The sequence below is a fragment of the Roseateles sp. GW821-FHT09G09 genome (genome assembly GCF_059415965.1).
On record NZ_JBWKOG010000001.1, the window covers coordinates 283,769 to 395,977 of the forward strand.

Sequence of the window (112,209 nt, forward strand, 5' to 3'; positions counted from 1 at the left end):
GCTGCCCGCCGCTCATGCGGCCGGCGCCGCCGCGGTCAAGCCGCTCGTGTACTGCACCGACGCCAGCCCCGAGGGCTTCGACCCGGGGTTATGGGATTCGGCCAGCACGAACAACGTCAACAACCAGATGTTCCAGGGCCTGGTCCGCTTCCAGCGCGGTGGCACCACGCTGGAGCCGGCCCTCGCGACGAGCTGGACCATCAGCCCCGACGCGCGCGAGTTCACCTTCACGCTGCGCGAGCACGTGCGCTTCCACACCCGCCCCTGGTTCACGCCGACCCGCGCGCTCAACGCCGATGACGTGCTCTTCACCTTCGGCCGTTTCCTCGACCGCAAGCACCCGTTCAACAAGGCCTTCCCCGCCAACTTCATCTATCCGCAGAACCTCGGCCTGGCCAAGGCGATCGCGAAGATGGAGAAGCTCGACGACCGCACCGTCCGCTTCACGCTGACCCAGCCCAACGTCACCTTCGTCACCTGGTTCGCGATGGCCTTCGCCGGCATCCAGTCGGCGGAGTACGGCCAGCTGCTGCTGCGCGAGGGCAAGGCCGCGCAGATCAACCGCCTGCCCATCGGCACCGGCCCGTACCGCTTCCGCAGCTACGCCAAGGACGACGTCGTCCGCATGGAAGGCAACCCCGACTACTGGGGCGAGCCGCAGAAGACGCAGAAGCTGATCTTCACCATCAGCCGCGAAGCGCCAGTGCGCGTGCAGAAGCTGCTCGCGGGCGAGTGCCAGATCACCTCGCCGCTGCGCGACATCGACGTCGCCGCGATCGACCGCCATCCCGAGCGCATCCAGCTCGAGAAGATCCAGGCGCTCAACATCTCCTACCTCTCCTTCAACCTGCGCAAGGCGCCGACCGACAACCGGCTCGTGCGCGAGGCGCTGGACATCTCGGTCGACCGCGACGCGATCTTCCGCGCGCTGTTCCCGCGCGGCGACGCGATGCAGGCGGTGAATCCGTTCCCGCCCGCGATCCCCGGCTACAACCGCTCGATCAAGAACGAATACAACCCGGACCGCGCCAAGGCGCTGCTCAAGCAGGCCGGTTTCCCGGACGGACTGGACCTCGACCTCTGGGCGCTGCCGGTCACCCGCCCCACCAATCCGAACGGCCAGCTGATGGCGCAGCTGATCCAGCAGGATTGGGCCCGCATCGGCGTGCGCGCGCAGATCCGCACCTACGAATGGGGCGAGTACCTCAAGCGCGCCAACGCCGGCGAGCACACGGTCTACATGAGCGGCTGGTCCGGCGAGAGCGGCGACGCGGACGACTTCCTGACGCCCAACCTCAGCTGCGCGACCAACAAGTCGGGCGTGAAGTTCTGCAACCAGGAATTCGAGCGTCTCATCGACGCCGCCCGTGCGACCGCCGATCAAGGCAAGCGGATCGCGCTCTACGAGCAGGCCCAGGAGATCTTCAAGCGCGAGCGCCCGTGGATCACGATGGCACACTCGACGGTCTACATCCCCATCAGCAAGGACTTGCGCGGCTTCAAGATGCAGCCGAACGGGGGTGTTGTCTTCGAGAACGTCTACCGCGAGTGACCATGCGCCTCCGCCATATTGAAGTCTTCCACGCGATCATGCAGGCCGGCACGATCAGCGGCGCGGCGCAGCTGCTCCACATCTCGCAACCTGCGGTGACCAAGGTGCTGCAGCATTGCGAGCTGCAGCTGGGCATGCCGCTGTTCGACCGCGTCCGCGGCAAGCTCTATCCGACGCCGGAAGCGCAGCGGCTGTTCGTCGAGATCGACAAGCTCAACCGCGATCTCGTCGCGATCCGGCGACTGGCCGCCAACCTGCGGAGCGGCGAGTCCGAATCGCTGCGCCTGATGGCCACGCCGACGCTGGGCGCCTCGGTGATCCCCGCGGCAATGACGCACTGGGCGCAGGCCTTCCCGCGCAGCCGCTGCCAGCTCAGCACCAACCACACCCGCGAGATCGTCTCCGCGCTGCTGCTCGGCGAAGCCGACCTGGCCCTCAGCCTGCAGGACCCGCGCCACCCCGGCATCAAGGCCGAGGTGCTGGCCAGCGGCACGATGATGGCGCTGTGCCCGATGCACAGCCCCGAGGCGCAAGGGTCCGGTCCGCTGCCGCTGGAGGAGATCCAGTCCGAGCTGATCGCGATGGCCGAGGACGATCCGCTCGGCCACATGCTGCACAACGCCAGCGAGGCCGAGGGCCGCCACCTCGACAGCCGCATCACCGTGCAGACCTACCAGCTCGCCCGGGCGCTGGTGGAAGCCGGCGTGGGCATGACCGCCGTCGATCCCTTCACCGCCGCGTCGGCCGACCGCACCCGCGTGAAGGTGCGGCCGCTAGCGCCGGCCATGAGCATCCAGCTGTACCTGCTGACCTCCGCCAGCGCGCCGCTGGCGCAGGCGGCGCGCCGGCTGGTCACCTACCTGCGGGACGCCGCCCGCGCCAACCTCGAGAGCCTGGAGTGACGCGCTCCGGCGTCTGATCCTCCGGCACCACTCCACCTCGCCATGACTCCGGACGCCTCCGTCGACCACGCCCCTCCCCCGCCCATCCCCTGCGAGGAGATCGCCTCGCATGCCGAGTTCCGCGCGCTGCTGACCATTCCCGGCATCGCGGTCGACCTGCGCTACGCGACGCCCGACAACTTCGTCGGTCGCAACGTCTACGGCGGGCTGGACTGCGCCTACCTGCGCCGCGAGTCGGCGGACGCGGTCGCCGAGGCCGCCGCCTACCTGGGCCGGCACTGCCCCGGCGTGACGCTGGTCGTGCTGGACGCGCTGCGGCCGCAGCGCGTGCAGGAGGCGCTGTGGGCCGAGCTCGAAGGCACGCCGCTGACCAGGTACCTCGCGCATCCGGCGCGGCGCTCGATCCACTCGTTCGGCATGGCGGTCGACGTCACGCTGCTGGACGCCGAGGGCCGCGAGCTCGACATGGGCACCGGCTTCGACGAGATGACGCCGGCCTCGCATCCCGAGTTCGAGGCTGAACAGCTCGCCGCCGGCGGCCTGACCGCCGACCAGCTCCGCCATCGCGGCTGGCTGCGCGCGGCGATGCGCCACGCCGGCTTCCAGACCATCAGCACTGAGTGGTGGCACTTCGACTTCGGCGACCGCGAGCGCGTCCGCCGCGAGCTGCCGCTGGTGATCTGAGCGCCTTCCGGAGACTCCATGACCGCTTCCCGTCGCCAGATCCTCACCGGCGCCGCCACCGCCGCGGCCGCCGCACTCGGCGCGCTGCCGACGGCGCAAGGCCAGACCGCCGCGCCAGCGCGTGACGGGCGCGATGCCCGCGGCACCCGCACGCCTGTCGCGCCCGATCCACTGCGCGCGCGTCGGCTGAAGGTTGGCGACACCATCGGCCTCGTCAGTCCCGCCAACGCGACCTATGAGCGAGAGCCGCTGGAGATCGCCGTCGAGTCGCTGGAGGCGCTCGGTTTCAAGGTCAAGCTCGGCGCCAACGTGCGCGGGCGCTACGGCCAGTTCGGCGGCACCGACGTCCAGCGCGCGGCCGACATCAACGACTTCTTCGCCGACGACGAGGTCGCCGGCATCCTTGCGCTGACCGGCGGCTCGGGCTGCAACCGCATCGTCGACAAGCTGAACTACGCGCTGATCCGCCGCAAGCCGAAGTTCTTCGGCGGCTTCTCCGATCTGACCAGTCTCGTCAACGCCATCCACAAGCAGACGGGGCTGATCACCTTCCACTGCCCGGTCGCGGGTTCGGAATGGAATGAGTTCTCGCTCCAGCATTTCCGCGCCGTCGCGATGGACGCGCAGGCGGACCTGCTGCAGAACCCGCAGGGCGAGCGCGGCGTCCACCTCGTCCAGCGCGAGGACCGCATCAGCACGCTGCGCCCGGGCGTCGCGCGCGGGCCGCTGGTCGGCGGCAACCTGGCGGTGCTGAGTTCGCTGGCGGGTTCGCCCTTTTTCCCGGACACGCGCGGCGCGATCCTGTTCCTGGAAGAGATCAACGAGTACATCTACCGCGTCGACCGCATGCTCTCGACGCTGCGCCTGAGCGGTGCGCTCGACCAGCTGGCCGGCGTCGTGCTGGGCAAGTTCACGCAGTGCGGCCCGGGCGACGGCAACTTCGGCACGCTGACGCTGGACGAGGTCTTCGACGACTACTTCCTGCCGCTGAACGTGCCCGTCTACCGCGGCGCCATGATCGGCCACATCAAGCGCAAGTTCACCGTGCCGGTCGGCCAGCCCGCTGAAATGGACGCGCGGGCCGGCACGCTGCGGCTGCTGTCGGCGGCGGTGCTTTAGGCCCGAGGCTTCAGCACTGCCACGGCCGCTGGCCCTCACCCCCACCCTCTCCCGCAAGCGGGAGAGGGAGTGACGGCGACCGCTGCCTGCGTTTGACACGGTTGCTCTCCCGCAAGCGGGAGAGGGAGCAAGAGGAGCAGCATGACTGCCCAAACCCCGCGCGCTGCGCGCGCCCCTCACCCCTACCCTCTCCCGCAAGCGGGAGCGGGAGAGGGAGCAAGAGGAGCAGGCGCTGCGAGTAGAGCCGGTCGGACTCCCTCTCCCGCTTGCGGGAGAGGGTGGGGGTGAGGGCCAGCGGCGGCGGCAGTACGGCTGTCAGCGCCGCGCCACCCAGTCCACCAGCGCATCGATCGCCGGACGCGCCTTCGCCGCCTGATCGTCGTTGACGATTGCGACCACGATCCAGGTCTTGCCGGTCGAGTCCGGCACGAAGCCGGCCAGCGCCACGACATCGCGCAGCGTGCCGGTCTTCATCCGCGCGCGGCCTTCGGCGGCCGTGCCCTTGAAGCGCCGGGACAGGGTGCCGTCGACGCCGGCCACCGGCAGCGTGGCCAGCAGCTCCGGACCATGCGCACCGCGCGCCGACGCCTGCAGCATCGCCGCCATCTGCGCGGCCGAGGCGCGCTCGCTGCGCGACAGGCCGGAGCCGTTCTCCAACGCCAGACCATCCGTGGCAATCTTCTGCGCGGCGAACCACTCGCGCACCACGCGCGCGGCGGCCTCGCGGGTGTCCTCGCCGGGCTGGGCCGCCGACGCGCCGAGCCGCAGGAACAGCATCCGCGCCAGCGCGTTGTCCGAGGACTTCATGACCGGCCGCAGCAGCTCCGCCAGCGGGCGGTCGCGGTGCTGCGCCAGCACGCGGGCGCCCTCGGGCGTCGCGCCCTCGCGGATCTCGCCCGACAGCGTGCCGCCGAGCGCGCCCCACAGCTGCCGCAGCGCCTGCGCCGTCTCCCACTGACGGTCCAGCACGTTGAGCGACTGCGTGACCTGGCACCCGCGCGGGAATTCGCCGGCCAGCACCAGTCGCCCGCCGCCCTCGGGCAGCGCCTCGAAGCGCGACGGCTTCCAGTCGTCGTCCCAGTCCTTGCAGGGCTTGTCGTTGAGCTTCACGCCGCTCGCGTCGATCGCCAGCCCGCCGAACTGCGGGAAGGGCCGCACCGTCAGGCCGCGGTCGTCGGACCAGAAGTCGTACTGCAGCAGGCTGCCGTTGAGGTGCAGCGCATCCGGGATCACGTTGTACGGGAACTCGGCCTGCTCGTCGAAACGCGGCGCGCCGATGTCCGGCCGCGCCGGGTTGAACAGGCCGCGATCGACGACGATCCCGCCCGCCAGCTCGCGCACGCCGTGGCGCTCGCGCAGCTCGCGCAGCATCCCCCAGAGCGCGGGCCAGTCGAGGTCCGCGTCGCCGCCGCCCTTGAGCACCAGCGGGCCGTCGAGCCGGCCGTCGCGGAGCGCGCCCGCGGCCAGCAGCTGGGTCTGTCCCCGACTGTTGGGACCGAGCCGGTCCAGCGCCACCACGGCGGTGATCGTCTTCATCGTCGAGGCCGGCGCCATCGGCCGGTCCGCGTTCAGGCGCAGCCCGGTGCCGGGCGCGTCCAGCGGATAGGCCACCACCGCCAGCGACGAGGCCGGCACGCCGGCCTGGCGCAGCGCGGTCTCGACCGGCGCGGGCGGGGTGTCGACGAGGCTGGCGCAGCCGCTCGTGGCGAGCGCGGCAACCAGGAGCACGAGGGCGGGGATCGATCGCATGAGCAGCGACTGTATATTCCCGGCCCCGCTGCATTCCCGCAGGTTATACGCGCGAGACAAGCATTCATCGGGACGGAAACAACAAATGGGTGACGTTCCTATGACGGTGAAAACCGCTCGTGCTTGAAGATCATTCACAGCTCGCAACACAGTCACATCAAAGGGTCGCCCCCGCATCGGACGGCCACAGTCGTTGGAGGCGTTCCAGGACGCCGGACCGGTTAACAAGGAGAAGGTCGTGAAACTGAATCAACTCGCCCGCTGCCTCGTCGTGGTGGGACTGGGCGCCCACGCGGCGGCCTGGTCGCAGGAAGTCCAGAAGATCGAGCGGGTGGAGATCACCGGCTCGAGCATCAAGCGCATCCAGGACGAAGGCGCGCTGCCCGTGCAGACGATCTCGCGCCGCGACCTGGACCGCCAGGGCATCGTGTCGGCCGAGCAGCTGATCGCCACCCTGTCCTCCAACGGCAACGGCCTGGACAACCTGGCCTCCAACGCGGACGTGGTCTCGGGCCAGTCCCGCGGCAACAACGGCGCGACCTCCGCCAACCTCCGCCTGCAGGGCGCCAACGCGACGCTGATCCTGCTGAACGGCCGGCGCATCGCGGCGCACGGCCTCAACGGCGGCGTCGTCGACCTGAACCAGATCCCGATGGCCGCCATCGAGCGCGTCGAGGTGCTGAAGGACGGCGCCTCGTCGACCTACGGCACCGACGCCGTCGGCGGCGTCATCAACTTCATCCTGCGCAAGGACTACACCGGCCTGACCGTCAGCGGCTTCTCCGACGTCACGCAGCACAGCGGCGGCAACATCTACCGCGGCTCGGTGACCGGCGGCATCGGCAACATCGACAAGGACGGCTTCAACGTCATGGCCGTGCTGTCCATGACGGACAACAAGCGCCTGGACGGCTCGCAGCGCGACTTCGTCAACAGCTTCCAGCCCGAGCGCGGCCTGTCCCCGGACACGCGCGGCACGCCGTTCGCGACGGTCTTCTTCTCGCCCACGATCACGCCCCCGGTCTACAACGGCGTGGCCCTGACCAGCGCCAACATCCTGGACCTGCCGGGCGGCGCGGGCTGCGCGTCGCAGCCGGGCATGGCCCCGTACGCCGAGAAGCTGTGGAACTCCGCCGCCGCGTCGCCGGCCAACCAGTTCGGTTGCGCCTGGGACTCGGGCAAGGCCGCGGTGATCCAGCAGCCGGTGAAGAACACCAACCTGGTGACGCGCGGCATGCTCAAGCTGGGCGAGCACACGCTGACCGGCGAAGTGCTGCTGGGCAAGTCGGAGTCGCAGAAGATCTTCTCCGCCAACCAGATCAGCAGCGGCAGCGCCACGGCCACGATCGGCCTGCCCAACGGCACCACCGTGCCGAGCCCGTTCCGCAGCCTGGCCTATCCGTCGAGCGGCGCCAGCTACCAGACCGTGTGGAACGCGCTGGTCGGCGCCTTCCCGTCGCTGGCCTCGCAGGCCGGCAAGCCGCTGGCCTTCCGCTGGCGCTGCATGGAGTGCGGCCAGCGTGAGTTCGAGACCACCACCGATACCGGCCGCTATCTGCTGAGCATGGACGGCCCGCTGCCCTTCCTCAAGGATTGGGACTACAAGGTCGGCGCGTCGCAGGCCTTCAGCAAGAGCAACTCGGTGCTGGGCACCGGCTACCAGAACTGGGTCGGCCTGGCCAACCTGATCAACACCGGCGTGCTCAACCCGTTCCTGCTGGCCGGCCAGTCGCAGTCGCCGGCCGCGCTGGCGGCGCTGGACGCGATCTCGGCCGAAGGCACCAAGCTCTACGGCGGCAAGTACACGACCGACGAGTACGACGCGACCGCCTCCGGCCCGCTGTTCAAGCTGCCGGCCGGCGACGTGATGGGCGCGGTGGGCGTGGACTACCGGATCGAGAAGTACCGCTTCGACGGCAACCAGACGGTCAACACCAACGACATCAACACCTGGATCTTCAACGCGCCGTTCGACAACGTGAACGCGCTGAGCGGCGTGAAGCGCAAGGTGGGCGCGATCTTCGGCGAGACCATCATCCCGATCGTCAAGAACCTGGACCTGAACCTCTCGGTGCGCTACGACAAGTACACCGGCTTCGGCAGCACGACCAACCCCAAGGCCTCGATCCGCTACGCGCCGATCGACAGCCTGGTGTTCCGCGCGTCCTACAGCACCGGCTTCCGCGTGCCGACCTTCAACCAGCTGTTCAACGGCGTGACCGAGTCGCCGTACACCGGCGCCGGCGTGCCGGATCCGGCGACCTGCCCGGGCAACGTGGTGAGCAACGCGCCGGGCTGCCAGGCGGTCACCTTCAACACGCTCTTCGGCGGTCGCAACGACCTGAAGCCGGAGGAGTCGAAGATGTCCAACATCGGCTTCGTGTGGCAGCCGGTGAAGGACTTCAGCGCGTCGGTCGACCTGTGGGACATCCGTCGTGACGGCCAGATCCAGAGCCTGACGCTGACGCAGATCCTGAACAACTACCAGCTGTTCCCGCAGGCCTTCATCCGCGACGCCAGCGGCGCGCTGCAGACGGTGGACACCCGTTGGGTGAACACCGGCGAGACGCAGACGCGCGGCCTGGAGCTGTCGCTGCGCGGCAGCACGCCGATGAACGGCGGCCGCCTGAGCGGCGGGCTGGACGGCACCTACCTGCTGAAGAAGCGTTCCAAGCTGCTGGACAACGTGGCCTTCGGCCCGAGCGAGATCGGCCAGTTCACGCGGTCGAGCGAGCTGGGCATCCGCTGGAAGCACAGCGCCTACATCACCTACACGTATGGTGACTGGGCCTGGTCGCTGCGCCAGCAGTACAGCACCGGTTACTACGGTTATGTGCCGCCGGGCGTGGCCAACGGCAACGCGTCGACGCCGGCCTTCGATCCGTGGGTCAAGCCGTACTACCTGCACCATGCGAGCGTGGCCTACAGCGGCATCAAGAACCTGACGGTCACCGTCGGCGTGAAGAACCTCTTCGACCAGGACCCGCCGTTCGCGAACAGCTACGACACCAACACCGGTTCGGGCAGCTCGTGGGAACCGCGTGTGGCCGACCCGCGCGGACGCTCGTTCACGCTGGGGCTGGACTACAAGTTCTTCTGATCAGGCGCCGCCTGCCGCCTCGCGCGGCGGGCCTTCGGACACCAAGCCCGCCGGGAGACCGGCGGGCTTTTTCCTTCACGCCTTGCCGCCGAGCGCGCGGGAGCTCAGGGGGAAGACGTTCCTCATGCCCTGTTCCCGGATCGTGTGCAGCAGGCGGAGGACGGGTCCGGTGGGTCGGGTCATGCCTTGCTCATAGCGGCGCAGCAGACGGGCCGTCGTGTTGAGCATGTTGGCAAAGGTGTAGAGGTCCAGATCCGCGCTCTCGCGAATGATCCGGATTTCCTCGGGCATCAATGGCTCCGCTGGAGCGATACCGACCCACGCCAGTCGCTGGAAGTCCTCGCCGCTCGCCAAGCCGCAGACATACATACGGCGTCCGGTCTTCACCATCCGGTCAATCGATTCGAACTTGCGTTTACGCATCACAGATCACCTCTTTCAAAAGTCCTGAAACGACGGCCCCCGCCAGTTGATCGTCGTTCATCTTCTCGAGGAGCACGTTGGTTTCCTTGCAGCCACGGAGCCTCCATCCTTCGATGTTGGCCACCGCATTTTTCGCGTAGCCTTCGATGAAGAACCACGGCCCGCCTTGTCGATGGGCGACGATCACGCGATACCCATCGCGTTTGCCGGCCCCGGATCGTGCGATCCGCTTCTTGAAGAGTCCACTACCGAGATTTGCATCGATCAGCCCGCGTTCCATTTCCGCCACGGCACGGCAGAGGTCGGCGTCTCTGCATCGCCTGCTTGCGCATCCACCGTTGAAAGCCTTCGACCAGATAGACCGCATTCGTCACATCGACCTCTTCGCACTGTTGCGAGAGGCCTGAGTGACAGGTCATGCCCAGGACGGATTCGTCCTGAGGTCGGCACTCCGATGGGGGAGACGCCGCTCAGGTGTCGGGCACTCAGGCGCTGAGAACGCGCGTCGCGGGATCCAAGGTCACCGCCACGCCGATCGGCAGCGGGAGGTTGGGCGTCGTGTGGCCGCTCGGCCAGCCGGCGAGGACCGGGATGCCGAGGTCGCCGAAGTAATCGGCGAGCACCTCGTCGGGTGAATCGGCGTCGGTGAAGCTGCCGAGCAGCACGCCGGCGATGTCGTCGAGCGCGCCGCCCAGGCGCAGCTGGCACAGCAGGCGGTCGATCTTGTAGGGATCCTCGCCGATGTCTTCGAGGAACAGGACCGCCCCGCGCAGGTCAGGCATGAACGGCGTGCCCATCAGCGCGACGAGCACTGCCAGATTGCCGCCGCTCAGCACGCCGCGCACCGGCGTCGAGCCGCGGTTCAGCGGATGCGGCGCGAGCGCCGGTCCGAGCGCATCGCCGACACGCAGGCCGCGGCGCAGCCGCTCGGCCAGCGCGACGGCATCGGCCCAGCCGGCGTCGCCCTTGTGCCAGTCCGAGGCCGGCATCGGCGCATGCCACCCCGCCATGCCCAGTTGCTGGCGCAGCGCATGCAGCGCCGTCAGGTCGCTGTAGCCGATCAACGGCTTCGGCGATCGACGCAGCAGCGCGCGATCGATGCGATCGAGCAGACGCAGGCAGCCGTAGCCGCCACGCAGGCCGATCACCGCGTCGACTTGTGGATCGTCCAGCGCCCCGTGCAGGTCGGCGAGGCGACGGCCATCGTCCGCCGCGAGGTGGCCCAGGAACGCGGGGCCGTGGCAACTCGGAAAGAGCTTCGCGCGAAAGCCCAGTCGCTCGATCAGCGGCACCACGAGCTCGAGCGTGCCGTCCCTCGGCGGTCCGGCAGGCGCGATCACGCCGAGGCAGGCACGCTCGGGCAGCGGAGGCAGCAGGAAGGTGTCGTCAGCCATGAGAAGCCTTGAGGAACATCGGCGGCGCGCGCCGGGAACATCGTCGGAATCAGGGCTCCAGCCACGCTGCCATCTTCGCGTCGATCGCGGCGCCGAGCGCCGGGATGCGCCAGGTCGTGGAGCAGTCGGGGTGCGGCGCGTAGCGCGAGCCGAGGTTGCTCAGCAGCGCGATCAGGTAATGCCGGCGCCGGGGCAGGATGCCGCGCACGATGCCCGCATCGGAGGTGTAGTTCTCGGTGTTGCCGGTCTTGTGCGCGAACCAGACCTCGCCGCCGGTCGCGAAACGGCGCAGGTCGCCGGGCAGCGACACCTCGCCCGCATGCAGCCCGCCGTCCGGCATCAACCAGCGGCCCGGCAGACGCGCCGGCAGCCCCGGCACCCAGCCGGGCACGCCGCCGATCGCGCTGCTCGACAGCACCTGGTGCAGCGCCTGGTCCTGCAAGGCGTGCATGGCCTGGTTGCGGCTCTCGGGCGACAAGCGCGGCGCATCGGCGCGCAGCCACGGCGCGTGCGGCGCCACCGGATCCAGCCACCACAGCAGCCGCACCGTGTCCCAGGCGGTCATCTGGATCTGCCCCACGCCGGACCCGGACCCGTTGCCCCAGCCGCCCTCCGCCGTCGTGTTGGCGAAGCGCAGCGTCGTCAGCCCCAGCGAGGCGAACAGCGTGTGCAGGTCGTTGCGCACCTCACGCCCGCCGTCGCGGCGGATCGCGCCGGCCGCATGCATCAGCGTGACCAGCGCCGAGGTCGCCTCGTTGCTGCTCCAGGTGACCATGTCGTAGGCCCAGTCGGACACGGCGCGCTCGCGGCCGGCATAGGTCAGCGGCTGCCACCAGCCCGCTCGCCCTTGATCGACGAGCCGACCCACGCCCACCAGCAGCATCAGCTTCAGCAGCGACGCCGGGTACGGCGCCACCATGCGGCCGCCGCCCTCGCCCACCTTGCCCACCTCGCCCACCGCGCCGGCCAGCGGCGTCCAGTCCATCGCGGACCAGTCCGACGCCGGCCGCCAGGCGATCGAGTTGCCCTCGGCGTCGCGTTGATCGGCCAGGTACCGGATGTTGCGCACGGGGCCCGCGTCCGGCGCGATGTCGGCGACGAGGCCCTTGGGAAACTCGCGCGAGAACAGCACGTTCGCCGCGACCGGCGCCCCCTTCTCCGGGAACGCGACGACGGCCAGATCGATGCTCGGGAAATGCCGGATCGGCCGTCCCTCGTCCTGCGGATCGCGCGTCGCGCCGAAGTCCTGGGCGAGCACGGCGGCCCGCAGCGACTCGGCCAGCGAGGTCGCGTCCGTCGCGTCAGTCGCGTCGGTTCCGACGGGCTTGGCGGCCGTCGTCATCGCGGCACCTCAGGCGGCGCGGAGTTGCAGCCCGTCCAGCGCGATCGGGCTGGGCTTGCCGGAAATGAGGTCGGCCACGATGCGGGCCGAGCCGAACGAGAAGGTGAATCCCAGGGCGCCATGGCCGACATTCAGCCACAGCCCGCGCAGCGGCGTCTCGCCGAGCATGGGGGCGCCGCTCGGCGTCGCCGGGCGCAGGCCGGCCCAGGGCACGGCGCGGTCGTAGTCGGCGGCCCTCGGGAAGGTCTCTCGCACGTTGCGCTGCAACGCCGCCAGGCGCTTCGGATCGATGCGCGTGTCGTCGCCGACGAGGTCCACCATCGCCGCGACGCGGAGCTGGTCCCCGATGCGGGCGTAAAGCGTCTTGCGCTCGAAGTCGGTGACGCTGACCGTTGGTGGGCGGTGCACGCCGTTGATCGGCGCGGACAGGCTGTAGCCCTTCAGCGGGTACAGCGGCAGCCGCAGGTCGACGAGTTCCGCCAACGCCGCGCTCTGCAGCCCGGCCGCCAGCACGATCCCGTCCGCGACCAGGTCGCCCTGGTCGGTCCTGAGCGCGACGACCCGGTCGCCCTCGACGACGAAGCCGGTGGCGGTGGCCTTCACCCGGCCCCGGAAATTCGGATGGCGCGCCAGGCGCTCGCCCAGTTGCACGCTGAGCGCATGGCAATCGGCGACCGCCTCGCCCGAGGTGAAGATGCCGCCGGCCAGCCACTGCGCGCCGCCGTCGCCGAGCGAGGGTTCGATCGCCAGGCATTCGTCGCGGGTCAGCGCCCGTTCCGGCCCGCCGGCGGGCGTGCGCGCGGCGACACGGGCGAACTCGTCCGGCTTGCGGTAAACGACCAGCTTGCCCGGCGTGCGCAGCGCGATGGCATCGAGCGCCGCGTGCCGTTGCAGCTCGCCGAAGCATTGCTGGCTGAACGCGCCGAGTTCGAGCAGGCGCTCCGTGGTCCGCTGGTTCACCGGCCCGCGGCAGTGCGCCAGGAAGGACGCCAGCCAGCGCCATTGCGCCGTCGTGCCGTCCGGCTTGAAACGCAACGGACCGTCCGGATCGAGCAGCCAGCGCAGCGCCTTCAAGGGCACGCCGGCATCCGCCAGCGGCGACACGTAGCGGTAGCTGAGCTGCCCGCCGTTCGCACGGCTCGCGCCCGTGGCGAGCGTGGCCTCGCGCTCCACGAGCGTCACCCGATGCCCCGCCTCCGCCAGGGCCCAGGCGGTGGTGACGCCCACGACGCCCCCACCGATCACGACTAGCTGCTTCATCCCGGACGAATTCATTCTTGAATGGTCCGGGAGGTTACGGATTCACGACACCCTCAGCCAATGAAAGCGGTGCCGCTACCCATAACCTCGCCGCATGCGCGCAAGGGGAATGCCCGCCACCTTCTTGCTCCCTCTCCCGCTTGCGGGAGAGGGTGGGGGTGAGGGCCAGCGGACGAGGCAGTCAACGAAATCCCCCGTACGCGAGGTGCACGGCGCTCATCCGGCACCGCCGGTCAGTTCATGCGGGAGGCTGCTGGCCCTCACCCCTGCCCTCTCCCGCAAGCGGTAGAGGGAGTCCGTGTGAGAGGAGCCTGCCGCCGGTGCTTCAGGCGAGGACGGCGGCCATCGCGTTCGCGGTGGCTTCGACGTTGCGCGTGTTCAGGCCCGCGATGCACATGCGGCCGGAGCGCAGGATGTAGACACCGAATTCCTCGCGCAGGCGGTCCACCTGCTCGGGCGTCAGCCCCGTGTAGCTGAACATGCCGCGCTGCTTCAGGAAGTAGTCGAAGTTGCGGCCCGGCACCTTGGCCGAGACCACCTCGAACAGCGCGTTGCGCATCGCCAGGATGCGCTCGCGCATCTCCTCGACCTCGCCTTCCCACAGCGCGCGCAGCGCCGGGTCGCCCAGGACCTTGGCCACGACCTGGCCGCCGTGCATCGGCGGGTTCGAATAGTTGCGGCGGATCGTGAACTTCAGCTGCCCCAGCACGTTGGCCGCCTGCGCGGCGTCCGGGCACACCACCGACAGCGCGCCGCAGCGCTCGCCGTACAGGCTCATGTTCTTGGAGAAGCTGTTCGCGACGAAGAAGCTCAGGCCCGCCGCGGTCAGCGCGCGGATCGCGAAGGTGTCCTGCTCCAGCCCGTCGCCGTAGCCCTGGTAGGCCAGGTCCAGGAAGGCGATCAGCTCGCGCTCCTTCAGCACCGGGATCAGCGCGTCCCATTGCGACTGCGACAGGTCCACGCCGGTCGGGTTGTGGCAGCACGCATGCAGCAGCACGACGCTGCGCGCCGGCGCCTCCGACAGCGCCTGCAGCATCGCGTCGAAACGCAGGCCGCCGGTCCTGGCGTCGTAGTACGGGTAGCTGCGGCACTCGATGTAGGAGCCCTCGAAGACCGCGCGGTGGTTGTCCCAGGTCGGGTCGCTCAGGTAGATCGCGCTGTCGGGGAAGTAGCGCTTGATGAAGTCCGCGCCGACCTTCAGCCCGCCGGACGAGCCCACGCCCTGGATCGTCGCGACGCGCTTGCTCTGCAACGCCTCGCTGTCGGCGCCGAAGAGCAGCTTCTGCACCTCGGTGCGGAAGTTGGCCGCGCCCTCCATCGGCAGGTAGGGACGCGCGCCGGCCTGTTCCACCACCGCCAGTTCGGCCCGGCGCACGGAGTCCAGCATCGGGATGCGTCCGTCGTCATCGAAGTAGATGCCGATGGACAGGTTGATCTTCTGCGTGCGCGGATCCTTCTGGAAAGCCTCGTTCAGGCTGAGGATGGGATCGCCCGGATAGGCGTCGACGTGCTGGAACATGCTGGGAACTCCCCGTTGGACTATCGGCTCGCGCCATTATCCCCAGCCGCGCCCGCCCGCACCGCAACAGCGCCCGTGCCGATCGGCCGATACAGGCCGACGACAATGCCGGCTTCGCATGACCTGATCCATCCGCTTCACAGAATCACATGATCAACGACTTCAACACGCGCGGCGCCGCCTGCCTGCCCGGCCACATGGGCATCGAGATCGTCGAGGTCGAGAAGGGCCGCGTCTTCGCGCGCCTGCCGGTCACCCAGCAGGTGATGGCGCCCAACGGCTACCTGCACGCCGGCAGCGTCGTCACGCTGGCCGACACCTGCTGCGGCTACGGCTGCATCTCGTCGCTGCCCGACGGCGCGCAGAACTTCACCACGGTCGAGCTCAAGTCCAACCACCTGGGCACCGCCCGCGACGGCGTCATCGAATGCACCGCCACCGCCGTCCACATGGGCCGCACCACCCAGGTCTGGGACGCGACCGTCACGCACAATGGCAAGACGATCGCGCTGTTCCGCTGCACGCAGATGGTGCTTTACCCGAAGGCCTGATCAGAGCGCCTTGCCGCTGCCGATGGCCATCACCAGACGCGTGACGAGCACCAGCTTGGGCGCGATGGCATCGACGACGATGTATTCGCTGTCGCTGCTGTGCGCGCCGAAACCGCGCACGCCCAGGCCCTCGATCACCGGCGCCTGGGTCGCCAGCGACGCATAGGCGGCATCGGTGCCGCCGCCGGTCGGGCGGTCGCGCACGACCAACTCCAGCTTCTGCTCGTCGGCCAGGGCCTTGACTTTCGCGGCCAGCGCGCGCGACGCGTCGGTCGCCGCCAGCGGCGGGCGGCCGCGGTTGAAGCTCACGCTCACCTCGGCGTCCGGGATCAGCTTGTTCTGGATGCGCTTGCGCAGCTCGGCTTCCAGCGCGTCGAAGTCGGAGAAGCGGTCCGCGCGCGCATCCCCTTGAGCCTCGGCGCGCTCCGGAATCGCGTTGCGGACCGAGCCCGCCTTGGACATCGTCCAGTTCAGGTGCAGGCCACGTTTGGGATCGGAGAGATCGCGCGTCTGCAGGATCTGGTGGGACAACTCGGTCAGCGCGTTGATGCCCTTCTCCGGCGCCGCGCCCGCATGCGAGGAACGGCCCTTGACCTTGAGATCCACCGAGGCGATGCCGCTGGTGGCCAGGCGCACCGTGTCCGGCGTGGTCGGACCGCCGCCGCCCTCGAAGGACAGCACCGCGTCATGCTCGCCGCCGAGCTTGGTGATCAGCGGGTTCGAGCCGGGTGAACCGATCTCCTCGTCGCCGTTGATCAGCACGGTGATCTCGGCGTAGTCCTTGAAGCCGACCGACTTGAGCATGGCCAGCGCATGCAGGATGGTGGCGACGCCCTGCTTGTCGTCGGCGATGCCCAGGCCGTAGGCGTGGTTGCCGTCGATGCGGAACGGCTGCTGCTTCAGGCCGCCGCGTTGGTAGACGGTGTCCATGTGCGCGATCAGCATGACGCGCTTGCCGTTGGGGTTGCCGCCCTTGAAGGAGGCCTGCACGACCTGGCCGACCTTGGCCGGGCCGTCGCCCGCGTCCGAGGTCGGCGCGGCGATGGTCTTGTCCGGATCGATCAGCTGGACCTGGCCGCCGAGCTCGCGCAGCCGCTGCGCGATGACGCCGGCGATGCGGTCCAGGCCCGGGCGGTCGGAGCTGCCGGACTCGATCTCGACCAGCTGCTGCAGCGTCTTCATCAACGCCGGCTGCTCCCTGGCGGCGAGCGCGCCGAGCTCGGGGACCGTCTGCGCCTGGACGCCGAGGGCGGTCATCGCGGCCAAGGCCAGCGCCGCGCGGCGCAGTCGGTGGAAGGAAGAGGAGGCAGACATCGGGGCGGTCATCTTCGGAGTCTCCAGGCGTTCTTGTGGGGGAGCGACGGGCCATCCTAGCCATCAAGGCGGTCCGCTTGAAGGCTCGAAAGCGATGGGGCAAGCTCCCGGCCATGCGACGACCGCCGCCAATCGCCCATCGCCTGTGCGTCTGCGCACGGATCGCGCTGATCCTGCACGCGACGCTGCCCGCGCTCGCCGCCGCGGAGGAGGCGCGGCGCAAGGTCTTTGACGATCCCTTCGTGCAGTTGAGCTCGGCGATCCCGCCGTCCGAGTGTCCGGCCCCGCCCGGACCGCTGATGAGCGAGGCCGAAGCCAGGGCACAGGCGCATGGCCGCATCGAGCGCGGCACCAGCTGTTTCCAGAGCGGCCGCTGCCGGCTGCCCAACGCCTATCTCTACGACAGGGAGATCATGCCGCGCGTGCAGAAGGCCGTCGCCGCCGACGGCCGGTTCGATGCGACGACCAGCGTCTGGGCGCTCGGCCAGCGGCGCTGGATCTGGCTGCAAGGCTGCGTGCGCAGCGCCGATGAGGCGTCCGCACTCGAGGCGTTGGTGAAGCAGATCGACGACGTGGAGTTTGTCGTCAACGAGTTGAAGCTCGTCCCCGGCGCGTCGGCAAGTCCGGCGTCGGCGGCCTCACGCTGAGCGGGCGTGGCCGGCGTCCAGCCACTCGATCCACCGTCCGTGCGGATGCGACCAGGCCAGCACGTCGGTGCGGACCTCTCCGCCGTCGCGCCATTGCAGCGTCCACAGCGTGCCGCTGCCGGGCGATTCGCCGGCCGGGCAGTCCGGCGGCGAGGCCATCGGCGCCAGTTTGCCGACCTCGCCGCTGATCCAGACCAACCCGCGGTCGCGCACCAGCTGATCGATGCGCTCGACATGCGTCTTGAACGACGCGGCATCGAAGTAGGCCAGCACCCAGACGTTGAAGATCACCGGCGTGACACCGGCAGGCAGCGCGTCCATCCAGCGCTCGAGGTCCGCCAGTCCGTCCTCCGTTCGCAGCAGCGGCACCGGATGCCGCCGAGCGTCGTCCAACGCCCGGTCCAGCCGCTCCCGACGCGCGGCGTCGCCCGGCCAGAGGCAGGCGCGCAACCAGCGCGCCGCCACGTCGTCGGCAGGGGCGATCGGCTGCAGATCGACACCCATGCGCCGGCCTGCCCGCCAGCGCGGCGCACCGAGCAGTCCGGCTGGGCGCTCGCCACGCCAGGTGGTGGAGATCAATGGCGCATCCGGGCGCTCACCGGGCGTCGTCTCGACGCCATCGTCGTAGGCGTAGCGATCGACGCCCAGGATCAGGCCCGCGCTGCAGCCGAACTCGAACAGGGCCAGCTCGACCGGCCGGGCGTCGGTGCCGCCGAGACGCGCTGCGAGCGCCTGCAACGCGGGTCGGAGCACCGCACACCGGCCGGTCTCGTTGGTCTGCGTCGTGCGCGTGCGGATCAGCGCGCGCAGCGCCGTGCCCTCCCGACGGACGAAGTCGCGGAGATGCGCACCCAGGTCTCCGTCCGGTGCCCGCTGCCCGCCCACGCTCGCGTAGTAGGCGGCGAGCGGGTGCGGCTCGCCGGCCAGGATCCGGTCGTGCAGCGCGGCCAGCAACAGCACCGGCTTGCGTTGCGTCGGCGGCGCCTCGAGCAGCAGGGCCATGAGCGCCTGATCCGCGGCGATGACGGTGGCAAGCGCCTGGTACAGCGCGTCGTCCGCGCCGTCGGTCTCGGCGAAGCGGGTGAAGTGGTGGGCGATGCGCGCGAGGGCCTCGCGGGCGGCTTCGCGGTCGGCGTCGCGCCCGTCATCGCCAGCCGGGAGGCTGGAACGTCCGTCAGCCGAGGTGCTCACTCCGCCAGCGCCGCCTCGATCTCGCCGCGGATAGCCGCCGGGGCGTCGTTCGGGGCGAAGCGTTTCAGCACCTGCCCGTCGCGGCCGACCAGGAACTTGGTGAAGTTCCACTTGATGGCCTGCGTGCCCAGGATGCCGGGCTTCTCGCCCTTGAGCCACTGCCACAGCGGGTGCGCTTCCCCGCCGTTGACCTTGACCTTGGCCATCATGGGGAAGCTCACGCCGTAGTTCAGCTGGCAGAACGACGAGATCTCCTCGTTGCTGCCGGGGTCCTGACCGCCGAATTCATTGCTCGGGAAACCGACGACCACCAGCCCGCGGGCCTGGAAGTCGCGCCACAAGTCCTCGAGGCCCTTGAACTGCGGCGTGAAGCCGCACTCGCTGGCGGTGTTGACGATCAGCAGCACACGGCCGCGGTACTCCGACAGCGCGACCGGTTCGCCGGCGATGCTGACGGCGTCGAAGTCGAAGGCAGTCTTGCCATTGGCGCTCATGGGGGACCTCCTCGTTACGGCCCGGGTGGACCGGGGTGCATCCTAGCGCGACAGGCCGGGTCAGGCGCGACGGCGCTCCAGCGCCGCCAGCATCGCCGCGGCCAGGATCGCCGCGCCGCCGACGGCGGTTTTTCCGTCCAGGGTGCCGCCGCCCAGCAGCAGCGCCGAGATCGCCGCCACCGGCACCTCGGTCAGCATGACCACCGCCGTGACGTTGGCCGGCAACCGCGCCGCCCCGAATTGCAGCGACAGGTTGGAGACGAAGAACAACAGCGCCATGCCCGCCAGCGGCAGCAGCCAGACCGCGCCCGGCAGCGACGGCCACGGCGCGAGTCCCCGGCCGGCCATGGCCGTCGCGGACAGGCCCGCCACCAGCACGCCGCCGGCGAACATCGCCAACGCCCGCGCGCCGGGGCTGCGGGCGGCTTCGCGGCGCAGCATCACGTTATTGAACGCGAAGGTCATGCCGCCCAGCAGCCCCAGCACGTCCGGCAAGCTGGACGGCACCGGCCAGCCGCCGTCAGACGGCGCCAGCACCGCCAGCGCCCCGCCCAGCGCCAGGGCGATGCGCAGACCGGCCGACACCGTCAGCGGCTCGCCCAGGACCAGCCGCGCCAGCAGCACCGCCCACAGCGGCATCAGGTAGAAGAGCAGCACCACCCGGACCACGTCGCCGGTCGACACGCCCCAGTTGAACGCGGTGTTGGTCATCCCGGCCGCCAGCGTCACCACCCACAGGCCGGGGGAGCGCAACCATTCCGCCACGGCGCCGCGCTGGCTGGCCAGCACCACGACGAGGGACAGGACGTACAGGATCACCGTCGTCCACAGGGGGTGCATGCCGGCCCCCTCGAACTGGCGGAACGGCCACCACGACAGTCCCCAGATGGTGGCGTTGAGCATCAAGGCAAGGATCGGCATTCGGGAACTGGGGACAGACGGAGCGACAGACGAAGGGACAGGGAGCGCGATAGACGTGCACAAGGGGTGGGGCTTGTGCAACAGTCCCCCCGACAGGGCTTGGATCCGGCCCGCGGACCGGCCAACAATGCCCAGGGTTTGTAGCATGGCGCAAGGACTGACCCTGTCCTCCAATCGGGTCGCCGTGCGCCTGTCATGCACGCGGCCTACCCTGTCGCGTGTGACCCGTCCACCAAAGTAGGGAGAGCTTCTTGGATCACCTGGCCTGTTTCGCCCCCGAGGATTTGCAGTCCCAGCCCGGGCCCGACCTGCAGAGCTATCACTGGCGTCTGCTGGCTCAAGGGGACTCCTGGTTCTCGACCGCCCAGGCCAAGCTCAGCGCGCATGCCAACCTGCTCCAGGAACTGGTGCTGACCAAGGCGACGGTCGCGATCAATTGCGCCGGCCAACGCGAGAGCCTGTCCAAGGTCGTCGAACTGGCGTCATCGCCCGACTTCGTCCGCCTGCTGACCGCACCGGACGCCCCCGTCTGGGACGGCATCCTGCTGTCCGTCGGCGGCAACGACCTGATCAAGGCGGCACAGACGCCGACTCAGATCGACGGCGTCGAGGTGCCGCTGCACCTGCGCCTGCTGCGCAACCAGACCGAATGGGGCCCGCCGTCCGCGGGCGTCGGCCGCTACTTCTCGGAGCCCGGCTGGGCGACCTACGCGGAGTACCTGAAGGCCAACCTGCGCCATCTGCTGACGCTGCGCGACCAGGGGCCGTCCGCCGGCAAGCCGGTCTTCATGCACTGCTACGCCGTGCCGATGCCGCGTCCGGCCGGCGCGGAGGATGCCGGTCATGGCCCCTGGCTGTACCCGGCGCTCAAGGCCTACGCGATCCCGGCCGCCGACTGGGCGGCCGTCAGCCGGCTGATGGTGATGCACCTGGCGCAGTTCCTGAAGACGCTGATGGCGGACAAGGAGCAGTTCCCGGGCCTGTTCGTGTTCGACTCGACCGCCGTGCCGCTGGCCGCGGCCACGCCGGGCGCGAGCGGCATCAGCGGCGACTGGCACAACGAGATCCACCTCAACCACAGCGGCTGCCTGAAGATCGGGCGGGCCTGGTCGGAGCACATCGACCAGGTGCTGACCACCGGGGGGATCGTCGTCGCGGCGCCGCCGACGGGGCGGGGACGAGCGCGGCGTTGATGGCTTCAGGACTGCCACCGCCGCTGGCCCTCACCCCCACCCTCTCCCGCAAGCGGGCGAGGGGGTAAGACCCCCAAAGACAACGGCCCCGAAGGGCCGTTGTCGTTTCAGCGGGGGCCCCGCGCTGCCGCAGGCGAGCCGGGCTCAGTGCTTGTCGCTGCGGGCGATGGCGAGCAGGCGGTTGAGTTCCTCCGCGTGCTCGACCTTGTTGTGCGCGTGCCAGCGGCCGATCACCCACATGATCCCGGCCACCAGCAGGCCGAAGATCGTGATCGACCCGAAGGCCGAGGTGCCGAAACGGGTCAGCATCGTGTAGAGCGCGCCCAGGCCGAGGATGCAGGCCTGCTCGTTGAAATTCTGCACGGCGATCGAGCGGCCCGCACCCATCAGGTTGTGCCCGCGATGCTGCAGCAGCGCATTCATCGGCACGACCAGATAGCCGCCGATGCCGCCCAGCAGGATCAGGAAGGGGATGGCCACCCACAGGTTGCCGATGAAGTTCAGCACCAGCATCAGCAGGCCCATGCCGATGCCCAACGGGATGACGCTGGTCGCCTTGTCCAGCCGCACGACCATCGACGCGGCCACGGCGCCGACGGCGGTGCCGATGGCCACCACGCCGGCCAGCGCCGACGCCTGGGTCGTGCCGTAGCCCAGCGCCGCGGCGGCCCAGGCGAAGACGATGTAGCGCATGTTGCCGGACACGCCCCAGAACAGCGTCGTCATGCCCAGCGAGATCTGGCCCAGCTTGTCCTGCCACAGCCGCGAATTGCAGGCGGCGAACTCCCGCACCAGGTCGGTCGCGCTGTGCGAGATCGGCTGCAGCGGCGAGTCGGTGCGGGGGATGCGCAGGTTGAAGAGCGCAGCGATGAAGTACAGCACCACCATGAAGGCGATGGCGGCCTCCGGCGGCGTGTCGATGCCGGTATCGACGAAGGGGATGTCGATGGCCAGCAGCACCGCGGACGCCTTGTCACCGATCAGCTGCCCGCCGAACACCGCGCCCAGGATGATGGAGGCGATGGTCAGCCCTTCGATCCAGCCGTTGGCCTTCACCAGCTGGGAGGTGGGCAGCAGTTCCGTCAGGATGCCGTACTTGGCCGGCGAGTAGGCGGCGGCGCCGAGCCCGACGATGGCGTAGGCGATCAGCGGGTGCACCCCGACCAGCATGCTCAGGCACCCCAGCACCTTGATGGTGTTGGAGATGAACATGACCTTGCCCTTGGGAACCGCATCGGCGAAGGCGCCGACGAAGGGAGCGAGCACCACGTAGAACAGCGCGAACATCGGCACGAGGGCGGCACGCTGCCATTCGGCGGCGCCGCTGGTGCGAAGCAGTTCAACGGCGGCGACGAACAGCGCGTTATCAGCCAGCGAGCTGAAGAACTGCGCTGACATGATGGTGTAGAAGCCTTTTTTCATCGACCCGGCATACCTGGAACTGCGGTGATCACGCTGGGTCCACGGGGTGGGGAAAGGCAGCGCTGCGGCGGGTTTATAGCATGCGCTCGTTTTCGTAACAGCGCTTCACGGGACAGGGTGCGCGTGTTAATGCGCGCCGGTTTTCCGTTCATGGCGCGGCACAATGCAGGCCCATGCCGCGTCCGATCGAAGCCCTCATCCACCAGCCCGCGCTGGCCCACAACATCGCCCGCGCCCGCGCCTGCGCGCCCGACGCCCAGGTGTTCGCGGTGGTGAAGGCCAATGCCTACGGCCACGGCATCGAACGGGCGTTCGACGCGCTGCGCAGCGCCGACGGCTTCGCGCTGCTGGACCTGGACGAAGCCCAGCGCCTGCGCGACCTGGGCTGGCGCGGCCCGATCCTGCTGCTGGAAGGCTGCTTCGAATCGCGCGACCTGGAACTCTGCTCGCGGCTGAAGCTCTGGCACACGGTGCACCATGAGCAGCAGGTCGACTGGCTGGCCATGCACAAGACCCACGAGCCGCATCGGGTGTTCCTGAAGCTCAACAGCGGCATGAACCGGCTGGGCTTCACGCCGAGCGCCTTCCGCGGCGCCTGGACGCGGCTGAACGCGCTGCCGCAGGTGGACGAGATCTCGCTGATGACACATTTCTCGGATGCCGACGGACCGCGCGGCATCGAGCACCAGACCGCCGTCTTCAAGGAGGCGACGGCCGACCTGCCGGGCGCGCGCACCCTGAGCAACAGCGCGGCGATCCTGCGCCACACCCAGGATCCGGCGGTGCGGGCCGACTGGGTGCGTTCCGGGATCATGACCTACGGCAGCGCGCCGGATTTCCCGGAACACGACATCGCCCACTGGGACCTGAAGCCGACCATGACGCTGCGGGCCAAGGTCCTGGCGGTCCAGCCCCTGAAGGCCGGCGACAGCGTCGGCTACGGCAGCAGCTTCGTGGCGCAGCGCGCGATGCGCATCGGCACGGTCGCCTGCGGTTATGCGGACGGCTACCCCCGCCACGCCGCGCACGGCACCCCGGTGCTGGTCGGCGGCCGGCGCAGCGCGACGATCGGGCGCGTCTCGATGGACATGCTGGCGGTCGACCTGAGCGACCTGCCGAACGAGGGCATCGGCAGCGAGGTCACGCTCTGGGGCCAGGGTCCGCACGGCTCGGTGCTGCCGATCGACGAGGTGGCCCGCTCGGCCGGCACGATCGGCTACGAGCTGATGTGCGCGGTGACCCAACGCGTGCCGGTGCACGTCGAGACGCTGGGCTGAGGCCCGGCGCGCGGCTCGCCTCCGTCGGCGTCATGCTCCTGGACTGGACGCCGGCCGACTGGGAGCTCGAGATCTCCGCGATCCGGGCCAGCGGTCCGGGCGGCCAGAACGTCAACAAGGTCAGCAGCGCGGTGCACCTGCGCTTCGACATCCGGCGCTCGACGCTGCCGGCGATGATCAAGGAACGCCTGCTGGCGCTCAGCGACCAGCGCATCACGGCCGAGGGCGTGGTGGTGATCAAGGCCCAGGAATCGCGCAGCCAGGAACAGAACCGCGCCGATGCGATCGCGCGGCTGGTGGCGCTGGCGCAGAGCGTGGCGCACACGCCGAAGGCGCGCCGCGCGACCAAGCCGACCTACGGGTCGCAGAAGCGCCGGCTGGAGGCCAAGAGCCAGCGCGGCGACATCAAGGCCGGGCGCGGCAAGGTCCGAGGCGACTGACGCGGCTGACGCGACTGACACGTGCCGGACCGAAAGACCACCGAGGGAGAGACATGTTCAAGGCATTGCGGATCCTGATCCTGCTCGGGATCCTGTTGACGGTGGCGGTCACCACGCTGGTGGGCCGCTGGCAGGCCCAGTCCTGGAAGCGGCCGCAGGTGGTGACGCTGTATCCGATCAACGCGTCGGGCGACGCCGTGACGGACCTCTACCTGGAACGGCTGGACGCCGCCGCCTTCGAGGGACTGGCGCCCTACTTCCAGCGGGAGGCGGCCCGGTACGGCATGTCCTTGTCCGAGCCGGTGCGGATCGTGCTGGGCAGCCGGGTCCGGGTCGCGCCGCCGACGGTGCCGCGGGACGCGGGGCCGCTGTCGGCGATCTCCTGGAGCCTGCGGATGCGCTGGTGGGCGTGGCGCGAGACGCCGCCGAGCTCGCCCGTGCCGGACGTGAGGCTCTTCCTCATGTATCACCCGCCGGATTTCGCCGGGGCGCTGCCGCATTCGATCGGGCTGGAGAAGGGCCGGCTCGGCCTGGTGCACCTGTTCGCGACGAGGTCGCAGCAGGCGCAGAACGAGGTGGTCATCGCGCACGAGGCGCTGCACACCTTCGGCGCCACCGACAAGTACGACCCGTCGACGCTGGCGCCGGTCTTCCCCGAGGGCTACGCGACGCCGCGGCAGGAGCCGCGCTACCCGCAGTCCGCCGCCGAGCTGATGGCCGGGCGCATCCCGGTGCGGGAAGGCGACTTGCGAATCCCTTCAGGCTTGGGCGAGACCGTCGTCGGCCCGGCGACCGCCGTTGAGATCGGCTGGGTGAAGTAGTCGGCGCGCGATCGCGCTCACCGCTGCGGCCTTGTCGCCACATAGATGCTGCCCAGGCACAGCACCATGCCGGCGAGCGCCAGCATCGTCGGCCGCCAGCCTTCGAAGATCGCGGAGATCCCCAGCGCGATCACCGGGATCACGACGCCGGTCAGCGCGGCGCGCGCGGTGCCCTGGCGCTGCGCGAGCTTGAAGTACAGGACGAAGGCGAAGACCGAGCCGAACACCGCGAGGTACAGCAGGCTGAACACGTACTCGGGCGTCCATGCGAAGTTCAGGCCCTGCCCCGTCATCACCGACGTGACCAGCAGGAACACCGCCCCGTAGCCCATGCTCCACGCCAGCACCGGCACGAGCGCCAGTCCGCGGCGCGTCAAGGTCAGCGTCAGCACGTTGCCGATGCACGCGGCCAGCACGGCCGCCAGGCCCATCGCCAGGCCATAGGCCGCCGTCGGCCGGGCGCCCGTCGAGGCGATCTCCGGCCAGAAGATCATCACCACCCCGGCGACCGCGCCCGCCGAGACCGCCAGGAAACGGCCCGTCACCCGCTGGGCGAAGAAGATCCGCCCCGACAGCGCGTTGCCGAACACCATCAGGCAGAAGAGCACCGCCACCAGGCCGCTGGGGATGTGGCGCTCCGCCTCGTAGACGGAGTAGTAGTTGCCGCTGTACTGCACGATCCCCGTCGCCAGCATCAGCCCATGCGCCGACAAGGGCAGCTTCAGCGACAGCTTCTGCCAGCGCGCGAAACCCGCCAGCATCAGCGCCGCCAGGCCGAAGCGCCAACCGACCGAGTTCAGGATCGGCACGCCCGAGGCCAGCTGGTAGAGGATCACGTGCCAGGTGCTGGCCCAGATCAGCGTCGGGCCCCAGAACAACCAGCGGTCGGAAACGGTGGACATGATGTGCGACAGCGATCTGTACCGGCCGCCCGCGCAAGGTGGCATTCAGCAGGCCGGTGGAAACGACGAGGCCGCCCTTTGGGGGCGGCCTTTTTGGGGGGAGCGCCCGCTTGGGTGGGTCGCTCAGGAGGAGCCGGGCTCCGGCACGCCAGCCCGGCGCCTCAGTCGGCCGCCTTCTTGAAGGTGGCCAGCAACGCGCCGGCACCGACGAACAGCGAGCCGAAGATCCGGTTCATCGCCTTGAGGTGCGACTCCGAACGCAGCGCCCGCAGCACGCGCGCCGCCAGCAGCGTGTAGCCGGCCATGACGACCGCGTCGGTGAAGGCCAGCGTCGCGCCGATCACCGCGTACTGCTGCGGCAGGCTGTGGTGCAGGTTCAGGAACTGGGGCACCACGGCCAGCAGGAAGACCGTGCCCTTGGGGTTCACCGCGTTGATGCCCCAGCCGCGCAGGACCAGGTCACGACGCGACACCTGCCTGCCTTCGGCCTGCTCCGCCACCAGCGGCTTGGCCGGCGAGCGCCATTGCTGGATGCCCAGGTAGACCAGGTAGGCCACGCCGGCCCACTTGACCACCGCGAACGCCTGTTCGGACGCCGCGATCAGCGCGCCGAGGCCGGCGCCGACCACCACGATCTGGGTCAGGATGCCCAGGATCAGGCCCATGGTCATGAAGTAGCCGCGCTGGAAGCCGTGATTCAGCCCAGCGCTCATCGCCGCGATGGCACCCGCGCCCGGGGACAGGCTGATGGCCCACGAGGCCGCGAAGAACCCCAGCCAGACTGACAACTCCATGATCGACTCCTTCGAAGGAGCCGAGGTTGTAGCACGCCGCCCCTTGCGCCGACGAAGGTCAGGGAATGGACGGCGCGTCGGCAGGGCCTGGGCGGCACAGGAGCGGCGCATGGGCCGCGAGCGGCGGGGTTATGCCTGCTGCCACATTCGGAATGCAGCCCGCGCGCCGACGCTCCAATAATCCCGCGCCATGTCCGCCACCGTCCTGCTCGTCGTCGTCATCGCCTACTTCTCGCTGCTGCTGGCGGTGGCCTGGTGGACGTCGCGCCGCGCGGACAACGACAGCTTCTTCATCGGCAACCGCAACAGCCACTGGGGGCTGGTTGCCTTCGGGATGATCGGCACCTCCCTCTCCGGGGTGACCTTCATCAGCGTGCCGGGCTCGGTCGGCGCCGGCGCGTTCAGCTACTTCCAGATCATGCTGGGCCAGTTCGCCGGCTACGCTGTCGTGGCCTTCGTGCTGCTGCCGCTCTATTACCGGCTCAACCTCAGCTCCATCTACCGCTACCTCGGCGCGCGCCTGGGCGTGGCCGCGCACCGCACCGGCGCCGGTTTCTTCATCCTGTCCCGCACCCTGGGCGCGACCGCCCGCCTCTATCTCGTCGTGCGCATCCTGCAGGACCTGGTGCTGGCCCAGTTCGGCATGCCGTTCTGGCTCAGCGCGCTGCTGGTGCTCGTGATGATCCTGCTCTACACGCTGGAGGGCGGCGTCAAGACCATCGTCTGGACCGACACGCTCCAGACCACCGGCATGCTGGGCGGCCTGGTGATCTGCGTGGTGTTCCTGCTCCACGCGCTGGGCCTGGACCTGGCCTCCGGCTGGCAGGCGATGCGCGCCGCGGGGCTGGCCGAAGTCTTCGTCACCGACCCGATGAGCGCCTCGCACTGGGCCAAGCAGCTGCTCGCCGGCGCGGCCATCGCCGTCGCGATGACGGGCCTGGACCAGGAGATGATGCAGAAGAACATCTCGGTCAAGCGTCTGGCCGACGCGCAGAAGAACATGATGGTGATGGCGGCCATCATGACCGTCGTGGTGCTGCTGTTCCTGTTCCTCGGCGGTCTGCTGACGATGTATGCGCAGCAGCAGGCGATCGGCGCCCAGGGCGACCGGCTCTTCCCCGCCGTGGTGATGGGTCACCTGCCGGCCTGGGTGCAGCTGATCTTCGTGGTCGCGCTGATCTCGGCGCTGTTCCCGAGCGCCGACGGCGCCATCACCGCGCTGACCTCGAGCACCTGCATCGACCTGATCGGCCTGCAGGAGCGTCGCGACTGGGACGAGACCCGCCAGCGCCGCGTCCGCAAGGCCGTCCACCTCGGTTATGCGCTGGTGTTCCTGCTGCTGACGCTGGGCTTCCGCTGGCTCGACGATCCGAGCATGGTCTCGCTGATCCTGAAGCTGGCGGGCTACACCTACGGGCCGCTGCTGGGGCTGTTCGCCTTCGGGATCCTGACGACGCGGACCTTGCGCGCCGGCGTGCTGCCGGGGGTCGCGCTGGCGGCCCCGGCGCTGTGCTGGGTCGTCGACGCCCACCAGGCCGCCCTCTTCGGGGACTACCGGATGGGGTTGGAGCTGCTGCTGGTCAATGCCGCCCTGACCTTCGGCGGTCTCTGGGCCGGCTCGCGGCCCGCGGCTTGTCCCCAGCCGAAGGCCGCTTGAGCACAGCCTGACCCCAGCCTGTCCACAGCTCATCCCCCGCCGGAAGGCCGTTTCTCCACCGCTTGCCCACGGGTCGTCCACGGCAAGTCCACCGCCTTTCCACTGGATACCCACAGCGGAGGGGGCCGCTTTTCCACAACCCATCCACATCCCCACCCTGGGTGGCCCACAGGACATCCCCCGTCCCCCCACAGCCCGCACACCGCGCATCCACAGGCTTCTCAACAGGGTTGTCCACAGCGCGGGCGGCGACAATCGCGCTCATGGCTGCTCCGAAATCCCACTACGTCTGTTCCGAATGCGGCGCCACCAGCGCCAAGTGGCTGGGCCGCTGCCCGTCCTGCAGCGCCTGGAACACCCTCGTCGAGACCGCCGCCGAACCCGCCGCCGGGAAGAACCGCTTCCAGGCGCTGGCCCGCAGCCAGCCCGTGGCGACGCTGTCCGAGATCGAGGCCCGCGACTTCGAGCGCACGCCCACCTCGCTGGAGGAGCTGGACCGCGTGCTGGGCGGCGGCATCGTCACCGGCGGCGTGGTGCTGATCGGCGGCGACCCGGGCATCGGCAAGTCGACGCTGCTGCTGCAGGCGGTCGACGCCTTGTCCCGGCAGATGAAGGTGCTCTACGTCACCGGCGAGGAATCCGGCGCGCAGGTCGCCATGCGCGCCCGGCGCCTGGGCCTGGACGGCTCCCAGGTGCGCGTGCTGGCCGAGATCGGCCTGGAGAAGATCCTCGCCACGATCGAGGTCGAGCAACCCGACTTCTGCGTCATCGACTCGATCCAGACGATGTATTCCGAGCAGCTCTCTTCGGCGCCGGGCTCGGTCGCGCAGGTGCGCGAATGCGCCGCGCAGCTCACCCGCACCGCCAAGTCCGGCGGCTGCGCGATGGTGCTGGTCGGCCACGTGACCAAGGAAGGCGCGCTGGCCGGGCCGCGCGTGCTGGAGCACATCGTCGACACCGTCCTCTACTTCGAGGGCGACACCCACAGCAGCTACCGGCTGGTCCGCGCGATCAAGAACCGCTTCGGCGCCGTCAACGAGATCGGCGTCTTCGCGATGACCGAGAAAGGCCTGAAGGGCGTCACCAATCCGAGCGCGATCTTCCTGTCCACGCACGGCGAGCCGGTGCCCGGCTCCTGCGTGCTGGTCACGCTGGAGGGCACGCGGCCGCTGCTGGTGGAGCTGCAGGCGCTGGTCGACGGCGGCGGGCCCAGCCCGCGCCGGCTGTCGGTGGGCCTGGAGCGCGACCGCCTGGCGATGCTGCTGGCGGTGCTGCACCGGCATGCGGGCGTGGCGACGATGGACCAGGACGTCTTCGTCAACGCCGTCGGCGGCGTGCGCATCAGCGAGCCGGCGGCCGACCTGGCCGTGCTGCTCGCCATCCAGAGCTCGCTGCGCGGCAAGCCGCTGCCCAAGGGCTTCTTCGCCTTCGGCGAGGTCGGCCTGGCCGGCGAGGTCCGTCCCGCGCCGCGCGGCCAGGAACGGCTGAAGGAAGCCGCCAAGCTGGGTTTCTCGATCGCGGTCGTGCCGCAGGCCAACGCGCCGAAGAAGCCCATCGACGGCCTGACCGTGCACCCGGTCGCCCGGATCGAGGACGCCATCGAGATCCTGCGCGCCCTGTGACGGACGCCGTGCCGGGCACTGGGCCGACGCCGACGCCCACGCCCACGCCCACGCCGACGTCGGCGCGGGCGACGTCGGCATCCGCAATCGCCACAGCCGTCACCGCGGCGGCCCGACGACAATCGCGGGTTCGGTCCCACCCCCTTCGGAGTTCTCCCGCATGAACCGCCTCGTCGGCATCCTCCTCGCCCTCGCCGCCATCGTCGGCGGCACCTACTTCTTCGGCTGGAAGGGCGCCGTCCTGGGCACGTCCGCCGTCATCTTCTACCTGCTGCTGCAGTTCTCGCAGCTGATGCGTGTCATGCGCACGGCCCAGACCTCGCCGCTGGGGCACGTGTCCAGCGCGATCATGCTGAACTCGAAGCTGCACGCCGGGATGAAGCTGATCGACCTGATCCGCATGTGCAAGTCGCTGGGCGTGAAGGTCGAGGAGAACACCTACCGCTGGACCGACACCGGCGGCGACGCGGTGGACGTGGTCATGGAACGCGGGGCCGTCGCGCGATGGACGCTGATCCGCGCCCAGGAGCCCGCATCGGCCGCCCCCGCCGACACACCGGCCGCATAAAATCCCCGACTTCGCAGCACCCGGCCCATGCGCGGCCTCAAAGGAAGACCCATGTCCCTGGACGATCGCGACGGCAAGATCTGGATGGACGGCGAGCTGGTGGACTGGCGCGACGCCAAGATCCACGTGCTGACCCACACCCTGCACTACGGCTGCGGCGCCTTCGAAGGCGTGCGCGCCTACCCGACCGACAAGGGTCCCGCGATCTTCCGGCTGCGCGAGCACACCGAGCGCCTGTTCAACAGCGCCAAGATCCTGCGCATGAAGATCCCGTTCTCGATCGAGCAGGTCGAGGAAGCGCAGAAGGCGGTCGTCCGCGAGAACCAGCTGGCCAGCTGCTACCTGCGTCCGCTGACCTGGATCGGCAGCGAGAAGCTGGGCGTCAGCCCCAAGGGCAACAAGATCCACCTGATGGTCGCCGCCTGGGCCTGGGGCGCCTACCTGGGCGAGGAAGGCCTCAAGCGCGGCATCCGCGTCAAGACCAGCAGCTACACCCGCCACCACGTCAACATCACGATGACGCAGGCCAAGACGGTGTCCAACTACACCAACTCGATCCTGGCCAACATGGAAGCGACCGAGGACGGCTACGACGAGGCGCTGCTGCTGGACGCGTCGGGCTTCGTCTCCGAGGGCGCGGGCGAGAACCTCTTCATCATCAAGAACGGCGTCGTCTACACGCCGGACCTGTCGGCGGGCGCGCTCAACGGCATCACCCGCAACACGATCTTCGCGATCTGCGAGGACCTGGGCCTGAAGCTGGTCGAGAAGCGCATCACCCGCGACGAGGTCTACATCGCCGACGAGGCCTTCTTCACCGGCACCGCCGCCGAAGTGACGCCCATCCGCGAGCTGGACCGGATCGAACTGGGCAGCGGCAGCCGCGGCCCCCTCACCGAGAAGATCCAGTCGGCCTTCTTCGACATCGTCAACGGCCGCAATCCCAAGTACGCCCACTGGCTGAGCGTGGTCTGAGCGGGATCTTCCCGACGTCTCCGCCACCGACCGCCAGCCCCAGCAAGCCTTCAAGAACAAGATCATGAGCGCCAACACCACCACGCCCAAGGCCACCGTCGAAGTCACCGCCCAGGACCTGCAAGGTCCGGGCGTCGTCTTCTGCCCGAATCCCAAGATGCCGCTGTGGAGCAACCATCCGCGCGTCTTCATCGACCTGAGCCACACCGGCGAAGGCGCCTGCCCGTACTGCGGCACGCTGTACAAGCTGAAGGCCGGCGAGCACCTGCCCGCCGGTCACTGAGCCACGACGGTCGACGGCCTCGGCGTCGACCGCCGCCCGCTCCCCTGAACAAGGAACGAGACCCATGGTGCGCAAGCCTCAGACCGCCCTGCTGCTGGCCTCTCCGGAGGACACCGAAGCGCAGTTCTACGAGGCCTTGCAGGCCGGCGACCTGGAACGGCTGATGGCCGTCTGGGGCGACGAGGACGAGGTCTGCTGCGTGCATCCCGGCGGGCCGCGCGTCGTCGGCGCGGCGGCGATCCGGGCGAGCTTCGAGCAGATCTTCGCCAGAGGCGCGATCCCCGTTCATCCCGAATGCCAGCGCAAGCTGGTCAACGGCGAGACGGCGATCCACCAGGTGCTGGAACGCGTCGAGATCACCGACGAGGACGGCGTGCAGAGCGCGTGGGTCGTCGCGACGAATGTCTACCTGAAGACGGCGCTGGGCTGGCGCATGGTCGCGCACCATGCGAGCCCCGGCACCTCGCAGGATGTGAAGCAGGAGCTGTCGATCGTGTCCGCGGGCGCGCCGACGACGCTGCATTGAGAGGGTCGTCCATGCAGTACCAGGCGCCTCCCTGGTTGCCCGGAGGCCATGCCCAGACGATCTGGCCCGCGCTGTTCGCGCGGCGCTACGAAGGCCCGCCGCCCGAGTTCCGCCGCGAACGCTGGTCGACGCCGGATGGGGATTTCGTCGACGTCGAACATCTCGTCGACGCCGCGGAAGCGCCCGCCGGGCGGCCGCTGCTGGTGCTCTTCCACGGTCTCGAAGGCTCGGTGGAGAGCCAGTACGTGCAGGCCTTCGCGGCGGTGGCGCAGCAACGCGGCTGGGCCTTTGCGATGCCGTACTTCCGGGGGTGTTCGGGTGAGCTCAACCTCGCGCCGCGCGCGTACCACTCGGGCGACTATCTCGAAATCGGCTGGATGCTGGAACAGCTGCGCGCCGCGCATCGCGGCCCGATGATGGCCGTCGGCATCTCGCTGGGTGGCAATGCGCTGCTGCGCTGGGCGCAGGAAGCCGGCGAGAGCGCGGCGGCGACGGTCAAGGCCGTCTGCTCGGTCTGCTCGCCGATCGACCTGACGGCCGCCGGCCACGCGATCGGCAAGGGCTTCAACGGGCTGGTCTATACGCGGATGTTCCTGCGGACGATGATGCCCAAGGCGATGAGCAAGCTGAAGCAGCATCCCGGGTTGTTCGACGCCGAGCGGATGCGGCGCGTGCGCAACCTCTACGAGTTCGACAACATCTTCACCGGGCCGCTGCACGGCTTCCGGGACGTCGACGATTACTGGCTGCGCGCGTCGGCCAAGCCGCACCTGGCCCGGATCCGCATTCCGGCGCTGGTGCTGAACGCGCGCAACGACCCGTTCGTGCCGGCACACAGCCTGCCCGAACAGAGTCATGTCGGCCCGCATGTGACGCTGTGGCAGCCGCGCGAGGGCGGGCATGTCGGTTTCCCGTCAGGCCGGCCGCCCGGGCATGTGCGCACGATGCCGCAGCGCGTGACGGACTGGCTCTCGACGCGGCTCTGAGCCGCGCCCCTCGAACTCCCGGCGGCCCGCTCCCGCGGACCGCGATCGGAAAGGAACGCTCATGGACGCGATCGTCGAAGCCGCCTTGAAGAAGTGGCCCAACGTGCCGCATTGCTACGGCTGGCTGGCGCTGGACGCGCGCGGCGACTGGTACATGCGCGACGAGCGCATCCAGGCGGCCGGCCCGTTCCCGGCGGTCAAGGGCAGCCGCATCGTGCACGACAAGCTGATCGGCTTCATCGACCGCAACTACGCCTCGGACGACCAGGGGGCCTGGTTCTTCCAGAACGGGCCGCAGCGGGTCTACCTGCAGCTCGAGGTGGCGCCCTGGATCTGGCGGCTGCAGCCGGACGGCCGTGTGCTGAGCCACACCGGACGCGAGGCCCAGGTGGCCGGCGCGGTGCTGGATGACCAGGACCGCCTGTTCCTCGAGACCGATCTCGGCCTCGGGCTGGTCCACACGCAGGACATGGGGCCGGCGGCGGACGCGCTCGAAGCGGGACGCTGGACGATGTCCAACGCCACGCACGCCGAACTGATCGCCCGTCATGGGGTGTTGCTGGACCCCGTCGACCCGAAGGGGGGATCGGGCAAGTCCTGACCCGCCCATGAAAAAGCCGACCCTCGGGTCGGCTTTCGTGTCTTTGGCGGGCGCTGTTTACTGCGACGCGCCGGAGGCCGGGACAGCCGGCGCCGAAGCACCCGTGTCGGCGCCGGACGCGGCCGCGGCGGGCAGCTTGGGGTCGTCGAACTTGGCGCCGCCCTGGTTGGCCATGTAGACCACGGCGCGGGAGATCTCGAAGTCGCTGAAGTCACCGCCGCCCTGCGGCCCCATGTTGCCCTTGCCCTTGAGGGCGGAGTGCACCAGGGTGTCGAAGCCCGACTTCACCCGCGGGCCCCAGGCGTCGTGGTCGCCCAGCTTGGGCGCGCCGGCCGCGCCGGTGGCGTGGCAGGCCGAGCACTGGGCCTGGAAAACCTGCTCGCCGGACTTCATCGCGGCGGCGTTGGTCAGGTCCTTGAGCTCTATCGAGCCCACGGGCTGGATGCGGGCGGCGACCGCCTGCGCCTCGAGTCCGGTGCCGCCGGCGCCGGGCTTGATCTCGCTGGACACGTAGTTCGCGAGCATCACGATGATCACGATCGGAATGACGAACGCGAAGAAGACGGCGACGATCAGTTGCTTGGGGGTCTTGATCGGGCCCTCGTGGGCGTCGTGTCCTTCGGCGTGCGTGTCCTGGGCGTTGGCGTGGTCCTGGGTTCCGCTCATGAATTCCTCGTGGCTCGAATCGAATCGGATACAGCAGAAGCGAGCGCAGTATAGCCAGCCCCCTGCCGCCCCACCCTGGGGCTTTCGTCAAGGTCGGCACGTGGATGGGGCAGGTGTTGCGCGAGGGTCGCGCAGGTGTTCGCGATCGTTCCGTTCGGGCCGACGGCGGCGACTCGGGGCGAGACGGGTCAGAACGAGGCTAGAATGCGCGCTTCCCGCGGCGACCGTGGTGAAGTGGATATCATTGGGCCCTCCGAAGGCTTAGTCGCAAGTTCGATTCTTGCCGGTCGCACCAGAACACCGAGAAGCCGGTTGTCACGAGAGTGGCAACCGGCTTTCCTCTTTCTGCGGTCCGCTTTCTGCCGTCCGTGCTCTGCAGTCCATGTTCAGCGGCGACGGCGCCTCGCGGCCTGGCGTCCTACGCGCGCACGCGCTCTGGGCTGACCTTCCCGTCGAACGCGCGGACCTAGGCTCAGCCCATGGGACTGCACCGACTCATCGGGCGCCTGGCCATGGCGCCCTTCTCCAAGGCCTTGCCCGCGATGGGCGACACCGAACGGGCGGCCCTCGAGGCCGGCACGGTCGGCTTCGAAGGGCAGCTCTTCGCGGGCCGGCCCGACTTCGACGCGCTGATCGCGCAAGGCCCCAACCGCCTCACCGACGAGGAGCGTCGTTTCCTCGACCAGGAGGTGACCACGCTCGTCGGCATGCTGGACGACCACGCGATCGACGAGGCCGGCGACCTGCCGACCGAGGTGTGGCAATACCTGCGCGACCACCGCTTCTTCGGGATGATCATTCCAAAGGCGTACGGCGGCCTCGGCTTCGGCCACTACGCGCATGCCGAGGTGGTGACCCGCATCGCCACCGTCAACACCGCCTGCGCGGTGACGGTGATGGTGCCCAACTCGCTGGGCCCGGCCGAACTGCTGCTGCGCTACGGCACGCCGGCCCAGCAGCAGCACTACCTGCCGCGCCTGGCCGACGGCCGCGAACTGCCCTGCTTCGGCCTCACCTCGCCGCATGCGGGGTCGGACGCCGCCTCCATCCCCGACCGCGGCGTGCTCACCGAACGCGAGATCGACGGCCGGACCGTGCGCGGCTTCAGCGTGCGCTTCGACAAGCGCTACATCACGCTCGCGCCGGTGGCGAGCGTGGTGGGCCTCGCTTTCCAGGCGATCGATCCCTCGCGGCCCGAGGGGCAGCAGGAACTCGGCATCACCTGCGCGCTGCTGCCGGTGCCGACGCCCGGCATGGAGATCGGCCGTCGCCACCATCCGATGGACTCGGCCTTCATGAACGGGCCGATCCGCGGCGAGGACGTCTTCGTCCCCATGGACTGGGTCATCGGCGGCGAGGAGCGCGTCGGCCAGGGCTGGCGCATGCTGATGGAATGCCTGGCCGCCGGCCGCGCGATCTCGCTGCCGGCGCTGGGAGCGGCGATGCAGCAGACCGCGCTGTTCGTGGTCAACGGCTACGGCCAGGTGCGCGAGCAGTTCGGCCTGCCCATCGGGCGCTTCCACGCGATCGCCGGCATCACCGCGCAGATGGCCGCCCGGCTCTACGCCACTGACGCCGCGCGGCGTTACACCGCCGCCGCGCTCGACGCCGGCGAGCAGCCCAGCGTCGCCAGCGCCATCCTCAAGGTGCAGCTCACCGAGGCAGGCCGTCGCGCGGCCAACGACGGCATGGACGTGCTCGGGGGCAAGGGCATCATCGCCGGACCCCGCAACCTGCTGGGCGTGGCCTACCGCCACGCGCCCATCGCCATCACGGTGGAGGGCGCCAACCTGCTGTCGCGGGCGCTGATCATCTTTGGCCAAGGGGCGACCCGCTGCCATCCCTTCGTGCTGGAGGAGATGACGGCCGTGCAGACCCAGGACGAGGAGCGACTGGGGCGCGCCCTGGTCGGTCATGTCGGTCATGTGATGCGCAATCTCTGGCGCAGCCTGGCGCACACGCCGCTGCGCGGCCAGCCGCCGGCCGACCTGCGCGCGGAAGCGACGCTCATCGCCTCGCTGTCGGCCCGCTACGCGCTCACCGCCGACCTGGCGATGGGACTGCTGGGCGGCAAGCTCAAGCGCATGGAGCTGTTGTCCGCGCGCCTGGGTGACGTGCTGGCCGCGCTCTACCTCGCCGCCGCCTGCGTGTGGCGCTACCAGGTCGAGAACGACCCGGCGACGCTGCCGGTGGCGCGCGCCGCGATCCGCCTGCAGCTGCACGAGGCCGCGACGCTGCTGCGTGAGCTCTACGACAACCTCCCTTCCCGTCTCCTGCGGGCGATGGCGCCGATGCTCCTGCACGGCACCGGTCACCTCGCGCCGCTGCGCGACCGCGAGGCCATCGCCCTGGCGGACGCGTTGCGCACGCAGCCGGCGCTGATGCGCCGCCTCTGCCCCGACGTCTCGCGTCCGAAGCGCGGCGGCCTGCTCGACCTGATGCGCGCGCTCGATGCGGCCCGCGCCCTGGGCGACGAAGTGCCGGCGCTCAACAAGGCGCTGCGCCGCTCCGGCTCCCTGGAGACGGTGGCGCGCGGCGCTCGCAATCCGGAGGCGGCGCTGGCCTACCTGAAGGCCGCCGAAGAGGTGATCCGGGTCGACGAGGACTGACCGCCGGGCGCGCCGATTCCCCCATCGGTGGGCCTGCCGATACGCAAATTCGCTCATGCGGGTGCCGCCATTTGTGCGATTGCTCAGCGATCGGATTTCTCTAGAGTTCCTCACCTCTGCTCCAGCGCGACGCCCAGCGCTGCGCTGGGGCCGGCTTCGCGCTCGCCAAGAGGTTTTCGGATGGAACTGCTCAAAGAGAACTGGATCCGGCTCTCCTACTGCGCCGCCAGCGTCGGTATCGTGTGGGCCGCGTATCACTTCCGCGTCGACGTGCTGTCGGACAAGGACACGTTCGATCGCTTCAGCTACATCGGTGGCGTGGCGACCTTCGTCGGTCTGCTGATCACGGTGTCCGAGGTGCTGCAGGCGATCAGCATTTCCAAGGGCATCCGCGCCGAGGCGAGGGCGCTGCTGGCAGAGGCCCGAAAGGTGGACCGGGCCGCGCTTTTCAGCGAGTGCCTGCTGATGATCGATCGCATCAACGATGACGTCATCGACAGGCGATTCGGAACCGCCCTGCAAGGGCTCCAACAAGTCCGCCGCTCCTTCCTCCGCGCGGCGACGCCGTGCACCAGCCCGGAGGCGCTGTCTGGGAAGCTCGCTGAGGTTGAAGAACTCTTGCAGGACTCGGTTCGGGCCGCTGCCACGGCATCCCGCTCCAAGCGCAGCTCGGTGGAGATCCACGAAGCGCTTTTGGCTGCCAAAGAGATCCTCGAACAACTCATTTCCGGAAGGACTGCGAACCATGCTCCCTGACAAGATCCGACGCTTCGTGTCCAAGCTCGTCCAGCGCACCGAGGCCGGTGACATCCCGTGGGAATACGACCTGTTCGATGCGGTCGCATGGAAGGAAAAAGACTTCGCTGTCTCCCTCCATTACTCGTTCAATGGCAGGGAGAACTGCGGCGTTTTCCGTTTCGTCTATAGGGATGCGAAGGGGAGCGAATACGAGTTCTACACGAACAGCGACAGTGACGACTATCCGCTGACGAAGCATCTTTTCGACAGCGCCCAGGCGACCAAGATGGAACTTCCGTTCTGACGGCGGGCAAGGCGGATACTGAGGCGATCACCGGCTCATCCCCGCCTTGCCATGCGTCTCCTCATCCTCGGCGGCACCGTCTTCCTCGGTCGCCACGTCATCGACGCCGCGCTGGCGCGCGGTCACACGGTGTCGATGCTGAATCGCGGCCGGCACGGCCCGGGTCTGTTCCCCGAGGTGGAGCGCCTCATCGGCGATCGCGACGGCGACATGAGCGCCCTGCGCGGTCGCACGTTCGATGCGGTCATCGACTGCACCGCGTTCAACCCGGCGCAGATCGAGCGCACCCTCGCAGCGCTCGACACGGGCACGCCGCACGTCGTGCTGGTGTCCTCGATCTCGGCGTACGGCGTGTTCCCGCCGCATCGCGTCTTCGACGAATCGACGCCGCTCGCGGAGGGCAACGCCGGCTACGGGCCGTTGAAGGCCCGGGCCGAAGAGGCGCTCGTCCGCGCCCTGCCCGATCGGCACGCGATCGTGCGGCCGGGACTGATCGTCGGCCCGCATGACCCGACCGGTCGATTCACGTATTGGCCGACGCGTGTCGCGCGGGGCGGCGAGATCCTCGCGCCCGGCAGGCCCGAGCGGCCGGTCCAGGTCATCGATGTCCGCGATCTCGCCGCGTTCTGCGTGACGCTTGCCGAGTCGCGCGCCACCGGCGCGTTCAACGCCGTCGGACCCCGTCTGTCGATGAAGACGTTGCTCGACGCCTGCCTGCAGGCCGCACCGGGCAGCGACGCCCGCTTCACCTGGAAACCGGACGCCCTGCTGCTCGTGCTCGGCGTGGCGCCGTGGACCGGGCTGCCGCTGTGGCTGCCCGAAGAGGACCCCGCGGTCGGCGGCATGCTGCTCGGCGATGCCGCCCGCGCAATGGCGGCAGGCCTGACGACCCGGTCGATCCAGGACACGGCGGCCGCCACGCTCGCCTGGGCGAGCGCACCGCGCGAGGCGGACTGGGATGCGGGCAAGCTCGTCGCCACCCTGGCGCCGGCGCGCGAAGCCGAGATCCTCGCCGGCCGTTCCGCCACGGACCGCCCGAGCGGTCCGGGCGGCGCCGGCCACCTCAGGTCAACCTGAACACCGCGATCGCCGTCGACAGGCGGTGCGATTGATCCTTCAGGCTCTCGGCCGCCGACGCGGCCTCTTCCACCAGCGCCGCGTTCTGCTGCGTCATCTGGTCGAGGTGGCCCACCGCGGCGTTCACCTGGTTGATGCCATCGCTCTGCTCCTGGGACGCCGCGCGGATTTCCGCAATGATGTCCGTCACGCGCTGCACGCTGGTCACGATGTCGGTCATCGTCGTGCCCGCGTCGCTGACCAGCCGCGAGCCCGATTCCACCCGCTCCACGCTGGTGGCGATCAACGTCTTGATTTCCCTGGCCGCCTGCGCGCTGCGCTGCGCCAGCGATCGCACCTCGCTCGCCACCACCGCGAAGCCCCGGCCCTGCTCGCCCGCCCGCGCCGCCTCGACCGCCGCGTTCAGCGCCAGGATGTTGGTCTGGAAGGCGATGCCGTCGATGGTGCCGATGATGTCGGCGATGCGTCGCGAGCTGTCGCTGATCTCGCCCATCGTCGCCACGACCTGCCCCATCACCGCGCCGCCGCGCTGCGCGGTCTCCGCCGCGGAACCGGCCAGCTGGTTGGCCGTCGTCGCCGCGTCCGCCGTCTGCCGCACCGTGCCCGTCAGCTGCGTCAGCGACGCCGCCGCCTGCTGCAGGTTGGACGCCGTCTGCTCCGTGCGCGCCGACAGGTCCATGTTGCCGGTGGCGATCTCCGCGCTCGCGGTGCTGATGCTGTCCGTCGAGCCCCGCACTTCGCCGATCAGACGCACCAACGCGCCCTGCATCTCGCCCAGCGAGCGCAACAACTGCCCCGTCTCGTCGCCGCCCGTCGTCACGATGCGGCCCGTCAGGTCGAAGCGCGCGATCGCATCGGCTACCTCCGCCGCCTGGGCGAGCGGGCGCGTGATCGAACGCGTCAGCCACACCGCCAGGGCCACGCCCGCCGCGAGCGCGACCAGCCCGAACACCACCAGCGCGGTCCGTGCGCGCGCGTTGGTCTCCGCCAGCGCCTTCAGCGCCGTGTCCAGCTGATCCCGCTGCTGCTGCGCGATCACGCGGATGCTCTCCAGATAGACGGCCGCGGCCGGCTTGAACTGCTCGTCGAAGAGCTGCTTCGCCCGCGCCGGGTCGCCCTGCTTCTTCGCCTCGGTGAGGGTGTCGCGCACCTTGATGTAGGCCTTGCGCAGCTCGATCACGCGGTCGAAGGCGGCGCGTTCCTCCGGCGAGTTCAGCAGCTTGTCCATCCGGGCCTGCAGCTCGGAGGAGGACTTCGTCGACTCCGCCGCCTGCTCGGCGAAGAAGGTCGCCAGGGCCGGGTCCGCGCTCACCGCGATCGCCGTCGTGCGCGTGCCGCCGTTGTAGACGTTGCGGTACCAGTCGGAGGCCACCCGCTCGGTGACGATGGTCTCCTGGTACATGGACTCCGTCTGCGCCGCGACGCGGCTCAGCCCCAGATAACCCATCGCCGATCCGATCAGCGCAATCACCAGTACCAGGGCCTGGACCAGCCCCAACCGCCGGCCGATGGAGCCCCGGACGTTCGCGTTGGACATCATGTTCGTTCTCCTCGACACCGGTCCGAAGGGAGATCGGACCGCGTTGCGGCGCGATGTTGGCACCGGTACCGTACACCGATATCAAGCTGCCGTTAAGTCCTCTCCGACCTGTGGAAAGCTTGGCAGAAGCGGGGGCGATCCTCAGATCCGCGGCGTCAGCCGCACCTGCGGCATCGGCTTGAGCGAGCCCACGTCCAACGTGCGCGGCGGTCCCGACAGCTTGCGCGGCGTCGCGGCGCCCAGGTCATCCAGGCCGGTGAGGAACCGCGCCGCCTCGGCCCGCATCGCCGACGAGCGCTGGTAGCGCGTGTCCGCGTCCAGCAACACGAGCCAGTCGGCCGGCGTCCCCGCCCCCGCCCCCGTCCCCGTCCCCGTCCCCGTTCCCGTTCCCGCCTCCACCCCTGCGCCTGGACCCGCGCCCATCGCCGCCGCCAGCCCGACCGTCGCGGGTTGCATCACGCCGAGGAAGGTCGTCAGCCGTGCGCGCCGATGGCTCTCCCAGCCCGCGCCGCCCTCGGCGCCCGACGGGTGGAACCGCGCGATCAGGCGCTGCGCCGCCAGGCCGCCGGCCTCCGCCAGCGCGGCGATCGTGCCGGCGGGCATCGCGAGGTTGAGCCCCCCTTCGTCGGCCCTCTGGCTGATCTGGACGATGCGGTCGCGGAAGCCCGGCGTCGGGAACAGGATCTCGTCGCGCCAGTTCTGCATCGTGCCGACGATGCTCCCCAGGAAACCGGCCAGCCCCGCGAGCGGCGCCTTCTCCCGGGCCGCCGGCGCGCGTTGCTCCCAGTCGTCGACGAGGTCCGGCTCCGGCCAGTGGCGCAGGCGGCCGCCGCGGTCGTCTTCGGGCAGGTAGATCCGCCCGCCGTCGTTGGCCGGATCACCCGGCTCGATCGCGTGGTCCGGATGCGGGCGCTTCAGGTTGACCGCGAAGGTCGGATGCCGCGGCAGCATCGCGTCGAACAGGTGCAGCGGCAGGTTGCTGCCGATGCCGCCGTCCGAGAACCAGATCCGCGTCGCCCTCAGCCGCAGGCGGCGGCGCACCTCGGCGGTCTCCGCCGCGCGGACCGCGGCCTGCGTGCGCTGGTTGGCCGTGCGCGACCAGTCCACCGCATACAGCGGGACCGCCGACAGCAGCAGCGGGAAGCTCAGGCTCATCCGGATCGCGACGACGACCGGCAGGTCGCCGTGCCGCGGCAGCGGTCGCAGTGCGCGACCTTGCGCGCTCTCGATCACCGGTCCGTCATGCCCGTCGCCCAACGGGGTCGCCAGCGCCGTCATCACGGCCGGCGGGAACAGCCGCGACCACTCCAGCGGGTCGTAATAGAACATCGGCGTCCCGGGCCGGAACGGGATGCTGTAGACCATCTGCTGGCTGACCGCGCTCGTGATCACCTCGAGGTTGATGCGGCGCGTCGCCGGGTCCGGCCCCCACAACTCCCCGAAGCTCAGCGGCGGCCCGTCGACGCTCTTGCCGGCGAGTTCATTGAAGTAGACGTGCAACCAATCGGTGAGCGCAAGCGGCTCGTCCTGACCGGGCCGCCCGGGCTGCCCCCGCTGCGTCTGGCCGCTGCACAGGCCGTAGCCGTTGTCCTTGAGCCCGCGCAGCAGGCTGCGGGCGAAGAGGGCCAGCACCGTGCCGACCACCGCGCCCGTCACGAGCACGACGATCACCGCCAACCCGGCGACCGCGGCCAAGGTCCGCCAGGGTCCGGTCCCGGCGTCCGGCGTGAGCAGGCGGACATACGGCACGAGCAGCGCCGCGCCGACGCCGGCGACCGCCAACGCGGCCAGACCGTGCATCGCCACCATGCCGCCGATGATCGACGCCACCGCCGCGCCCGCGGGCTTTCCGAGCGCCCCTGCCAGCACCTCGAAGTGCCGGCGCAACGCGGGGACCGGCTGGAAGAGCGTGAACAGCCGGTTGCGACCGGGGCCAGGTCTTGCGCCCGGGGGCTCGGCGCCGAGTTCCTCCGGCAGGCGCGCCAGCCGATCGAAGGCGCCGACATGGCCGCGCTGGCGGCCGAACTCCGCCGCGGCGCTGGCGCCGGCCGCGATCGCGCCCGCCGAGGTGCCGCCGATGTTCTTGAACCGGTATCGCTCGGACAACCCGGCCACCAGCCGCGGGTAGATCACGCCGCTGGTGACGCCACCCTTCATGACGAGGTCGCAATGACTGACCCCGCCCGCCTCCGTCCCGGCTGCCGGTCTGGGTCCGGTGCCGGGGCTCGCCTCTGACTGCCGCATGTCGTCGCTCTCCATGACGCCTGATTCTCAGGGGCCCGGCGACAACCGTTGTCAGGATCCTCCGGACTCGATGTCGCGGACGACACCGTCGCGCAGCATCACGCGCCGGTCCCCGAAGCGAGCCAGGTCCTCGGGGTCGTGCGTGATCATCAGCATCGGCACGCCGACGCGTTCGAGCAGGGTGTCGAGCTCCGCCCGCATGCGGCCGCGCAGCTCCGGATCGAGCGCGGAGAACGGCTCGTCGAGCAGCAGCGCACGCGGCTCGTTCACCAGCGCGCGGGCCAGCGCCGTGCGCTGGCGCTGGCCGCCGGACAGCTGGTGCGGCCGCTGCTGCGCCACCCGTTCCAGCTCGAAGGCCTGGATCCAGCGGTCGACCGCCTCGCCGCCCTCGTGGCGCGAGGGATTGCGCCAGCCGCGCTTCAGCGCGAAGGCGATGTTCTGCCGCACCGTCAGCTGCGGGAACAGCGCGTAGTCCTGGAACAGGTAGCCCAGCCGCCGCTCGCGCGCCGGCACGTCGATGCGCGACGCGCTGTCGAAGACCGGGTGGCCGTCGATGTAGATCGTGCCGTCGTCGGGTTTCAGCAGACCCGCGACGGCCTGCAGCGTCAGGCTCTTGCCGGCGCCCGACGGCCCGTAGATCACCGTCCGCCGCGCGTCGGTGCTGAAGCTGACGTCGAGCTCGAAGCGACGGCCGCCGCCCTCGACCTGCTTGCGGATGCGGACCTCGAAGCTCATGCGGCGCTCCTCGGGCCGGCCAGCCGGCCGGCGGCCAGCAGCACCACGATGCAGGTCAGCGACACGATCAGCACCAGCAGGTTGGCGGTGTCGTCCTGGCCCGCCTGCACCGCCTCGTAGACGGCCACCGACAGCGTCTGCGTCTTGCCCGGGATGCTGCCGGCGACCATCAGCGTCGCGCCGAACTCGCCCAGCGCGCGGGCGAAGGCCAGCAGCACGCCGGCCAGCACGCCGCGCCAGGCCATCGGCAGGGTCACGCGGAAGAACAGCGCCCCTTCGCTGAGGCCCAGCACCCGTCCGGCGCGCTCCAGCTGCGGATCCACGCCTTCGAACGCGGCCCGCGCGGACTTCATGACGAGCGGGAAGGCGACGATCGTCGCCGCGATCACCGCGCCCTGCCAGGTGAAGATCAGGTTGATGCCGAAGGTGTCCCACAGCCACGCCCCGAGCCAGCCGCGCTTGCCGATGACGACCAGCAGGTAGTAGCCCACCACCGTCGGCGGCAGCACCATCGGCAGCGTCAGCACGGCGTCCAGCAGCTCGCGCCCGGGGAAGCGCAGGCGCGCGAGCGCGAAGCCGGCCGCGACGCCGAGCACCAGGTTCAGCGCCGTCGCGCAGCCGGCGACCTTCAGCGACAGCGCGAGCGCGATCCAGGCGGATTCCACGGGGGATGGCGCTCCTCGGCCCGACGTCGTCGGACGATCAGGGCTTCTGGAAGCCGTACCTGGCCAGCACCGCCTGACCGGCGGCCGAGGCGACGAAGTCCAGGAACTGCTTGCCGCCGTCGACGTTCGAGCCGCCGTTGGTGACGGCGATCGGGTAGGAGATCGGCGTCTCGGTCGGCACGCTGAACAGGATGCGGACCTTGTCCTTCAGCACGAAGGCGTCGGTCGCATAGACGAAGCCGGCCTCGGTCTCGCCGCGCGAGACGTAGTCCAGCGCCTGGCGCACGTTCTGCGCGTAGACGGCCTTGGGCTCCACAGCGGTCCACAGATTGGCCTTCTCCAGCGCGCCCTTGGCATAACGGCCGGCGGGCACGCCCTCGGGCTTGCCGATGGCGATGCGCTTCACGGTCGGCTGCTGCAGATCGGTGAGCGACTTCAGCGCCACGCCGTTCTCGGCCGGCGTGATGACGACCAGCGCGTTGGAGACGAAGTTGCGTCGCGTGCCGTCGACCAGCAGCTTCTGCTGCTGGGCCTTGTCCATCGTTTCCTGGTCGGCCGAGGCGAACACGTCGACCGGTGCGCCCTTGGCGATCTGGGCGAGCAGCGCGTCGGATGCGGCGAAGTTGAACTGGACCTTGGTCCCCGGATGCGCCGCCTCGAAGGCCGGTGCCAGTTCCTTGAACGCGTTGGTCAGGCTGGCGGCGGCGGAGACGGTCACGTCCGCGGCCTGCGCGAGGCCGGCGGCCATCAACGCGAGGGTCAGCACGGCCGCGCGACGGGCGATCTGGACGGGGCGAATCGAGCGCATGGCGAGTCCCTCGACGGGTGGACACAGAGGAGGCTCGCAATATATCCCAGGATATTGCGCGGCACGATGCTGGAACGCGGTCCGCCTCGCAGCGCGCACGACCAAGGCCAAGGCCAAGACGAAGGCCAAGGCCCGAGGACCTCGGTGTGTCGACGCCGGCGGCGCCGGTGCCCCTTGGAGCGAATTCCGAGCGGCGAGGAGGAGATTGAGCGGAAAGGGGCACCGGCGCTGCCGGCGTCCGCGTTGCTCTCAGGGGGCGAGGAGCCTGAGCAGCTGCCTGATTTCCGTCTTGCAGGCTGCGAGCGCGGAGTCCTCGATCTGTCGATAGAGCGCGATCAGCGCCCGTCCGGAGTCGGTGAGTGCGCTGCCACCGCCCTTGGCGCCGCCGGCGGCGGTGGCGACGGCGGGTTCCTTGAGTGCGCGGTTGGTTTCGGCGATGAGGAGCCAGGCGCGGCGATAGGACATGTCCAGCGACTTTGCTGCTGCGGTGATGGAGCCTGTCTCGTCGAGCGCTTCCAGCAGCGCGATTTTTCCGGGCCCGATGGCGATGACGTCGCCGACGGTGACGCGCATGCGGAGCTTGAGTGCCGGCTTGAGCGCAGGGGTTGGCGCAGGTGTTGGCGCCGGCTGGGGCGCGGAGGGAGCGGGAGTCGAGCGGGCAACCATGCGCGCATTACACCCGATGCCGCCCGTGGCGAGGGATGTGGCGCGGCATCTGGCACCGTACCTGGCGCGCCATCGGTCCCGCCTCAGTCCGCCAGACGCCAGCCACCGCGCCCGGCCGCCTTGGCCGCATAGAGCGCATCGTCCGCGCGGCCCAGCAGCGCCACGTCGTCCTCCGCCCCGCCGTCGTGACAGGCGATGCCGATGCTGGTCGACATCCGCAACGCCTGACCTTGCAAGGTCAGTGGCGCCTGCACCACGTCGAGTACCTTCTGGGCCACCAGCGTCGCCTCCTGCGGCGTGTGCAGGTTCTCGAGGATCAGCACGAACTCGTCGCCGGCCAGCCGGCAGAGCTGGTCGGTCTCGCGCAGCGTCCCGCGCACCCGGTCGGCGAAGGCCCGCAACACCACGTCTCCGGCCGCATGCCCCAGCGAATCGTTGATCTGCTTGAAGTGGTCCAGGTCCATGAACATCAACGCCATGGTCCGCTGGACGCGCCGCGTGCGGGCGATCGATTCGGACAGGCGGGACTCGAACTGCCGCCGGTTCGGCAACCCGGTCAGCGGGTCCACGCGACTGAGCTGGTCCAGCTCCCGCTCCACCTGCTTGAACGGCGTGATGTCGGTCGCCAGCGTGTAGACCCCGGCCACGCTGCCATCCGGGCGCAGGTCGGGCACGTACTCGGCGAGCATGTCGCGCACCACGCCGTTGCTCTCCGAACGCGTCTCGAAACGCTGCCGCACGCCCGCCAGCGCCGCCTTCAGGAAAGGCTGCCGCTGCGCATGCAGCACCGGCCCGACCACCTCAAGCAAGGTGCGCCCCAGCGCGTCTTCCGTCTCCATGCCCATCCAGGTCCGGAAGGTCGCGTTGAGGAAGCGCAGGCGCTCCTCCGCGTCGATGTAGGAGATCAGCACCGGCAGGTTGTCCGCGATCGTGTGCAGCCGGCGCTCGCTGGCTTCCTGGCGCAGCAGCGCCTCGTGCAGCTCCAGCGTGCGTGCTGCGACGCGCAGTTCCAGCGACGCGTTGAGTTCCGCGAGCGAGCGGTCCTGCTCGGCCTGCCGGTGGGCCAGGTCGGTCAGCGCATGGGACAGCATCGCCGCCTCGCGATAGCCGCCGACGGTGGGGAGCGCGTCCTCGCTCAGGTGACGTCGTTGCGCGATCGCGTTGGCCAGCTCGTTCAGCGGGCGGCTCATGCGCCGCGCCAGCCACCAGCTCAACGGCACCGCCGCCGCCAGCAGCAGGATCGCGCTGAGCGCGATCTGGCGACGCAGGCCGTAATAATCTGCCAGCGCCACCGCCACCGGCTGCCGCACCAGCACCGTCCAGCCGAGACCGGGATACGGGCCGTAACCCTGGCTCGGCACGCTGACGGCGAAGTAGTCGACGCCGTCGACCTCGTGATGCCGCAGGCCCTGACCGTTCTCGTCGCCGATCGGCATCGGCTTGCCTTCCCGGTCCGAGGGTCCCAGGATCACCACGCCGTCCTTGCCCAGCACGAGCGCGTCGGCCTGGTGGGAGGCCATCGTCGCGTCGATCAGCTCGCTCTTGATCTGGCGCGCCCAGCCCCAGCTCAGGTGCACGCCGAAGACCCCCTGCAGCTGGCCGCGCTGGTCGAGCAGCGGGATCGCGAAGTCGACGAAGCGCCAGGGCTCGTTCTGGCGTGGCAGCAGCTTTTCCAGCAGCAGCGCCGCGTGCACGTCCCCGACGAAGGGCTGCCCGCCCTTCGCGCCCTGCCACCAGGGGCGCTTGGAGACGTCGACGCCGTCCAGCAACCCGCCGGCCGAGGCCAGCACCCGGCCCTGCCCGTCCGTCACGCCCAGCCAGGCGAAATGGTCGAAGCCGACCTGGACCTGGTCCAGCGCGCGGCGCATGGCCTCGGGATCGTCGAAGCGTCGGAAAGGGTCGAGCTGCGCCAGCACCCGCACTTCCTTGAACTGCTGCGCCATGCCGCGGTCCAGCGCGTCGCGGAAATCGACCGCGACCTGGCGCAGCGACTCGACCGCGCGGCGCTCGGCATGGGCGCGGGCGAAGTTCTCGATCAGCAGGGCGGAGATCAGCAGCGCCACCGCCACCGCCGCCAGCACCATCACGGTCAGCCAGCGACCGAGGGATGCGCGCGAGCCGCGCGGCGGGACGAAACCGTCGGCGCTCTCGCCCGGCCCGTGAGGACTGCCGGGCGTGGGAGGGGACGGCAGGGCCTGGGCGTTGTCGTGCATCACTGCGGTTGTAGCGAGAGCGGGCGGAACCCGCAACGCGGGATAGTGCCACTGCACCAGCGGCGGGCAAAGCCCGACCCTGTCCGGGCACCGTCGCGGGGCGGGCTGTGCAGGCGCACCAAAAGCGATCAAGCTGGCGGTCTTGTCGGCCCGTCCGCCGGACGGGGGTGGGCACGGCGCTTGCAACCGGCCCCTTCCGACCGCCACCCGGAGGCGGTCCGTCCCTGGAGACCTCATGCATGCGCTGACCCTTCCGGCCCCTGGCCACTATGACGAGATGCTGCTGCAAAGCGGCGCGATCCGGCCCAGTTACCAGGACTTCGCGGACTGGCTGCACGCCCAGACCCCCGACGCCCTCGCCAAGAAGCGGGCCGAAGCCGACCTGCTGTTCCACAAGGTCGGCATCACCTTCGCCGTCTATGGCGACGAGGCCGGCGCGGAACGCCTGATCCCCTTCGACACCGTCCCCCGCATCGTCCCCGCCGACGACTGGCGGATGCTGGAACGCGGCCTGCGCCAGCGCGTCACCGCGCTCAACCGTTTCCTGTGGGACATCTACCACGATCACGAGATCGTGAAGGCCGGCCTGATCCCCGCCGAGCAGGTCTTCGCCAACGCGCAGTACCAGCCGGCGATGCAGGGGCTGGACCTGCCGCTGGGCGTCTATGCGCACATCACCGGCGTGGACCTGATCCGCCATTCCGACGGTGGTTATTACGTGCTGGAGGACAACCTGCGCGTGCCCTCCGGCGTCAGCTACATGCTGGAGAACCGCAAGATGATGATGCGGCTCTTCCCGGAGCTGTTCGCGAAGTACCCGATCGCGCCGGTCGCGCACTACCCGGCGCTGCTGCTGAACACGCTGCGCCAGGCCAGCCTGGCGGACAACCCGACCGTCGTGGTGCTGACGCCGGGACCGTTCAACTCGGCCTACTTCGAGCACGCCTTCCTCGCCCAGCAGATGGGCGTGGAGCTGGTCGAGGGCCAGGACCTGTTCGTCAAGGACGGCTTCGTGTTCATGCGGACCACCGTCGGACCCAAGCGCGTCGACGTCATCTACCGCCGCATCGACGACGCCTTCCTCGACCCGCTGGCCTTCCGGTCCGATTCGATGCTGGGCGTGCCGGGGCTGCTGTCGGTCTACAAGCAGGGGCATGTGGTGCTGGCGAACGCAGTCGGCACCGGCGTCGCGGACGACAAGTCCATCTATCCGTACGTGCCGGACATGGTCCGCTTCTACCTCGGCGAGGAGCCCATCCTGCACAACGTGCCGACCTGGCAGTGCCGCAAGGCCCAGGACCTGGACCACGTGCTGGCCAACATGGCGGAGCTGGTGGTGAAGGAGGTCCATGGCGCGGGCGGCTACGGGATGCTGGTCGGGCCGGCCTCGACGGCGGCCGAGGTCGCGGACTTCAAGGAACGCGTCAAGGCGGATCCGTCGAACTACATCGCGCAGCCGACGCTGTGCCTGTCGAGCTGCCCCACCTTCGTCGAGCGCGGCATCGCGCCGCGCCACATCGACCTGAGGCCCTTCGTCCTCTCGGGGCGCGAGGTCAACATGGTCGCCGGCGGCCTGACGCGCGTGGCGCTGAAGGCCGGCTCGCTGGTCGTCAATTCGTCCCAGGGTGGCGGCACCAAGGACACCTGGATCCTGGAGAACTAAGCCCATGCTCAGCCGTACCGCCGCACAGCTCTACTGGATGAGCCGATACATGGAGCGCGCCGAGAACCTGGTGCGCATGCTCGACGTCACGCACTCGCTGTCGCTGCTCCCGCAGTCGCGCGGCGCCGCGACGGAACTCGCCGCGCCGCTCGCCGTGACCGGCACGCTCGAGGCCTACCAGGCGCGGCACCCGCAACTGAGCGCCGCGCAGCTCTTCCGTTTCATGGGGATCGACCTGGAGAACCCGGCCTCGGTGCTGTCCTGCATCCGGCAGGCGCGCGAGAACGCGCATGCCGTGCGCGGCCAGATCACCGCCGAGATGTGGGAAGCCATCAACACCAGCTGGCTGGAAGCCCGCGAGCTCGCGCGCAAGGGCGTGGCCGAGCCCTCGTCCTTCTTCGACTGGGTGAAGGAGCGGTCCCACCTGTTCCGCGGCGCGACCTACGGCACGCTGCAGCGCAACGACGCGTACTGCTTCATCCGGCTGGGCACCTTCGTCGAACGCGCGGACAACACCGCGCGGCTGCTGGACGTGAAGTCGCAGCTGATCGCCCCGGCGGTGGACACGCTCGCGCCGGTCGACGCGCCGAGCGAAAGCGCGCCGGACTTCTACGCATGGAACGCGCTGCTGCGCTCGCTGTCGGCCTTCGAGGCGTACCACGCGGCCTATCGCGACAGCCTGAACGGCCGCCGCGTGACCGAGCTGCTGATCCTGCGACCGGACGTGCCGCGCTCGTTGCGCGCGTGCTGCGACGAGATCCGCGCGGTGCTGCCGCAGATCGAGGCGCGCGAAGGCGCCGAGGACGCGGGCCGCAATGTCAAGCAGAGCGCCGGTCGCCTGGCCCTGCGCCTGGAGTATGGTGCGGTGGACGAGATCCTCGACCAGGGGCTGCACCCGTGGTTGACGGGTTTCCTGCAGGACTCGGCGCGGCTCGGCCGCGACATCCAGCAGGCCTATTTCGAGGCGCAGTGAAACCAGGGACAGCGCCATGCATCTGCACATTTCGCACGAGACCGTCTACGCCTACGACTCACCGGTGGCGCGCAGCACGCAGTACCTGCGGCTGACACCGCGGCCCGCGCGCGGCCTGCGCGTCCTGCACTGGCAGCTGGAGCTGCCGTCGCCGGCCAGCGCCTGCAAGGACGCGTTCGGCAACACGATGCACGTGCTGAGCCTGGACGGCCCGCGGCGCGACATCGTCCTGCGCGCGATCGGCGAGGTGGACACCGACGACGCACCGCCCACGCCGGACCCCGAGGAGGACCTGCCCTCCCCGCTGTTCCTGCGCGACAGCCCCCTGACCCGGGCGGACGATGCGCTGCGGCAGTTCGCCAGCGGCTTCGCGGAGGCGGCGAAGGCCGATGCGCATGGCGCGCTGCTCGCGCTGATGGCGGCCATCGGCGAGCGCATGCCCTACGTGCGCGGCTACACCGACGCCGCGACGCCGGCGGCGGAGGCCTTCCGGACGGGCCACGGCGTCTGCCAGGACCACGCCCAGGTCTTCGTGTGCTGCGCGCGGCTGCTGAGGCTGCCGGCGCGTTACGTCTCGGGTTACCTGGCCACGGACTTCGAGCATGTGGCCAGTCACGCCTGGGCGGAGGTGCGTCTGCCCGCGGCCGATGCCGGCTCCGCCGCCGCGCACGGCATGGCGGGCGGCTGGCTGGGGTACGACATCAGCAACCAGTGCCTGGCCGACGGGCGTTACGTGAAGCTGGCCACGGGGGCGGACTATCTGGATGCGTGTCCGGTGCGCGGCGTGCGCACGGGCGGCGGGATGGAGACGATGCGGGCCGAGGTGCATGTGAAACCCGGCACGACCGGCCAGCAATGAGCGTGCACCACGACGGCGCGCTGCCAGCCTGATGCGCTAACCTTCCGCTCCATGACTTACTGTGTTGCCATGCGGCTGCGTGCCGGCCTGCTGTTCGCGTCCGATTCGCGGACGAATGCGGGCGTGGATCACATCGCCACGTTCCGCAAGATGAACCTGTTCGAGCAGCCCGGCGAGCGCCTCATCACCCTGCTCACGGCCGGCAATCTGGCGACCACGCAGAGCGTGGTGAGCCTGCTGCGCCAGCGCGCCATCGTCGACGGCCGGCATCTGATGAGCCTGACCTCGATGTACGACGTGGCGGAGCTGGTGGGCAAGACGCTGAAGGAAGTCGTGGCGCGCGACAGCGACGGTGTCGGCCAGTTGAACCAGGGCGTGGACTTCGGCGCCAACTTCATCGTCGGCGGGCAGATCCGGGGCGAGGCGCCGCGCGTCTTCCACGTCTATCCGCAGGGCAACTTCATCGAGGCGACGGAAGACACGCCCTACGTGCAGATCGGCGAGTCCAAGTACGGCAAGCCGATCATCGACCGCGTCATCGACTTCGACAGCTCGCTGGCCGAGGCGACGAAGTGCGCGCTGATCTCGTTCGACTCGACGATCCGCAGCAACCTGTCGGTTGGCCTGCCGATCGACATGCTGCTCTACAAGACCGACAGCTTCGCACCGGCCGAGCCCCACCGGATCACGAAGGACGATCCCTACTTCAAGACGATCAGCCAGGGCTGGGGCGGCGGCTTGAAGCGGGTGTTCGAGCAGCTGCCGGACGACGACTGGTTCGCGTGAGCAGAGCGGGCTGACGCCCGCGACTCAGGAGCGCGCAACCGGCCGCATCGCTGCGCAGCGGATCGCGAAGTCCACGTGGTAATGCTCGTCGTGACGCACCCACGGTTTGCCCTGCATGAACTTGAGGTGCTTCTCAAGCCGCGGGCCGCGCTTCGTGGCAAAGAGTCTCCGCAGATAGGAACGGTCGAAGATGACCAGCGCGATGCCCGCTCCCTCCTCCTTGGCGGCAGCGTCGAGCTGGTAGAGGTGTTCCGCCATCGCCTCGAAATCGATGCGGTATTCGTCGTGACGGGCATCCTTGTCGAACTCGATGTCGTAACCGAAACGCTGCGTGATGGGCGTTGGCAGCGGCACCGAACGCCCCTTGCCGTCTCTCACGGGAACGAAGAAATCGACCGAGGTGCCGTTCTGATGGGTGCGATGCGGCTTGAAGCGGCCACCTTCGGCGAGGCCCGTTTCGCCGTAGACAAAGACATTGCCGGGCAGTGATGTTTCCATCGACCGGTAGCTGCGCTCGACGATGCGTGCAACCGACGAGTGCACATAGGTCCGACCCGCCCCGGCGGCGATCGTGCTGTACGCCGCGAAGTTCGGGCCACTCACCGGAAGGCGGACGCTGTCGGTGATACGCCCGCTGGCCACGGTTCCAAAGCAACGGCTTTCGGTGGCGGTGCCGACCGACGGCAGGAGGGCGAGCGCCATCGATACGCCAAGGGCCGACGGCGTTCGCCGCCGCAGGTCTGTCGCGCGGCTCAAGGCGCGGACGGTCCGGACGTGCCCGCTCCGCCCTCCGCCGACGGCTGCACCGGCTTCGCGAGCTGCGCGTTGATCTCTTCCAGGATCCGATCCAGCGAGTCCTCGCCGTAGCCGCGGTGCATCGCGGCGATGCGGCCGTCGCGATCGATGATGAACAGGTGCGGCAGCGCGTTCACACCGTAAGCCTTCTGCGCGGACTTGTCCGCATCGCTGACGAGCTGGAGCTTGAAGTCCTTCATGAGCCCGGCCACTCGGCGGAAGACCTTCTTGTCCTCGGTGTTCACCGCGATCACCCGCAGCCGCTCCTTGGCAACGCCCTGCAGGCTTTCGAGCTGCGGCAGCTCCTTCAGGCAGTACGGGCACCAGGTCGCCCAGAAGGTGACGACGACGATCTGGCCACGGTGCCTGGCGAGGTTCAAGTCCTCACCGTCCAAGGTGCGACCCAAGCGTTCCGGCGCGAGATCGCCCCGCTTCAAGCCCTCGAAGCCCTCGGCATAAGCGGTCCCTGCAATCAACGCGCAGGCGGCCAGCAAGGTCCCCGCCAGGCGGCGCGCTCCGTATCCGACTCTCATGGGTGACTCCCTGTCACGGCTCGCGGTCGACACGCCGCTTCCGTGGGGAGTGATGCTAACGCGACGGCTTGCAGTCGCAGACCTCGCTGCCGTTGTCGAAGACGACGCGCCAGCGGCCGTCGGCGTCGAGCCGCCACGTCGAGGCGAAACGCGCGACCAGCTTGTCCTTCACGATCACCGGGCCGGTGGAGTAGCCGAGCTTGCCGTCGGGCAGCACCTCGACGAGATCGGGCGCCCAGGAGAACGGTGCTTCGGCGCCGTCGAAGAAACGCTTCCAGTGCGCCAGCACCGCGGCCCGGCCGCGCAGCGGCTGCTTGCCGTCGATGAAGACGGCGTCTTCGGCGACAAATTCGGCGAAGGCCTTGAAGTCCCGCTTGGCCATCGTGGCAGCGAAGGCGATTTCGGCGTCGCGTACAGGATTGCTGTCGGCAGCGCTGGCCTTTGCGGATGATGCCGCAGCGTCGGCGGAGGTCATCGCGATCGCACTCAACGCACCGGACGTCAGCGCAAGCGTGGATCGGAGGATCGAGCGGCGGTCGGGCATGGCGGGGCTCCTCGGCGTACGCCCGAGTCTAGGCCGCGTCTCGGCGCCTGCCATCAGTCATCGAGCGACTTCAGGAACTGCTTCAACTCCGGCGTCCTCGGCGAGCCGAACACATCGGCCGGCGTGCCGATCTCATGCACGCGCCCCTGGTGCATGAAGATCACCCGATCCGCCACCTTGCGCGCGAAGTTCATCTCATGCGTGACCATCAGCAGCGTCATGCCCTCGTCAGCCAGCGACTCGACGACACGCAGCACCTCGCCCACCAGCTCCGGATCCAGCGCCGACGTGATCTCGTCGCACAGCAGCACCTGCGGCTCCATCGCCAGCGCCCGCGCAATCGCCACGCGCTGCTGCTGACCGCCGGACAGCTGATCGGGCATCGCGTCGAACTTCTCCGCCAGCCCCACCCGCGCCAGCAGCGCCCGGGCCTGCTCGGCGGCGTCCTTGTCGGAGCGCCGCTTCACCAGCGTCGGCGCGAGCATCACGTTGCGCCCGACGCTCAGGTGCGGGAACAGGTTGAAGCTCTGGAAGATCATTCCGACCTGCTGCCGCAGCGCGCGCATCGCCATCGCGCTGTCGTGCAACAGCGGCTTGTCGGCCACGCGCAGCGAGCCGTCCTGGAACTGCTCCAACCCGTTGATGCAACGCAGCAGCGTGCTCTTGCCGGAACCGCTCTTGCCGATCAGCGCGATCACCTCGCCGCGCATCACGTCGAGGTCGATGCCCTTGAGCACCTCGTTCGTGCCGTAGGACTTGCGCAGCGCGGTGATGCGCACGATGGGCACCCCCGGAACGGGCATCGTCGGCGGCGGCAGTCCGTCGTCGATCGGGGCGTCGATCACGTGATCGATCGCCTTGTCAGGCAGTGCGGCCATGCTGCTTCCTTTCCAGGTGTTGGGCGGCCAGGCTCACAGGGAAGCACAGCACGAAATAGAACAGCGCCACGCAGCCGAAGACCAGGAAGGGCTTGAAGCTCGCGTTGGCGATCATGCCGCCGGCCTTGGTCAGCTCCACGAAGCCGATCACCGAGGCCAGCGCCGTGCCCTTGATGACCTGCACCAGGAAACCGACCGTGGGCGCGATCGCCAGCCGCGCGGCCTGCGGCAGGATCACGTGGCGCAGCTGCTCGCCGAAGCTCATCGCCAGGCTGCGCGCGGCTTCCCACTGGCCGCGCGGCACGGCCTCGACGCAACCGCGCCAGATCTCGACCAGGTAGGCGCTGGTGTAGAGCGTGAGCGCCAGCGACGCCGCCGTCCACGCCGACACGTCGATGCCCAGCAGCGACACGCCGAAGTAGGCGAGGAACAGCTGCATCAGCAAGGGCGTGCCCTGGAAAATCGCGACGTAGGCGCCGATCACGCGCTGCGTCTTGGCCCCCAGGCCGATGCGCAGGCAGAGCAGCGTGCCGCCGACCAGCCCGCCGCCGATGAAGGCGATCAGCGACAGCGCCACCGTCCAGCGCAAGGCGAGCGCCAGGTTGCGCAGGATGTCCCAGAGGGTGAACTCGATCATGGATGCCTCCCACCCCCGAAGAACCATTTCGGTCCGGCCCAGAGCAGGAATCGCCGCGTGATCAGCGACAGCGCCAGGTAGATCGCCAACGCGACGAAGGTCGCCTCGAAGGCGCGGAAGTTGCGGCTGTGGATGAGGTTGGCGGCGTAGCTCAACTCCTCCGTGGAGATCTGGCCGCACACGGCGGTGCCGAGCATCACGATGACGATCTGGCTGGTCATCGCCGGCCACACGCGCTTGAAGGCCGGCGGCAGGATCACGCGCGTGAAGACCTGCGTCGGGCCGAGGGCCAGGCTTTGCGCCGCCTCCCACTGGCCCTTGGGCGCGGCCTGGATGCCGGCGCGCAGGATCTCGGTGCCGTAGGCGCCGAGGTTCAGCGTCATCGCGATCAGCGAGGCCACCTCCGGCGACAGCTTCACGCCCAGGACCGGCAGGCCGAAGAACACGAAGAACAGCTGCACGATGAAGGGCGTGTTGCGCAGCAGCTCGACGTAGACGCCGACACCGCGCCGCAGCGCGGTCGAGCCGCAGGCGCGCGCCCACGCGCCCAGCGTCGCGATCAGCAGGCCGAGCGGCACGGCGATCACCGTGAGGCCGACCGTCCACGCGAGGCCGCGCAGCAGCAGCGGCCATTCGGCGAGGACGGCGCCGAAGTCGAACTCGATCATGGGCGGCTCCCGGAGTGCCTGCTGGGCGCGATCAATGCCGAGGTGCAGTGAGGTCGCCGCTCAGAGCGGCAGCTCGCCCGCGCCGCGACCCAGCCACTTCTTGGAGAGCGCTTCGAGTTCACCGCCCTGCTTGGCCGCGGCGACGATCGCGTTGACCTTCGCGAGCAAGGCGTCCTCGCCCTTGGCCACGCCGATGAAGCACGGGCTGTCCTTGAGGAGCAGCTTGTATTCGATGTTCAGGCCGGGCTGGCGTTGCATCAGGTTGCCGGCGACGGCGGCGCTGGTGGCGACCACCTGCGTCTGGCCGGCGGCGATCGCGGCGATGGTCGCGTTGTTGTCCTCGAAGCGCTTGAACTCCAGCGTCGACGGCGCGACCTTGGCGAGCTCCTGGTCTTCCATCGCGCCGCGCGTCACCGCGACGGTCTTGCCGGCGAGATCCGCGAAGCTCTTGATCGCCAGGCTCTTGGGCGCGAAGACGGCTTGATAGAAGGGCGCGTAGGCCGAGCTGAAGGCGATGACCTTCTCGCGCTCCGGATTCTTGCCCAGCGTCGAGATGACGAGGTCGGCCTTCTTCGTCTGCAGGTACGGGATGCGGTTGGCGCTGGTGACCGGCACCAGTTCGACCTTCACGCCGAGCTTGGCCGCGATCAGCTCGGCCATCGCGACGTCCAGGCCTTGCGGCTTCATGTCGGGTCCGACGAAGCCGTAGGGCGGGTAGTCGGTCGGGATCGCGATCTTGATGGTCTTGGACTTGGTGATGGTGTCCAGCGCGGTCTGCGCCTGCACGCCCAGCGACATGACGCCCAGGGTGAGGCCGAGGCCGGCGGCCAGCAGCAGGCGGCGCGGCACGAGCGTGCGAACGGAGGGGCGGACGGCGTGGCTCATAACAAGGCTCCTAGGTAGGGGGCGGGGTCGGAATCGGTGGCGTTCGCGGCCACCGAGCGGGCGCGCGAGCGGCGCGCCGGCGCGGCGGGGGAAGTCGTGATGGACGGGGTGGTGGACGGCGTGGTGGTGGACGCGACGGAGGACGCCGACGCGGCGGCACTCGATGCCATCGGCGTGAGCGCCTGGCGCAGGTGATGCAACGGGTCGTCGGTGTGCGTCTCCAGCTGCAGACCGGCCTGCACGCTGGCGAGGTGCTCGGCCATCAGCGCCTCGGCGCGGACGGCGTCGCCCTGCTCGAGCGCGGCCACGATGGCCACGTGCTCCTGGCAGGACTGCGCGGCGTCGTGCGACGACTGGTAGAGCATCGCGATCAGCGTGGTGCGCGCGGTGTAGTCGCGCAGCGTGTCGGCGAGCAGGCTGTTGCCGAGGCACTCGGCGAGACAGACGTGGAAGTCGCCGAGCAGGAAGCTGCGCGCGCCGACGTCGTCGCCGCGCAGCGCGGCCTTCTCCTGCGCGATGTGCTTCTTCAGGCGCGTCAGCGCGGGCTTGTCGAGCGGTCGCCGACCGCGCAGCAGGCCGAGCTCGATGACGCGCCGCGCCTCGAAGGCTTCACGGGCTTCATCGCGCGAGGGGGCGATGAGATACCAACCGCGCCGCGCGCTGACGGTCACGATGCCGCGCGCCGCGAGACGGGTCAGTGCCTCACGGACGATGGTGCGGCTGCAGTCGAAGAGCAGCGCCAGCTGCTGCTCGCCGAGTCGCGTGCCCGGCGCCAGCTTCTGCGCGAGCACGGCATCGATGATGCGCTGGCTGATGTCGGTGGCGGTGATGCCCATGCACGGGGCTTTGCAGCTTCCGTGCCAGCGCGGGTCCCCCCTTGCCTTCCCGGGCTCATCTGTCTTGTATGCAAGCCAGAACGGCACCCGCGCACCACCGTTGCGCACAAGCTTGGTGTGGCGGGCACTGGCAAGGTGCCCGACCAATGTGGCGTTCAGTCAAGCCGCAAGCATGAACGGCGCATGGCGGAGATGCCGGTGAAGGCCCAGCATCCGCGTCTCTGCGCGCGTGAGCAGCGTCTCGTACAACATCGGCACGATGCTGATGGAGTCGCCCCTCTTCGCCACCATCGCCTCACAGGATTCGATCTCATTGCCCAGAACGTAGGCATCTACTCGAGTACCGACGCGCACGTATCCGCGCCCCATGAGTTCCTTGATGTACTTCCAGGCCTGATCGACATCCTTGCCGCCGATGGCGATGTCCGTGGTCTTCAGCTCGACAACCACCACTTGCCCGACACCATTCACCTCGTGTTCTTTGTCCCAAGACGGCTTGGCGTACAGGCCAACGCTGCTGTTGGGCAATGCGATGAAGTCGGGCCGGTTGCGAGATCCCTTGCCGGCGCTGTCCTTGAAGAGTTGGCGGAGGACACGGGACATGCCCAAGTTGGACGTGAACTCGACCGACTCAAGTTGGACCCCAAACATCCACAGCCCGCGCTCGAACAAGGGCTGAAGTCAGCGTCAGCCGTCGACCCGCATCGAGTAGTCAACCGCCTTCGCGTCCTTGGTCAGGCGTCCGACCGAGATGCGGTCGACGCCTGTTGCCGCGATCCAGCGCAGCTGGTCGATGGCCACGCCGCCGGACACCTCCAGCAAGGCCTGACCCCCGGCGATCGCCACCGCCTCGCGCATCATCGGCTCGCTGAAGTTGTCCAGCAGCACGCTGACCGCGCCGGCCTTCAGGGCTTCGCGCAGCTGCTCGATCGTCTCGACCTCGACCTGGATGGACACGCCGGCGTCCAGCGCCTGCGCCTGCTGCAGCGCCTGCGTGACGCCGCCGGCCGCGGCGATGTGGTTCTCCTTGATCAGGATCCCGTCGTACAGCGCCAGGCGTTGATTCGCCCCGCCGCCGACGCGCACCGCGTACTTCTGCGCCAGCCGCAGGCCGGGCAGCGTCTTGCGCGTATCCAGCACCACGCAGCCGCGCGGGTTCGGGCTGGCGCCTTCGATCGCCCGCGCATGCGCGCGCGTCGTCGTCGCCGTGCCCGACAGCAGCTGCAGGAAGTTCAGCGCCGGCCGCTCGGCCGACAGCAGCGACCGGCCTTCGGCCTCGATGCGGCAGACCACCGTGTCGGGCGCCATGTCGGCGCCCTCTTCATAGGACCACTCGATCCGCGACGACCCGTCCAGCGCCAGGAACACGCCCTCGAACCAATCGCGGCCGCACAGCACCGCCGCCTCGCGCACGCGGACATGCGCCGTCACGCGCCGGCCCGCCGGCACCAGCCGCGCGGTCCAGTCGCTGACGCCGATGTCCTCGAACAGCGCATCGCGGATGTTGCGCGCGCGGGCCTCGTCCAGGGTCTCGTTGTGGTCGAACATCGTCTCGGCTCTCTGCCTGGCGCTCGTTGCGCTGGATTACTCGGCCTCGCCGATCGTGATCGTCAGCTCGCCGAAGCCCTCGATCACGCCGACGATCTGGTCGCCCGGCTTCACCGGACCGACCCCTTCGGGCGTGCCCGTGTAGATCAGGTCGCCCGGCTCCAGGTGATAGAACTGCGACAGGTTGGCGACCAGCTCCGGAACGCTCCAGATCATGTCCGACAGGTCGCCGCGCTGCTTCTCCACGCCGTTCACCGACAACGTGATCGCGCCCTTCGTCAGGTCCCCCTGCTCGGCACGCGGCACCAGCTCGGTGATGACCGCCGAGTGCTCGAAGCCCTTGCCCAGGTCCCAGGGCCGGCCGATGGCCTTGGCCTCGTTCTGCAGATCGCGGCGCGTCATGTCCAGTCCGGCGGCGTAGCCCCAGACCGCGTCGCCGGCCTGCTCGGGCGTGGCCTTGAACACCGGCTTGCCGATCGCCACGACCAGCTCCATCTCATAGTGCAGGTTCTTCGTGCCCGGCGCGTAGGGGATGGTGCCGCCCGACGGCGCCAGCGCGCTGGCCGGCTTGGTGAAGTAGAACGGCGGCTCGCGATCCGGATCGCTGCCCATCTCGCGGGCGTGGGCGGCGTAGTTGCGACCCACGCAGAAGATGCGGCTGACGGCGTAGCGCGCGTCGGTGCCGCGCACGGCCACGGAGGCCTGCGGCGCTGGGGGGAAGAGGTAGTTGCTCATGACGGTGCGGACGTAACGATCGAAACGATCATGAAAGGGAAGAAGGGTGCGCGCAGCATAACCTTGGCAAATCCGCGCCGCATTGCTAGGGTTGCGGCCATGTTTGAAGCCCGCCCCGCCGGTCAACGCCTGGCCGTCCTGACGTGTGCCCTGATCCTGGCCGCCTGCGCCAGCCGCGGTCCCACTCCCTCCCGCCCCGCTCCCGGCGGTCCCAAGGTCTCCTCCTGGCCCGACCGGGACGGCCCCGACGCCGTCATCCCCCCCGACCTCAAGAAGGTGCCCGACGCGGTGCCCAAGCTGGAATCCATCCGCAAGGGCGGTCCCAACAAGCCCTATGAAGTGCTGGGCGAACGCTACGAGCCGATCGCCGAGGACAAGCCGCTGGTGCAGAAGGGCCTCGCGTCCTGGTACGGCCGCAAGTTCCACGGCAAGCCGACATCCAGCGGCGAGATCTACAACATGTACGCGATGACGGCCGCGCACGCGACCATCCCCATCCCGAGCTACGCGCGCGTGCGCAACCCGAGGAACGGCCGCGAGATCATCGTGCGCATCAACGACCGCGGGCCGTTCCACAAGGGCCGCGTCATCGACCTGAGCTACACCGCCGCGCTCAAGCTGGACGTGCTCAACGGCGTCGCGCCGGTGGAGATCGAGCGCATCACCTACGAGGACATCCGCACCGGCGCCTGGACGCGCGACCGCGACACCTTGTCGCCCGATCCGAAGGTCGCCCCCGACACGCCCGTCTACGCGGCCGCCACGCCCAGCGGCGCGCCCGACCTGACGACCACCGCACAGCTGCGTCCGCCGGTCACGCCGGTGCCGGCGCAAGTGCCGGTGCAAGTGCCGGTGCAAGTGTCGGCGCAAGTGCCGCTGCCCGACGCGGGCATGACGCCGATCCCCATCACCGCCCTGCCGCCCGGCAGCGACCTGCCGCCGTCGGGGCAATCCAAGGCCGATGCGATGGCGACCGCCACCGCCGGCGCGATCGCCGCCACCGATCCGCAGGCACCGGTGCCCGCGTTGCAGATCGCCGCCGCGCAGGGCTACTGGCTGCAGTTCGGCGCGTTCTCCCGGATGGAAGGCGCCGAGCAGCTGCGCGAACGCTTCACGCGCGGCATGGAAGAACTCGCGCCGATGCTGACGATCTTCAAGGACAAGAACCTGCACCGGCTGCAGGCGGGTCCGTTCGCCAGTCGCGAGGACGCGCGCGCCGCCGCGGACCGCGTCCGCACCTCGATGGCGCTGACGCCGATCCTGGTGGAGCGTCGCTGAACGTCGCTGAACGTCACTGAGCGCCGCTGAATATCGACAACCGTCGCCCAGCGGCGCGAACCGCCCGGCGCGCCGGGGCGATCAGCCCCTCGGAGTCAGGGACACCATTCGTCATGGGCGCGATTGTGCGCGCGACATCCCTTTGCGATGATGGTCCGCATGCCGCCGCTCGACGCCGCCACGCTGCTGATGGTGATCGCCGTGATCGACGCCGTCGCGTGTGTCGTCTGGCTCGCGCTGGGCGAGGTCTTGCGCATCGCGCCGCGCGCGGCGCGGCGGATCTCCGCCCATCACGGCCTGCTCGCGCTCAGCTGGTGGCCCGCGCTGCCGGACTCGCTGGAGCGGCTGGTCGGGTTGCCGCTGGACCTCGTCGCCGCCGGCTTCCTCACCGCGGGCGCCCGCGCCCTCACGCGGGATCGCGACAACGCCCGCGACATCATCGCCATCGTGCTGCTCGGCTTCGTCGCCGTCGCCTGCACGGCGGGCGATCCGGATCCCGGCCGGGCGCGCGCCTTCTCCAACTTCATGGTCGGCGTGCTGGCGCTGATGGCCGCGCGCGACGTCGCCGCCGGCGCAGGCTTCCGCCTCGCGCTCACCAGCGTCCTGGTCCTGCCCTTCGGCGCATTCGCCACCATCTGCTTCTGGCGCACTTTCACCCTGTTCGGCTGGCTGCCGCCGGCGTACGTCCTGGCGGGGCCCGGCGTCAACGCGCCGCTGGTCATGCTCATCCTGGTCGTGGACGTGACCATGGCCACCGGGCTGATCGCGCTCGTCATCCAGCGCCTGATCGCGCGGGTGCGCCACCTGATGCGTCGCGACGCCTTGACCGGCCTGCTCAACCGCCGCGCGCTGGAGGAACACCTGGCCCGCATGCAGGCCCGGACCGATCGCGGCCGCCACAACGCCGTGCTGATGCTGGACGTCGACCACTTCAAGCGCATCAACGACGAACTGGGGCATGCCGGCGGTGACGCCGCGCTGCGGCACCTGTCGGCCGTGCTCGGCGCGGCGCTGCGCGACGCGGACTGCTTCGGCCGCCTCGGCGGCGAGGAGTTCGCGGTGCTGCTGCCCGACACCGACCTCGACGGCGCGATGCTCGTCGCCGAGCGGCTGCGGGAGCTGCTGCAGAAGCAGCCGCTGGCCTGGGGCGACAAGCTCTGGCCGATCAGCGCCAGCTTCGGCGTGGCGACGATGCGATCGGGCGACATCAACGGCCACGGCGCGCTGTCGCGGGCCGATGCGGCGATGTACGCGGCCAAGGCCCACGGACGCAACCGCGTGCTGCCCGCCGCGGGCGAGGCGGAGTTCGCCTGATGCTGCCGTTCGCCGATCCGGTCTCGCTGATCGCCGCGCTGGTGGTGCTGTTCGGCGTCGCCGCCACGGTGTGGCTGATGATGGCCGTCGGCCTGCGCGAATCGCCCTGGGCCTGTGCGAGCGTCGCGGGCGCGAACGGGGCGCTCGGCGCGTCCTTCCTGCTGCATGAGGCGTTCGTGCTGGCGCCGCGGATGGACGGCAGCTGGTCGGACTTCCTGTCGGTGGTGGCCTTCGGCCTCATCCGGATCACGGTGCCGCTGATCGGCGACCGGCCGGCGCCGTGGCGCGCCACCCTGCTGATGATCGTGGGCGCCGGCATCTTCACCGCGCGCTTCACCGCAGGACCGATGATGTTGACGCACAAGCTGGTCCTCTTCGGCATGATGTGCGTGCTGGCGCTGCTGGCGGCCGTCGACGCCTGGCGCCTGATGCGGGCGCGGGGCCTTCACATGCGCGCGGCGCTGCTGCTGGCCTCGCCGCTGGTGATCGTGGGTCTGCTGCTGCTCTCGCGGCCGCTGGAGGTGGCGCTCGCGCCGGGCCGCACCGAGGACATCGATTTCGCCAGCGCCTTCAACCTCGCCTGGCTGTTGGCCTCGCTGGTGCTCGCGCTGCTGATCAACGGCTGGATCGCCTTCCTGCTGCTGATGAAGCTGGTGCTGGAGATCCGCCGGCTGACCGAGCGCGACCCGCTGACCGACGTGTTGAACCGCCGCGCCTTGTCCGAGGCCGTGGACCTCGAACACGCCCGCCAGATGCGCGGTCACGGCTACGCGCTGGTGCTGCTGGACATGGACCGGTTCAAGCGCCTGAATGACACGCTCGGCCACGCGGCGGGCGACGCAGCCTTGAAGTCCTTGGTCGCGCTGCTGCGGCCCTGTCTGCGCGAGGTGGACCGCTTCGCGCGCCTGGGCGGCGAGGAGTTCTGCGTGCTGCTGCCCGACACCGGCATCGCCGGCGCCGCGCTGGTGGCGGAACGGATGCGGACGCTGCTGGCGGAGCATCCGTTCACCTGGGAGGGCCAGACCTGGCCCCTGACGGCGAGCTTCGGCATCGCGGAATCCGCGCGCGAGGACGCCAGCGCCGCCGAGGTGCTCAAGCGCGCCGATCAGGCGCTGTACCTCGCGAAGGGCCAGGGCCGCAACGTCGTGCAGGCGGTGGAGATCGAGCCGGCGACCAGGCCGGCCCACTGAACTCAGAACCGCCCGCGCACGCTCAGCATCACGCTGCGCGGATCCCCGTAGTTGGGATAGTCGAGGTTGGCCCAGTAGGTCTTGTCGAGCGCGTTGCGGACCGACAGGCCGAGGCTGAAGTGGTCGTTCAACTGGTAGTTGGTGTGCAGGTTCAGCAGCACGTAGCTGCCCTGCGTGACGGTCACCGTGCCCAGCGTCGGATGCGGGATGCCGTAGCCCGCGACACTGCTCTGGGCGTTGACCCCGGCGCCGACGGTGAGCCGCTCCCACGCGCCGCGCAGGCGGTAACTGGTGCTGAGCTGCACCGTGTGGCGCGGCAGGTTCGCGTAGATCAGGTCCAGCGCGTTGCGGGTAATGCGCGTGTTGGCGTAGCCCGCGTTCACGGTCCAGCCGGGCGCGAGCTGGCCGGCGACGTCGAGCTCGAAGCCCTTGGTCTTCGTCCCGTTGACGCCGATGTACGCGGAGCCGCCGTCGGGCAGCGTGCCCTCTGGCACCGACGAATCGCGCACCGCATAGTTGTCCTGCTTGGCCTCGAACACCGCGGCCGACACGGCCAGCCGCTTGTCGAGGAACTCGCCCTTGAGGCCGAACTCGGTGTTGCTGCCGCGGACCGGCGAGAGCAGGTTGTCGTTCTTGTCCTTGTAGTTCTGCGGCTTGAACAGGTCGGTGTAGCTCGCGTACAGCGAGACGGCGTCGTTGATGTCGTAGACGACGCCGACGTACGGCGACACCTCGTCGGTCACCTTGTACGCACCGGTCCGGGCCGTGAAGTTGCCGGCGGTGTTGAAGGCGTCGGTGCCGGTCTTCCAGTAGCTCAGCCGCGCGCCGGTGATCAGCGACAGCGGCTCCAGCACCTTCCAGCGCCCCATCGCGAAGACACCGCCCTGTTCGGTCTCCGCGACGCGCTTCGCGCCGGTGGCGCTGAAGGTCGGCGCCGGCGCGTTGCCGTCCCAGTTGCGGATGTCGGGGATGTTGTAGCTCCACGAGGCGACCGAGGTCAGCGTCGGCGTGGTCGTCGTCGTCTTCACGGCGTTGGCGCCGATCACCAGGTCATGCTTGCGCCCGACCAGGTCCAGCGTGCCCGAGGCGTAGAGGTCGAGGCTGTCGCGCTTCTCCCAGCTCTTGCCGACGGCGGCGAGCAGCTTGAGGCCCGCGCCGGTCGTCGGATCCGGATAACCGCTGGCGTAGGTGCGCAGGCTGAAGGTGTTGCCCTCGCTGTGGTTGGCGATGGCCTTGAGCGTCCAGTCGTCGCCGAGCTTCTGCTCGAGCTGCGCGTAGAAGGTGCCGTTCTGGCGCGACCAGCGCGTCCAGGGCGGCGAGAAGCTGGTCTCGCGCGGCAGGTCGGCCAGCGACCCGTCGGACGCGAAGCGCGGGATCGTGCCCCAGATCGGGCCCCGGGGCACGTTGTTCTGGTCCTGGTAGCCGAGGGTCAGCGTGGTGCTGGCCGTCAGGTCGGCCTCGACGGTGGCCATGAAGGCGGTCTTGGTTTCGCTGTGGCGGTCGCGGAAGCCGTCCCGCTCCTGCGCGGAGGCGATCAGGCGCGCCCGCACACGCCCGTCGCGCGTGAGCGGCGTGTTGAGGTCGGCCTCGACGCGATGGAAATCGTCCGTGCCCATCACCAGTCCGCCGTAGGCGGAGAAGGCCTTCTCCGGCCGTTTGCGGACCATGTTGACCGTCGCCGACGGAAGGCCGGCGCCGGTGGTCAGGCCGTTGGCGCCGCGCACGACGTCGATGCGCGAGTAGAAGACCGTGTCGTACTCCTGCTGCGTGCCGCCGCTGTAGGTGGGGATGCCATCGATCTGGAAGTCGGTGATCTGGAAACCGCGCGCGAAGTACAGCGGACGCTGCGTGTCGTAGAACGACACGTTCACGCCGGTGATGTTCTGCATCACGTCGTTGATGCTGATCAGCGTCTCGTTCTCGAGGCGGCTGGCGTCGATGCTGCTCATGGACTGCGGCGTCTCGCGGGCGGTCAGCGGCAGGCGGGTGCTCGCGCCTTCGAGCTTCTTGCGCGCGGCGCTGATGGTCACGCGGTCGAGCGCACGACGGCGGTCGGCGCGGGTCGCGGCCTCGCCGGCGGCTCCAGCAGCAGATTCGGCGGCGGCTTCGGCCGTCCCGGCGTCCGGCACTTCGGCGTCGTGTGGGGGCACCGGCATCGACTGGGCCACGGCGGCACCGGCGGCTCCGGCGGACAGGAGAAACGCGACAGCGGCCGCGACAGGGGTTCGGGAAGAGCGTGACATGGGAAAGAACAGCATCGAGCAGGCGCAAGCCCGCTACCGGCGCGCGCAAGCGCACCAGCCCCGGGGAGGGAGGTGGAGGACGGAGGCTTGCGGGATCGGCCCCAGGGTCGCGCGACGCGGGCAACAGCGTTGCCGGGCGCGAGGGAGCGGAGGATCAGGCTGGCGGGAGGCTCATCGGCTGGGAGTTACCTGCCAGATGAGAACTGTTCTCATTGTAGAAACAGTCGTGCGACGGGTTGAGGCAAAACCTGTCCCCTTGTGCGGTCTTCAGGCCGGGCTTCGTTCGAATCGCCAGGCGCGGGCGCTCCACGGGGCATGGGGCCTCGCGTCCGCGAACCCCAAGCCCCATTCCGGCCCCAGTGGAAGTCGTTGCCCTCGGTGAGGCGTCCGGTCAGGCCAGGGCGACGCGGTTGCGACCCAGGTGCTTGGCGCGCTCGACGGCGGCGTTGGCGCGCGCGATGAGGAGGTCGGTCGCGTACGGGGGCGCGCTCGCCAGGCCCATGCTGAGCGTGACGTCCAGGCCGGGTGCGAGCTCGTTCCACGGGTGCACCGAGACGCTGGCGCGGATGCGCTCGCAGACCTCGAAACCGCGGTCCGCGATGGTGTCGGGGAAGACGACGAGGAACTCCTCGCCGCTCCAGCGCAGCAGCAGATCGGAACCGCGCGTGTTCTCCCGCAACAGGTCCGCGAGTTCCTGCAGGACACGGTCGCCGATCTCGTGGCCGTGGCGCTCGTTGATGTTGCGCAAGCCGTCGGCATCGATCAGGGCGACCGTCAGCGGACGCGCCTCCTGCTCCGCCGCCCGCAGCAGCGGCGGCAGGCGGGCCTCCAGGCAGCGCCGGTTGCCCAGGCCTGTCAGCGGATCCTTGAACTCGGCGGCATCGCGCGCGGCGACGCTCGCCGGATCGGCGGCGAATTCGGCCTCCATGCGCGAGACGAAGTACTGCGATTGCGCCATCAGTTGCGACACCGCGCGACGACGCTCGAGGGTCCGCGCCTGCTCGAGGTGGAACAGCGACGGTCCGAGCAGCGCGAGCGCCTTCGCGGCGCGGTAGCTGGCCTGGTGCAGACGCACGCGCAGGAACAAGGGCACGGCGTGGGGCGCCGGAGGCACCCGGGCCGCCGACTCGCCGGCGGTCGCGAGGTGCTCGGTCGCCGCACGGAGCGCCTCCAGCTGTTGCCAGGCGGCGGTGGCCTGGCCGCGCGCGAGCTGCAGTTCCGCCAGCATGCAGCGCAGGCGCCAGTCCAGCAGCCGGAAGCCGGCGCGTTCGGATTCGTCGCGGGCCTCGATGAGCAGCGGTTCGGCCTCGTCGAGGCGGCCCATGAGCAGCAGCACCTCGCCGAAGTTGGAGGCGGTCAGCGCGATGCCGTAGCGGTCGCCGAGCTGCAGCGAATGCGGGCGCGCTTCGCGGGCGAGCTCCAGCGCGCGTTCAAGCGTGCGCGTCGCCTGTTCCGGCGCGGCGCCGTCGCGCTGCAGGTGGTGCGCGCCGATCGCGACCGTGCACAGGTTGGTCAGCGTGACCACGCGTTCGAACGGCGTGGCGTCGGTGCGGAGCAGGCCCGCGGCCTCGCTCATCAGGCGCTCGGCCTGCCACGGGTCGCCCATGCGCTCGAAGCAGGCGCCGAGGCCGTTCAGCGCGACCGCGTGCAGCCGGACATCGCCGAGCTCGCCGGCGAGCTTGAGCGCCTCGTGCGCGCAGGCCAGGCCTTGCTCATACGCGCCGAGCTCGCAAGCCGCCAGGCTCATCCAGCGCAGCAGCTCGCACATCGCGGGGCTGGCACCCAGGGGACGCATCAGGCGGAGCGCGCGTTCGCCGACATCGAGCATGCCGGGCAGGTCGCCCATGCGCAGCCGGAAGAAGCTGCGCAGCTTGCCGGCCTCGGCCTGCTCGTTGATGAAGCCCTCGGCGTCGGCGCGATCCCAGATCGCGTCGGCCAGCGCGACGCCGTCGTCCAGCCGTGCCTGCTGCTGCGCGAGACGCGCGCGTTCAAGCAGCTCGCTCAGCGGCACGCCGTCGAGGGCGCCGGCGGAAGTCGGATCGGAAGCAGGGACACCATGCGGAAACATCCGGCAAGGTTAGCCGATCGGCGGGCTGCGACGGCCGCTGGCCCTCACCCCTGCCCTCTCCCGCAAGCGGGAGAGGGAGTAAGAAGGGTGCCTCGCGCGAGCGGAAGTAGCGCAGGAAGTGAGTCGGTCGGACTCCCTCTCCCGCTTGCGGGAGAGGGTGGGGGTGAGGGCCAGCGGCCGTGGCAGTTCACTTGCTGGTGGGCATCACGAACTCAGCGCCCTTGGCGATGCTGGCGGGCCAGCGCTGCATGACGCTCTTCTGCTTCGTGTAGAAGCGGACCCCCTCTTCGCCGTAGGCATGCATGTCGCCGAAGAGGCTCTTCTTCCAACCACCGAAACCGTGCCACGCCATGGGCACGGGGATCGGCACGTTGATGCCGACCATGCCGACCTGCACGCGGCGCGCGAACTCGCGGGCGACGTTGCCATCGCTGGTGAAGCAGGCGACGCCGTTGCCGAACTCGTGCGCGTTGACGAGGTCCAGCGCTTCGCCGAAGTCCTTGACCCGCACGCACGCCAGCACCGGGCCGAAGATCTCTTCCTTGTAGATGCGCATCGTCGGCCGCACGTGGTCGAACAAGGTGCCGCCGGTGAAGAAGCCGTCGGGCAATCCGTCGACGCGATGACCGCGGCCGTCGACCACGAGCGTCGCGCCTTCCTCGACGCCGTGGGCGATGTAGCCCTCGATGCGGTCGCGCGCCTCGCGCGTGACGATGGGACCCATCTCGGCATCGAGCGCCATGCCGTTCTTGATCTTGAGCGCCTTCGCGCGCTCGGCGAGCAGCGGCACGATCCGGTCGGCGACGTCGCCGACCAGCACGGCCACCGAGATCGCCATGCAGCGCTCGCCCGCCGAGCCGTAAGCCGCGCCGATCAGCGCGTCGACGGCCTGGTCGATGTCGGCGTCGGGCATCACGACCATGTGGTTCTTCGCGCCTCCGAGCGCCTGCACGCGCTTGCCGTGGCGGGCGCCGGTCTCGTAGATGTACTGCGCGATCGGCGTGGAGCCGACGAAGCTCAATGCCCGCACATCGGGGTGGTGCAGCAGGGCGTCGACGACCTGCTTGTCGCCTTGCACGACCTGGAAGATGCCGTCCGGCAGGCCGGCCTGCTTGAAGAGCTCGGCGATGGCCAGGCTGGGCGACGGGTCGCGCTCGCTGGGCTTGAGGATGAAGGCGTTGCCGGTGGCGACGGCGAGCGGCGCCATCCACATCGGCACCATGAACGGGAAGTTGAACGGCGTGATGCCGGCGACGACGCCCAGCGCCTGGCGCGTGGTCCAGTTGTCGATGCCGGTGGAGACCTGCTCGGTGTAGTCGCCCTTGAGCAGCTGCGGCACGCCGCAGGCGAATTCGACGACGTCGATGCCGCGGCTGACTTCGCCCTGCGCGTCGGTGAAGACCTTGCCGTGCTCGGCGGTGATCATCGCGGCGAGGCGGTCGCGATGCTGGTTCAGCAGCTCCAGGAACTTGGACATCACGCGCGCACGGCGCAGCGGCGGCGCGTCCGCCCAGGCGGGGAAAGCGGCCTGCGCGGCGGCGACGGCGGTGTCGACGTCGGCCGCGCTGCCCAGCTGCAACTGACGTGCGACCTGCCCGGTGGCGGGATTGAAGACCGCCTGACTGCGGCCCGACGTGGCCGGCACCCGCTCGCCGGCGATGAAGTGGGTGATGTCGGCGCTGTCGGTGAAGGCGGCGGGGGCATTGGCGGACGAGGTCACGGCGGTCTCCTGCTGATGGGGGTCCTCGCTGCTGCGCGGACCCTGTTCGTTTGGCAATGAGTCTAGGCACCACCCCCTCGCCTGCCTAGCCCAGATCGCCGATCACATTGTTCGATAGACTGAACAATCATGGCCCGTCGTTCCCCCGCCCCCGCCCCCGCCCCCTCCCGTTCCCTTTCCCCATTGCCCTTGAAGAGCGGGCCGCCTGTTGAGCCCCCGCCTGCGGCTCCGCAAGAAGTCGCGGACTCCCCGGTCCTTCGGGGCGACGCACGCGATGAGCTGTTGTGGTCTCAGCTGCAGGCGCTGATCGCGGTGGCGCGTCTCGGGAGCTTCACCAAGGCGGCGCAGCGGCTGGGTCTGTCCAAGGCGGCGATCAGCCAGCGGGTGGCGGAGCTGGAACGCCACCTCGACCAGCAACTGGTGCAGCGCACGACACGCTCCGTGCGCCTGAGCGAGGCGGGATCGCGGCTCGTGGAGCAGGCGGAGCCCGGACTCGCCCTCCTGAGCCGCAGTCTGAGCGAAGCGCGCGAGGCCGCCAGCGCGCCGCGCGGCCTGCTGCGTGTGACGGCGCCCGTGGCGCTCGGCAGGCAACACGTGGCCCCGGCGCTGCCGGCGTTCTTCGAGCGTTATCCGGAACTCCGGATCGAGCTCGATCTGTCGGACCGGCTGGTGCCGCTGGCGCAGGAGGGCTTCGACCTGGCGATCCGGCACACGAGCGCGCCGCCGGAGACGCATGTGGCGTTCAGGCTCTGCGGCTCACGCGCGTTGCTCACGGCGAGCCCGGACTATCTGGCGCGGGCCGGCGTTCCGCAGCATCCGGCGGAACTGGCGCAGCACCGCTGCCTGCCTTACCTGCGGCCGGGGCCGGCGCAGTGGTTCTTCGAGCGGAGCGTGGGCGACGCGGCGCCCGAGCGCATCCGTGTGCCGGTGCAGGGCCACTTCCGCGCGAGCAACAGCGAGGTGCTGCGGGACGGCGCGCTCTCGGGGCTCGGCATTGCGCTGCTGCCGGACTTCAGCGCGCGGGACGCGTTGCGGGAAGGCCGGCTGGTCGAGGTCCTGCCGGACTGGCGCGCGGTCGGTTTCTTCGGCGATGCGATCTACGCGATCCACCCGTGGAGCAGCCACACCCCGCAGGGGGTGCGCCTGCTGATCGACCACCTCAAGGGGGTCATGCGCGAGGGGTATTGACCGCAGAGCAGATCCCGGAAAGAGCATCGAACCGTGCAGGAGGGTCGGCTCACCGCAACGCCCGAGCCATGTACCGCACCCACCCGATGCGGCCTTGCTCCCGCAGCCCCGAGTCGATGAACCCGGCCTTCTCATAGGCGCGCCGGCCCGGTGCGTTTTCCTCGTCGACCGAGAGCACGAGCCGCGCGGACGCCGGCCATTGCGTCCGGACCCACGCGTAGACCGCGCGTAGCGCCAGGGTGCCGTAGCCCTTGCCCTGATGCGCCAGGTCGATCCGCATCGCGCTGATGACGGCGTCTGCCGACTGCGCCCAGGCGGGCAGGCTGGCGCCGCGCTTCAGGACGAGGAAACCGACGATCTGCTGACCTTCCACGATCGCCAGCCCGGCCACGTTGCCGTCCGCGTTCGCGTCGCATGTTTGCATGGCGCGCTCGACGCTGCCGGCGAATTCGATCTGTTCGTCGGTGACCGACAGCGTCGACACGGCCCGCCGTTCGGCATCGGTCAACACGTCCCACGTCTTCACGGCAATGACGGGGCCGGCGGGCCTCACGTAGTAGCAATCGAACTCGCCTTCGTCGACGAGCTCGAACCCATGCCGTTGATAGAAGCGATTCGAGTCGCTTTGCTTCAGCGCGCCGACGCGCACCGGCAGGCCGAGCCGCCGCGCTTCGTCGAAGACGTCCGCCAGCACCGCCGCACCGAGGCCGCGCCCCTGGTGCGCGGGATCGATGTAGAGGTGATCAAGTGACAGCCACGCCGCCTGCGGCGTCGTGACGACGAAGCCGACGCGATGCCCGTCGACGACGATGTGCCGCGTGCGCGCCGGATCGAAGCTCGAGAGGAAGCGCTCTCGGGCGCGCTGCGGATCGAAGCGGCCAATGCGCTCGAGGCTCTCGCGCATGGCGGTGATGCGCAGGGCGACGAGCGCTTCGGCGTCGTCGGCGCTTGCCGGCGCCAGATGCACATGGGGGGACGGGGCCATCGTGGTCGACATCGCGCGAGATCGTAGCGTCGCTGAGCCGTCGGGGGCCGATCCACAAAAAAGGACGCCCGACCAGCAGAGCTGACCGGGCGTTGCAAGTCCTAGAAAGGACGTCGTTGGGATCGGTGCCGTCCATCGGGGCCTTGGGGCCGCGCCGTTGGAGGGCGTGAGATGGACTCTAGGGCGAACCCTGAGCGTCCGGCATCCCCTCAAGGTGGGATACATGCGCAAAATGGTCAGCAGGTGTAAGAGCGACTCCGCATTACGGAAAAAATGCGGGCCGCCAACTCCTCCGAACCATGACTTTCGTGCGCTGGCGAACAGAAGCCACGCGACCCGCCTGCCGGGACAGGCTGGCCCGGATAATCGCGCCCTATGACCGCGCCCAAGCACCCCAACAAATCCGCGCCTCGCAGGCCCGCCCCCAAAACGGCGGGGGCACCCGCCAAGGCGGGAACACCGACGCGCGGTCCGCGGCCGCAGCAGGGATTCGCACCATCGGCGCCGGCCGCCTCGCCCGCCGCGTCGGCGCCTGGCGCGCCCCCCGAGACCTGGAGCGACGACGACCTCGATGAACTGCAATCGCTGCTCGACGAGGTCCCCGCGCCGCTGGAGCCGCTCGACGTCTCGATGCTCGACGGCTTCCTGGTCGCCGTGATCCTGCAGCCCAAGCCGGTGCCGCTGTCCGACTGGTGGCGCTGGGTGCTGGATTCCGAGGAAGGTCGGCCCGCCCCCGCGCGCTACGACGCACGGCCGCTGCTGCAGCTCGTCCAGCGCCGCGAGCACGACCTCCGGCAGGCGATCAACGATCGCCAGTGGTTCGATCCGTGGGTGTTCGAACTCGATGAGGACGCGTCCGCCTCGGAGACCGTCCTGCCCTGGGTCGCCGGCTTCGCGCTCGCCGCGGACCTGTTCCCCGCGCTGATGAACCTGGACGAGACCGAACTCACCGAGCCGCTCGCCCAGCTCTACATGCATCTGGATCCCGAGGACCTGGAGGACGCGGACGCGCTGCTCGTGGAGATCGAAAGCCTCGAGCCGCCGGAAGAGCTCGATGACGCGGTCGAGAGCCTCGTGCGCGCCAGCCTGCTGCTGGCCGACGTGTCCCGGCCGATTCCGGCGCCCAAGCCGCAGCGGCCCGGCGGCCACCGCGGCGGCCCAGGAGGACGCGGCGGACCGCCCCCCCGTCGCCTGCGCTGACGCCGTCCGCGCGGCGCGGTTTCAGCGCTCGGGCGTCGGCGCTCAGCCCTCAGCCCTCAGCCCTCAGCCCTCAGCCCTCAGCCCTCAGCCCTCAGCTTTCAAGCTTCACGGCTGGGGGATCGCAGCGCCGGGGCCGACCTGGCGCTTCATCCATTCGCTCATCTCCCAGAGCGTGTGGCCGACCGACTCGCGCGCCGAATAGCCGTGCGACTCGAACGGCAGCGTGACGTAGCGGACCGACCCGCCCGTGCCCGCCAGCGCCTGGTACAGCCGCGCGCTCTGGATCGGGAAGGTGCCGGAGTTGTTGTCCGCCTCGCCGTGGATCAGCAGCAGCGGCTCCTTCAGCTTGTCGGCGTAGTTGAACGGCGAGAGCTTCTGGTAGACGTCCTGCGCGTCCCAGTAGGTGCGGCGCTCGCTCTGGAAACCGAAGGGCGTGAGGCTGCGGTTGTAGGCGCCGCTGCGCGCGATGCCCGCCTTGAACAGGTGGGTGTGCGCCAGCAGGTTGGCCGTCATGAACGCGCCGTAGCTGTGACCGCCGACGACCATGTGCTCGCGGTCGCTGACACCCAGTTCCACCGCCTTGTCGATGACCGCCTGCGCGTTGGCCGTGATCTGCGCGATGAAGCTGTCGTTCACCGTCTTCGGGTCGCCGACCACCGGCATCGTCGCGTCCATCAGCACCACGTAGCCGTCCAGCAGCAGCATCAGCGGGCTGGTGCCCGCGAAGCTGTTGAAGCGGTTGCCGGAGCCGCTCACCTGGCCCGCGGTCGACGCGTCGGTGTACTCCAGCGGATAGGCCCAGACGAAAGTCGGACGGCGCTCGCCGGCCTTGTAGCCCGGCGGCTTGTAGAGCCAGAACGACAGCTCCACGCCGTCCGCGCGCTTGAAGCGGACGAACTCGCGCTGGATGTCGCGCAGCTGCGGCGAGGGGTCCTTGGCGTCGGTCAGCGCCTGTGCCGTCGCGAGCGCGGCCCCGCCGCGCAGCATGACGTTGCCGGGCTCGCTGACGCTCTCTCGCACCGTCAGGACGCGCGCGCCTTCGGGGTCGAGCACGGCCAGCGGACGCTCGTAATGCGCGCTGTCACCGCCGTTGGCCTCGGAGCCGGACTGGAACAGGCGCGTCTTCCTGTTGCCCGCCAGCACGAGCCGGTCGATGAAGGGCTTGTCGCCCTCCGGGCTCGCCCCGGTGCCGAAGTACCAGATCGCGTCGCCGTCCAGACGCACGACCGCGCGCCCCGTCGGTTGCATGCGGTGCACCGGCGTGCCGGGATCGCGGTAGCGGTCGCGCACCGAGCGCTCGATCAGCCGCTGCGCCGCCGAGGTGCCGTCCATCGCGACGAGCTCCGTCGACGTGCGCATCTTCGTCAGGTCGAAGTCCTGCACCAGCGCCCGCTGGCCGCCCTCGAGGAATTCGAGCCGCGACAGCCGCTGCGGCACGCGATGCACCTCGCGCGCCTCGCCGGTGTAGGGCGCGTCCAGGCGCATCAGCCGGTCGCGATGCGGCACTTGCGCGCGGTTGTCGCCGCCGTCCAGCGCCTCGACCCAGTACACCGCGCCGTCCGCGCCGGGCGAGGCGAAGAAGTTGCGCGGGCCGGTGATCACGCCTTCGACCGGCACGCCTTCCTTCAGCTTCACCTTGCCCACCGGCGCGACCTTGCCGTCGACGCCACGGACCTCGGCTTGAGCGGCGAAGTCGTCCCAGCCCACCTGGTAGCTGAACGGCGGCAGCAGCCGCATCGTCAAGACCTGACCCGGCGTGCCGAGCGCCTCGAGGTGGCTGAAGAGGCCCGGCTCGCCGACCGGCCGCACCGCGCCGGTGTTCAGGTCGACGCGCGCCAGCTGCGAGGTCGCGTGATGCGCGAAGACGGCCGCCTCCTGCGCGTTGGTCAGCAGGTCCTGCTGGGTGCGCTCCGGCGAGTTGCGCGCGATGGATTCCTGGATGGACGGGCCCGACGGCGCGGCGAAGGTCGGCGCCGGACCCCGCTTGGCGGGCACCGTCAACGTGACGAGTTCATGGTCGTTGAGCCACACGACGTCGTTCTCGAGCATCGTGTGCAGCTTGAGCTTGGGCACCGCCTTGAGCTTGCCCGTCGCGACGTCGCCGACCCACAGCTCGACGGCCGTGTCGGTGCGCCGGTTCAGCAGGAAGCGCTTGCCGTCCGGCGAGAAGCGCAGGTGATGGAAGGCGCCGCCCGGGGGCAGCGGGACGGGGCGCGCGACGCCGTCCGCGCCGTTCTGGAGCGGACGCAGCGACAGCGACTCGATCGTGACGATCAGCTGCGGGCTGTCGGTGGCGGGGTCGTAGCGCAAGCCGGCCTGGCGCAGCACGGGGCGGGCGAGCTCGGCGATCGCGCGCGACTTCCGGTTGACGACGATCGCCAGCGTGCGCTGGTCCGGCGAGACCTGGTAGACCGGCAAGGCCTTCGCGTCGAGCACCGCGCGGATCGCCTCGGACGGCTGCTGATAGATCTGCGCCAGGGTCGCCGCGGAGGTCAGGGCCGTGGTTTGAGCCGAGCTTGACGCGGCCTCTTCCGCCGGCGCCGCGATCGCGGAAAGACCGCCGAACGCGGCGGAGAGGGACAGGGTCAGCGGGATCAGCGGGATCAACGACGAGGCGCGAGGCGTGGGCATGTGTCGGCACCGTTAAGCAGAGGAAGGCGGCAATCTAGCAGCGCCCTCCGCCGATGTCCGAGGTCAGCCCTCCGGGTGATCCCGAGGTTTCAGGCCCGCGCCCTCACGTCCGGATCACGCAGCGAACAGACGCGCCGCGTGCAGCCCCAATCCGGTCGCGACCGACGCGAAGCGGTCGCCGCGCACCGTCTTGGCGTCGGGGTAGTCCGCCGCGATGCGATCGGCCAGCACGGTCAGGCCGGTCGAGCCGCCGGTGAAGTACAGCGCATCGATGTCCGACGGCTTCAGCCCCGCGCGTTCGACCGTCTCGCGGCCCGCCTGGGCGATGCGCTCGATGTCGCCTCGCAGCGCGTCCAGCGCCGCGGCTTCTGAGAGTTCCACCGTCAGGCCGGACTCGATCAGCTGCAGGTCGATCGTGCAGTCGCCGCCGCCGGCGACCTCGATCTTGGCGTCTTCCGCGCGGTTCGCGAGCTCATGGCCGAGCCGCTCGTCCAGCACCGTCATCAGCCGCTGGTGATGGCGCGGGTCGCCATAGAAGCCCTTCATGTTGCGCAGCTCCAGCACGCGCTGCGGGCTGTAGCAGGTGTTGATCAGGTGCCAGGTCGCGAGATCGAAGTAGACGCCGCTGGGCACCTCGCGCGGCGTCTGACCGGGCTTGGCGGGGCCGAGCGCGCGGTAGCCGAATTCACGCAGGATGCCGGTCAACTCGATGTGGCGGTCGAAGTCGGTGCCGGCGATGTGCACGCCGTGGTTGGCCAGGATGTCGTCGCGACGGTCCAGACGCTTCGCACGGTCGGGCCCGACGCGCACCAGCGAGAAGTCGGAGGTGCCGCCGCCGATGTCGGCCACGAGCACGATCTGCTCGCGGTCGGCCTGCTGTTCGAAGTCGAAGGCCGCGGCGATCGGCTCGAACTGGAAGTGCACGTCCTCGAACCCCACCGCGCGCGCGGCCGCGGCCAGCGAGGCCTGCGCCGCGGCGTCGCGCTCGGGCTCGCCGTCGACGAAGTAGACCGGTCGGCCGAGCACGACGCGGCGCGGCTCGTGGCCACCGGCGTCCGACGCGCCGGCCTGCTTGCGCAGGCGCTTCAGGTAGCCGCTGAGCATGTCGATGTACTTCACGCCGCGGCCGCCGCCGACGTCGGTGACCTGGTCGATCAGGCTGGTGCCGAGGATGCTCTTCATCGAGCGCATCAGGCGGCCGTCGACCCCCTCGACGTAGGCGTTCATGGCCGCGCGGCCGAAGGCGCGCGGCGGGCCTTCGGCGTCGTGGCGGCCCTCGGCGAAGTAGAAGACCGCCGTCGGCATGGTCACGTTGCCGCCTTCCAGCGGCACCAGGCGCATCGCGCCGGGGCGTCCGGCGTCCGGCACGGCCACGGCCGAGTTGGAGGTGCCGAAGTCGATGGCGCAGAAATCGCGCTGCAGGTCGGAAAGCGGAGAGGACATGGCGGCGCGGCGGAAATGCGAAAAGGGCGCGGATTCTAGCCGCGCCCTGGTTTCGGGCTTCCGGCGCCTCGATGACGCCGGGAGGGGTTCAACCGGATCAGGCCGGTTGCAGGCGCCGCGCCGAGCTGGCGGGCAGCGCGTCGCCGTAGAAGCCGAAGTCCAGTTCCGGACGTTTGCCGCTCATCAGTTCCGCCAGCGCGCGGCCGGAGCCCGCGCCGTGCGTCCAGCCCAGCGTGCCGTGGCCGGCGTTGATCCACAGGTTGGCGGCCTTCTGGCTGCGGCCGATGTAGGGCACGTTGGTCGGCGTGCTCGGGCGCAGGCCGGTCCAGAAGTTGGGTTCGGACAGGTCGGCGACGCCGGGGAACAGCTCCTCGTAGCGGCGCACCAGCGACTCGCAGCGGACCTTGGAGGTGGGGCTGTCCAGGCTGGTGTCCAGGCCCACCAGTTCCGCCGTGCCGGCGATGCGGACGAAGTCGCCCAGGCGCGAGATCGCGATCTTGCGCGCGTCGTCCAGCAGGCTGACGGTGCTGGCCTGCGCCGGCTTCTTCAGCCGCAGCGTGGCCGAGTAGCCCTTGGCCGGATAGATGTTGAGGTGCTCGCCCAGCGACCTGGTCAGGGCCGGCGCGTACGACGCCAGCGCCACGACGTAGGCGTCGCCCTTCAGCCATTGCGTCTGGCCGGTCTCGCGCGACTGGATCTGCACGCCGGCGATCTCGTTGCCTTGCGCGCCGCCCTGCGGCTGCAGCGCCAGGATGTCGTGGTTCCACAGGAACTGCGCGCCGCGCTGCTCGGCCAGTTTCGCCAGCGCCTGCGTGAAGACGCGCGCGTCGCCGGATTCGTCGCTCGGCGTGTAGGTGCCGCCGAACACCGCATGCTGCGCCGAGCGCAGTGCGGGCTCGATCGCCAGGACCTCGTCGCGGCTGAGCACGCGGCGGTCGACGCCGTGGCGGCGCATGATCTCGGCACCCTGCGCGCCAGCCTCGAAATCGGCCTCGCTGCCGAAGAAGTGCAGGATGCCCTTCTGCAGGCGGTTGTATTCGATGCCCGTGTCCGCGACGAGCGACTGCAGCGACTCATGGCTGTAGCGGCCCAGGCGCACGAGCTGCTCGACGTTGCGCTCGAACGCGGCCGTCGTGCATTGCCCCAGGAAGGACAGGCCCCAGCGCCACTGCGCCGGATCCAGGCGCGGGCGGAACAGCAGCGGCGCGTCGTCCTTCAGCAGCCACTTCGCCACCTTGAACGGTGCGCCGGCGTTGGCCCAGGGCTCGCAGAAGCAGACCGAGATCTGCGCGCCGTTGGCGAAGCTGGTCTCCAGCGCCGCGTCGGGCTGGCGGTCGACGACGACGACGTCGTGACCCTGGTCCAGCAGGTACCAGGCGGTGTGGATGCCGATGATGCCGGCGCCGAGGACGATGACCTTCATGGAGAGCTCCAGGTGAACTTGTGGTTCTGCTGCGGTTCAGCGTTGGACATGCAGGCGTCAGGCCAGCGGACGCAGGATCAGCTGCAGTCCCAGCAAAGCCATCACGAGGGCGATCAAGGCATCGATGCTGCGCCAGACCGCCGGCCGGCGCAACGCCGGCGCCACGGCCGCCGCGCCGAAGCCCAGCAGCGAGAACCACATCCAGGACGCCACCGAGGCGCCCGCCGCGAACGGCCATTGCAGTCCCGCCGGCTGCTGCGCGCCGACGGTGCCCAGCAGCACCACCGTGTCCAGGTAGACATGGGGGTTCAGATACGTCATGGCCAGCGTGCTGCCCAGCACGGTCGTCAGCGAGGCGCTGCCCGCCTGCGCCTGGAGGCCGCCCCGGGGCGACAGCGCGCGCATCGCGGCCTTGACGCCGTAGGCGAGCAGGAAGGCGGCGCCGCCCCAGCGGAAGACTTCCATCAGCACCGGGCTGGCGGCGATCAGCCGGCCCAGGCCGAACACGCCCAGCCAGATCAGCAGCATGTCCGACAGCGCGCAGACCACCACCACCGGCGCCACGTGCTGGCGCATCAGGCCCTGGCGCAACACCAGCGCGTTCTGCGCGCCGATGGCGACGATCAGGCCGGCTCCGGTGAGCCAACCTTGCAACAGGGCTGCGCTGGGGGACGACATCGGCGATGACGGGGTGAGAGCGGAGGGGGGCGAATGTCCGGGCGAGCGTTGCCACACCCCGAAGGCGTAGTGAGCGGGATTGTGGAGAGCACCCTGGATTTGATGAAGAAGAATTAATATCTCAGCGAATCCATTAGAGATGCTTATGAAAGATCTGGACGCCGCCGGCCTCGACTGCCTGGCCGCGCTCGCCGACGAACGCAGCTTCGACCGGGCGGCCGAAACCCTGGCCATCACGCAGAGCGCGGTGTCACAGCGTCTGCGCAGCCTCGAGGCTCAGGTCGGACAACTGCTGGTCGTCCGCTCCCGTCCGCTGCGGCTCACCGAACCGGGCAAGCGCCTGCTGCGTTACGCCCGTCAACTGGCGGCGTTGCGCTCGGACGTGGTGCGGGAGCTCGGCGTGCAGTCGGCGCAGACCGAACGGCTTCCCATCGCGGTCAATGCGGACAGCCTGGCCACCTGGGTGTTGCCGGCGCTCGACCCGCTGGTGCAGCGCGGGATGCGGGAGGGCTTCGGCCTGGAGCTGGTCGTCGACGACCAGGACTTCACCCACGACTGGCTGCGCCAGGGCGAGGTGCTGGGCTGCGTCACGACCGTGCCGCAGGCCCTGCGCGGCTGCATCGCCCAGCCGCTGGGGGTGATGCGCTACATCGCCGTGGCCAGCCCGGATTTCGCGGCCCGGATGCTGCCCAACGGCCTGGGCGCGGCCAACTTCGCGCAGGTGCCGTTCCTGGTGTTCAACCGCAAGGACGACGCCCAGCAGCAATGGGTCCGGCAGGCGATGGGATTGCGCTCCGCAAGGCTGAACGCCCGTTACGTGCCGTCCAGCGAGGGCTACGTGAACGCGGTGCGGATGGGCTGGGGGGTGGGCGTCGCGCCGGAACTGCAGGTCCGGCCGCTGCTCGCGAGCGGGGAACTGGTGGCGCTGCGGCCGGAGGTACAGGTGGAGGTCGCCCTGTACTGGCACCAGTGGAAGCTCGGCGGCGAGAACGCCGCTGGCGCCGCTGGCGCATCTGGCGCCGCGAGCGCCACAGGCACCGCGAAGGTCGGAAAAGCGACCGCGCCGGAAGGCGGGGCGCCTCCGGCGTTGCTGGATCAGATCGGGGAAGCGCTGGCCCGGGGGGCCAGGGACGCCTTGATCAGCGCTTGAGGACGGCGACCTGGACCTTGGCCTGCGCCTGCAGGGGGGCCGGCGTCACGGCGGGCGTGGCCGAGGCCGCCGGCGCGGCGCCCTGCTCCGCCAGGCGCATGCGGAAACCGCCGCGCTCATGCTTGTCCTGCACGGAGTTGGCCAGCCAGGCGGAGGTCAGCACGACGCTGCTGACGATCGCCCAGGTCATCGATTTGTGAATCAGTGGAGACATGAGAAAGCAATGGCTTCCACGAATTAGGGAAGGCCCGGAGCATAGTCACCCCCGATTAAGGGGGGCATCACACCTAAGTGGGGCGCGTGGTTATTTCGCCTCACCTGTGGCGGGGGCGCGCCAATCTGTGTGTATTTGTGAGCGCGATTCCAGCGCACCCGCAATCTGGGGATTTGCCTGAAGACGAAGACGCGCAAACTGTGCTTCAACGCGCGGCGCAGCACCGGCACCGCGCGACGGTCACACCCCGTGCTTTCCGACGAGGTCCATCATGCGAATCACCTCTGCCCTGCGCCTTTTCCGTCGCCAATCGCCTGCCGGCCATGAGCCGGAGCCGGCCGACATGGGCACCGCATTCGGCATGGAAGCCAGTTTCGGCGACGACAGCGAGTACGACGACTTCCGGCGCAGCGACTACGGCCTGGAATCCGAGGCGGCACCGCCGGCGACGATCGAGTCGCCCCTTTCCTGGATGGCCGCGCGACGCGGCTGACGCTTCAAGGCGCCCCACGCGGGCGCCTTTTGCATTGCAGAGGGCGTCTCCTCGACGGATCAGCGGATCAGCGGATCAGGAGCACCGGCACGTCGCTGTTGGCCATGACCTTGGTGGCGACCGAGCCCAGCACCAGCTTGCCCAGCGCCGTGTGGCCGTGCGAGCCCATCATCAGCAGGTCGAAACGTCCCTTGTCCGCCACGGCGGTGATCGCGTCGGACGCGTGCCCGGTCTTGATCACGTACTGGGCCTTGATGCCGCGCTTGTCCATGAAGCTGCGGATGGGCTTGAGCACCTTCTCGGCCTCGTCCTGGTAGTACTCGGCGAGCACGGCCTTGTCGAGCACCGCGGCCGCGCGCGGCGGCACGCCAGGGACCACGTGCACCACGGTGTAGTCATGCGCGCCGCCCAACCACTCGTCATGGGCGGAGAGATACGCCAGCATGCGCTTCGAGTACGTGCTGCCATCGACGGCGACGAGGATCTTCATGGGGATGTCCCTCCGTGAGAGGCCGAAGTCCGGCCTCGGACCAGTGTGGCACAGGGTCACTTCCGGAAAGCCGCACTCCGACCGCAGCCTGCTTCGTCCTTGACGTTGGACAATCGCGCTTTCCGTTCTCCGCCCTCCGCGGATCCGCCGTGCGCCTGCAACTGATCTCCGACCTCCATCTCGAGCGCCAGACCGACTTCCAGACCGTGGCCGCGCCGGGTGTCGATCTGCTGGTGCTGGCCGGCGACGTCGGCTCGTACCAGCCCGGCTCCCGGCTGGTGACGGACGACTTCGGCCTGGGCCGCTTCTCCCCGAAGCGCGACGGCGCGCCTTGGCCGCGGGTGCTCTACGTCCCGGGCAACCACGAGTACGACGGCATCGACTTCGCGACGGCCCACGCGCGGCTGCGCCAGACCTGCGCCGATCTCGGCATCGAGTGGCTGGACCGCGAGGAGATCGTCATCGGCGATGTGCGCTTCGTCGGCACGACGCTGTGGGCGGACTTCGACGCGCTGGCCGCGCGCGAGGCGACGCCGACGAAGCAGCTGGCGGCGAGAGAGAAGGCCTTCCGGGCGGCGAACCACTACCTGCGTCGGTTCTCGACGCTGGTCGACGGGCAGCACATGCTCGCCGAGCGACAGCGCGACCTGGCGCTGGACTGTCAGGCCTGGCTGCGCGAGGCGCTGGCGCGACCCTTCGACGGCAGGACGGTGGCGGTGACGCACTACGCGCCGACCCTCCGCAGCGCCGATCCGCGCTACGGCCTGACGCCGGGCACTGCGGGCTTCTGCAATTCGCTCGACGACCTGCTGCCTTATGCGGACCTGTGGCTGCACGGCCATCTGCATTGCGGCCACGACTACGTCGTCGAGTCCGCGTCCGGACCGCGCGGCGACGTGCCGCACCGCTGTCGCGTCGTCGCGAATCCGCTGGGCTACGCCAACAAGGGCGAGCAGGAAGACTACCGGCCGGATCTCGTCATCGAAGTCTGAGCGCCCGACCGCAGCAGCCCCGCTTCAGCGCTTGTTCAGCGCTTGGCTGGCGGACCGTCGTAGGTCCACAGGTACTCGCGCGGCATCGGGCCCTTGTTGCGACCGCCCTGCTGCGTCTGCTCCCACGCATGGGCCAGGATGCCCACCGAACGCGAGATGCAGAACAGCCCCCGCGCCAGCGGCGCCGGGAAGCCGAGCTCGGCGTAGATGACGGCGGTCGCGCCATCGATGTTCATCGGGATGCGGCGACCGTCCTTGCGTCGCTGCAGTTCCGCCTCCACCGCGCGACCGATCGTCGCGAAGCGACCTGAGACAACACCGAGCTGAGCGGCTTCGTCGACCAGTTCCAGCAACCGCGGCGCACGCGGGTCCACCGGATGGAAGCGGTGCCCGAAGCCCGACACGAACTTGCCACGCAGCGCGATCGCCTCATCCAGGCCCGCGGCGGTCGCCTCGTCGAGCGAGGCGCCGGCCTCCATGCGCACGGCGATGGACTGCAGCATCTCCACACACTGCTCGCCCGCGCCGCCGTGCACGTCGCCGAGCACGTTCATCGCCGACGCCATCGCGTTGTTGAGTCCGACGCCACAAGTGGCGGCCATGCGCGCGATCGCGATGCTGGGCGCTTGCGGGCCGTGGTCGACGGCCGCCATCAGCGCGACGTCCAACAGCTTGGCCTGCTCCGAACCGGGCAGCTCGCCGCGCGTCATCAGCCAGATCATCTGCGCGAAGCTGACCTGCCCGATCAGGTCCTGGATGGCGTGACCGCGATAGCGGATGACGCCGGGCGACATCTCGATGATCGAGGTGCGCCACCAGTCCGGGACGCGTTGATCGTGGACCGGCCCGGCGCTTGCGGGCGCCTTGGCGTCGCTGCCGTGGTTGGCGTCGTTGGCGCTCATACGGCCTTCTCCTCTTTCAGCGCGGCGCGCTCGGCGGCGCCATAACCCAGTTCTTCCAGGATCGCCTCGGTGTCCTGACCGAGCCGCGGCGGCGGCGTCGACACCGACGGCGTCTCCCCGTTCAGCTTGAAGCCGGTGCGCAGCACGCGGACGTCGCGACCGACGCCGGGCACGTTCTCGAAGTTGGCGACCATCCCGCGATCGGCGACCTGCGGATGCGCGAGCGCCTCCTTCACCGAGTACACCGGCCCCGCCGGCACGCCCGCGTCGTTCAGTCGCTGCCACCAGTCCGCGGCGGGGCGATCGCCCATGGCGGCTTCCAGCAGATGCTTGAGTTCGGCCCGGTGCTTCAACCGTGCATGGCGGTCGATGAAGCGCGGATCGGTCTTCCACTCCGGATGACCGACGGTGTCGCAGACCGCCTCGAACTGCTCCTGCTTGTTGGCAGCGATGTTGAGCAGCCCCTGCCCCGTGCGGAACGTACCGGACGGACTGGCCGTCACGTTGTCGTTGCCCATCGGCTGCGGTTCACGGCCCGCGACCAGCAGGTTCGACACCGCCCATCCCATCGTCGCCATCGCCGCTTCGAGCATCGACACGTCGATGAAGGTTGCGTCGGCCCGTTCCTGGTCCGCCAGCGCCGCGGCGATGGCCATCGCCGCCGTCAGGCCGCCGATGGTGTCCGCCACCGGATGACCGACGCGGTACGGCGCCGTGTCCGAACCGCCGGTGATGCTCATCATCCCGGACATGCCCTGGATGATCTGGTCGTAGGCGGGCAGGTCGCGCAGCGGGCCGTCCTGGCCGAAGCCGGAGATCGCGCAGTAGACCAGCCGCGGGTTGACCTGCCGCAGTTCGTCGAAGCCCACGCCCAGGCGCTGCATCACGCCCGGCCGGAAGTTCTCGACGACCACGTCCGCCGTGGCCACCAGCTTGCGGAACACGGCCTTGCCGGCGGCGTTCTTGAGATCGATGGTGATCGACCGCTTGCCCGGGTTCTGGGCCAGGAAGGACACGCCCATGTGCGCCTGGTTCAGCGCCGTGTCGGCGCCGAGCTGGCGGGCGAGGTCGCCGGTCTCGCGCGCCTCGACCTTGATCACGTCGGCGCCGAGGTGCGCCAACTGGTGACAGGCGAAGGGGCCGGCCAGCACGTTGGTCAGGTCCAGGACGCGGACGCCGCGCAAGGGAGAGGGAGAGGGAGAGGGACTCATCCGAGGCTCCGCCGCGCGTTCAGTCGACCTTGACGTTGCCGCTGCGGACCACGTCGCCCCAGCGCTTCTGTTCGCGCACGAGGAACTGCGCGGCCTGCTGCGGCGTGCCGGCCATCGGCACGCTGCCCTCGGACTGCAGCTGTCCGATCGTGGCCGCCTTGGACAAGGCCTTCTGCACCTGCGCGTTCATCCGCGTCACGGCCGCCGCCGGCGTGCCGGCGGGCGCGACGATCATCTTCCAGTCCGACGTGTCGAAGCCCTTGAAGCCACTCTCGGCCACGGTGGGGACGTCCGGCAGCACGGGCAGCCGCGCGGCGGAACTGATCGCCAGCGCACGCAGCCGGCCGGCCTTGATGAAGGGCACCACGGTCTGCGGCGTTGCGAAGTAGTAGTCCACCTGCCCGCCGAGCAGGTCCGTCGCCGCCGGGCCGGCACCCTTGTAGGGGATGTGGGTCACCTGGATGGCGGCCTGCTTCGAGAACAGCTCCCCGGTCAGATGACCGACGGTGCCGTTGCCGGCGGAGGCCATCGTCAAGGTGCCGGGTTTTGCCTTCGCGGCGGCGACCAGGTCGGCAACCGTCTTGAAGCTCGAGGACGACGAGACCACCAGCACCACCGGCTGCCCCGCGACCAGGGCGACCGGCGTGAAGGCCTTCGCCGCGTCGTACGGCATCTTGGGATAGAGCGTCGGGTTGATCGCCAGGTTGGCGGTCTGGCCCATGCCCAGCGTGTAGCCGTCGGCCTTGCTCTTCGCAACGGCGTCCAGCCCGATGTTGCCGCCCGCGCCGGCCTTGTTGTCCGGAACGAAGGTCCAGCCGGTGTCCTCGCGCATCTTCTCCAGGATCAGGCGCGACACGATGTCCGTGCCGCCGCCGGGCGGGAACGGGACGATCAGACGGATGGGCTGATTCGGGTAGGCCGCGTCGGCGGCCAGCGCCGACGTCGTGGCCACGCCCGCGCTGGCTGCGGCGATCAGGGTGAAGGCGGCGCCTCGGATCAGGTACTGCGGGGCCAGGAACTGCGTCATGTCGCGTCTCCGTGTTTGTTCTATCTGGCAGAACGTCGGTTTGTTTGATAGAACTGTAGAACGTCTCCCGGTGGCAGGGACGAGGGATTACCCGTGGCCGAAACAGACAACGCAGCTTCCGACAACCCCGAGGCGTCGGCCGAATCCAGCGGCGTCGCCGTGCTGGACCGCGCCTTCGCGCTGCTGGGCGCGTTCGGGCAGGACGACGACGCCCTGTCATTGGCGGAGCTGTCGCGTCGCACCGGGCTCTACAAGAGCACCGTGCTGCGGCTGCTGGCCGCGCTGGAACACGGCGGCTTCGTGCGGCGGCTGCCCGACGGGCAGTACGCGGTCGGACCGGCGCCGCTGCGGCTGGCGACGATCTACCAGCGCTCGTTCCATGTCGGGCCGATCGTGGAGCCGCTGCTCAAACAGCTCAGCACGGACACGGGCGAGACCGCGTCGTTCTACGTCAGGCACGGCGAGGCGCGGATCGCACTCCATCGCTGGGAGCCGGCCCGCTCGGTGCGCGCGGCGGTGGCGGTGGGGCAGCAATACGCGTTGCACCAGGGCGCGTCCGGCAAGGTGCTGTGCGCGTTCTCGAACGACCAGCGCGAGCGCTTCGCCACCATCCGCGATCGGGGCTGGGGCGTCTCCTACGGCGAGCGCGAACCGGACACCGCCTCGGTCGCCGCGCCGGTGTTCGCCATCGACGGTCGCCTGCAGGGCGCGATCGCCCTCTCGGGACCGCGCGTGCGGCTGTCGCCGCCGGAGACGATGTTGAGCGCCTGCCGCGCCGTGCTGGGCGCCGCGCGCGAGGCCAGCCGACTGCTCGGCGGCGATGTCGCGCTGATGGACGCAGCGCTGCGGACGGTGTCGATCGCTGACTTCGCGACCGGCGGCTGACCACGAAAAACGCCGGCGCGAGGGCCGGCGTCTTGCGTCTTCACGGCATTCTTCGTCGTCACCATCCTCACCGCGCCCCGGGCGCGGCGTGACGGCCGGCGGCGATCAGGCCGCGCCGTGGCAGTTCTTGAACTTCTTGCCCGAACCGCAGTGGCAGGGATCGTTGCGGCCCAGCTTCGGGGCGTCGCGACGCACCTGTTCGACGTGATAACGCTGCTGCTCCGTCGCTTCCTGCAGGTCGACGACGGTCAGGATCAGGTCCTCGATGGCTTCGTCGATGTTCTTGAGCGGATGCTCCTGGTTCAGCAGCTCGACGATCTCCACCTCCTCCGGCGTCTCGGCCGGCAGATGGCGGTACAGGCGCGCGAGCAGCGCGTTGATGTTGTCGTCGGCCTGCTCGTGCAGGTCGGGGAAGGTCACCGCCGCGTACTCGAAACCGCCGACCCAGGGCAGCAGCGCCTGGGTGATCGGATCGTCGGGGAGCTGCGGCGCGTCCGGATCGACCGGATCGACCGGCCCGTCCGCAGCGGCTTCCACAGCCGGCTCGACGGCGGCCTGCGCCTCGGCGTCCTCGGCGTCCGCGTCCTCGCCGGCTTCTTCCGCGTCGAGGTCCAGCACCACCGGGTAGAACCAGCCTTGCTCCAGCATGCTCTGGTTCAGCGAGGCGAAGCGGCGCTCCACCAGCGAGCGGATGCGGGCCAGCCAGTCGGGATCGACGTCGTCGGGCAGCGCGCGACCTTCATAGTCGAAGATCGGCGGCAGCCATTCCTCGATCGGGATCAGGCGGGGTTGCACCAGCACGCCGGCCAGGTAGCCGTCCAGCATCGAGGCGTCCAGCGGCTCGAGCGGCTCGGGGGTGATGTCGAGGAGTTCGTCGAGTTCTTCGAACTCGGCGTCGGAAAGGTCGTGGGCGATGCTCATGGGGCGCGATTGTCGCCGCTCACGTCGGCCGGCGTGTTGGCAGGCGCATCGGCCGACGGCGGACGCACCGCGTCGATCAGCCGTTCGCGCATCCAGCGCTGGGCGCTGCGGTCCTCGTTGCGCAGGTGCCAGAGGACGTCCACGTGCACCGGCGACAGCGGCATCGGCAGCGGGCGGTAGATCAGCGCCTCCTGGTAGCCGGTGGCGGTGATGAAGGACTGGGGCAGCACCGTCAGCAGGTCCGAATGCGCCACCACCCGGCCGGCGGTGAAGAACTGGTTGACGGTCAGCGCGATCCGGCGGCTGCGCTTGAGCGCCGCCAGCGCCTCGTCGACGAAGCCGTAGGGCCGACCCGAGAAACTCACCAGCAGGTGATGGGCCTGGCAGAAGGCGTCGAGCGTGAGGTCCTGGTCGGCCAGCGGGTGGGCGCGGCGCATCACGCAGACGTAGTAGGAGTCGTACAGGCGCTGCTGCCGGATGGCCGCCATGTCGCCCTGCCCCTTCAGCGCGGCGACCGCGTTCGGGAAGTAGCCCAGCGCGAAATCGGCCTCGCCCTGTTCCAGCAGCAGGCGCGGGTCGCGCGTGGTCAGCGGCAGCACGTGGACGTTGGCCAGGGCGCGCATGCGTTCCAGCTGCTGCATCAGCGGCGGCAGGATCAGCGCGGCCGTCGCGTCGGCCATCGCGAGCCGGAAGGTGTATTCCTCCGAGGTCGGCTGGTAGTCGCCGGGATCCAGCGCCACCCGCAGCCGGGTCAGCGCCGACCGGACCTCCGGCCAGAGCCCTTCGGCCCGCGACGTCGGCTTCATCCCGAAGGCCTGGCGCACGAACAGGTCCTCGCCCAGGGCTTCGCGCAGCCGCTTCAACGCATGGCTGACGGCCGGCTGCGTCATCGACAGGCGCTCCGCGGCGCGGGTCATGGAGCGCTCCGCCATGACGGCGTCGAACACCTTCAGCAGGTTCAGATCGAGGTTCCGGAAGCTCATGGAAGGCACTTTTTCACGGGAAACCAGCGGAAATGGCCACCGCGCGACGGTTAGACGAACGTCCTCCAACCCGTCCTCGGGGTCAGGACTTGCGCATTCCTTGGCAGTTGACCGAAGCCCGCGTGACGCGCATCACGGGCCGGACGCGATCCGCCCAATGATATGCACGCTGTTTATACATTCGATGCCCATCTTTCATTGGCGGCATGCCTAGGGGAAACCCTATAGTTCGGTCCATCGGTTCTACAGAGCCGACCCAACAAGCCAATCAAAGGAAATCGCCATGAGCGTCGCTACCCAAACCTTCGGTCTTCCGCTGAGCCGCACGGTGCGTCGCGGCGGCACGTTCGCCACGATCGGTGCCCGCGTCTGGGCCCGCACGATCACCAACGTCAAGGCCCGCATCGAGTCCGCCAAGATGGCCCGCGCCGAGCGCGAGATCCTGGCCCTCGCCGCCCAGTACGAAGAGAGCATGCCCTCCTTCGCCGCTGAGCTGCGCGCCGCGAACGCCCGCCGCAACGGTTGAACGTTGAACGGTTGAACGGCTGAGCAGCCGACCCCGCCGGGTGCCGTATGGGCCTGGCCGCGCAGGTTGGAGCGGTTCTGATGTGAGCGCAGGCTCTCATTGAACACCGCGCCAGATTGCGCATAAGAAAAGCCCGCTTCGAATCGCTTCGAGCGGGCTTTGCCTTTTGTGCTTCCCCCGGACCCGCCTCTTTCGAGGCGGTCGCCGGATGGAATTCAGGCGACGATCAGGCCTGGGCCAGGCGCTGTTCGATCTTGGCCTTGGTGGCGGGCAGTTCCGCCGGCAGGCCCTGGGCCAGCTGGACGAACAGCTCGTCGTGGAGCTTCAGCTCCGTCGCCCAGTCCTCGTTCGAGATGTGGGTGACGGTCTTGTACTGTTCCGGCGTGAAGGCCAGGCCTTGCCAGTTCAGATCTTCGTAGCGCGGGCTGGTGCCGAAGGCGTGCTCGACGCCCTGGCCCTGACCGTCGACGCGCTCGAGCATCCACTTCAGCACGCGCATGTTCTCGCCGTAGCCGGGCCAGACGAACTTGCCGTCGGCGCCCTTGCGGAACCAGTTGACGCAGAAGATCGCCGGCAGCTTGGCGCCGGACTGGGCCAGCTTGGCGCCCAGCGACAGCCAGTGCTGGAAGTAGTCCGCCATGTTGTAGCCCATGAAGGGCAGCATCGCGAACGGGTCGCGGCGCACGACGCCCTGCTGGCCGGCGGCCGCGGCGGTGGTCTCGGAGCCCATGGTCGCGGCCATGTAGACGCCCTCGGTCCAGTCGCGGGCTTCGGTCACCAGCGGCACGGTCGTCGAGCGGCGGCCGCCGAAGATGAACGCGTCGATGGCCACGCCGGCGGGGTTGTCCCACTCGGCGTCCAGCGCCGGGTTGTTGGTCGCGGCGACGGTGAAGCGGGCGTTCGGATGCGCGGCCTTGGCGCCGGTCTCCTTGGCGATCGCCGGGGTCCAGTCCTTGCCCTGCCAGTCGATCAGGTGGGTCGGCGGCGTGTCGGTCATGCCTTCCCACCAGACATCGCCGTCGTCGGTCAGCGCGACGTTGGTGAAGATGACGTCCTTGTCCAGGCTGGCCATGCAGTTCGGGTTGGTCTGCAAGTTGGTGCCCGGGGCGACGCCGAAGTAGCCGGCTTCCGGGTTGATCGCGTAGAGGCGGCCGTCCTTGCCGGGCTTGATCCAGGCGATGTCGTCGCCGATGGTGGTGACCTTCCAGCCTTCGAAGCCGGTCGGTGGGATCAGCATCGCGAAGTTGGTCTTGCCGCAGGCGCTGGGGAAGGCGGCGGCGACGTGGTGCTTCTTGCCTTCCGGCGAGGTCACGCCCAGCACGAGCATGTGTTCGGCCAGCCAACCCTGGTCGCGGCCCATCGTCGAGGCGATGCGCAGCGCGAAGCACTTCTTGCCCAGCAGCGCGTTGCCGCCGTAGCCGGAGCCGTAGGACCAGATCTCGCGGGTTTCGGGGTAATGGACGATGTACTTCGTCTTGTTGCAAGGCCACTTGACGTCGGCCTGGCCGGCTTCGAGCGGCGCGCCCACGGTGTGGACGCAGGGGACGAACTCGCCGTTGTCGCCCAGCGTGTCCAGGACCGCGCGACCCATGCGGGTCATGATGCGCATGTTCACGGCGACGTAGGGGCTGTCGGACAGCTCGACGCCGATGTGGGCGATCGGGGAGCCGATCGGGCCCATCGAGAACGGCACGACGTACAGCGTGCGGCCGCGCATGGCGCCGCGGAACAGGGCCTTGTCGCCTTGCTGCAGCAGGGCGCGCATCTCGGCCGGTTCCATCCAGTTGTTGGTGGGACCGGCGTCGAGCTTGTTCTTCGTGCAGATGAAGGTGCGGTCCTCGACGCGCGCGACGTCGCTCGGATCGCTCCATGCCAGGTAGCTCCCCGGGCGCTTGGCCGGGTTCAGCCTCTGGAAGGTGCCGGCGTCGACGAGCTGCTGGCACAGGCGGTCGTACTCGGCCTGGCTGCCGTCGCACCAGTAGACGTCCTTCGCCTCGGTGAGGGCGGCGATCTCGGCGACCCAGGCGACGAGGCGCTGGTGTTTGACGTAGGCCGGTACGTTCAGGCGCAAGCCTTCCATGACGGGTTGGTTCATGACGGTTTCCAATTTGAGGATATGAAAAGCGGAATTGGGTCAGCTCCGTTCCGGTGGCTCCCGCCCCTGTTTTTCAGAGGAGGAGACCGCGGAGCTGACCCAATGCCGCGCCTCAGCGTGGTGCTTCGCCGAACACTGGTTCCAATGTAATCACGCCGTAACTCCAACGCTTGTCGGGGTTATGCGTTTTGGGAATGGATTGATGCGCGGCCTGGGAAGAGGCGAGAAAGCGGCACCGGCAAGCGGCGTGCGCGCGGTCGACCGGCGCAATTCGAGGTGTCCGGCCGGCGGAGCGATCAGGATCAGGACGGGCGTTGCGCCTCCCCGCACAACTCCCACAACGCCGGCACCCACAGCGTCTGCGGCGCTGGCTTCGGCACCTTGACGAGTCCCGCCTCGCCCGGCCATTCCGGCTGCGGCGACGCCGCGCACAGCAGCGTCTTCATCCCCGGCCAGCGCGCGCGCCAGTCCTGCCACGCCTCGATCGACGGCAGCGACTCCGGCGACGAGGCCAGCAGCAGTCCCTGCCCCGTCCCCGCCGCTTCCGCGAGCGCCACGGGCAGTTCCTCCGCCCGCTCGACCTCGCGCGCGTCGAAGCCGCATTGCAGCAGCCGCTCCAGCATCACCTCGCGCACCGCCGCGCAGCGGTCCCACACCACCGCCACCCAGCCCTCGCCGATCCGTTCCATCCCGGCCTGCGTCTGCAAGGGCGGCCATTGGACTTCCGCCTCCGTCGCCTCGATCAGCGGGAGCTCCGCGATGAAGCTGCTGCCCTGCCCCGGTGCGCTGCGCGCGCTCAACTCGCCGCGCATCGCGCGGACCGTCTGACGGGCGATCGCCAAACCGAGTCCCAAACCCGGCACGTCACCACTCGAACGACCCCGCGTGAATGGGTCGAAGATCCGTTCCAGATCCTCCGGCGTCAGGCCGGGCCCTTCGTCGGTCACCGACAGCACCAGTTGCCCGTCCATCAGGCGCGCCGCCAGTTCGACCTCACCGGACGGCCCGTACTTCGCCGCATTCGACAGGAGGTTGAGCAGCACCTGGCGGAGCCGTCGCGCATCCAGGGCCACGACCGCCGGCAGCGACTCATCCATGACCAACGACAGCCGGGTCTTGCCCGCCAGCATCAACGCCTGCGACTGCAGCGCCAGCTCATCCAAGAGCCCGTGCAGGTACACCGGCGCATTCAGCACCTCCACGTCCGCCTCCGCCGTCGGCTTCCGGGCAAAGCGCTGCAGTTCGTCGATGGTGTCGAGCAGCATCACCCCGCCGTGCTCCAGCGCCTGGCGGGTCGACTCGAATTCCGCCCCCGGCGTCAGCCGCCGCGTCAGCTGCACCATCGACGCGAGCGGCGCGCGCAGGTCGTGGCCGATGTGGCCCAGCAGCCGGCCCTTCGCGGCGTCGCTGGCCTGCGCGTGCGCGCTCGCACGAGCCAGTTCCGCGGTGCGCTCGAGCACTGCGGCCTCCAACGCCTGCGCGCGCTGAAAACGTTCGCGTTGCAGCAGCCGCAACATCGCCACCAGCACCGCCGCCGCGCCCGCGGTGCCCACCATCGACGGGGCCAGTTCGATCCAGTCCGCGTATGGCAGATAACCCAGCAGGCTGAAGTAACGGGGCGCCATGCCCAGCACCACGCCGACGATCGCACACAGCCACACGCCGCCGACCGGATCGCCGCGTCGCATCGCCCGGAAGCTCGCGATCAGGCCGATCGCCGTCAGCGCGAGGTTGGTCGGCGCGGCCATGCGCGTGCCGGTCTGATAGTCCGCGCCGATGCACGCCGCCACCGCGACCAGGCTCAGCCCCACCACCGCCAGCAGAACACGATGCACCGCCGGCTGCGTGACGCGCAGCCGCAGCACCGTCGCCAGCGCCATCAACTGGAACACGGTCGTCAGCGCGCCGGTTGTACCCAGCGCGCGTTGCGCCCAGTCGGTCGCGTCCGGCCAGAAACGCTGGAAGGCGGTGCCGCGCATCGCCATCTCGTAGACCATCGCGCTGGACAGGAAGGCCGCGATCCAGGCGTAACCGCGGTCGCGCAGCGACACCGCCAGGCCCGCCGCCAGTGCCGCCAACGTCAGCCCGACCGCGGACAACATGCCGTCGCGCCAGACCCGCCATTGCTGCTCGTCGATCAGCGCCTCGGCCACCCAGAGCGTCGGCTCGATCGACAGCGCGCCTCGACTCGCGGCGCGCAGCCGCAGCTCCCAGACCTCGCCGGGATCGATGCGCATCGGGAAGGCGCTCTCGCGCAGCGCCAACGGCCGCTGCGCGAAGGCCGCGTCGGTGCCGGCGCGTGCCCGCGTCCACGGCGTCGCGCTGCCGTCGGGCAACAGCCGCCGGCGGTAGAGCGCCACCGACTCGATCCGCGCCGGGTCCACCATCAGGATGTAGCGGGTCGGTTCAGTCCCGTCCTGGCGCAGCGTCCAGCGCAGCCAGTAGGTGTCCCGCGTGTAGCCGGGCGACAGCGCCGCCCGCTCGGCGGCGCGCCAGCGCGCCGGCCCGTCGCGGGGCGGCTGCTCCGCGCGTTCGATCCAGAGCTGCCCCTGGTCGACGAGCACGATGCGCCGGGAATCCGCGCCATGCAACGCGATCACCGGCTGACGTCGCACCTCGCTTGGCGCGTCCGGCATCGGCGCCGGCTGATCGGGCGCCGGCCCTGCGTGAGCGGAGGCGAAGGTGATCCCGGCGACCAGCGCAGCGGCCCATCGGCGCCAGGCGGCCATCAGGGTTCCAGATCGTCGGAGGCGGCACCGTCCCGCGCGCGCAACGCCGTGCGGTAGGCCTGCGGGCTGAGCCCGTTGCGCTCGCGGAACGCGGTCGCGAAGTTGCCGGCGTTGGAGTACCCCACGTGATACGCCACATCCGTGATGCTCATGTCGGTGTCCGCCAGCAGACGCTGTCCGGTCCGCACGCGTTCATCGCTGATGTAGCCGGACACCGTCAGCCCCAGTTCCTCGCGGAACAGCGCCAGCAGCCGCCGGCCGGTCAGCCCGACCTGCCGGCCGATCTGGTTCACCGTGAGCGACTCGCCCAGGTGCTCGCCGATGTATTGCCGTGCCGCGTTCAACAGGCGCTGGTCGGGCGTGCCGGGCTCGGCCACGGGCGCGGTCGCCACCTCGTCCGCGGCCGCCGGCCGGCGCGACGTGGCCAGATGCAGGTGCACCCGCACGCGCGCGAGCACCTCCTGCGGATGGAAGGGCTTGCTGATGAAGTCCACCGCGCCGTTCGACAGGCCCTCGATGCGGCTGTCCACGTCGTTGTGGGCGCTCAGGAACAGCAGCGGCATCTCGCGCGTCGCGGGGTCGGCCTTGAGCAGACGGCACAAGGCGAAGCCGTCCATGTCGGGCAGCCCGACGTCCAGCAGCGCCAGGTCCGGTGCCAGGCCTTGCGCCTTCTGCAGCGCGGCCCGGCCGCTCTCGGCAAAGGCCAGCCGGTAGAGCGGATGCAGCAGCGCGGTCAACCAGCGCAGGTCCTCGGGCTGGTCGTCCACCAGCAGCAGCAACGGGCGATGGATCGCGGGAGCGGGCGCGGCACGGGACATCGGCGGATTGTCCGGGTCGACTCGCTAAAACGAGAACGCAAGGTCACGCTCGTTGGGCGCGCAGCGACCAAAACGCCCATCTGGGGGGAGGAAATGGAGCGGAAAAACTACCGGAATCGGGCACGGCCTGACCCCCACTGCCGCCCTTGAACGAATCGCCAAACATCGACGGCGAATTGACAGAACTCCGGGTCGCTGCCGCACGGGATAACCGCGCCCTTGCTACACAACACCGGAGATTGGGAATGAAGTACTGCACGTGCCGAGGTGCGGCCGGCCTGGGGCTGAGTCTGATGAGCCTGTCCGTCAGCCTGGCCTGGGCGGCGGCACCGGATGCCGGCCAGCTGCTCAACGAGCAGCGCCGCCTGACCCCGCCCGCGCAGCGCGGCGATCTCGACAAGACCCCGACCGTCAACGCCCCGCTGGGCGACGACCAGCAGGCGGGCCTGCGCGCGCGCGTCGACCGCATCCGCTTCACCGGCGCCGACGGCCTGGTCCCCGAGCCCGAGCTGCAGGCGCTGGTCGCCGACGCGAAGGGCCGCCAGCTGTCGCACAGCCAGCTGCAGGCGCTGGCCGCCCGCGTCACCGCGGCGCTGCAGAAGCGCGGCTTCGTGCTCGCCCGCGCCTACCTGCCCAGGCAAGACCTGACCCAGGGCGAGCTGGAGATTGCCGTGCTGTCCGGCCGCCTGCAGTCCGGCGCGAACCGCGTGCGGGTGACCGGCGCCGACGACGCCCTGGCGCCGCGCCTGGGCGCGATCGCCGAGGCGGCGCTCGCCGCCGGGCCGGTCCGCTACGAGCAGCTCGAGCGCGCGCTGCTGCTGATCAACGACGTGCCCGGCGTGCAGGCCCGCGCGACGCTGGAACGCGGCGACGAGCCCGGCACCAGCCGTCTCGACGTCCGCGCCGACACCGGCCGCGCCTGGGCGCTGGACGCCTCCGTCGACGACTACAACAACCGCTACACCGGCCAGTGGCGCGTCGGCGCCGCGGCCTCGCTGATCCGTCCGCTCAACCGCGAGGACCTGCTGCAGGCCAGCGTGTCGCGCACCGGCGGCAGCCGCCAGGCCGCCCTCGTCTACGGTTTCGCCGTCGGCGCCTCGGGCCTGCGCGCCCAGCTGGCGACGACCTGGCTGGACTATCACGTCGGCGAGGAACTCAAGCCGCTGGACCTGCGCGGCACCGCGCGCACCGTCTCGGCCAGCCTGAGCTATCCGGTGCTGCGCGGCCGCGAGCGCAACCTCTGGGTCTCCGCCGAAGGCGAACAGCGCACCCTGGTCGACGACGCGCTGGGCCAGACGCTGCGCGATCGCCGCCTCAACCGCCTGACCGTCAACGTCTACGGCAACGCCTGGGACAACCTGCTGGGCGGCGCGCAGAACGACTTCGGCCTGAGCGTCACCAGCGGCACCGTCGCGCTGCGCGAAGCCGGCGACCAGGTCGCCGACGCGCTGACCGCCCGCACCTCGGGCAGCTACGACAAGGCGACCTGGCGCGTCTCGCGCCTGCAGACGGCGCAGGCGCTGCCGGGCTGGGGCCTGTTCGTCGGCGGCTACGGCCAGATGAGCGCGCGCAACCTGGACTCGTCCGAGAAGTTCCAGTTGGGCGGACCGTCGGGCGTGCGCGCCTACCCGGTCGGCGAGGCCAGCGGCGACAACGGCTGGATCGTCACCGCCGAACTGCGCCGCGAGCTGCGCATCGGCAACGGCCTGGCCGCGCAGCTGATCGCCTTCGCGGACCACGGCCGCGTCGAGCAGCACGAGCGTCCCTGGACCGGCGCGCTGGCCGGCCAGCCCAATGCCTACGGACTGGGCGGCGCGGGCTTGGGCGCCAACCTGGCCGGCGAGCGCTGGGCGCTGCGCGCCAGCTGGGCGCATGCGGTGGGCCACAACCCCGGGCGCACCGCCGCGGGCCGCGACGCGGATGGCCGCGACGACCGCCAGCGCTTCTGGCTGCAGGCCTCCTTCCACTATTGATCGCCGCCGCGGCCGCGCCTCCGCCCGCCTCCGAGCCTGTCTCCGAGCCCGCCGACCCGGCCGCCCCGACGGCATGAACCGCATAGAGAAAAGAGAACCATCATGGGATCGTTGAACCACAGCTATCGCCTCGTCTGGAACGAGCTTTGCGGCGCCTTCGTCGCCGTGCCTGAATTCGCCCGCGGACGCGGCAAGCGCACCGGCGGCACCGTCCGCCGCGCCATCGCCGCCGCCATCGCGGCGGCCGCCGCCGGCACCTTCGCGGGACCGGCCGCCGCGCTCGACGCCGGCGCGCTGCCCACCGGCGGCCAGATCGCCGCCGGTCAGGCCGCGTTGACGCAGCAGGGCTCGCAACTGCGCATCGACCAGAGCTCCAACAAGCTCATCCTCAACTGGAACAGCTTCGACATCGGCAGCGGCGCCTCGGTGCGCTTCAACCAGACCGGCGCCGACGCCGTGGCGCTGAACCGCGTCACCGGTGGCGCGCCCAGCCAGATCTTCGGCGACCTCTCCGCCAACGGTCAGGTCTGGCTGGTCAACAACAGCGGCGTGGTGTTCGGCAAGGGCGCGACGGTCAACGTCGGCGGCCTGGTCGCCAGCACGCTGAACGTCAGCGACGCCGACTTCCTCGGCGGCCGCGCGCGCTTCTCCGGCACCAGCACCGCGCAGGTCCGCAACGACGGCACCATCCGCGCCGACGGCGTGGTCGCGCTGATGGGCGCCTCGGTGGTCAACACCGGCACGATCAGCGCCGGCCAGGTCGCCTTCGCGGCGGGCCAGCAGGTCGCGCTCGACTTCAACGGCGACGGCCTGCTGCAGGTCCACGTCGATCAGGCGGCGCTCGACGCCGAGCTGTCGCAGGAAGGCCTGGTGCAGGGCCGCCACGTGGTGCTGAGCGCCCCCAGCGCCAGCGCGCTGCGCGCCAGCGTCATCAACATGGACGGCGTGGTCGAGGCCAAGGGCCTGTCCGAACAGGGCGGTCGCATCGTCCTGGACGGCGGCGACAACGGCCAGGTGAACGTCACCGGCCGACTCGACGCCAGTTCGGCCCAAGGTCTGGGCGGCGACGTGCGCGTCACCGGCGGCACGATCGCGCTGCGCGGCGCGACGCTGGATGCCAACGGCGCGACCGGCGGCGGCCAGATCCATGTCGGCGGCGGCTGGCAAGGCAAGGACGCAAGCCTGACCAACGCGAAGGTCGTCAACGTCGATGCGGCGTCCACGCTGCGCGCCAACGCGACGGTGAACGGCAACGGCGGCGAGGTCGTGACCTGGTCCGACGGCCGCACCGATTTCGCCGGTCGCGTCGAATCGCGTGGCGGCGAGCAAGGCGGCAACGGCGGCCGCATGGAGGTCTCGGGCAAGGACCAGTTGAACTACAGCGGCGTGGCCGACGGCCGCGCCGCCCAGGGCAACACCGGCGATCTGCTGCTGGACCCCGCCACGCTGGAAGTGCGCGGCGGCGGCTCCGGCTCCGGCGCCATCAACGGCTCGGTGGTCTATGAGAAGGACCTGGAAGCCCAGCTGGCCAACATCATCCTGGAGGCCACGACCAACGTCACCTTCAAGGACCTGAAGGCCACCGGCAGCACCGACGGCATCCTGGACCTGCAGGACGGCGTCAGCTTCACCGTGGTGGCCGGCCGCGGCGGCCAGCGGGGCTCGGACCCCTCGGACAAGATCGGCGTGATCCGCTTCGAGCAGAAGACCGACACCATCCGCGTCAACGGCAATGCCGGCATCCTGCTGATCGCCTCCAACTGGAACTCCGGCGCGTCGGACACCATCAACGGCGGCTCCGCCTCCGTCATCAACGTGCCCCACCTGGTGGCCACCGGCACGGGCAGCAACCCCTCCGGCGCCCTGCCGACCTACACCCTCACCACCGCCACCCCGGGCGCGGTGCAGCGCGGCACCATCACCGTCTTCGGCGCCAACGGCATCACCATCGGCGGCAGCGTGACGACGCAGGGCGGCTACGTGCGGCTGTGGGCGGACGCGGACTCCGGCACCGGCGGCTCGTTCACCCTCAACGCGCCCGTCACGTCCAACGGCGGCAACGTCTACCTGGCGTCCGGGTCCGGCGGCATCACGATGAACGGCGCCATCAACGTCGGCAGCGGCCGGCTGTTCTTCGACCAGGAAACCGGCACCTACCCCGGCGGCACGGGCCCCAACGGTCCCAAGGTCCTGGCGGGCCAGATCAACGCCACCGGCGACATCGACATCAACACCGCCTTCAGGATGAAGGGCGGTGCCAGCATCTTCACCGACGGCACCATCCGCTTCGGCGCGGTCAACGTCAACCTGGACACCGGCACCGGCGTGCTCACGCTGCGCGCCGACAAGGTGGACTGGGGCAGCGCCACGCTGCAGAACCTGAGCACCGCGTCGCTGCGCCTGGAGCCCGCCGATCCCGCGACCAACATGGTCCTGGGCGACGCCAACGGCTTCGCCTCCGCGGCGACGCTGGCCAAGCTGCCGGGCGTCAAGAACCTGACGATCGGCCGCGCCGACGGCACCGGCACGATCAGCGTGCCGAGCGACTTCAGCTTCAGCGCGTCGGGCAGCTTCGAGATGGTCGACCGCCACATCGACATCACCGCCGGCACGCTGACCAACACCACCGGCAACATCGTGCTGACCGCCGACAACGTCAACCTGTCCAAGGCGGTGACGGCCAACGGCGGCGCCGGCAAGGTCACGATCCGCCAGCTGACGGCGGCCAACGAGCTGCACCTGGGCGGCGGGCTGAGCAGCGCGTCGATCGGCCAGGTCAACGCGGCCTCGCTGGAGATCGGCCGCGCCGACGGCGGCAACCTGGTCTTCGACAACGACATCACCACCACCGCCTCGACCGTCCACCTGAAGAGCGGCGGTCAGGTGCTGGGCGTGAGCGGCGGCGTGGCCGCGGCCAACCTGGCCGTGACCGCCGGCGGCGGTGCGACGCTGACCGACGACACCTTCAACTTCAGCACCCTGGCGCTGGACACCGGCGGCACGACGGTGGTCCGTCAACCCGGCGCCGGCGGCTTCGCGACCGGCACGGTCGACACCTTGAGCGGCCTGACCCTGCGCAACGGCGCGGACGTCACGCTGGATTCGGGCATCGGCACGATGACCTTGGGCGGTCCGGTGAACTTCACCGGCACGGCCGCCAAGCTGACGCTGCAGGCGCCGACGTGGACGACGACCGGCTCCCCGGCCAGCAGCAACGGCTCGCTGGCGACGGTGGTGTTCAAGGCCGGCGGTGCGGGCACGCAGACGACGGTCGGCGGCACGACGGCCGACGTCACCAACGGCCTGCTGTCCGTCTTCAACGGCGTGAACACGCTGCGCGTGGACGCCTCGGACCGCGCGCTGAACGTGACGGGCCCGGTGGCGGTCACCGTGCGCGGCGGCCTGGAGCTGCTCGGCAACACCTGGAACCAGACCGGCACCATCGGCGTGACCACCGGCGGCCTGCTGGTGCGCGCCGGCACCGGCGGCGTCGCCGTCGACCAGGCGATCACCGCCACGGGCACGGTCTCGCTGGACGACCGCGGCGGCGCGGGCATCTCGGGCAACGCGGCCATCACGGCTGCCGCCCTGGCGCTGCGCAGCGCGGGCACGGCCAGCTTCGCCGCAACGCAGCACGTCGGCACGCTGGCGGCGGACGTCGATCGTCTGGCGCTGACCAACGACCGCGCGCTGACCGTGGGCACGGTGGACGGCCTGAACGGCATCCAGGCCCAGGACTCCGTGCTCCTGCGGACCTCGGGCGCGAGCTCGGATCTGACGCTGCAACAGGCGGTGACGTCGGCCAACGTCAACGGCCGCGACGCCGCGGTCGTGCTGACCGCCGGACGCAACTTCATCAACCAGGCGGGCGCGAACGCGCTGCAGGTCGGCAACGGGGGCGCGTGGCAGGTGTACTCGACCTCTCCGCTGAACGACACGCGCGGCGGACTGGTCGCCGACTTCAAGCAGTACGACAGCAGCTACGGCAGCGCCGTTCAGGGCAGCGGCAGCGGCTTCCTTTACACGGTGGCCCCGACGCTGACCGTCGGCCTGTCGGGCAGCGCCTCGAAGGTCTACGACGGCAACGTCGACGCCGCGACCGGCGGTCTGCAGCTGGGCGCGACCGGCGCGATCGACGGCGACGTGGTGAACCTGGCCATCGGCTCCAGCGGCTCGGCGCACTACGACACGAAGAACGTCGGCAGCGGCAAGACCGTGACCGTCGACGGCGTCGTCGTCGCCGACGGTCACAACGGCGGCACCGCCGTCTACGGCTACCGGCTGGTCTCGGACAGCGCCAGCGCCGCCATCGGCCAGGTCACGCCCAAGACGGTGACGGTCGCCAACGGCGCGGTACAGGACAAGGTCTACGACGGCAACACCAGCGCGCAGCTCTCGGGCGGCGGCATCGCGGGCCTCGTGGCGGGCGACGACACGGCGTTGAACGGCGCGGTCAACTTCCTGGACAAGAACGCGGGCAGCGGCAAGGCCGTCAATGTGTCCGGCCTGGTCCTGACAGGCAATGACGCCGGCAACTACGTGCTGGACACCAGCGCGGGTGCCACGGCGTCGATCATGCCCAAGACGGTGGGCGTCGGTGCGATCCAGGTGAGCGGCAAGGTCTATGACGGCACCCGCGATGCGCAGGTCACCACCGGCGGCGTCACGGGCACGGTGGCGGGTGACCAGCTCGACGTCGCCGTCAGCGGCCAGTTCGACAACAAGAATGCCGGCAACGGCAAGGCGGTCGACGTGCAGCTCGCGCTGACCGGCGCGGACGCCGGCAACTACGTGCTGGCTTCGAGCTCGACACAGGGCACGGCCTCGATCACGGCGCGCACCGTGGACGTGGGCGCGATCCAGGTCGGCAACAAGGTCTACGACGGCACGCGCACCGCGCAGGTCACGACCGGTGGCGCCGTTGGCGTCATTGCGGGTGACGAGCTCGGCGTCGCGGCGAACGGCCAGTTCGACACCAAGAATGTCGGCACCAACAAGGCGGTCGACGTGCAGCTCGCGCTGACCGGCGCGGACGCGGGCAACTACGTGCTGTCGTCCGGCTCGGCGCAAGGCTCGGCCTCGATCACGGCGCGCACGGTGGACGTCGGCACGGTCCAGGTCGGCGGCAAGGTCTACGACGGCACGCGCACCGCGCAGGTCACGACGGATGGCGCCGTCGGCGTCATCGCGGGTGACGAGCTGGGCGTCGCGGCGAGCGGCCAGTTCGACAACAAGAATGTCGGCACCAACAAGGCGGTCGACGTGCAGCTCGCGCTGACCGGCGCGGACGCCGGCAACTACGTGCTGGCGTCGGGCTCGGCGCAGGGATCGGCCTCGATCACCGCACGCAGCGTGGACGTCGGCGCGATCCAGGTCGGCACCAAGGTCTACGACGGCACGCGCACCGCGCAGGTCACCATCGGTGGCGCCGTCGGCGTCGTCGCGGGTGACCAGCTCGGCGTCGCGGCGAGCGGCCAGTTCGACAACAAGAACGCCGGCACCGGCAAGGCTGTCGACGTGCAGCTGGCGCTGACCGGCGCCGACGCGGGCAACTACGTGCTGACCTCGGGCTCGGCGCAGGCGCGCGGCGACGTGACCGCCCGCACGATCCAGACGCCTGCGGTGACCGTGGTCAGCGGCGTCTTCAACAGCGACACCTCGGCCACGCTCGTCATCGGATCGCCGCAAGGCATCGTGGCGGGCGACCAGGTGAGCGTCGGCGGCACCGGCCGGTTCGATACGCCCTTCGTCGGCAGCGACAAGCCGGTGAACGTGCAGCTGACGCTGACCGGCGCGGACGCGGCCAACTATCGCCTGGAGACCTCGGCGCTGGCGGTGACCGGTTCGGTCAATCCGCAGGTCGTGCCGGCCGCGATCGGCGCGCTGGTGGTCCAGCCCGTCGGCGGCAACGGCACGCAGGACGGCGGCGGCAGCAAGACCTCGAACGTGCCGACCGGCAACGGTGGCAACGGCGGCGGCAACGGCAACAGCGTGGCCGTGGTCGCAGCGGGTCCGGCGGGCAATCCGGCAGGCACGATCGATGTCGGCAATGGCGCCGGCGGTGCCAACGCCGGGAACGGCACGGGCAACGGCAACGCCAATGGCGCTGGCGCAAGCTCCGGAAACGGCGCTGGCGGCAACGCTGGGGCCGGCAACGGTCTGGCAGGCAACGACAGCGGCACCGGCGGCAATGTCGCCGTCGCCAACGTCGGCCTGGAGCAGACGCTGCGCGACAGCGGTCAGATCAGCCTGGCGGTCGATGCGCCGGCCTACGGCCAGCCGCTGCAGAGCCAGCTGCCGGTCTACGCCGACAAGGACGGCGCGGCACCGACGCCGCTGGGCATGTTCCGGGTCGACGATCTGGGCGACAGCCTGGCGCTGAAGCCAGTGCAGCAGCCGGTCCCGGCCGCCGCTGCCGCGTCCGGTGGCGTGACCCGTCAGCTGCGCGCGGTCGTGGCGCTCGGCGACGAGCGCTCGGCGACGCTGGACGTCGTCCTGACGGCGGACGGCACGCTGCGGGTGCACGCGCCCGCCACGGCGGTCGACCTGGACGACGACCTCGTCACCACGCTGGCGCTCAGCGCGCTCAAGCAGCAGACCGGGGTCGCACCCACCAACGTCCGGGCCGTGCTGCTGCGCCGCGGCGGCTGATCCGCTGATCCGCTGATCCGACCGGTCCCCGCAAGGGGATCCCCGCAACGCCGCGGCGCCTCCACGCCGCGGCGTTGCCGTTTCCGGACCTGGCAGCCACCGGCGGGCGGCGGTCCGCGGGCCCTCCCCCAAAGTTTCGGGGATCGGCTCGCGCGTCGAAACGCCCTATGCTCGGCGCCTCCTCCGCGAGGTCCCCGACATCCATGTCCGCTCTCACCGGCCTGTCGCTCCGCGCCCGCCTCTACCTGGTCCTGGGCTTGGCGCTCGCCTTGGTCGCGGCCTCGGCGCTGCTCGGCTGGTGGCAGTCGCAACGGCTGGCCGACATCGCGGAATCCCTCTATGAAGACCGCCTGGTCCCCGTCGACCTGCTGCGCGAACTCGAACACACGCTCGGTCCGCACCAGCTGGGCGCGCTGCTGTTCACCCAGGCACAGCAGCCCGACGCCGCCAAGCTCGACGGCGCCGGCCGGCGGCTCGCCGACTCGACGCGCCAGCTCTGGACCCGCTACCTCGCCACGCGCATGGCGCCGGCGGAGCGCGCCCTCATCGTCCGCACCCAGCCTTTGCTCGACCAGCTCTGGGCGGCCCTCGCCGCGAGCCAGCCGCCGACGCCCGACACGCTGCGCGAGCTCAACCAGCGCCGGCTCGCGACCATGCGGATGCTCGACGAGTTGATCGCCTTCCAGCTGAGCCAGGCCCGCGTCGACACCGAGCGCGCCCGGCAGACCGCCACCGAGGCCGCGCACCTGGGCCTGCTGCTCGTGCTGCTGACCGGCGGCCTGTGCAGCGTCCTCGTCTGCACCGTCTGGACCCGCTACGACGACGAACGCCGCGTCAGCCAGGACTCGCGCGAGCGGCTGCAGCGGCTCTACGTCGCGCTGTCGCAGACCAACCAGCTCATCGTGCGCCGCGAGGCCGAGGCGTTCGACGACCCGCGGGCGGAGCAGCGCCTGTTCGAAGGGCTCTGCCGCATCTGCGTCGAGACCGGCCACGCGCGCTTCGCGGCCGTGGTGCTGGTCGACGACGACCACTTCGAGCGCGTCGCCGAGCACGGCCCGGGCGACCGCCTGATGCCCGGCGCGCCGCGCCGGTGGTCCCGCGACGCGCCCTTCGCGCGCAGCTCGATGGCGACGCGCGCGATCCTCGAGGGCACGCACCAGGTCAGCAATCACGCGCTCGACGATCCGAGCCTGGCCGCCACTGGCGCGCCGATGATCCCGCCCGGCGTGGAGGCGATGGCGGCCTTCCCGTTGCGTCGCGGCGGCGAGGTCGTGGGCGCGATCAGCCTGCTCGCCGGCGAACGCGGCTACTTCGATCCCCAGGTGCTCGAACTGATGAACGAGATGGCCGGCGACCTGTCCTTCGCGCTCGACCACCTGAAGCGCGAGCGCGATCAGGCGCGCGAGCTCGACGGCCTGCGCGACGCGCTGCGCCGTCAGGAGTCGAGCCTCATCGAGACCACGCCGGCGGCCTTCCGGCCCCCGATGCCGCCGGCTCCGACGGCGCCTGCGGCAGAATCGCCGGATGCAACTGATCAGTCTGAACACGGCCCGCGCTGAACCGCTGCTCATCGACGGGCGCCCGGTCATGACGGGCATCCGCAAGCGGCCGGTGGCGGGTGAGGTCGAGGTCCGGCCTCTCGGCCTGGAGAGCGACGAGCAGGCCGATCCGAGCGTTCACGGCGGCCTGTCCAAGGCGGTCTACGCCTACCCGTCCGAGCACTACGCGTTCTGGCGCACCGTGCGCGCGCAGGCGCAGGCGGCCGGTTGGGACGACCCGCTGCCCTGGGGCGCGATGGGCGAGAACCTGACGATCTCCGGCCTGGCCGAGGGCGACGCCTGGATCGGCGACGTGCTGGTCTTCCCGGACTGCGAGCTCGCCGTCAGCGAGCCGCGCTACCCCTGCTTCAAGTTCAACGCGGTGATGGGCTTCAACAAGGCCGCGAAGATGATGACGCAGAGCGGCTGGTGCGGCTTCTACCTTGCGGTGCGGCAGCCCGGCACGATCGCGGCCGGGCAGGCCTTCACCGTTCGCCCCGGCCCGCGCGAGGTCTCCATCGCGGAGCTCTTCCGGGCGAAGAGGCAGCGCTGATCGAGACACGCAGTCGTTGACTGCAGAGGCCGCTGGCCCTCACCCCCGCCCTCTCCCGCAAGCGGGAGAGGGAGTCAGCGTGCACCGCGCTGACCTGAAAGCTTCCTCTTCCGCAAGCGGGAGAGGGAGTGAGCATGCACCGCGCTGACCTGAAGGCTTCCTCTCCCGCAAGCCGGAGAGGTAGTCAGCAGGCACCGCGCTGACCTGAAGGCCTCCTCTCCCGCTTGCGGAAGAGCAACCGTGTCAAACCCCTGCGGCAGCAGAAGCGCTGGAACTCTCTTGCTCCCTCTCCCGCTTGCGGGAGAGGGCGGGGGTGAGGGCCAGCGGCGGTGGAAGTACGGAAGCCTTCCTGCTCAGTCCGCCAGCGCCGGATAGTCGGTATAGCCCTCGGCGCCCCCGCCGTACATCGTGGCCGAATGGGCTTTCTGGAGCGGGGCGTTGAGCTTCAGCCGCCGCACCAGGTCCGGGTTGGAGATGAAGCTGCGGCCGAAGGCCACCGCGTCGGCATGCCCCTTGGCGACGGCGTCGATCGCCATCTCGCGGGTGTAGCCGTTGTTGGCGATGTAGACGCCCTTGAAGCGCTCGCGCAGCGCGTCATAGTCGAACGGCGCGACGTCACGCGGACCGCCAGTGTGGCCTTCGATGACATGCAGGAACGCCAGCTTCATCGGCGACAGCTGCTCCACCACATGGTTGAAGAGCTGCTGCGCGTCGCTGTCCTGCCCCGCGTCGTTGACCGGCGTGACCGGCGACAGGCGCAGGCCGGTGCGGTCGGCGCCGATCGCGCCGGCGATGGCCGCCATCACTTCGAGCAGCAGCCGCGCACGGTTCTCGATCGAGCCGCCGTACGCGTCGGTGCGGTCGTTGATGCTGTCGCGCAGGAACTGGTCCAGCAGGTAGCCGTTGGCGCCGTGCACCTCGACGGCATCGAAGCCCGCCGCCATCGCCGCCTTCGCCGCGTGGACGTAGGACTGGACGACACCGGGCAGTTCCTCGAGCTTCAGCGCGCGCGGTGCGGCGACGTCGACGAAGCCGTCCTTGGTGAAGGTCTTGCTGTGGGCCTGACGGTCCGTGGCCGACAGCGGCTTGGCGCCGTCGGGCTGGAAGTCGGCATGGGAGATGCGGCCCACGTGCCACAGCTGCACGGCGATCTTGCCGCCTGCCTCATGGACGGCGTCCGTCACCCGCTTCCAGGCGGCGATCTGCTCGGGCGAATAGATCCCGGGCGTATCGAGGTAGCCCTGGCCTTCCCGCGTGATCTGGGCGCCCTCGCTGATGATCAGACCGGCCGTGGCGCGCTGGCGGTAGTACTCGACCGCGAGCGGTCCCGGCACCAGGCCGACGGAGCGGTTGCGCGTGAGCGGCGCCATGACGACGCGGTTGGCAAGCCAGACGGCGCCGACTTGCAAGGGATCGAAAAGACTGGGCATGACGATGTCGAGGATGCAGAGAGGTGTGGATGGAGCCCGGAGGGGTGCCGGGCCAGGATGGGACGCAGCTTAGCGAGCGAACCCCGCCTTCGCAGCGCCTAGGCGACAGCCCGGATTCCGGCTGGGGCCTTGCGACGCCTTCACGGCCGGCCCGTAACGCTTGGCTACACTCGCCCGGCTGCCTGGGGACGCCGTCCCCCTTCCGCGCGGCGCCCCCCTCCTTCACCGCCCGACTCGGGAGCCTGTCGATGCCCTCTGGTTCCTCGCTCTCCCCGCTTGAATCCTGGCTGCGCGCACCGCGCACCGACATCGGCCGCCGCCGCCTGCTGCAGGCCGGCGCCGCGGTGGCGCTGCCGCCCTGGCTGCTGCCGGTCCAGGCCCAGCGAGGCGGCGCCTCCGGCGCCGTGATGCACGTCGGGCCGGACCATCCGGTGAAGACGCTGGCGGCGGCCGCCTCGCAGGCGAAGGCCGGCATGACCATCGAGGTGCAGGCGGGCGACTACACCGGCGACGTCGCGGTCTGGCCGCAGGACGACCTGACGATGCGCGCCGTCGGCGGGCGCGTGCGGATGCTGGCCAAGGGCGCGCATGCCCAGGGCAAAGGGATCTTCGTCACGACCGGCAAGCGCATGACGATCGAGGGCTTCGACTTCGTCGGCGCGCGCGTGCCGGACCGCAACGGCGCGGGCATCCGCCTGGAGCGCGGCTCGCTCACCTTGCGGGACTGCCGCTTCCAGGACAACGAGAACGGCCTGCTCGCCGGCAACGACGCGAGCATCGAGCTGCGCATCGACGGCTGCGACTTCGGCCCGATCGCGCCCGGCGAGGGCCGCACGCACAGCTGCTACGTCGGCGCCATCGGCAAGCTGTCGGTGGTCGCGAGCTACTTCCACCACGGCGCGTCCGGGCATCTGCTGAAGACGCGCGCGGCGGTGAATCACCTTTTCTACAACCGCCTGACCGACGAGACCGGACGCGCGAGCTTCGAGCTCGAGTTCCCCAACGGCGGCGTGGCGCTGGTGATGGGCAACGTGATCCAGCAGAGTCCGTCGAGCGAGAACTACCACCTGATCGCCTACGGCAGCGAAGGCTTGCCCCACCGCCGCAACGAGCTGCACCTGGTCAACAACACGCTGGTCGACCGGCGCCAGGCGGGCGGCGTCTACCTGCGCATGGCGCAGCAGGCGCAGAAGCTGCGGCTGATCAACAACCTGCTGTGCGGCAAGCACGAGCTGCCGGCGGGTCCGGACCGCGAGCAGCACCACAACTACTTCGTCGAGCTGGACAGTTTCGTCGACGCCGACCGCTACGACTTCCGCCTGCGGCCGGACTCGCCGCTGATCGGCCGCGCCGTGGACGCGGGCACGGTCGACGGGCAGGTGCTCAAGCCATCGATGCAGTACCAGCATCCGTGCGGGCTCAAGGAAGTGCCGGCGGGGACGGCGTATTCGCCGGGGGCCTTCCAGGTCTGAGGCCGATGGCCAGCGGACTGGCGGCCCGCACCGGGTACAGTGCCGGACATGCTCGCTTATCGACACGCCTTCCACGCCGGCAACCATGCCGACGTGCTCAAACACCTGGTGCTGGCCGAGGTCCTCCGCTACATGGGGGAAAAGGACAAGCCCTACACGCTGGTGGACACCCACGCCGGCGCCGGCGGCTACGCCCTCGACGGCCGCTACGCCCAGAAGAACGCCGAACATGCCGGCGGCATCGCCGCCCTCTACGCGCGCAAAGACCTGCCCGACGCGCTCCAGCAGTACGTGCAACTGGTGCACGACTTCAACCCCGGCAAGAAGCTCGAGCAGTACCCCGGCTCGCCGGCCATCGCGCGCATGTTGATGCGCTTCGACGACCGCCTGCGCTGCTATGAGTTGCACGGCACCGACCACCGCATCCTCGCCAGCTACCTCGAGGACCGCGCCAACACGCAGGTCCTGCAGCAGGACGGTTTCGCGTCGCTGAAGGCCGAGCTGCCGCCGCCCTCGCGCCGCGGCGTCGTGCTGATGGATCCGTCCTATGAGATCAAGGCCGACTACGGCAAGGTCGTCGCCGCGCTGCGCGAGGCGCTGCAACGCTTCGCCGACGGCACGATCGCGATCTGGTATCCCCAGCTGCAGACCGTCGAGTCCGCGCAGCTCGTGCAGCGTCTGAAGTCGGCTTCCGAGCCCATCGCGAAGAAGGGCTGGCTGCACGTGCGCCTGACCGTCACGCAGGCCGACGAGCGCGGCTTCGGCATGATGGGCAGCGGCATGTTCGTCGTGAACCCGCCCTTCGTGCTCCACGACAAGCTGGCCGAATGCCTGCCCACGCTGGTGGACACGCTCGGCCAGTACGACGACGCCAACTACCTGCTCGAACAGCAGACCGCTTGATCCCCTGAAGCGCACCGTAGCGCGCCGGAGCGCCGGAGCTCGTCGGAGCGCGCCCACACGAAGTCCTCGTTCGGAGCGGCGGATGCCGGTGCCCCCGGGAGCGAATTCCGAGCGGCGAGGAGGAGATTGAGCGGACGGGGGCACCGGCATCCGCTGCGACCGCTGACCGCGATCAATAGCCGACCGTGAACCGCCGACGGATGTGCTGCGGGCGCTCGAGTTCATCGACGATCGCGACCGCCAGGTCCGCCGTTGACACACGCGCCGGACCGTTGGCGTCCATCACCGGCGTGTCCAGGCTGACGCGGTAGCTGCCGCGGCGCTCGCCCGGTTCCAGATGCGGGGCGGGCGACAGGAAGGTCCAGTCGAGGGACGACTCCAGGCGGATCAGGTTCAGCGCTTCGCGCGCGGCCAGCGCGCCCTGCTTCCACTGGTCCGGGAATTCCGGCAGGTCGACGATCTGCACACCGGGCGCTGCGTACAAGCTGCCCGCGCCGCCGACCACCAGCAGGCGCTTCACGCCGGCGCGCTTGACGCCGTCGTAGATCGCGCGGGTGCCAGCCAGGAATTCGGTGTGGATGTCCGGCACCGACCAGCCCGGGTTGTAGGCGCTGACGACCGCATCCACGCCTTCCACGGCGGCGGCGACCTGGTCGGCCTGCTTCGCGTCGGCCTTCACCACGGTCAGGCCGGCACGGGCGTCCAGCTTGGCCGGATCGCGCGCCAGGGCGACGACCTGGTGGCCGCGGGACAGCAGTTCCTGGAGCACTTCCTTGCCGACAAAGCCGGTCGGTCCGATCAGGGCGACTTTCATGGAGATTCCTTTCGAGGGGTTTCGCGGAGTTCCGAGGATCCGGAGGCGGCGACGACGGTGTCGCCATGGGATGGACTTTAGGAACTTCACAATCGCCGCAGAAGTCCTCAGAATCCGACTCCATTCTTTAGACGATCTACACAATTCCCCGATGCTGGACCAACTCCGCCGCATGGCCGTCCTCGCGACCGTCGTCGAACAGGGCAGCCTGGTCGCGGCGGCGCGGCAGTTGCAGACCACGACCTCCGCCGTCAGCCAGCAACTGCGCGCGCTGGAACGCGACATGGGCGTGACGCTGCTGCATCGATCGACCCGACGCCTCAGCCTGACACCCGCCGGTGAACGTTTCGTGCAGGGCTGCCAGGCGATGCTGGCCGCCGCGCGTGACGCGCAGACCCAGTTGCACCACCTGCGCGACGCGCCCGAAGGCGAACTGCGCGTCAGCGCTCCCGTCGGCGCCGCGCGGCAGATCGGACCGGCGCTCGGGCCGCTGCTCTCGGCGAATCCAGGGATGAGCCTGCACCTGGAGGTCGACGACGGCTTCACCGACCTCGTCGCCAAGCGCATCGACCTGGCCGTGCGCTTCGGCCGGCTGCCCGACAGCAACTGGGTCGCGCAGCGCATCGGCCAGCGGACGGTGGGCCTCTATGCCGCGCCCGCCTATCTGGCGCGGCGAGGCGTTCCCACCTCGATGTCGGACCTGACGCGGCACGACTGGGTCTTCCTGCGTTCCGACACCGGCGCGATCCGCAGCCTCTCGCTGGTCGGCCCCGAGGGCCGCGAGGAGGTGCTGCGCGTCAGCCCGCGCGCGACCAGCAACAACCAGCTCAGCCTGCAGCAGTTCTGCGAAGCGGGCATTGGGCTGGCGCTGCTCAGCGCGGAGGACGTCGATGAGTCGCAAGCCCAGGGCCGCCTGCTGCCGCTGCTGCCGGGTTGGTCGCTGCCGCCGCTGCCGGTCTATGTGATGACGCCGCAGCGCGACGCGCAGCCGGCCAAGGTCCGGCATGCCATCCAGGCGCTCGCCCATGCGTTTGCCGGCTCGACCTCATCGGCGACTGCTGCCTCCGCGACCCCTGCCGTGTCCGCAACGTCATCGGCGCCTGACCGCCATTGAACGGGAACGCCCACCATGGCCGATGACCACTGGATCCAGCTGCGACCAGACCCTCGCCCACCTGATGCCATGACGAGACTGACCGCAGCGCCTTCCTCGCGGAGGACGCCGAGCGCCCCGATCTCGTCGG

Annotated in this window: 97 protein-coding genes, 1 tRNA gene and 2 pseudogenes (2 of these 100 only partly in view); 46 read left to right on the forward strand and 54 right to left on the reverse strand. The window is 69.9% G+C overall.

Going from position 1 to position 112,209, the window contains the following annotated elements; all coding sequences use genetic code 11:
- The 4 genes in view from AC07O8_RS01245 to AC07O8_RS01260 are tightly spaced (at most 42 nt apart) and all read left to right on the forward strand, a layout consistent with a single transcriptional unit that may run on beyond the window.
- Positions 1 to 1,552: the 3' portion of an ABC transporter substrate-binding protein gene (locus AC07O8_RS01245; RefSeq protein ID WP_495046315.1), read on the forward strand. 47 nt of this gene lie to the left of the window's left edge; only the last 1,552 of its 1,599 coding nucleotides appear in the window; the start codon falls outside the window, past its left edge; the stop codon is at positions 1,550 to 1,552.
- A gap of 2 nt (positions 1,553 to 1,554) precedes the next feature.
- Complete coding sequence (locus AC07O8_RS01250) at positions 1,555 to 2,454, forward strand: LysR family transcriptional regulator (RefSeq protein WP_495046316.1); 900 nt, start codon at positions 1,555 to 1,557, stop codon at positions 2,452 to 2,454.
- Between the two features lie 42 nt (positions 2,455 to 2,496).
- The gene (locus tag AC07O8_RS01255; RefSeq protein ID WP_495046317.1) at positions 2,497 to 3,138 is read left to right on the forward strand and encodes a M15 family metallopeptidase; all 642 of its coding nucleotides are present in this window, start codon (positions 2,497 to 2,499) and stop codon (positions 3,136 to 3,138) included.
- Positions 3,139 to 3,156: 18 nt separating this feature from the next.
- Positions 3,157 to 4,257, forward strand: a complete 1,101-nt coding sequence (locus AC07O8_RS01260) for a S66 peptidase family protein (protein WP_495046318.1) — start codon at positions 3,157 to 3,159, stop codon at positions 4,255 to 4,257.
- A gap of 315 nt (positions 4,258 to 4,572) precedes the next feature.
- On the opposite strand, the gene dacB is transcribed toward AC07O8_RS01260, so the two are convergent.
- Positions 4,573 to 6,006, reverse strand: coding sequence for a D-alanyl-D-alanine carboxypeptidase/D-alanyl-D-alanine endopeptidase (gene dacB / locus AC07O8_RS01265; protein ID WP_495046319.1), 1,434 nt, complete (start codon positions 6,004 to 6,006; stop codon positions 4,573 to 4,575).
- A 238-nt stretch (positions 6,007 to 6,244) separates the two neighbouring features.
- Between dacB and AC07O8_RS01270 the strand changes: the two genes are divergently transcribed.
- Positions 6,245 to 9,106, forward strand: a complete 2,862-nt coding sequence (locus AC07O8_RS01270) for a TonB-dependent receptor domain-containing protein (protein ID WP_495046320.1) — start codon at positions 6,245 to 6,247, stop codon at positions 9,104 to 9,106.
- A 75-nt stretch (positions 9,107 to 9,181) separates the two neighbouring features.
- Here the strand turns inward: AC07O8_RS01270 and AC07O8_RS01275 are convergent, their stop codons facing one another.
- The 6 genes from AC07O8_RS01275 to AC07O8_RS01300 all read right to left on the reverse strand — a co-directional run bounded on the left by AC07O8_RS01275 (position 9,182) and on the right by AC07O8_RS01300 (position 15,044).
- The gene (locus AC07O8_RS01275; protein WP_495046321.1) at positions 9,182 to 9,529 is read right to left on the reverse strand and encodes a helix-turn-helix domain-containing protein; all 348 of its coding nucleotides are present in this window, start codon (positions 9,527 to 9,529) and stop codon (positions 9,182 to 9,184) included.
- Complete coding sequence (locus tag AC07O8_RS01280; protein ID WP_495046322.1) at positions 9,522 to 9,896, reverse strand: type II toxin-antitoxin system RelE/ParE family toxin; 375 nt, start codon at positions 9,894 to 9,896, stop codon at positions 9,522 to 9,524. The genes AC07O8_RS01275 and AC07O8_RS01280 overlap by 8 nt, the downstream gene beginning before the upstream one ends.
- Positions 9,897 to 10,014: 118 nt before the next feature.
- Positions 10,015 to 10,923, reverse strand: coding sequence for a S66 peptidase family protein (locus tag AC07O8_RS01285; RefSeq protein ID WP_495046323.1), 909 nt, complete (start codon positions 10,921 to 10,923; stop codon positions 10,015 to 10,017).
- 49 nt (positions 10,924 to 10,972) lie between these two features.
- Positions 10,973 to 12,265, reverse strand: a complete 1,293-nt coding sequence (locus AC07O8_RS01290; RefSeq protein WP_495046324.1) for a serine hydrolase — start codon at positions 12,263 to 12,265, stop codon at positions 10,973 to 10,975.
- 9 nt (positions 12,266 to 12,274) lie between these two features.
- On the reverse strand, positions 12,275 to 13,567 hold the full coding sequence (locus tag AC07O8_RS01295) for a D-amino acid dehydrogenase (protein ID WP_495046955.1): 1,293 nt from the start codon (positions 13,565 to 13,567) through the stop codon (positions 12,275 to 12,277).
- A 283-nt stretch (positions 13,568 to 13,850) separates the two neighbouring features.
- Positions 13,851 to 15,044: an amino acid aminotransferase gene (locus tag AC07O8_RS01300; RefSeq protein WP_495046325.1), complete on the reverse strand. Its 1,194-nt coding sequence runs from the start codon at positions 15,042 to 15,044 to the stop codon at positions 13,851 to 13,853.
- Between the two features lie 149 nt (positions 15,045 to 15,193).
- Here AC07O8_RS01300 and AC07O8_RS01305 point away from each other — a divergent pair, with 149 nt between their 5' ends.
- Positions 15,194 to 15,595: a PaaI family thioesterase gene (locus AC07O8_RS01305; RefSeq protein WP_495046326.1), complete on the forward strand. Its 402-nt coding sequence runs from the start codon at positions 15,194 to 15,196 to the stop codon at positions 15,593 to 15,595.
- Here the strand turns inward: AC07O8_RS01305 and AC07O8_RS01310 are convergent, their stop codons facing one another.
- Positions 15,596 to 16,909 carry a glutamate carboxypeptidase gene (locus AC07O8_RS01310; protein ID WP_495046327.1) on the reverse strand — a complete coding sequence of 438 codons (1,314 nt, stop codon included), beginning with the start codon at positions 16,907 to 16,909 and terminating at the stop codon, positions 15,596 to 15,598.
- 113 nt (positions 16,910 to 17,022) lie between these two features.
- Here AC07O8_RS01310 and AC07O8_RS01315 point away from each other — a divergent pair, with 113 nt between their 5' ends.
- Positions 17,023 to 17,556, forward strand: coding sequence for a BON domain-containing protein (locus tag AC07O8_RS01315; protein WP_495046328.1), 534 nt, complete (start codon positions 17,023 to 17,025; stop codon positions 17,554 to 17,556).
- On the opposite strand, the gene AC07O8_RS01320 is transcribed toward AC07O8_RS01315, so the two are convergent.
- From AC07O8_RS01320 to AC07O8_RS01330, 3 genes are read right to left on the reverse strand one after another with little or no spacing between them, the layout of a single operon-like run.
- Complete coding sequence (locus tag AC07O8_RS01320; RefSeq protein ID WP_495046329.1) at positions 17,548 to 18,747, reverse strand: DUF2332 domain-containing protein; 1,200 nt, start codon at positions 18,745 to 18,747, stop codon at positions 17,548 to 17,550. The two genes, AC07O8_RS01315 and AC07O8_RS01320, sit on opposite strands and share 9 nt — an antisense overlap.
- On the reverse strand, positions 18,744 to 19,241 hold the full coding sequence (locus AC07O8_RS01325) for a glutathione peroxidase (protein ID WP_495046330.1): 498 nt from the start codon (positions 19,239 to 19,241) through the stop codon (positions 18,744 to 18,746). The genes AC07O8_RS01320 and AC07O8_RS01325 overlap by 4 nt, the downstream gene beginning before the upstream one ends.
- A gap of 60 nt (positions 19,242 to 19,301) precedes the next feature.
- Positions 19,302 to 20,162 (reverse strand): EamA family transporter, encoded by an 861-nt coding sequence (locus AC07O8_RS01330; protein WP_495046331.1) that lies wholly within the window; start codon positions 20,160 to 20,162, stop codon positions 19,302 to 19,304.
- Positions 20,163 to 20,413: 251 nt separating this feature from the next.
- Here AC07O8_RS01330 and AC07O8_RS01335 point away from each other — a divergent pair, with 251 nt between their 5' ends.
- The gene (locus AC07O8_RS01335; RefSeq protein ID WP_495046332.1) at positions 20,414 to 21,355 is read left to right on the forward strand and encodes a hypothetical protein; all 942 of its coding nucleotides are present in this window, start codon (positions 20,414 to 20,416) and stop codon (positions 21,353 to 21,355) included.
- A 144-nt stretch (positions 21,356 to 21,499) separates the two neighbouring features.
- On the opposite strand, the gene lplT is transcribed toward AC07O8_RS01335, so the two are convergent.
- Positions 21,500 to 22,777 (reverse strand): lysophospholipid transporter LplT, encoded by a 1,278-nt coding sequence (gene lplT, locus AC07O8_RS01340; RefSeq protein ID WP_495046333.1) that lies wholly within the window; start codon positions 22,775 to 22,777, stop codon positions 21,500 to 21,502.
- A gap of 173 nt (positions 22,778 to 22,950) precedes the next feature.
- On the opposite strand from lplT, the gene alr reads away from it, so the two are divergent.
- The 3 genes from alr to AC07O8_RS01355 are packed head-to-tail and all read left to right on the forward strand — an operon-like array spanning position 22,951 to position 25,315.
- The gene (alr, locus tag AC07O8_RS01345) at positions 22,951 to 24,054 is read left to right on the forward strand and encodes an alanine racemase (RefSeq protein WP_495046334.1); all 1,104 of its coding nucleotides are present in this window, start codon (positions 22,951 to 22,953) and stop codon (positions 24,052 to 24,054) included.
- Between the two features lie 32 nt (positions 24,055 to 24,086).
- The gene (arfB, locus tag AC07O8_RS01350) at positions 24,087 to 24,494 is read left to right on the forward strand and encodes an alternative ribosome rescue aminoacyl-tRNA hydrolase ArfB (protein ID WP_495046335.1); all 408 of its coding nucleotides are present in this window, start codon (positions 24,087 to 24,089) and stop codon (positions 24,492 to 24,494) included.
- Between the two features lie 53 nt (positions 24,495 to 24,547).
- Entirely contained in the window at positions 24,548 to 25,315 is a 768-nt protein-coding gene (locus AC07O8_RS01355) for a hypothetical protein (protein WP_495046336.1), read from the forward strand.
- Between the two features lie 17 nt (positions 25,316 to 25,332).
- Here AC07O8_RS01355 and AC07O8_RS01360 read toward each other — a convergent pair whose 3' ends face one another.
- The gene (locus AC07O8_RS01360; protein WP_495046337.1) at positions 25,333 to 26,217 is read right to left on the reverse strand and encodes a DMT family transporter; all 885 of its coding nucleotides are present in this window, start codon (positions 26,215 to 26,217) and stop codon (positions 25,333 to 25,335) included.
- Positions 26,218 to 26,378: 161 nt separating this feature from the next.
- The gene (locus tag AC07O8_RS01365; protein ID WP_495046338.1) at positions 26,379 to 27,011 is read right to left on the reverse strand and encodes a LysE family transporter; all 633 of its coding nucleotides are present in this window, start codon (positions 27,009 to 27,011) and stop codon (positions 26,379 to 26,381) included.
- A 190-nt stretch (positions 27,012 to 27,201) separates the two neighbouring features.
- Here AC07O8_RS01365 and AC07O8_RS01370 point away from each other — a divergent pair, with 190 nt between their 5' ends.
- The 8 genes from AC07O8_RS01370 (at position 27,202) to AC07O8_RS01405 (ending at position 34,229) form a co-directional block, all read left to right on the forward strand.
- Entirely contained in the window at positions 27,202 to 28,668 is a 1,467-nt protein-coding gene (locus AC07O8_RS01370) for a sodium:solute symporter (RefSeq protein ID WP_495046339.1), read from the forward strand.
- A gap of 263 nt (positions 28,669 to 28,931) precedes the next feature.
- On the forward strand, positions 28,932 to 30,290 hold the full coding sequence (gene radA / locus AC07O8_RS01375; protein ID WP_297530029.1) for a DNA repair protein RadA: 1,359 nt from the start codon (positions 28,932 to 28,934) through the stop codon (positions 30,288 to 30,290).
- Positions 30,291 to 30,450: 160 nt separating this feature from the next.
- Entirely contained in the window at positions 30,451 to 30,858 is a 408-nt protein-coding gene (locus AC07O8_RS01380; protein ID WP_495046340.1) for a hypothetical protein, read from the forward strand.
- A 51-nt stretch (positions 30,859 to 30,909) separates the two neighbouring features.
- Positions 30,910 to 31,833, forward strand: a complete 924-nt coding sequence (locus AC07O8_RS01385) for a branched-chain amino acid transaminase (protein WP_495046341.1) — start codon at positions 30,910 to 30,912, stop codon at positions 31,831 to 31,833.
- 64 nt (positions 31,834 to 31,897) lie between these two features.
- Entirely contained in the window at positions 31,898 to 32,116 is a 219-nt protein-coding gene (locus AC07O8_RS01390; protein ID WP_495046342.1) for a zinc-finger domain-containing protein, read from the forward strand.
- Positions 32,117 to 32,180: 64 nt separating this feature from the next.
- The gene (locus AC07O8_RS01395; RefSeq protein ID WP_431259774.1) at positions 32,181 to 32,642 is read left to right on the forward strand and encodes a YybH family protein; all 462 of its coding nucleotides are present in this window, start codon (positions 32,181 to 32,183) and stop codon (positions 32,640 to 32,642) included.
- 11 nt (positions 32,643 to 32,653) lie between these two features.
- Positions 32,654 to 33,628: a YheT family hydrolase gene (locus AC07O8_RS01400; RefSeq protein WP_495046343.1), complete on the forward strand. Its 975-nt coding sequence runs from the start codon at positions 32,654 to 32,656 to the stop codon at positions 33,626 to 33,628.
- Between the two features lie 61 nt (positions 33,629 to 33,689).
- Complete coding sequence (locus AC07O8_RS01405; protein ID WP_495046344.1) at positions 33,690 to 34,229, forward strand: DUF2946 family protein; 540 nt, start codon at positions 33,690 to 33,692, stop codon at positions 34,227 to 34,229.
- Positions 34,230 to 34,286: 57 nt separating this feature from the next.
- Here the strand turns inward: AC07O8_RS01405 and AC07O8_RS01410 are convergent, their stop codons facing one another.
- Positions 34,287 to 34,895: a c-type cytochrome gene (locus AC07O8_RS01410; protein WP_495046345.1), complete on the reverse strand. Its 609-nt coding sequence runs from the start codon at positions 34,893 to 34,895 to the stop codon at positions 34,287 to 34,289.
- A 220-nt stretch (positions 34,896 to 35,115) separates the two neighbouring features.
- On the opposite strand from AC07O8_RS01410, the gene AC07O8_RS01415 reads away from it, so the two are divergent.
- From AC07O8_RS01415 to AC07O8_RS01435, 5 genes are all read left to right on the forward strand, one after another.
- A tRNA-Arg gene (locus AC07O8_RS01415) sits at positions 35,116 to 35,190 on the forward strand.
- Positions 35,191 to 35,374: 184 nt separating this feature from the next.
- Complete coding sequence (locus tag AC07O8_RS01420) at positions 35,375 to 37,504, forward strand: acyl-CoA dehydrogenase (protein WP_495046346.1); 2,130 nt, start codon at positions 35,375 to 35,377, stop codon at positions 37,502 to 37,504.
- A 180-nt stretch (positions 37,505 to 37,684) separates the two neighbouring features.
- Positions 37,685 to 38,260, forward strand: coding sequence for a hypothetical protein (locus AC07O8_RS01425; RefSeq protein WP_495046347.1), 576 nt, complete (start codon positions 37,685 to 37,687; stop codon positions 38,258 to 38,260).
- Positions 38,250 to 38,546: a hypothetical protein gene (locus AC07O8_RS01430; protein ID WP_495046348.1), complete on the forward strand. Its 297-nt coding sequence runs from the start codon at positions 38,250 to 38,252 to the stop codon at positions 38,544 to 38,546. The genes AC07O8_RS01425 and AC07O8_RS01430 overlap by 11 nt, the downstream gene beginning before the upstream one ends.
- Positions 38,547 to 38,597: 51 nt before the next feature.
- Positions 38,598 to 39,623: an NAD-dependent epimerase/dehydratase family protein gene (locus AC07O8_RS01435; RefSeq protein ID WP_495046349.1), complete on the forward strand. Its 1,026-nt coding sequence runs from the start codon at positions 38,598 to 38,600 to the stop codon at positions 39,621 to 39,623.
- Here the strand turns inward: AC07O8_RS01435 and AC07O8_RS01440 are convergent.
- The 7 genes from AC07O8_RS01440 to AC07O8_RS01470 all read right to left on the reverse strand — a co-directional run bounded on the left by AC07O8_RS01440 (position 39,610) and on the right by AC07O8_RS01470 (position 48,494).
- Positions 39,610 to 41,163, reverse strand: coding sequence for a methyl-accepting chemotaxis protein (locus AC07O8_RS01440; protein WP_495046350.1), 1,554 nt, complete (start codon positions 41,161 to 41,163; stop codon positions 39,610 to 39,612). The genes AC07O8_RS01435 and AC07O8_RS01440 overlap by 14 nt on opposite strands.
- Positions 41,164 to 41,304: 141 nt before the next feature.
- Positions 41,305 to 43,320 (reverse strand): hypothetical protein, encoded by a 2,016-nt coding sequence (locus tag AC07O8_RS01445; protein ID WP_495046351.1) that lies wholly within the window; start codon positions 43,318 to 43,320, stop codon positions 41,305 to 41,307.
- Between the two features lie 138 nt (positions 43,321 to 43,458).
- On the reverse strand, positions 43,459 to 44,142 hold the full coding sequence (locus tag AC07O8_RS01450) for a sulfate/molybdate ABC transporter ATP-binding protein (protein WP_495046352.1): 684 nt from the start codon (positions 44,140 to 44,142) through the stop codon (positions 43,459 to 43,461).
- Positions 44,139 to 44,807 (reverse strand): molybdate ABC transporter permease subunit, encoded by a 669-nt coding sequence (modB, locus tag AC07O8_RS01455; RefSeq protein WP_495046353.1) that lies wholly within the window; start codon positions 44,805 to 44,807, stop codon positions 44,139 to 44,141. The genes AC07O8_RS01450 and modB overlap by 4 nt, the downstream gene beginning before the upstream one ends.
- A gap of 37 nt (positions 44,808 to 44,844) precedes the next feature.
- A complete protein-coding gene (modA, locus tag AC07O8_RS01460) occupies positions 44,845 to 45,615 on the reverse strand; it encodes a molybdate ABC transporter substrate-binding protein (RefSeq protein WP_495046354.1) in 771 nt (256 codons plus the stop codon).
- 249 nt (positions 45,616 to 45,864) lie between these two features.
- Positions 45,865 to 46,188 (reverse strand): winged helix-turn-helix domain-containing protein, encoded by a 324-nt coding sequence (locus AC07O8_RS01465; protein ID WP_495046355.1) that lies wholly within the window; start codon positions 46,186 to 46,188, stop codon positions 45,865 to 45,867.
- A gap of 176 nt (positions 46,189 to 46,364) precedes the next feature.
- Complete coding sequence (locus tag AC07O8_RS01470) at positions 46,365 to 48,494, reverse strand: diguanylate cyclase domain-containing protein (RefSeq protein ID WP_495046356.1); 2,130 nt, start codon at positions 48,492 to 48,494, stop codon at positions 46,365 to 46,367.
- Positions 48,495 to 48,729: 235 nt separating this feature from the next.
- On the opposite strand from AC07O8_RS01470, the gene AC07O8_RS01475 reads away from it, so the two are divergent.
- Genes AC07O8_RS01475 through AC07O8_RS01490 form a run of 4 tightly spaced genes read left to right on the forward strand, consistent with a single transcriptional unit; the run spans position 48,730 to position 52,775 of the window.
- Positions 48,730 to 50,157 carry a circularly permuted type 2 ATP-grasp protein gene (locus AC07O8_RS01475; RefSeq protein ID WP_495046357.1) on the forward strand — a complete coding sequence of 476 codons (1,428 nt, stop codon included), beginning with the start codon at positions 48,730 to 48,732 and terminating at the stop codon, positions 50,155 to 50,157.
- 4 nt (positions 50,158 to 50,161) lie between these two features.
- Positions 50,162 to 51,130: an alpha-E domain-containing protein gene (locus AC07O8_RS01480; RefSeq protein WP_377158654.1), complete on the forward strand. Its 969-nt coding sequence runs from the start codon at positions 50,162 to 50,164 to the stop codon at positions 51,128 to 51,130.
- 16 nt (positions 51,131 to 51,146) lie between these two features.
- Entirely contained in the window at positions 51,147 to 51,989 is an 843-nt protein-coding gene (locus tag AC07O8_RS01485) for a transglutaminase family protein (protein ID WP_495046358.1), read from the forward strand.
- A gap of 51 nt (positions 51,990 to 52,040) precedes the next feature.
- Positions 52,041 to 52,775, forward strand: coding sequence for a proteasome-type protease (locus AC07O8_RS01490; protein WP_495046359.1), 735 nt, complete (start codon positions 52,041 to 52,043; stop codon positions 52,773 to 52,775).
- A 24-nt stretch (positions 52,776 to 52,799) separates the two neighbouring features.
- Here AC07O8_RS01490 and AC07O8_RS01495 read toward each other — a convergent pair whose 3' ends face one another.
- The 11 genes from AC07O8_RS01495 to AC07O8_RS01545 all read right to left on the reverse strand — a co-directional run bounded on the left by AC07O8_RS01495 (position 52,800) and on the right by AC07O8_RS01545 (position 60,834).
- The gene (locus tag AC07O8_RS01495) at positions 52,800 to 53,477 is read right to left on the reverse strand and encodes a penicillin-insensitive murein endopeptidase (RefSeq protein ID WP_495046360.1); all 678 of its coding nucleotides are present in this window, start codon (positions 53,475 to 53,477) and stop codon (positions 52,800 to 52,802) included.
- A gap of 50 nt (positions 53,478 to 53,527) precedes the next feature.
- The gene (locus AC07O8_RS01500; RefSeq protein ID WP_495046361.1) at positions 53,528 to 54,103 is read right to left on the reverse strand and encodes a TlpA family protein disulfide reductase; all 576 of its coding nucleotides are present in this window, start codon (positions 54,101 to 54,103) and stop codon (positions 53,528 to 53,530) included.
- 55 nt (positions 54,104 to 54,158) lie between these two features.
- Positions 54,159 to 54,647, reverse strand: coding sequence for a YybH family protein (locus AC07O8_RS01505; RefSeq protein ID WP_495046362.1), 489 nt, complete (start codon positions 54,645 to 54,647; stop codon positions 54,159 to 54,161).
- Between the two features lie 53 nt (positions 54,648 to 54,700).
- Positions 54,701 to 55,450 (reverse strand): amino acid ABC transporter ATP-binding protein, encoded by a 750-nt coding sequence (locus AC07O8_RS01510; protein WP_495046956.1) that lies wholly within the window; start codon positions 55,448 to 55,450, stop codon positions 54,701 to 54,703.
- 58 nt (positions 55,451 to 55,508) lie between these two features.
- Positions 55,509 to 56,162, reverse strand: coding sequence for an amino acid ABC transporter permease (locus AC07O8_RS01515; protein ID WP_495046363.1), 654 nt, complete (start codon positions 56,160 to 56,162; stop codon positions 55,509 to 55,511).
- Positions 56,159 to 56,830, reverse strand: coding sequence for an amino acid ABC transporter permease (locus AC07O8_RS01520; RefSeq protein ID WP_495046364.1), 672 nt, complete (start codon positions 56,828 to 56,830; stop codon positions 56,159 to 56,161). The genes AC07O8_RS01515 and AC07O8_RS01520 overlap by 4 nt, the downstream gene beginning before the upstream one ends.
- A 60-nt stretch (positions 56,831 to 56,890) precedes the next feature.
- On the reverse strand, positions 56,891 to 57,715 hold the full coding sequence (locus AC07O8_RS01525; RefSeq protein ID WP_495046365.1) for a transporter substrate-binding domain-containing protein: 825 nt from the start codon (positions 57,713 to 57,715) through the stop codon (positions 56,891 to 56,893).
- Positions 57,712 to 58,551: a GntR family transcriptional regulator gene (locus tag AC07O8_RS01530; RefSeq protein ID WP_495046366.1), complete on the reverse strand. Its 840-nt coding sequence runs from the start codon at positions 58,549 to 58,551 to the stop codon at positions 57,712 to 57,714. Before AC07O8_RS01530 ends, AC07O8_RS01525 begins: the two co-directional genes overlap by 4 nt.
- A 159-nt stretch (positions 58,552 to 58,710) precedes the next feature.
- Positions 58,711 to 59,154 carry a hypothetical protein gene (locus tag AC07O8_RS01535; protein WP_495046367.1) on the reverse strand — a complete coding sequence of 148 codons (444 nt, stop codon included), beginning with the start codon at positions 59,152 to 59,154 and terminating at the stop codon, positions 58,711 to 58,713.
- A gap of 84 nt (positions 59,155 to 59,238) precedes the next feature.
- Positions 59,239 to 60,099 (reverse strand): carboxylating nicotinate-nucleotide diphosphorylase, encoded by an 861-nt coding sequence (nadC, locus tag AC07O8_RS01540; RefSeq protein WP_495046368.1) that lies wholly within the window; start codon positions 60,097 to 60,099, stop codon positions 59,239 to 59,241.
- A 36-nt stretch (positions 60,100 to 60,135) separates the two neighbouring features.
- On the reverse strand, positions 60,136 to 60,834 hold the full coding sequence (locus AC07O8_RS01545; protein WP_495046369.1) for a fumarylacetoacetate hydrolase family protein: 699 nt from the start codon (positions 60,832 to 60,834) through the stop codon (positions 60,136 to 60,138).
- Between the two features lie 99 nt (positions 60,835 to 60,933).
- Between AC07O8_RS01545 and AC07O8_RS01550 the strand changes: the two genes are divergently transcribed.
- The 3 genes from AC07O8_RS01550 (at position 60,934) to AC07O8_RS01560 (ending at position 64,616) form a co-directional block, all read left to right on the forward strand.
- Positions 60,934 to 62,112: a septal ring lytic transglycosylase RlpA family protein gene (locus AC07O8_RS01550; protein ID WP_495046370.1), complete on the forward strand. Its 1,179-nt coding sequence runs from the start codon at positions 60,934 to 60,936 to the stop codon at positions 62,110 to 62,112.
- Positions 62,113 to 62,271: 159 nt separating this feature from the next.
- A complete protein-coding gene (locus AC07O8_RS01555; RefSeq protein ID WP_495046371.1) occupies positions 62,272 to 63,426 on the forward strand; it encodes a GGDEF domain-containing protein in 1,155 nt (384 codons plus the stop codon).
- Positions 63,426 to 64,616, forward strand: coding sequence for a GGDEF domain-containing protein (locus tag AC07O8_RS01560; RefSeq protein WP_495046372.1), 1,191 nt, complete (start codon positions 63,426 to 63,428; stop codon positions 64,614 to 64,616). The genes AC07O8_RS01555 and AC07O8_RS01560 overlap by 1 nt, the downstream gene beginning before the upstream one ends.
- A gap of 2 nt (positions 64,617 to 64,618) precedes the next feature.
- On the opposite strand, the gene AC07O8_RS01565 is transcribed toward AC07O8_RS01560, so the two are convergent.
- The 3 genes from AC07O8_RS01565 to AC07O8_RS01575 all read right to left on the reverse strand — a co-directional run bounded on the left by AC07O8_RS01565 (position 64,619) and on the right by AC07O8_RS01575 (position 70,647).
- Positions 64,619 to 66,784 carry a TonB-dependent siderophore receptor gene (locus AC07O8_RS01565; RefSeq protein ID WP_495046373.1) on the reverse strand — a complete coding sequence of 722 codons (2,166 nt, stop codon included), beginning with the start codon at positions 66,782 to 66,784 and terminating at the stop codon, positions 64,619 to 64,621.
- Positions 66,785 to 67,250: 466 nt separating this feature from the next.
- Entirely contained in the window at positions 67,251 to 68,927 is a 1,677-nt protein-coding gene (locus tag AC07O8_RS01570) for a diguanylate cyclase domain-containing protein (protein ID WP_495046374.1), read from the reverse strand.
- Positions 68,928 to 69,114: 187 nt separating this feature from the next.
- Positions 69,115 to 70,647, reverse strand: coding sequence for a CoA-acylating methylmalonate-semialdehyde dehydrogenase (locus tag AC07O8_RS01575; RefSeq protein WP_495046375.1), 1,533 nt, complete (start codon positions 70,645 to 70,647; stop codon positions 69,115 to 69,117).
- 282 nt (positions 70,648 to 70,929) lie between these two features.
- Here AC07O8_RS01575 and AC07O8_RS01580 point away from each other — a divergent pair, with 282 nt between their 5' ends.
- Positions 70,930 to 71,835, forward strand: a complete 906-nt coding sequence (locus AC07O8_RS01580) for a LysR family transcriptional regulator (RefSeq protein WP_495046376.1) — start codon at positions 70,930 to 70,932, stop codon at positions 71,833 to 71,835.
- Positions 71,836 to 71,884: 49 nt separating this feature from the next.
- Here the strand turns inward: AC07O8_RS01580 and AC07O8_RS01585 are convergent, their stop codons facing one another.
- A complete protein-coding gene (locus AC07O8_RS01585) occupies positions 71,885 to 72,259 on the reverse strand; it encodes a GNAT family N-acetyltransferase (protein WP_495046957.1) in 375 nt (124 codons plus the stop codon).
- 114 nt (positions 72,260 to 72,373) lie between these two features.
- Positions 72,374 to 72,820, reverse strand: a pseudogene (locus AC07O8_RS01590) (GNAT family N-acetyltransferase); the annotation flags it as partial.
- Positions 72,821 to 73,195: 375 nt separating this feature from the next.
- Here AC07O8_RS01590 and AC07O8_RS01595 point away from each other — a divergent pair.
- Positions 73,196 to 74,020, forward strand: coding sequence for a YecA/YgfB family protein (locus AC07O8_RS01595; protein WP_495046377.1), 825 nt, complete (start codon positions 73,196 to 73,198; stop codon positions 74,018 to 74,020).
- Positions 74,021 to 74,125: 105 nt separating this feature from the next.
- Here the strand turns inward: AC07O8_RS01595 and AC07O8_RS01600 are convergent, their stop codons facing one another.
- The 4 genes from AC07O8_RS01600 to AC07O8_RS01615 form a co-directional block, all read right to left on the reverse strand.
- A complete protein-coding gene (locus AC07O8_RS01600; protein ID WP_495046378.1) occupies positions 74,126 to 76,651 on the reverse strand; it encodes an alpha/beta hydrolase family protein in 2,526 nt (841 codons plus the stop codon).
- 114 nt (positions 76,652 to 76,765) lie between these two features.
- A complete protein-coding gene (locus AC07O8_RS01605) occupies positions 76,766 to 78,094 on the reverse strand; it encodes an Hsp70 family protein (protein WP_495046379.1) in 1,329 nt (442 codons plus the stop codon).
- A 97-nt stretch (positions 78,095 to 78,191) separates the two neighbouring features.
- Complete coding sequence (locus tag AC07O8_RS01610) at positions 78,192 to 79,517, reverse strand: D-amino acid dehydrogenase (protein WP_495046380.1); 1,326 nt, start codon at positions 79,515 to 79,517, stop codon at positions 78,192 to 78,194.
- 57 nt (positions 79,518 to 79,574) lie between these two features.
- On the reverse strand, positions 79,575 to 80,195 hold the full coding sequence (locus tag AC07O8_RS01615) for a LysE/ArgO family amino acid transporter (RefSeq protein WP_495046381.1): 621 nt from the start codon (positions 80,193 to 80,195) through the stop codon (positions 79,575 to 79,577).
- A 145-nt stretch (positions 80,196 to 80,340) separates the two neighbouring features.
- On the opposite strand from AC07O8_RS01615, the gene AC07O8_RS01620 reads away from it, so the two are divergent.
- Entirely contained in the window at positions 80,341 to 81,345 is a 1,005-nt protein-coding gene (locus AC07O8_RS01620) for a LysR family transcriptional regulator ArgP (RefSeq protein WP_495046382.1), read from the forward strand.
- Here the strand turns inward: AC07O8_RS01620 and AC07O8_RS01625 are convergent.
- Positions 81,335 to 81,535: a hypothetical protein gene (locus AC07O8_RS01625; RefSeq protein ID WP_495046383.1), complete on the reverse strand. Its 201-nt coding sequence runs from the start codon at positions 81,533 to 81,535 to the stop codon at positions 81,335 to 81,337. The two genes, AC07O8_RS01620 and AC07O8_RS01625, sit on opposite strands and share 11 nt — an antisense overlap.
- A gap of 295 nt (positions 81,536 to 81,830) precedes the next feature.
- Here AC07O8_RS01625 and AC07O8_RS01630 point away from each other — a divergent pair, with 295 nt between their 5' ends.
- Positions 81,831 to 82,052, forward strand: a complete 222-nt coding sequence (locus AC07O8_RS01630) for a hypothetical protein (RefSeq protein ID WP_297530976.1) — start codon at positions 81,831 to 81,833, stop codon at positions 82,050 to 82,052.
- Between the two features lie 67 nt (positions 82,053 to 82,119).
- Here the strand turns inward: AC07O8_RS01630 and AC07O8_RS01635 are convergent, their stop codons facing one another.
- Positions 82,120 to 82,542, reverse strand: coding sequence for a universal stress protein (locus AC07O8_RS01635; protein ID WP_495046384.1), 423 nt, complete (start codon positions 82,540 to 82,542; stop codon positions 82,120 to 82,122).
- Between the two features lie 149 nt (positions 82,543 to 82,691).
- Between AC07O8_RS01635 and AC07O8_RS01640 the strand changes: the two genes are divergently transcribed.
- Positions 82,692 to 83,534: a metallophosphoesterase gene (locus tag AC07O8_RS01640; protein WP_495046385.1), complete on the forward strand. Its 843-nt coding sequence runs from the start codon at positions 82,692 to 82,694 to the stop codon at positions 83,532 to 83,534.
- A 35-nt stretch (positions 83,535 to 83,569) separates the two neighbouring features.
- On the opposite strand, the gene AC07O8_RS01645 is transcribed toward AC07O8_RS01640, so the two are convergent.
- From AC07O8_RS01645 to AC07O8_RS01655, 3 genes are all read right to left on the reverse strand, one after another.
- The gene (locus AC07O8_RS01645) at positions 83,570 to 84,328 is read right to left on the reverse strand and encodes a citryl-CoA lyase (RefSeq protein ID WP_495046958.1); all 759 of its coding nucleotides are present in this window, start codon (positions 84,326 to 84,328) and stop codon (positions 83,570 to 83,572) included.
- A 104-nt stretch (positions 84,329 to 84,432) separates the two neighbouring features.
- Positions 84,433 to 85,647, reverse strand: coding sequence for a CaiB/BaiF CoA transferase family protein (locus AC07O8_RS01650; RefSeq protein WP_495046386.1), 1,215 nt, complete (start codon positions 85,645 to 85,647; stop codon positions 84,433 to 84,435).
- 19 nt (positions 85,648 to 85,666) lie between these two features.
- Positions 85,667 to 86,674: a Bug family tripartite tricarboxylate transporter substrate binding protein gene (locus AC07O8_RS01655; protein WP_495046387.1), complete on the reverse strand. Its 1,008-nt coding sequence runs from the start codon at positions 86,672 to 86,674 to the stop codon at positions 85,667 to 85,669.
- Positions 86,675 to 86,767: 93 nt separating this feature from the next.
- Here AC07O8_RS01655 and AC07O8_RS01660 point away from each other — a divergent pair, with 93 nt between their 5' ends.
- Positions 86,768 to 87,559, forward strand: coding sequence for an IclR family transcriptional regulator (locus AC07O8_RS01660; RefSeq protein WP_495046388.1), 792 nt, complete (start codon positions 86,768 to 86,770; stop codon positions 87,557 to 87,559).
- A gap of 105 nt (positions 87,560 to 87,664) precedes the next feature.
- On the opposite strand, the gene AC07O8_RS01665 is transcribed toward AC07O8_RS01660, so the two are convergent.
- Entirely contained in the window at positions 87,665 to 88,480 is an 816-nt protein-coding gene (locus AC07O8_RS01665) for a UPF0149 family protein (RefSeq protein ID WP_495046389.1), read from the reverse strand.
- The gene (locus tag AC07O8_RS01670) at positions 88,477 to 89,463 is read right to left on the reverse strand and encodes a LysR family transcriptional regulator (protein WP_495046390.1); all 987 of its coding nucleotides are present in this window, start codon (positions 89,461 to 89,463) and stop codon (positions 88,477 to 88,479) included. The genes AC07O8_RS01665 and AC07O8_RS01670 overlap by 4 nt, the downstream gene beginning before the upstream one ends.
- Positions 89,464 to 89,746: 283 nt before the next feature.
- Between AC07O8_RS01670 and AC07O8_RS01675 the strand changes: the two genes are divergently transcribed.
- Positions 89,747 to 89,989 (forward strand): hypothetical protein, encoded by a 243-nt coding sequence (locus tag AC07O8_RS01675; RefSeq protein ID WP_067279865.1) that lies wholly within the window; start codon positions 89,747 to 89,749, stop codon positions 89,987 to 89,989.
- A 226-nt stretch (positions 89,990 to 90,215) separates the two neighbouring features.
- Here AC07O8_RS01675 and AC07O8_RS01680 read toward each other — a convergent pair whose 3' ends face one another.
- The 3 genes from AC07O8_RS01680 to AC07O8_RS01690 all read right to left on the reverse strand — a co-directional run bounded on the left by AC07O8_RS01680 (position 90,216) and on the right by AC07O8_RS01690 (position 95,631).
- Positions 90,216 to 92,084: a phosphoenolpyruvate carboxykinase (GTP) gene (locus AC07O8_RS01680; protein ID WP_495046391.1), complete on the reverse strand. Its 1,869-nt coding sequence runs from the start codon at positions 92,082 to 92,084 to the stop codon at positions 90,216 to 90,218.
- Between the two features lie 302 nt (positions 92,085 to 92,386).
- Positions 92,387 to 94,813: a sensor histidine kinase gene (locus AC07O8_RS01685; protein WP_495046392.1), complete on the reverse strand. Its 2,427-nt coding sequence runs from the start codon at positions 94,811 to 94,813 to the stop codon at positions 92,387 to 92,389.
- A complete protein-coding gene (locus AC07O8_RS01690; protein WP_495046393.1) occupies positions 94,813 to 95,631 on the reverse strand; it encodes a response regulator in 819 nt (272 codons plus the stop codon). Before AC07O8_RS01690 ends, AC07O8_RS01685 begins: the two co-directional genes overlap by 1 nt.
- A 293-nt stretch (positions 95,632 to 95,924) precedes the next feature.
- On the opposite strand from AC07O8_RS01690, the gene AC07O8_RS01695 reads away from it, so the two are divergent.
- From AC07O8_RS01695 to AC07O8_RS01710, 4 genes are all read left to right on the forward strand, one after another.
- The gene (locus AC07O8_RS01695; protein WP_495046394.1) at positions 95,925 to 97,604 is read left to right on the forward strand and encodes a ShlB/FhaC/HecB family hemolysin secretion/activation protein; all 1,680 of its coding nucleotides are present in this window, start codon (positions 95,925 to 95,927) and stop codon (positions 97,602 to 97,604) included.
- 102 nt (positions 97,605 to 97,706) lie between these two features.
- Positions 97,707 to 104,255 (forward strand): YDG domain-containing protein, encoded by a 6,549-nt coding sequence (locus tag AC07O8_RS01700; protein ID WP_495046395.1) that lies wholly within the window; start codon positions 97,707 to 97,709, stop codon positions 104,253 to 104,255.
- Between the two features lie 203 nt (positions 104,256 to 104,458).
- On the forward strand, positions 104,459 to 105,814 hold the full coding sequence (locus tag AC07O8_RS01705; protein ID WP_495046396.1) for a GAF domain-containing protein: 1,356 nt from the start codon (positions 104,459 to 104,461) through the stop codon (positions 105,812 to 105,814).
- Positions 105,780 to 106,346, forward strand: a complete 567-nt coding sequence (locus AC07O8_RS01710) for an MOSC domain-containing protein (protein WP_495046397.1) — start codon at positions 105,780 to 105,782, stop codon at positions 106,344 to 106,346. Before AC07O8_RS01705 ends, AC07O8_RS01710 begins: the two co-directional genes overlap by 35 nt.
- 353 nt (positions 106,347 to 106,699) lie before the next feature.
- On the opposite strand, the gene AC07O8_RS01715 is transcribed toward AC07O8_RS01710, so the two are convergent.
- Complete coding sequence (locus AC07O8_RS01715; RefSeq protein ID WP_495046398.1) at positions 106,700 to 107,776, reverse strand: alkene reductase; 1,077 nt, start codon at positions 107,774 to 107,776, stop codon at positions 106,700 to 106,702.
- Positions 107,777 to 108,024: 248 nt separating this feature from the next.
- On the opposite strand from AC07O8_RS01715, the gene AC07O8_RS01720 reads away from it, so the two are divergent.
- The gene (locus tag AC07O8_RS01720) at positions 108,025 to 109,248 is read left to right on the forward strand and encodes a hypothetical protein (protein ID WP_495046399.1); all 1,224 of its coding nucleotides are present in this window, start codon (positions 108,025 to 108,027) and stop codon (positions 109,246 to 109,248) included.
- Positions 109,249 to 109,296: 48 nt separating this feature from the next.
- Positions 109,297 to 110,151 carry a 23S rRNA (adenine(2030)-N(6))-methyltransferase RlmJ gene (locus tag AC07O8_RS01725; protein ID WP_495046400.1) on the forward strand — a complete coding sequence of 285 codons (855 nt, stop codon included), beginning with the start codon at positions 109,297 to 109,299 and terminating at the stop codon, positions 110,149 to 110,151.
- Positions 110,152 to 110,323: 172 nt separating this feature from the next.
- On the opposite strand, the gene AC07O8_RS01730 is transcribed toward AC07O8_RS01725, so the two are convergent.
- Positions 110,324 to 110,965 carry an NAD(P)-dependent oxidoreductase gene (locus tag AC07O8_RS01730; protein ID WP_495046401.1) on the reverse strand — a complete coding sequence of 214 codons (642 nt, stop codon included), beginning with the start codon at positions 110,963 to 110,965 and terminating at the stop codon, positions 110,324 to 110,326.
- A 151-nt stretch (positions 110,966 to 111,116) separates the two neighbouring features.
- Between AC07O8_RS01730 and AC07O8_RS01735 the strand changes: the two genes are divergently transcribed.
- Positions 111,117 to 112,079 carry a LysR family transcriptional regulator gene (locus AC07O8_RS01735; protein WP_495046402.1) on the forward strand — a complete coding sequence of 321 codons (963 nt, stop codon included), beginning with the start codon at positions 111,117 to 111,119 and terminating at the stop codon, positions 112,077 to 112,079.
- A 68-nt stretch (positions 112,080 to 112,147) separates the two neighbouring features.
- Positions 112,148 to 112,209 (forward strand): annotated as a pseudogene (locus AC07O8_RS01740) (DUF2000 family protein); its annotated part runs 67 nt beyond the window's last position; the annotation flags it as partial.

Bases quoted from the DNA above. Each gene is read 5' to 3' on its own strand.
- AC07O8_RS01250 (WP_495046316.1), top strand. From the start codon at position 1,555: ATGCGCCTCCGCCATATTGAAGTCTTCCACGCGATCATGCAGGCCGGC.
- AC07O8_RS01255 (WP_495046317.1), top strand. From the start codon at position 2,497: ATGACTCCGGACGCCTCCGTCGACCACGCCCCTCCCCCGCCCATCCCC.
- AC07O8_RS01260 (WP_495046318.1), top strand. From the start codon at position 3,157: ATGACCGCTTCCCGTCGCCAGATCCTCACCGGCGCCGCCACCGCCGCG.
- dacB (WP_495046319.1), bottom strand. From the start codon at position 6,006: ATGCGATCGATCCCCGCCCTCGTGCTCCTGGTTGCCGCGCTCGCCACG.
- AC07O8_RS01275 (WP_495046321.1), bottom strand. From the start codon at position 9,529: ATGCGTAAACGCAAGTTCGAATCGATTGACCGGATGGTGAAGACCGGA.
- AC07O8_RS01280 (WP_495046322.1), bottom strand. From the start codon at position 9,896: ATGCGGTCTATCTGGTCGAAGGCTTTCAACGGTGGATGCGCAAGCAGG.
- AC07O8_RS01285 (WP_495046323.1), bottom strand. From the start codon at position 10,923: ATGGCTGACGACACCTTCCTGCTGCCTCCGCTGCCCGAGCGTGCCTGC.
- AC07O8_RS01290 (WP_495046324.1), bottom strand. From the start codon at position 12,265: ATGACGACGGCCGCCAAGCCCGTCGGAACCGACGCGACTGACGCGACG.
- AC07O8_RS01300 (WP_495046325.1), bottom strand. From the start codon at position 15,044: ATGTTCCAGCACGTCGACGCCTATCCGGGCGATCCCATCCTCAGCCTG.
- AC07O8_RS01305 (WP_495046326.1), top strand. From the start codon at position 15,194: ATGATCAACGACTTCAACACGCGCGGCGCCGCCTGCCTGCCCGGCCAC.
- AC07O8_RS01310 (WP_495046327.1), bottom strand. From the start codon at position 16,909: ATGTCTGCCTCCTCTTCCTTCCACCGACTGCGCCGCGCGGCGCTGGCC.
- AC07O8_RS01315 (WP_495046328.1), top strand. From the start codon at position 17,023: ATGCGACGACCGCCGCCAATCGCCCATCGCCTGTGCGTCTGCGCACGG.
- AC07O8_RS01325 (WP_495046330.1), bottom strand. From the start codon at position 19,241: ATGAGCGCCAATGGCAAGACTGCCTTCGACTTCGACGCCGTCAGCATC.
- AC07O8_RS01330 (WP_495046331.1), bottom strand. From the start codon at position 20,162: ATGCCGATCCTTGCCTTGATGCTCAACGCCACCATCTGGGGACTGTCG.
- lplT (WP_495046333.1), bottom strand. From the start codon at position 22,777: ATGAAAAAAGGCTTCTACACCATCATGTCAGCGCAGTTCTTCAGCTCG.
- alr (WP_495046334.1), top strand. From the start codon at position 22,951: ATGCCGCGTCCGATCGAAGCCCTCATCCACCAGCCCGCGCTGGCCCAC.
- arfB (WP_495046335.1), top strand. From the start codon at position 24,087: ATGCTCCTGGACTGGACGCCGGCCGACTGGGAGCTCGAGATCTCCGCG.
- AC07O8_RS01355 (WP_495046336.1), top strand. From the start codon at position 24,548: ATGTTCAAGGCATTGCGGATCCTGATCCTGCTCGGGATCCTGTTGACG.
- AC07O8_RS01360 (WP_495046337.1), bottom strand. From the start codon at position 26,217: ATGTCCACCGTTTCCGACCGCTGGTTGTTCTGGGGCCCGACGCTGATC.
- AC07O8_RS01365 (WP_495046338.1), bottom strand. From the start codon at position 27,011: ATGGAGTTGTCAGTCTGGCTGGGGTTCTTCGCGGCCTCGTGGGCCATC.
- AC07O8_RS01370 (WP_495046339.1), top strand. From the start codon at position 27,202: ATGTCCGCCACCGTCCTGCTCGTCGTCGTCATCGCCTACTTCTCGCTG.
- radA (WP_297530029.1), top strand. From the start codon at position 28,932: ATGGCTGCTCCGAAATCCCACTACGTCTGTTCCGAATGCGGCGCCACC.
- AC07O8_RS01380 (WP_495046340.1), top strand. From the start codon at position 30,451: ATGAACCGCCTCGTCGGCATCCTCCTCGCCCTCGCCGCCATCGTCGGC.
- AC07O8_RS01385 (WP_495046341.1), top strand. From the start codon at position 30,910: ATGTCCCTGGACGATCGCGACGGCAAGATCTGGATGGACGGCGAGCTG.
- AC07O8_RS01390 (WP_495046342.1), top strand. From the start codon at position 31,898: ATGAGCGCCAACACCACCACGCCCAAGGCCACCGTCGAAGTCACCGCC.
- AC07O8_RS01395 (WP_431259774.1), top strand. From the start codon at position 32,181: ATGGTGCGCAAGCCTCAGACCGCCCTGCTGCTGGCCTCTCCGGAGGAC.
- AC07O8_RS01400 (WP_495046343.1), top strand. From the start codon at position 32,654: ATGCAGTACCAGGCGCCTCCCTGGTTGCCCGGAGGCCATGCCCAGACG.
- AC07O8_RS01405 (WP_495046344.1), top strand. From the start codon at position 33,690: ATGGACGCGATCGTCGAAGCCGCCTTGAAGAAGTGGCCCAACGTGCCG.
- AC07O8_RS01410 (WP_495046345.1), bottom strand. From the start codon at position 34,895: ATGAGCGGAACCCAGGACCACGCCAACGCCCAGGACACGCACGCCGAA.
- AC07O8_RS01420 (WP_495046346.1), top strand. From the start codon at position 35,375: ATGGGACTGCACCGACTCATCGGGCGCCTGGCCATGGCGCCCTTCTCC.
- AC07O8_RS01425 (WP_495046347.1), top strand. From the start codon at position 37,685: ATGGAACTGCTCAAAGAGAACTGGATCCGGCTCTCCTACTGCGCCGCC.
- AC07O8_RS01430 (WP_495046348.1), top strand. From the start codon at position 38,250: ATGCTCCCTGACAAGATCCGACGCTTCGTGTCCAAGCTCGTCCAGCGC.
- AC07O8_RS01435 (WP_495046349.1), top strand. From the start codon at position 38,598: ATGCGTCTCCTCATCCTCGGCGGCACCGTCTTCCTCGGTCGCCACGTC.
- AC07O8_RS01440 (WP_495046350.1), bottom strand. From the start codon at position 41,163: ATGATGTCCAACGCGAACGTCCGGGGCTCCATCGGCCGGCGGTTGGGG.
- AC07O8_RS01445 (WP_495046351.1), bottom strand. From the start codon at position 43,320: ATGAAGGGTGGCGTCACCAGCGGCGTGATCTACCCGCGGCTGGTGGCC.
- AC07O8_RS01450 (WP_495046352.1), bottom strand. From the start codon at position 44,142: ATGAGCTTCGAGGTCCGCATCCGCAAGCAGGTCGAGGGCGGCGGCCGT.
- modA (WP_495046354.1), bottom strand. From the start codon at position 45,615: ATGCGCTCGATTCGCCCCGTCCAGATCGCCCGTCGCGCGGCCGTGCTG.
- AC07O8_RS01465 (WP_495046355.1), bottom strand. From the start codon at position 46,188: ATGCGCGTCACCGTCGGCGACGTCATCGCCATCGGGCCCGGAAAAATC.
- AC07O8_RS01470 (WP_495046356.1), bottom strand. From the start codon at position 48,494: ATGCACGACAACGCCCAGGCCCTGCCGTCCCCTCCCACGCCCGGCAGT.
- AC07O8_RS01475 (WP_495046357.1), top strand. From the start codon at position 48,730: ATGCATGCGCTGACCCTTCCGGCCCCTGGCCACTATGACGAGATGCTG.
- AC07O8_RS01480 (WP_377158654.1), top strand. From the start codon at position 50,162: ATGCTCAGCCGTACCGCCGCACAGCTCTACTGGATGAGCCGATACATG.
- AC07O8_RS01485 (WP_495046358.1), top strand. From the start codon at position 51,147: ATGCATCTGCACATTTCGCACGAGACCGTCTACGCCTACGACTCACCG.
- AC07O8_RS01490 (WP_495046359.1), top strand. From the start codon at position 52,041: ATGACTTACTGTGTTGCCATGCGGCTGCGTGCCGGCCTGCTGTTCGCG.
- AC07O8_RS01495 (WP_495046360.1), bottom strand. From the start codon at position 53,477: ATGGCGCTCGCCCTCCTGCCGTCGGTCGGCACCGCCACCGAAAGCCGT.
- AC07O8_RS01500 (WP_495046361.1), bottom strand. From the start codon at position 54,103: ATGAGAGTCGGATACGGAGCGCGCCGCCTGGCGGGGACCTTGCTGGCC.
- AC07O8_RS01505 (WP_495046362.1), bottom strand. From the start codon at position 54,647: ATGCCCGACCGCCGCTCGATCCTCCGATCCACGCTTGCGCTGACGTCC.
- AC07O8_RS01510 (WP_495046956.1), bottom strand. From the start codon at position 55,450: ATGCCCGTTCCGGGGGTGCCCATCGTGCGCATCACCGCGCTGCGCAAG.
- AC07O8_RS01515 (WP_495046363.1), bottom strand. From the start codon at position 56,162: ATGATCGAGTTCACCCTCTGGGACATCCTGCGCAACCTGGCGCTCGCC.
- AC07O8_RS01520 (WP_495046364.1), bottom strand. From the start codon at position 56,830: ATGATCGAGTTCGACTTCGGCGCCGTCCTCGCCGAATGGCCGCTGCTG.
- AC07O8_RS01525 (WP_495046365.1), bottom strand. From the start codon at position 57,715: ATGAGCCACGCCGTCCGCCCCTCCGTTCGCACGCTCGTGCCGCGCCGC.
- AC07O8_RS01530 (WP_495046366.1), bottom strand. From the start codon at position 58,551: ATGGGCATCACCGCCACCGACATCAGCCAGCGCATCATCGATGCCGTG.
- AC07O8_RS01535 (WP_495046367.1), bottom strand. From the start codon at position 59,154: ATGTCCCGTGTCCTCCGCCAACTCTTCAAGGACAGCGCCGGCAAGGGA.
- nadC (WP_495046368.1), bottom strand. From the start codon at position 60,099: ATGTTCGACCACAACGAGACCCTGGACGAGGCCCGCGCGCGCAACATC.
- AC07O8_RS01545 (WP_495046369.1), bottom strand. From the start codon at position 60,834: ATGAGCAACTACCTCTTCCCCCCAGCGCCGCAGGCCTCCGTGGCCGTG.
- AC07O8_RS01550 (WP_495046370.1), top strand. From the start codon at position 60,934: ATGTTTGAAGCCCGCCCCGCCGGTCAACGCCTGGCCGTCCTGACGTGT.
- AC07O8_RS01555 (WP_495046371.1), top strand. From the start codon at position 62,272: ATGCCGCCGCTCGACGCCGCCACGCTGCTGATGGTGATCGCCGTGATC.
- AC07O8_RS01560 (WP_495046372.1), top strand. From the start codon at position 63,426: ATGCTGCCGTTCGCCGATCCGGTCTCGCTGATCGCCGCGCTGGTGGTG.
- AC07O8_RS01570 (WP_495046374.1), bottom strand. From the start codon at position 68,927: ATGTTTCCGCATGGTGTCCCTGCTTCCGATCCGACTTCCGCCGGCGCC.
- AC07O8_RS01585 (WP_495046957.1), bottom strand. From the start codon at position 72,259: ATGCAAACATGCGACGCGAACGCGGACGGCAACGTGGCCGGGCTGGCG.
- AC07O8_RS01595 (WP_495046377.1), top strand. From the start codon at position 73,196: ATGACCGCGCCCAAGCACCCCAACAAATCCGCGCCTCGCAGGCCCGCC.
- AC07O8_RS01600 (WP_495046378.1), bottom strand. From the start codon at position 76,651: ATGCCCACGCCTCGCGCCTCGTCGTTGATCCCGCTGATCCCGCTGACC.
- AC07O8_RS01605 (WP_495046379.1), bottom strand. From the start codon at position 78,094: ATGTCCTCTCCGCTTTCCGACCTGCAGCGCGATTTCTGCGCCATCGAC.
- AC07O8_RS01610 (WP_495046380.1), bottom strand. From the start codon at position 79,517: ATGAAGGTCATCGTCCTCGGCGCCGGCATCATCGGCATCCACACCGCC.
- AC07O8_RS01615 (WP_495046381.1), bottom strand. From the start codon at position 80,195: ATGTCGTCCCCCAGCGCAGCCCTGTTGCAAGGTTGGCTCACCGGAGCC.
- AC07O8_RS01620 (WP_495046382.1), top strand. From the start codon at position 80,341: ATGAAAGATCTGGACGCCGCCGGCCTCGACTGCCTGGCCGCGCTCGCC.
- AC07O8_RS01625 (WP_495046383.1), bottom strand. From the start codon at position 81,535: ATGACCTGGGCGATCGTCAGCAGCGTCGTGCTGACCTCCGCCTGGCTG.
- AC07O8_RS01630 (WP_297530976.1), top strand. From the start codon at position 81,831: ATGCGAATCACCTCTGCCCTGCGCCTTTTCCGTCGCCAATCGCCTGCC.
- AC07O8_RS01635 (WP_495046384.1), bottom strand. From the start codon at position 82,542: ATGAAGATCCTCGTCGCCGTCGATGGCAGCACGTACTCGAAGCGCATG.
- AC07O8_RS01645 (WP_495046958.1), bottom strand. From the start codon at position 84,328: ATGTCGCCCGGCGTCATCCGCTATCGCGGTCACGCCATCCAGGACCTG.
- AC07O8_RS01650 (WP_495046386.1), bottom strand. From the start codon at position 85,647: ATGAGTCCCTCTCCCTCTCCCTCTCCCTTGCGCGGCGTCCGCGTCCTG.
- AC07O8_RS01655 (WP_495046387.1), bottom strand. From the start codon at position 86,674: ATGACGCAGTTCCTGGCCCCGCAGTACCTGATCCGAGGCGCCGCCTTC.
- AC07O8_RS01665 (WP_495046389.1), bottom strand. From the start codon at position 88,480: ATGAGCATCGCCCACGACCTTTCCGACGCCGAGTTCGAAGAACTCGAC.
- AC07O8_RS01670 (WP_495046390.1), bottom strand. From the start codon at position 89,463: ATGAGCTTCCGGAACCTCGATCTGAACCTGCTGAAGGTGTTCGACGCC.
- AC07O8_RS01675 (WP_067279865.1), top strand. From the start codon at position 89,747: ATGAGCGTCGCTACCCAAACCTTCGGTCTTCCGCTGAGCCGCACGGTG.
- AC07O8_RS01680 (WP_495046391.1), bottom strand. From the start codon at position 92,084: ATGAACCAACCCGTCATGGAAGGCTTGCGCCTGAACGTACCGGCCTAC.
- AC07O8_RS01685 (WP_495046392.1), bottom strand. From the start codon at position 94,813: ATGGCCGCCTGGCGCCGATGGGCCGCTGCGCTGGTCGCCGGGATCACC.
- AC07O8_RS01690 (WP_495046393.1), bottom strand. From the start codon at position 95,631: ATGTCCCGTGCCGCGCCCGCTCCCGCGATCCATCGCCCGTTGCTGCTG.
- AC07O8_RS01695 (WP_495046394.1), top strand. From the start codon at position 95,925: ATGAGCCTGTCCGTCAGCCTGGCCTGGGCGGCGGCACCGGATGCCGGC.
- AC07O8_RS01700 (WP_495046395.1), top strand. From the start codon at position 97,707: ATGGGATCGTTGAACCACAGCTATCGCCTCGTCTGGAACGAGCTTTGC.
- AC07O8_RS01705 (WP_495046396.1), top strand. From the start codon at position 104,459: ATGTCCGCTCTCACCGGCCTGTCGCTCCGCGCCCGCCTCTACCTGGTC.
- AC07O8_RS01710 (WP_495046397.1), top strand. From the start codon at position 105,780: ATGCAACTGATCAGTCTGAACACGGCCCGCGCTGAACCGCTGCTCATC.
- AC07O8_RS01715 (WP_495046398.1), bottom strand. From the start codon at position 107,776: ATGCCCAGTCTTTTCGATCCCTTGCAAGTCGGCGCCGTCTGGCTTGCC.
- AC07O8_RS01720 (WP_495046399.1), top strand. From the start codon at position 108,025: ATGCCCTCTGGTTCCTCGCTCTCCCCGCTTGAATCCTGGCTGCGCGCA.
- AC07O8_RS01725 (WP_495046400.1), top strand. From the start codon at position 109,297: ATGCTCGCTTATCGACACGCCTTCCACGCCGGCAACCATGCCGACGTG.
- AC07O8_RS01730 (WP_495046401.1), bottom strand. From the start codon at position 110,965: ATGAAAGTCGCCCTGATCGGACCGACCGGCTTTGTCGGCAAGGAAGTG.
- AC07O8_RS01735 (WP_495046402.1), top strand. From the start codon at position 111,117: ATGCTGGACCAACTCCGCCGCATGGCCGTCCTCGCGACCGTCGTCGAA.